General features: G+C 46.3%; 85 protein-coding genes and 1 tRNA gene. 68 read left to right on the top strand and 18 right to left on the bottom strand.

Going from position 1 to position 107,719, the window contains the following annotated elements:
• The first annotated feature begins 101 nt into the window (after positions 1-101).
• Positions 102-14,558 carry a hypothetical protein gene (locus tag WC980_08260; protein ID MFA5795038.1) on the top strand — a complete coding sequence of 4,819 codons (14,457 nt, stop codon included), beginning with the start codon at positions 102-104 and terminating at the stop codon, positions 14,556-14,558.
• Here the strand turns inward: WC980_08260 and WC980_08255 are convergent.
• Positions 14,555-15,346, bottom strand: coding sequence for a helix-turn-helix domain-containing protein (locus WC980_08255; protein MFA5795037.1), 792 nt, complete (start codon positions 15,344-15,346; stop codon positions 14,555-14,557). The genes WC980_08260 and WC980_08255 overlap by 4 nt on opposite strands.
• Positions 15,347-15,409: 63 nt before the next feature.
• Complete coding sequence (locus WC980_08250) at positions 15,410-15,664, bottom strand: hypothetical protein (GenBank protein ID MFA5795036.1); 255 nt, start codon at positions 15,662-15,664, stop codon at positions 15,410-15,412.
• Between the two features lie 336 nt (positions 15,665-16,000).
• Between WC980_08250 and WC980_08245 the strand changes: the two genes are divergently transcribed.
• The 14 genes from WC980_08245 (at position 16,001) to WC980_08180 (ending at position 29,567) form a co-directional block, all read left to right on the top strand.
• Complete coding sequence (locus WC980_08245; protein MFA5795035.1) at positions 16,001-17,584, top strand: DUF6754 domain-containing protein; 1,584 nt, start codon at positions 16,001-16,003, stop codon at positions 17,582-17,584.
• A 6-nt stretch (positions 17,585-17,590) separates the two neighbouring features.
• Positions 17,591-18,292 (top strand): hypothetical protein, encoded by a 702-nt coding sequence (locus WC980_08240; protein MFA5795034.1) that lies wholly within the window; start codon positions 17,591-17,593, stop codon positions 18,290-18,292.
• Entirely contained in the window at positions 18,292-19,134 is an 843-nt protein-coding gene (locus tag WC980_08235) for a hypothetical protein (GenBank protein ID MFA5795033.1), read from the top strand. Before WC980_08240 ends, WC980_08235 begins: the two co-directional genes overlap by 1 nt.
• The gene (locus tag WC980_08230) at positions 19,134-19,859 is read left to right on the top strand and encodes a hypothetical protein (GenBank protein MFA5795032.1); all 726 of its coding nucleotides are present in this window, start codon (positions 19,134-19,136) and stop codon (positions 19,857-19,859) included. Before WC980_08235 ends, WC980_08230 begins: the two co-directional genes overlap by 1 nt.
• A 2-nt stretch (positions 19,860-19,861) precedes the next feature.
• Positions 19,862-21,085, top strand: a complete 1,224-nt coding sequence (locus WC980_08225) for a DUF6754 domain-containing protein (protein MFA5795031.1) — start codon at positions 19,862-19,864, stop codon at positions 21,083-21,085.
• Between the two features lie 2 nt (positions 21,086-21,087).
• Positions 21,088-21,765: a hypothetical protein gene (locus WC980_08220; GenBank protein ID MFA5795030.1), complete on the top strand. Its 678-nt coding sequence runs from the start codon at positions 21,088-21,090 to the stop codon at positions 21,763-21,765.
• A 2-nt stretch (positions 21,766-21,767) separates the two neighbouring features.
• A complete protein-coding gene (locus WC980_08215) occupies positions 21,768-22,595 on the top strand; it encodes a hypothetical protein (GenBank protein ID MFA5795029.1) in 828 nt (275 codons plus the stop codon).
• 3 nt (positions 22,596-22,598) lie between these two features.
• Positions 22,599-23,384: a hypothetical protein gene (locus tag WC980_08210; protein MFA5795028.1), complete on the top strand. Its 786-nt coding sequence runs from the start codon at positions 22,599-22,601 to the stop codon at positions 23,382-23,384.
• A gap of 100 nt (positions 23,385-23,484) precedes the next feature.
• On the top strand, positions 23,485-24,375 hold the full coding sequence (locus tag WC980_08205; GenBank protein ID MFA5795027.1) for a serine/threonine-protein kinase: 891 nt from the start codon (positions 23,485-23,487) through the stop codon (positions 24,373-24,375).
• Positions 24,372-25,499 (top strand): DegT/DnrJ/EryC1/StrS family aminotransferase, encoded by a 1,128-nt coding sequence (locus WC980_08200; protein ID MFA5795026.1) that lies wholly within the window; start codon positions 24,372-24,374, stop codon positions 25,497-25,499. Before WC980_08205 ends, WC980_08200 begins: the two co-directional genes overlap by 4 nt.
• Positions 25,500-25,520: 21 nt before the next feature.
• On the top strand, positions 25,521-26,609 hold the full coding sequence (locus WC980_08195) for an LptF/LptG family permease (protein MFA5795025.1): 1,089 nt from the start codon (positions 25,521-25,523) through the stop codon (positions 26,607-26,609).
• An 8-nt stretch (positions 26,610-26,617) separates the two neighbouring features.
• Positions 26,618-27,739: an LptF/LptG family permease gene (locus tag WC980_08190; protein MFA5795024.1), complete on the top strand. Its 1,122-nt coding sequence runs from the start codon at positions 26,618-26,620 to the stop codon at positions 27,737-27,739.
• A 14-nt stretch (positions 27,740-27,753) separates the two neighbouring features.
• Positions 27,754-28,533, top strand: a complete 780-nt coding sequence (locus WC980_08185; protein MFA5795023.1) for a HesA/MoeB/ThiF family protein — start codon at positions 27,754-27,756, stop codon at positions 28,531-28,533.
• A gap of 26 nt (positions 28,534-28,559) precedes the next feature.
• Positions 28,560-29,567, top strand: a complete 1,008-nt coding sequence (locus WC980_08180) for an archaemetzincin (protein MFA5795022.1) — start codon at positions 28,560-28,562, stop codon at positions 29,565-29,567.
• A 3-nt stretch (positions 29,568-29,570) separates the two neighbouring features.
• Here the strand turns inward: WC980_08180 and WC980_08175 are convergent, their stop codons facing one another.
• Complete coding sequence (locus WC980_08175; protein MFA5795021.1) at positions 29,571-29,969, bottom strand: OsmC family protein; 399 nt, start codon at positions 29,967-29,969, stop codon at positions 29,571-29,573.
• Between the two features lie 146 nt (positions 29,970-30,115).
• Between WC980_08175 and WC980_08170 the strand changes: the two genes are divergently transcribed.
• The 19 genes from WC980_08170 to WC980_08080 all read left to right on the top strand — a co-directional run bounded on the left by WC980_08170 (position 30,116) and on the right by WC980_08080 (position 49,955).
• Complete coding sequence (locus tag WC980_08170; protein ID MFA5795020.1) at positions 30,116-30,547, top strand: C-GCAxxG-C-C family protein; 432 nt, start codon at positions 30,116-30,118, stop codon at positions 30,545-30,547.
• A gap of 61 nt (positions 30,548-30,608) precedes the next feature.
• A complete protein-coding gene (locus tag WC980_08165; protein MFA5795019.1) occupies positions 30,609-31,928 on the top strand; it encodes an acetyl ornithine aminotransferase family protein in 1,320 nt (439 codons plus the stop codon).
• Between the two features lie 37 nt (positions 31,929-31,965).
• A complete protein-coding gene (locus WC980_08160) occupies positions 31,966-33,075 on the top strand; it encodes a 2-oxoacid:acceptor oxidoreductase subunit alpha (GenBank protein ID MFA5795018.1) in 1,110 nt (369 codons plus the stop codon).
• Positions 33,065-33,811: a thiamine pyrophosphate-dependent enzyme gene (locus tag WC980_08155; GenBank protein MFA5795017.1), complete on the top strand. Its 747-nt coding sequence runs from the start codon at positions 33,065-33,067 to the stop codon at positions 33,809-33,811. The genes WC980_08160 and WC980_08155 overlap by 11 nt, the downstream gene beginning before the upstream one ends.
• Positions 33,812-33,840: 29 nt before the next feature.
• Complete coding sequence (locus WC980_08150) at positions 33,841-34,377, top strand: 2-oxoacid:acceptor oxidoreductase family protein (protein ID MFA5795016.1); 537 nt, start codon at positions 33,841-33,843, stop codon at positions 34,375-34,377.
• A 160-nt stretch (positions 34,378-34,537) separates the two neighbouring features.
• A complete protein-coding gene (locus WC980_08145) occupies positions 34,538-36,436 on the top strand; it encodes a TonB-dependent receptor (GenBank protein MFA5795015.1) in 1,899 nt (632 codons plus the stop codon).
• A 38-nt stretch (positions 36,437-36,474) separates the two neighbouring features.
• On the top strand, positions 36,475-37,401 hold the full coding sequence (locus tag WC980_08140; GenBank protein ID MFA5795014.1) for a YdjY domain-containing protein: 927 nt from the start codon (positions 36,475-36,477) through the stop codon (positions 37,399-37,401).
• Between the two features lie 130 nt (positions 37,402-37,531).
• Positions 37,532-38,515, top strand: coding sequence for a hypothetical protein (locus WC980_08135; protein MFA5795013.1), 984 nt, complete (start codon positions 37,532-37,534; stop codon positions 38,513-38,515).
• Positions 38,516-38,630: 115 nt separating this feature from the next.
• Positions 38,631-39,926 (top strand): prenyltransferase/squalene oxidase repeat-containing protein, encoded by a 1,296-nt coding sequence (locus WC980_08130; GenBank protein MFA5795012.1) that lies wholly within the window; start codon positions 38,631-38,633, stop codon positions 39,924-39,926.
• Positions 39,927-40,682: 756 nt separating this feature from the next.
• Positions 40,683-41,576, top strand: a complete 894-nt coding sequence (locus tag WC980_08125; protein ID MFA5795011.1) for a phosphate ABC transporter substrate-binding protein — start codon at positions 40,683-40,685, stop codon at positions 41,574-41,576.
• 6 nt (positions 41,577-41,582) lie between these two features.
• Positions 41,583-42,449 carry a phosphate ABC transporter permease subunit PstC gene (pstC, locus tag WC980_08120; GenBank protein ID MFA5795010.1) on the top strand — a complete coding sequence of 289 codons (867 nt, stop codon included), beginning with the start codon at positions 41,583-41,585 and terminating at the stop codon, positions 42,447-42,449.
• Entirely contained in the window at positions 42,446-43,297 is an 852-nt protein-coding gene (gene pstA, locus WC980_08115; GenBank protein ID MFA5795009.1) for a phosphate ABC transporter permease PstA, read from the top strand. The genes pstC and pstA overlap by 4 nt, the downstream gene beginning before the upstream one ends.
• On the top strand, positions 43,291-44,037 hold the full coding sequence (gene pstB, locus WC980_08110; GenBank protein ID MFA5795008.1) for a phosphate ABC transporter ATP-binding protein PstB: 747 nt from the start codon (positions 43,291-43,293) through the stop codon (positions 44,035-44,037). Before pstA ends, pstB (WC980_08110) begins: the two co-directional genes overlap by 7 nt.
• Positions 44,038-44,790, top strand: a complete 753-nt coding sequence (gene pstB / locus WC980_08105; protein ID MFA5795007.1) for a phosphate ABC transporter ATP-binding protein PstB — start codon at positions 44,038-44,040, stop codon at positions 44,788-44,790.
• Between the two features lie 146 nt (positions 44,791-44,936).
• Positions 44,937-45,608, top strand: coding sequence for a phosphate signaling complex protein PhoU (phoU, locus tag WC980_08100; protein ID MFA5795006.1), 672 nt, complete (start codon positions 44,937-44,939; stop codon positions 45,606-45,608).
• A complete protein-coding gene (locus WC980_08095) occupies positions 45,605-46,291 on the top strand; it encodes a response regulator transcription factor (protein MFA5795005.1) in 687 nt (228 codons plus the stop codon). Before phoU ends, WC980_08095 begins: the two co-directional genes overlap by 4 nt.
• The gene (locus WC980_08090) at positions 46,284-48,038 is read left to right on the top strand and encodes an ATP-binding protein (protein ID MFA5795004.1); all 1,755 of its coding nucleotides are present in this window, start codon (positions 46,284-46,286) and stop codon (positions 48,036-48,038) included. Before WC980_08095 ends, WC980_08090 begins: the two co-directional genes overlap by 8 nt.
• A 250-nt stretch (positions 48,039-48,288) precedes the next feature.
• Complete coding sequence (locus WC980_08085; GenBank protein ID MFA5795003.1) at positions 48,289-48,918, top strand: DUF47 family protein; 630 nt, start codon at positions 48,289-48,291, stop codon at positions 48,916-48,918.
• Between the two features lie 83 nt (positions 48,919-49,001).
• Complete coding sequence (locus WC980_08080) at positions 49,002-49,955, top strand: inorganic phosphate transporter (GenBank protein ID MFA5795002.1); 954 nt, start codon at positions 49,002-49,004, stop codon at positions 49,953-49,955.
• A 21-nt stretch (positions 49,956-49,976) separates the two neighbouring features.
• On the opposite strand, the gene WC980_08075 is transcribed toward WC980_08080, so the two are convergent.
• The 3 genes from WC980_08075 to dnaK all read right to left on the bottom strand — a co-directional run bounded on the left by WC980_08075 (position 49,977) and on the right by dnaK (position 54,691).
• The gene (locus WC980_08075) at positions 49,977-50,867 is read right to left on the bottom strand and encodes a polyprenyl synthetase family protein (GenBank protein ID MFA5795001.1); all 891 of its coding nucleotides are present in this window, start codon (positions 50,865-50,867) and stop codon (positions 49,977-49,979) included.
• A gap of 97 nt (positions 50,868-50,964) precedes the next feature.
• Positions 50,965-52,605 carry a HEAT repeat domain-containing protein gene (locus WC980_08070; protein ID MFA5795000.1) on the bottom strand — a complete coding sequence of 547 codons (1,641 nt, stop codon included), beginning with the start codon at positions 52,603-52,605 and terminating at the stop codon, positions 50,965-50,967.
• Positions 52,606-52,705: 100 nt separating this feature from the next.
• A complete protein-coding gene (gene dnaK / locus WC980_08065) occupies positions 52,706-54,691 on the bottom strand; it encodes a molecular chaperone DnaK (GenBank protein ID MFA5794999.1) in 1,986 nt (661 codons plus the stop codon).
• 227 nt (positions 54,692-54,918) lie between these two features.
• Here dnaK and WC980_08060 point away from each other — a divergent pair, with 227 nt between their 5' ends.
• Genes WC980_08060 through WC980_08045 form a run of 4 tightly spaced genes read left to right on the top strand, consistent with a single transcriptional unit; the run spans position 54,919 to position 58,045 of the window.
• Positions 54,919-55,197 carry a glutaredoxin family protein gene (locus tag WC980_08060; protein ID MFA5794998.1) on the top strand — a complete coding sequence of 93 codons (279 nt, stop codon included), beginning with the start codon at positions 54,919-54,921 and terminating at the stop codon, positions 55,195-55,197.
• Complete coding sequence (locus tag WC980_08055) at positions 55,197-55,718, top strand: ferredoxin-thioredoxin reductase catalytic domain-containing protein (GenBank protein ID MFA5794997.1); 522 nt, start codon at positions 55,197-55,199, stop codon at positions 55,716-55,718. Before WC980_08060 ends, WC980_08055 begins: the two co-directional genes overlap by 1 nt.
• A 35-nt stretch (positions 55,719-55,753) precedes the next feature.
• Positions 55,754-56,326, top strand: a complete 573-nt coding sequence (locus WC980_08050) for a rubrerythrin family protein (protein ID MFA5794996.1) — start codon at positions 55,754-55,756, stop codon at positions 56,324-56,326.
• 6 nt (positions 56,327-56,332) lie between these two features.
• Positions 56,333-58,045, top strand: coding sequence for a YgiQ family radical SAM protein (locus WC980_08045; protein MFA5794995.1), 1,713 nt, complete (start codon positions 56,333-56,335; stop codon positions 58,043-58,045).
• Positions 58,046-58,051: 6 nt separating this feature from the next.
• On the opposite strand, the gene dinB is transcribed toward WC980_08045, so the two are convergent.
• Positions 58,052-59,275: a DNA polymerase IV gene (gene dinB, locus WC980_08040; protein ID MFA5794994.1), complete on the bottom strand. Its 1,224-nt coding sequence runs from the start codon at positions 59,273-59,275 to the stop codon at positions 58,052-58,054.
• Positions 59,276-59,415: 140 nt separating this feature from the next.
• Between dinB and WC980_08035 the strand changes: the two genes are divergently transcribed.
• The 20 genes from WC980_08035 (at position 59,416) to WC980_07940 (ending at position 80,019) form a co-directional block, all read left to right on the top strand.
• Positions 59,416-60,690 carry a sugar phosphate nucleotidyltransferase gene (locus tag WC980_08035; GenBank protein ID MFA5794993.1) on the top strand — a complete coding sequence of 425 codons (1,275 nt, stop codon included), beginning with the start codon at positions 59,416-59,418 and terminating at the stop codon, positions 60,688-60,690.
• Positions 60,691-60,708: 18 nt separating this feature from the next.
• Positions 60,709-61,653: a ribose-phosphate pyrophosphokinase gene (locus WC980_08030; GenBank protein MFA5794992.1), complete on the top strand. Its 945-nt coding sequence runs from the start codon at positions 60,709-60,711 to the stop codon at positions 61,651-61,653.
• A gap of 83 nt (positions 61,654-61,736) precedes the next feature.
• Positions 61,737-62,471, top strand: coding sequence for a 50S ribosomal protein L25 (locus WC980_08025; GenBank protein MFA5794991.1), 735 nt, complete (start codon positions 61,737-61,739; stop codon positions 62,469-62,471).
• Positions 62,472-62,480: 9 nt separating this feature from the next.
• Complete coding sequence (pth, locus tag WC980_08020) at positions 62,481-63,041, top strand: aminoacyl-tRNA hydrolase (GenBank protein MFA5794990.1); 561 nt, start codon at positions 62,481-62,483, stop codon at positions 63,039-63,041.
• Between the two features lie 22 nt (positions 63,042-63,063).
• Positions 63,064-63,456, top strand: a complete 393-nt coding sequence (gene rpsF / locus WC980_08015; protein MFA5794989.1) for a 30S ribosomal protein S6 — start codon at positions 63,064-63,066, stop codon at positions 63,454-63,456.
• Positions 63,457-63,474: 18 nt separating this feature from the next.
• Entirely contained in the window at positions 63,475-63,921 is a 447-nt protein-coding gene (locus tag WC980_08010; GenBank protein MFA5794988.1) for a single-stranded DNA-binding protein, read from the top strand.
• 56 nt (positions 63,922-63,977) lie between these two features.
• Positions 63,978-64,184: a 30S ribosomal protein S18 gene (rpsR, locus tag WC980_08005; GenBank protein ID MFA5794987.1), complete on the top strand. Its 207-nt coding sequence runs from the start codon at positions 63,978-63,980 to the stop codon at positions 64,182-64,184.
• A 31-nt stretch (positions 64,185-64,215) separates the two neighbouring features.
• A complete protein-coding gene (gene rplI / locus WC980_08000; GenBank protein MFA5794986.1) occupies positions 64,216-64,701 on the top strand; it encodes a 50S ribosomal protein L9 in 486 nt (161 codons plus the stop codon).
• A gap of 14 nt (positions 64,702-64,715) precedes the next feature.
• Positions 64,716-66,092, top strand: coding sequence for a replicative DNA helicase (gene dnaB / locus WC980_07995; protein MFA5794985.1), 1,377 nt, complete (start codon positions 64,716-64,718; stop codon positions 66,090-66,092).
• Complete coding sequence (gene bamA, locus WC980_07990; GenBank protein MFA5794984.1) at positions 66,073-68,571, top strand: outer membrane protein assembly factor BamA; 2,499 nt, start codon at positions 66,073-66,075, stop codon at positions 68,569-68,571. The genes dnaB and bamA overlap by 20 nt, the downstream gene beginning before the upstream one ends.
• Before the next feature lie 52 nt (positions 68,572-68,623).
• A complete protein-coding gene (locus tag WC980_07985; GenBank protein ID MFA5794983.1) occupies positions 68,624-69,334 on the top strand; it encodes an OmpH family outer membrane protein in 711 nt (236 codons plus the stop codon).
• 3 nt (positions 69,335-69,337) lie between these two features.
• Positions 69,338-70,345 (top strand): UDP-3-O-(3-hydroxymyristoyl)glucosamine N-acyltransferase, encoded by a 1,008-nt coding sequence (gene lpxD / locus WC980_07980; GenBank protein MFA5794982.1) that lies wholly within the window; start codon positions 69,338-69,340, stop codon positions 70,343-70,345.
• Positions 70,346-70,404: 59 nt separating this feature from the next.
• Positions 70,405-72,138: a hypothetical protein gene (locus tag WC980_07975; GenBank protein MFA5794981.1), complete on the top strand. Its 1,734-nt coding sequence runs from the start codon at positions 70,405-70,407 to the stop codon at positions 72,136-72,138.
• A gap of 125 nt (positions 72,139-72,263) precedes the next feature.
• Positions 72,264-72,818, top strand: a complete 555-nt coding sequence (locus tag WC980_07970; protein MFA5794980.1) for a DUF1629 domain-containing protein — start codon at positions 72,264-72,266, stop codon at positions 72,816-72,818.
• A 41-nt stretch (positions 72,819-72,859) separates the two neighbouring features.
• A complete protein-coding gene (locus WC980_07965; GenBank protein MFA5794979.1) occupies positions 72,860-73,423 on the top strand; it encodes a hypothetical protein in 564 nt (187 codons plus the stop codon).
• A gap of 816 nt (positions 73,424-74,239) precedes the next feature.
• Complete coding sequence (ligA, locus tag WC980_07960; protein MFA5794978.1) at positions 74,240-76,264, top strand: NAD-dependent DNA ligase LigA; 2,025 nt, start codon at positions 74,240-74,242, stop codon at positions 76,262-76,264.
• Between the two features lie 250 nt (positions 76,265-76,514).
• Positions 76,515-77,258 carry a PIG-L deacetylase family protein gene (locus tag WC980_07955; protein MFA5794977.1) on the top strand — a complete coding sequence of 248 codons (744 nt, stop codon included), beginning with the start codon at positions 76,515-76,517 and terminating at the stop codon, positions 77,256-77,258.
• Between the two features lie 86 nt (positions 77,259-77,344).
• A complete protein-coding gene (locus WC980_07950; GenBank protein MFA5794976.1) occupies positions 77,345-78,379 on the top strand; it encodes a DegT/DnrJ/EryC1/StrS family aminotransferase in 1,035 nt (344 codons plus the stop codon).
• A gap of 84 nt (positions 78,380-78,463) precedes the next feature.
• Positions 78,464-79,297 carry a hypothetical protein gene (locus tag WC980_07945; protein ID MFA5794975.1) on the top strand — a complete coding sequence of 278 codons (834 nt, stop codon included), beginning with the start codon at positions 78,464-78,466 and terminating at the stop codon, positions 79,295-79,297.
• A complete protein-coding gene (locus WC980_07940; GenBank protein MFA5794974.1) occupies positions 79,294-80,019 on the top strand; it encodes a metallophosphoesterase in 726 nt (241 codons plus the stop codon). Before WC980_07945 ends, WC980_07940 begins: the two co-directional genes overlap by 4 nt.
• A gap of 35 nt (positions 80,020-80,054) precedes the next feature.
• On the opposite strand, the gene WC980_07935 is transcribed toward WC980_07940, so the two are convergent.
• From WC980_07935 to WC980_07925, 3 genes are all read right to left on the bottom strand, one after another.
• A complete protein-coding gene (locus WC980_07935; GenBank protein MFA5794973.1) occupies positions 80,055-80,636 on the bottom strand; it encodes a cob(I)yrinic acid a,c-diamide adenosyltransferase in 582 nt (193 codons plus the stop codon).
• Positions 80,637-80,782: 146 nt separating this feature from the next.
• Positions 80,783-80,865 (bottom strand) — tRNA-Leu (locus WC980_07930).
• 72 nt (positions 80,866-80,937) lie between these two features.
• Complete coding sequence (locus WC980_07925; protein ID MFA5794972.1) at positions 80,938-81,483, bottom strand: hypothetical protein; 546 nt, start codon at positions 81,481-81,483, stop codon at positions 80,938-80,940.
• 135 nt (positions 81,484-81,618) lie between these two features.
• On the opposite strand from WC980_07925, the gene WC980_07920 reads away from it, so the two are divergent.
• Positions 81,619-82,038 carry an STAS domain-containing protein gene (locus tag WC980_07920; protein MFA5794971.1) on the top strand — a complete coding sequence of 140 codons (420 nt, stop codon included), beginning with the start codon at positions 81,619-81,621 and terminating at the stop codon, positions 82,036-82,038.
• Positions 82,038-83,138, top strand: a complete 1,101-nt coding sequence (locus WC980_07915; protein ID MFA5794970.1) for a YifB family Mg chelatase-like AAA ATPase — start codon at positions 82,038-82,040, stop codon at positions 83,136-83,138. The genes WC980_07920 and WC980_07915 overlap by 1 nt, the downstream gene beginning before the upstream one ends.
• Here WC980_07915 and WC980_07910 read toward each other — a convergent pair.
• The 4 genes from WC980_07910 to WC980_07895 form a co-directional block, all read right to left on the bottom strand.
• On the bottom strand, positions 83,080-84,672 hold the full coding sequence (locus tag WC980_07910; protein ID MFA5794969.1) for a recombinase family protein: 1,593 nt from the start codon (positions 84,670-84,672) through the stop codon (positions 83,080-83,082). The genes WC980_07915 and WC980_07910 overlap by 59 nt on opposite strands.
• Before the next feature lie 10 nt (positions 84,673-84,682).
• A complete protein-coding gene (locus WC980_07905; GenBank protein ID MFA5794968.1) occupies positions 84,683-84,988 on the bottom strand; it encodes a hypothetical protein in 306 nt (101 codons plus the stop codon).
• A 347-nt stretch (positions 84,989-85,335) separates the two neighbouring features.
• A complete protein-coding gene (locus tag WC980_07900) occupies positions 85,336-88,446 on the bottom strand; it encodes an AAA family ATPase (GenBank protein MFA5794967.1) in 3,111 nt (1,036 codons plus the stop codon).
• A 2-nt stretch (positions 88,447-88,448) separates the two neighbouring features.
• Positions 88,449-90,170, bottom strand: a complete 1,722-nt coding sequence (locus tag WC980_07895; GenBank protein MFA5794966.1) for a hypothetical protein — start codon at positions 90,168-90,170, stop codon at positions 88,449-88,451.
• Between the two features lie 117 nt (positions 90,171-90,287).
• Between WC980_07895 and WC980_07890 the strand changes: the two genes are divergently transcribed.
• Together WC980_07890 and WC980_07885 are read left to right on the top strand one after the other, a co-directional pair.
• Entirely contained in the window at positions 90,288-90,896 is a 609-nt protein-coding gene (locus tag WC980_07890; GenBank protein MFA5794965.1) for a hypothetical protein, read from the top strand.
• A gap of 1 nt (position 90,897) precedes the next feature.
• The gene (locus tag WC980_07885) at positions 90,898-92,976 is read left to right on the top strand and encodes an ATP-binding protein (GenBank protein ID MFA5794964.1); all 2,079 of its coding nucleotides are present in this window, start codon (positions 90,898-90,900) and stop codon (positions 92,974-92,976) included.
• Between the two features lie 166 nt (positions 92,977-93,142).
• Here WC980_07885 and WC980_07880 read toward each other — a convergent pair whose 3' ends face one another.
• On the bottom strand, positions 93,143-93,463 hold the full coding sequence (locus WC980_07880; GenBank protein MFA5794963.1) for a hypothetical protein: 321 nt from the start codon (positions 93,461-93,463) through the stop codon (positions 93,143-93,145).
• Between the two features lie 741 nt (positions 93,464-94,204).
• Positions 94,205-95,440: a hypothetical protein gene (locus tag WC980_07875; GenBank protein ID MFA5794962.1), complete on the bottom strand. Its 1,236-nt coding sequence runs from the start codon at positions 95,438-95,440 to the stop codon at positions 94,205-94,207.
• Between the two features lie 338 nt (positions 95,441-95,778).
• Here WC980_07875 and WC980_07870 point away from each other — a divergent pair, with 338 nt between their 5' ends.
• Together WC980_07870 and WC980_07865 are read left to right on the top strand one after the other, a co-directional pair.
• Positions 95,779-97,068: a hypothetical protein gene (locus WC980_07870; GenBank protein ID MFA5794961.1), complete on the top strand. Its 1,290-nt coding sequence runs from the start codon at positions 95,779-95,781 to the stop codon at positions 97,066-97,068.
• A gap of 9 nt (positions 97,069-97,077) precedes the next feature.
• Positions 97,078-98,358, top strand: coding sequence for an AAA family ATPase (locus WC980_07865; GenBank protein MFA5794960.1), 1,281 nt, complete (start codon positions 97,078-97,080; stop codon positions 98,356-98,358).
• A 20-nt stretch (positions 98,359-98,378) separates the two neighbouring features.
• Here WC980_07865 and WC980_07860 read toward each other — a convergent pair whose 3' ends face one another.
• A complete protein-coding gene (locus WC980_07860; protein ID MFA5794959.1) occupies positions 98,379-98,948 on the bottom strand; it encodes a phospholipase D family protein in 570 nt (189 codons plus the stop codon).
• Positions 98,949-99,146: 198 nt separating this feature from the next.
• Between WC980_07860 and WC980_07855 the strand changes: the two genes are divergently transcribed.
• The 4 genes from WC980_07855 to WC980_07840 are packed head-to-tail and all read left to right on the top strand — an operon-like array spanning position 99,147 to position 107,104.
• Positions 99,147-102,089: an SNF2-related protein gene (locus WC980_07855; protein ID MFA5794958.1), complete on the top strand. Its 2,943-nt coding sequence runs from the start codon at positions 99,147-99,149 to the stop codon at positions 102,087-102,089.
• A gap of 14 nt (positions 102,090-102,103) precedes the next feature.
• Positions 102,104-103,879 (top strand): site-specific DNA-methyltransferase, encoded by a 1,776-nt coding sequence (locus tag WC980_07850; protein ID MFA5794957.1) that lies wholly within the window; start codon positions 102,104-102,106, stop codon positions 103,877-103,879.
• Position 103,880: 1 nt separating this feature from the next.
• A complete protein-coding gene (locus WC980_07845; GenBank protein ID MFA5794956.1) occupies positions 103,881-106,709 on the top strand; it encodes a DEAD/DEAH box helicase family protein in 2,829 nt (942 codons plus the stop codon).
• A gap of 14 nt (positions 106,710-106,723) precedes the next feature.
• Positions 106,724-107,104: a response regulator gene (locus WC980_07840; GenBank protein ID MFA5794955.1), complete on the top strand. Its 381-nt coding sequence runs from the start codon at positions 106,724-106,726 to the stop codon at positions 107,102-107,104.
• A 2-nt stretch (positions 107,105-107,106) separates the two neighbouring features.
• Here WC980_07840 and WC980_07835 read toward each other — a convergent pair.
• A partial coding sequence (locus WC980_07835) for a hypothetical protein (protein MFA5794954.1) occupies positions 107,107-107,719 on the bottom strand: 613 nt, incomplete at its 5' end.

The following is a 107,719-nucleotide window of genomic DNA, read 5'->3' as shown; positions in this document are numbered from 1 at the left end:
CGGTCTGGGATAGAAATTCATCGCAGTGTAAAGTACGGATAACCTCAACTGATTGGCAGAATATTTCGGTTGAAAGCGGTGTCTTTAAGATTAAAGGCAAGGTGCAAATCGGATACCCGGCCGGCGGCGAGGTGTTTACTGTCAATAATAACCCGACCATTACCGGCACCAAGTCGACAACAGTAACCAAGATTAAAATAGAGTATTACAACGACGGGACTTCGCCCGGTTGGGAAACATTGGCTGCCAGTTATGATGTGGGTTCGGGCAATACCTGGAGTTACGGCGGCTGGACCGTGACAGACAAGATCAGCTCTGAGCCGTTAACTCCAACCGCCAAGATTCGGGTGACAGACGTAACCGATATCAATATAACCGACATCGTAGCCACCAGTAATAATTTCAAGGTCAAAGGTGCGCTAAGCGTATCGTCTCCGGCTGGATTCGAAGAATGGTTGGTCGGTTCCAGCAAGGTTATAACCTGGACAGGCACCGGTTCTGTTTCGCCGGTTAATATTTACTATTCCACCGATAATTTCGCCACCGTTACCAAGACCATAGATACCAACGTTCTGGCCGGGAGCGGCCTGCGGAGTTATACCTGGTCTGCCGTGGGCGATGACATCACTTCCGGTTATACGGTAAAAATAAAGGTTTGCGCCAGCAACGACCAGTCTAATGTAATCGGTTTGAGCAGCGGATTCAAGATCAAAGGCGCGCTCCAGGTGATGTACCCGACTAACAGCGGTTTGGAATTTGAGGTAGGCACCCCGATAACCATTACCTGGCGGACCACCGGTCAGCCTAAGAATGTCAGGATAGTTTATTATACCGACCTGATACCGGAAACCGAGATTACCGCGTCAACAGCCGCCACCTATTCATTGGTCAGCGGCGTGACTTATGACGGCAGGTATCCTAACTGGACCATACCCAATGCGGTATCCAAGAAAATGCGGATAAAGATATATGATAAGGATGACAGCGGTGTTAACGATATATCTGATAATGATTTCCGGGTAAAGGCCAAGATAACCGTGACCAGCCCCAATAACGGCAGTGAAGTTGGTATCGTCGGAGCCAACCCGGGTCTGCTCATCAGCTGGGTCATCACCGGCACAGCTTCGAATGTCAAACTCGAATACACGGTTAATAACGGCATCACCTGGACTAATATCACCACCGTGGCCGGTAATTCCAGCCCTTATAGCTGGGTGATACCGGATGTGTCCAATATCATATCACAGAATTGCCGTATCCGGGTGACTGACGATGACGTAGGGGAGACCGATATCAGCGATGCTTCGGATAGCCTCTTCCGCATTCGCGGTAAACTCAACCTGGATACGCCTAATGTCGCGGCCGATTACGAGGTGGGCGATACGGTAGCCTTCCAGTGGACGGCCACCGGCCCGATTGCTAATGTCAATATTCTCTATTCCACGGATGATTTCGTAAATGTTACCAATACATTATACACCAACCTGGCTACCGGCTCTGGCACCAAGACCCAAAACTGGACCATACCCAATGATTTTGCCGACCTGGTCAGCTCCCGGGTGATAAAGTTCAGGGTGGTTGATTCAGCAGACGGCGTGGTGTATGATAATTCCGATGCGGCTTTCAAGATTAAAGGCAAATTCCAAATAACCGATCCCAATACCGCCGGCACCACCTGGCTGGTCGGCGAAACCAGGACCATTACCTGGACCACCACCGGCAAGATTGGCAGCGTTAATATTCAATACACCAAAGGCGATGGTAGCTGGACCACTTTTAGCAACGGTTCGGGCGTGGTTAATAACGAAAATGGCACCACCGCACTGACCATATCCGTGCCGGACGCTGTGACCACAACGTTCAGGGTTAGGGTGGTCAACCAGGTGGATTCTTTGGTTAATGATCCGTGCGATTATGATATCAGGGTCAGGGGCCAGCTCCAGGTAACTGATCCGACCGCAAGCACCAAGTGGCAGGTAGGCAACCAGCAGAATATCCAGTGGACGGTTTTTGGCTCAATAAGGAATGTTAATATTGATTACTGGAATCAGCCATTAGGCCTGTGGGTATCAATAACCACCTCAGCCCCGGCCACCAACACGCCCGGCGCCGGAGTATATCTCTGGACCATTCCTAATTTGATAAGGGATGACGTAAAAGTCAGGATTATCCAGAGTGATGATTCAGGTGTCAGCAGTGAATCATTAGCATTTAAAATAAGGGGTAAGATACAGGTAAATAATCCCAACGGCACAGAGACATATTATCCTTATGACGCTTCAAATCAGCCGACCAAGTATCCGATTACATATACCGTAACCGGATCAATAGCCCAAGTACGGGTGGAATACTCGGTAGACGGCGCTTCCGGTCCTTGGAGTGTTATAACCACTACCAATATTGGTACAACCGGGGTATATAACTATATGTGGGAAGTGCCTGGGACGCTGGCTGATATCAAGAAGACCGTGCGTGTCAGAGTGATAGATAACGCTGATAGCGATATTAATGATTTCTCTGATGCTGATTTTGAGGTTAGAGGTATAATGCGGGTTACCCAGCCTTCAAGCAGTGATGTTTGGGAGGTGGGACAATCGGGAACTATCATGTGGAATGTTACCGGCGCGGTGGGTGATGTTACACTGCAATATATACAACCAGCCGATGGCTTGTGGTATAATATCGCTACGGTTTCAACCACCTGGGGCGCCAATAGCTATGTTTGGAGTAGCGTGGCGGACGCTATTACTTCTACGGCCAAAGTCAGGGTAAAGCCGCTTATTGATAGGGCCGATACGGCTGTCTCTGATTCATTCAAGCTTAAAGGCCGGGTGTTGGTAAACGCACCGGTATTTGCTTATGTGGCCGAGGTGGGCGAACAGGCGCCTATTTCCTGGGCTATTTCCGGCACTATTTCCACGGTGGCCATACAATATAAAGTCGGTATCGGCGGATGGGAAGATATCATTACTATGCCGGCCGGTCTGACCGGAGGAACTTATTACTGGACCACGCCTGACCGGATTTCTTCCAATGTCAGGGTCAGAGTTTTTGATACATCCGTTCCGGAGGCAACAGATGACTCTGAACAATTTGAAATACGCGGTAAGCTGACGCTGGATTATCCGTCAGCAAGCGGCGTGGAAGACTGGGTTATATTCGGGACTTATCCGATTACCTGGACCGCTCAGGGCAGTATTTCACAGGTTGAAATAAATTATTCGCTTGATAACGGATTGACATATCCGGGCGTAATTACCACTACGGCATCAGGAGCCGGTACACATGTATACTATTGGACCGTTCCGGATATTGCTTCGGCAGCCGCAAAAATAAGGGTTCGAGATACTTCCAATCCTGATAATGTTAAAGATCCTAGTGACTATTCTTTCCGTATTAGGGGTACTATTAATGTGAACTATCCTGGAGTTGGGAATGTTTTTACAGTGGGCGACCCTATAACCATTACCGGCACTAAGAGCAGCGGTGTGACCAAGGCGGATATCCTTTATTGGAACGGCAACCTCGGGCAGTATGTGACGGTTATTACTTCCACGGCTGTTGGCAGTGGCATGACTTGGTCATATAACTGGTATGCGCCGGACTGCGTCAGGGGTGATTTGAATATAAAGGTTATTTTCTCCGACGACACCAGCATCAGTGATATCGGCGAATCGTTCCGGGTAAAAGGTAACCTCACCCTTTACCGGCCTAACGGCGGTGAATCATTTACCGTATATACAACCGAGCCGATTACCTGGACCAAATTTGGTTCAATTAGCAATGTTAATCTGTATTACTCCATAGATAATTTTACGGCTACTTCAAAACAGATTGCCAGTAATATAGGCGCTTCTTTGGGGTATTTTGATTGGAGTATTCCCGATGACATAGATGGTTCCATTTGGGTCAGGATAACCGATGCCGGTTACGAAGCCGGGACTTATGATGACAGCAATAACCCGTTCAAAATACACGGTAAGGTAGAGGTTGTTTCTCCCAATGGCGGGCAGGAGTTTATCTGTAATTCAGTTCAGCCGGTTACCTGGACTGTTACCGGTTCTATTACTAAGGTTCGCCTGGCATATACTTATGGCGATCCGGATGGGCGCACTACCGAAGTAGTTATACAGTCAGATGTAGCTGGAACTACTACCGGAACCACGGGCGTGTATATGTGGAATGTTCCGAATAACCTCATTGCCTCAAAAGTCAGAATTAAGGTTTACGATAATAACGACCCAACGGTCTGGGATGATTCGGACAATACCTTCAAAATTAGGGGAGAAATCACGGCTAAATCGCCTAACGGCAACGAAATTTGGTTAGTCGGTAACGAATATCCTATTTCCTGGACATCAACAGGTCCTATTGCCAACGTTGGAATCCAGCTGTCGATTGACGCGACCCATTCCACATGGGAAACACTGGTAACTTCCACACCCAATAGCGGGTTGTTTAACTGGACGGTTTTGGATAGGGTTTCCGCGACGTCAAAAATTCGTATTTTTGATGCTTCAGATCCAACGGTTAGGGATGATTCGGACATCAACTTCAGAATCCGGGGTAGGTTTAACGTCATATACCCTAACGGCGGACAAGTATTTACGGTCGGGCAGAATAACGTGCCCATTACCTGGACATCTGCCGGAACTATGGATACGGTTAAAATTGAATATTCTAAGGATGATTTTAATTCTGATATTAATACGATTGTTGCCTCAACGGAAAATGATGGAAGTTACAGTTGGCCGGTAATCCCAGATGCCATAGTGGCGACAATGGCGATTAAAATAAGAGTTTCTTCAACGACTGACAGCGGCGCCAAGGATGAGTCCGACAGCGGATTTAAAATCAAGGGTGATTTAACTATCAATGCTCCGAATAATGCCGGTATTGTCTGGACCGTTGGAGAACAAAGGCCTATTCAGTGGGGTAAAACAGGTGATATCAGCCAGATTGAACTGAAATACTCTAACGATGGTGGATTGACCTATCCTAACTCAATAACCATCACTAATGCTTCGGCCTTATCTTATACCTGGACAGTGCCTAATGACATCTGTGTTACACCTAAAATAAAAATTAAGATAACAGATGTGGCAGACCCTACCACGGTTAATGATGATTCCGATAATGCATTCAAGATTAAAGGCAATATCATAATTGGCGCCCCCGTATTAAACGATATATTTACGGTCTATAATGCCAGTTACTATCCAGCAACGCACCCGATTACCTGGACGCTTGTTGGGACAATTAATAACGTCAAGATAGATTACTCAAGTGACAATTTTACATCAAACATCTGGCCGGTAGTGGCATCTACCTCCGGTCCGGCCGGCATCTATAATTGGCAGGTTGAAGACCGGATATCCGCTGTGAAAATAAGAATTTCCGATGCGGCTGATTCCTCGGTTTACGTGGATTCTGACCAGTTCTACATTAAGGGTAAACTTTTCATTACCGCCCCGCTTAGCGGTGAGGCCTGGAAAGTGGGGGCATCCCGGAATATCCAGTGGAACACTACCGGTACAATTGCTACGGTAAAACTTGATTATTTCTCTCCGGCGCTTAATGACTGGACAACGATTACGCCATCCACCAATAATTCCGGTATTTTTGGATGGACCATACCCGACGACATTACCTATTCCAATAATGTAAAGGTTCGCGTGATTAGCACGGTAGACCCAACTATATATACGGATTCTAACGGCTTTAAAATCCGGGGCGATTTCGTGGTTGATCAGCCCAATACCGGTACTGAGACCTGGGAAGTTGCTACCAACAAGGTTATTTCCTGGACCACTACAGGAACTATTAACAATATAGACCTTCTTTATTCAATTGATAATTTTGCCTCTACCACGTGGACAATTATTACCAATACCGTAAATAGCGGAACCTACAATTGGACTATTCCAGATAACGTTTCTGATAGCGTTAGAATCAGGGTTCGGGACACTAATGATCCCACTTTGGTTTATGATAATTCCAATAACAATTTCAAAATAGTTGCACGGATGCAGGTGACCAAACCCGTTGTTACGGATAAATGGCAGGTCGGTGAAAAATACACCGTTAAATGGAAATGCTGGGGTACCGTGCCTGACGTTAGGTTAGATTATTCAACTGTCTCGCCATTTACGGCTTGGAAACCGATAACCTCTACTTATACCAATAACGCCAGTTCTGACGGCGTTACCGAAGGGACTTATGAGTGGACTATTCCGAACGATATTTCAGAGACCGTATTAATTCGCGTGGCCGATACGAGGTATCCGGCATTGGTATACGACGACTCCGAGCAATTTAAGATAAAAGGCGCTATCAGGATAACCAGCCCGGTTTTTAATGATACATTTTTTGTCTATAAGGTCGGGGCTAATCCCAATCCGCATAATATTGTCTTTACCATAACCGGCACCGGCATTAGCACCGTGAAGATATTACGCTCTAATGATAATTTTGCTTCCTCTTCTGAAATTACGGCAAGTCTGGCTGTAGGTCAGGGTGAGAATATTTACCCTTGGCAGGTGAACGACCCCATCTTGCCCAACGTAAAGATTAGGGTGGAAAAAACCGATGATCCTGAAACCAAATCCGATTCTGAGTTCTTTTATGTAAAAGGTAAATTTACCGTTACCGCGCCAGGCGCCGGCGCCTATATCGTTGGTTCTACCATACCTGTTCAGTGGATGAATTCCGGCACTATTGCCAATGTTAAATTGGAATACTGGTCGCAATTGGATGGTAATTGGAAGGTGATCTCCGGCGCGGGCAATGCGCCAAATACCGGCTCCTATTCCTGGGATATACCTAATGATATTACGCCTTTATATAACATCAAGGTTAAGGTTACGCATGCGGCTGACCCGACCAGCTATGATGAAAGCGACGTCTCGCAGCTGTTCAAGATAAGAGGCGCCTTTAACGTGATATTCCCCAATGCTTCGTCCGACACCCTTAGGGTGGGCGAAAGCACAGCCGTTTCCTGGGGCACTATCGGCACTATGGAATATGTCAAACTGGAGTATTCTACTGACGAGGGCAGTAACTGGATTAACCCGGCTATAGAATCCAGCCTTCTTAATGAAAATACTTATTCTTGGACTATACCCAATGCCATAACCACCACCGCCCGATTCCGGGTTTCCTATGTGTCTGACCCGACTGTTTACGATATCTCCGATAATAATTTCAGGATTATGGGCAAGATTAAAGTCAATCAGCCTAATACTGATGGATTGGTCCTCTATGCCGGTGACAACTATCCTATCTCCTGGACCAATACCGGTACTATACCGACGGTGCGGTTGGAATATTCGGAGGATGAATTCAGCACACCCATTTCTATAACCGATGTGAGTTGTCCGACACCCGGTGAGTGGAATTACAGCTGGCCGATACCGGCCAATGCCATTCGGTCTCATTCCAACTGGAAAGTTCGGGTCTATGATATCCGTTACTCTACGACCACTACCAATAAGTCTGATAACGGCTTCAAGATACGCGGTAATTTTAATATTGCCGAGCCTATCGGCGGCCGGGCAGATGGCGTCTGGGTGGTTAACGATCCGATGGTAATTACCTGGACCACCACCGGCAGTATCCCTAACATCAAGGTTTTCTATTCCAAGAATGAATTTGTCACCTCCTATCCTTTGCCTGCTGGATATAGCGACTCTAACAATGGTTTGTTTAACTGGACGGTGCAGGACTTCATTACCACCGACAAGAGCGTCCAAATCAGGATTGTGGACGCCAGCGACCCCACGGTCTACCGTGATTCGGTAAAGTTTAAAATCAGAGGCAACCTGGCCATTACCCAGCCGGCCGGTTTAGAAGTCTGGACAGTTAACACGGTGAAAAATATCTTCTGGACCAGCACCGGCTCTATCCCCAACGTCCGGCTTGAGTATTCGCGTGATAACTTTACTTCCGAAATAGTGGAAATCGCCGTCAGAGCTAATACCGCCGGGGCCAATTCTTATGACTGGACCATACCGAACGCCATTACGCCGATCACCGATGGTGTAAAGGTAAGGGTAGTGGATATCCTTGACTCATCTGTCCTTGGTATTTCTAGCGGATTTAAGATTCGAGGTAATTTATCTGTTGCCGAACCCATCGGCGGCCGGGCCAACGGCATGTGGACAGTCGGGGAAACTATGCCCATTACCTGGACCACTACCGGTACTATTGCAAATGTTAAATTAGAATACTCAACTAATGGCGGTAGCACCTGGATTATGCCTCCGATTGAATCCAGCCTCTTGAATGCAAATAGTTACACCTGGGTTGTGCCCGATGCCATTACCACAGCCGCACAGTTTAGAATTTCTGATATTGGCGACTCGACCGTTTATGATACTTCAAATAATAACTTTATCATTCTGGGTAAAATTAAAATAACCCAGCCGGATATCTCCGGGTTAGTCTGGTATGCGGAAAATACCTATGCTATTTCGTGGACGACATACAGCAGTACACTTCCGACAGTGCGGTTGGAGTATTCGGAGGATGATTTTAGCACACCTATCTTTATGGCCGATGTGAATTGTCCAACGCCGGGAGATTGGGGTTATAATTGGACTATCCCGGCTAATAGAATCAAGCCTCATTCTAACTGGAAAGTTCGGGCATACGACATCCGTTATAGTGCGGATACTACGGATAAATCCGACAACGGCTTCAAGATTCGCGGCAACTTTAATATCGCTGAGCCTGTGGGCGGGCGGGTCAGTCGCATTTGGGAAGTCGGCGAGACCATGTCAATAACCTGGACCACTACCGGCGCAATTAATAATGTTAGGGTGCTTTATTCCAAGAATAACTTTGTCAATTCATACGAGGCTTACAACGGTGCCAATACCGGTTTGCTAAACTGGCAGGTGGCCGACTTAATAACCCTTAACCAGGAAGTTAAAATACGGATTGTTGATTCTGCCGACGATACGGTTTATCGCGATTCAGTAGCTTTCAAAATCAGAGGTAGTCTTAATGTGACCCAGCCGGTCGGGCTGGAAACATGGACCGTTGGCGAGGTCAAGATTATTCGCTGGAACAGCAACGGCTCTATTCCCAGCGTCAATCTTGAATACTCACTGGATAATTTTGCCACGCCGGGCCAGGAAATTACGACCGTGACCAATACGGTTGGAGCCAACTCTTACAACTGGATCATACCGCCTGATGCGATTACCACCCAGGCGGATGGGGTGAAAATAAGGGTTGCCGATCCTAATGATGCGGCTGTATACAGCACATCCAACGGATTTAAGATTCGCGGAGACTTCCAGATTAATACGCCGGCCGGCGGTGAGGCCTGGATTGTTTCCAATATCTATAGTATTACCTGGACCACTAAAGGCAGTATCAGCGCGGTCAATATTTATTATTCCACCGATAATTTTGGGCCTAATACCTGGGCGGTTGTTACCAATACTTCAAATACCGGTTTTTATTCTTGGCAGGTGCCGGACCGGATATCTGCGGCCGTTAAGATTAGAATTTATGATTCTAACGATTCACTCGTTTGGAACAGGACTCCTTGTAATGATTTCAAGATAAGAGGTAATTTTGTCATGAATTCACCCAAGGCTTCTGATGCCTGGGCGGTCTATCATCCGGTCAATAATCCGGTCACCTATCCGATTACCTGGACGACCATTGGAACGATTGCAAGGGTTAAAATCGAATACTGGTCGCCAGGAGTAGGTGATTGGACGCTCATAGATAATTTTTATGATAATTCTACCGGCATATATAATTGGCAAGTCCCTGATTTGATTACTTTTGGCGCGGATTCATTTGCCACCAAGATTAAGATTACAGACGCCAATGACCCGGCTGTTTACAAGGAATCCGGCGGTTTTAAAGTTAGGCCTAAATTCATAGTTACAGCTCCGATAGCCAACAGTTCTCTGGTGGTTTCCAGGAAATACTGGATTAACTGGACAACCGTCGGCACCGTGCCAGCCGTCAGGCTGGAATACCTGCGCGGCGGTACTGTTTGGACGGCTATTAGCGGAGCCGAAAATATGGGCAATACTAATTCCTATGAATGGACTGTGCCGGATGATATTACCCAGAATTTTTCCACAAAGGTTCGTATTCTTGACACCAGGGATGTTACGGTTACCGACGGCGAGTCAGCCGGTTTTAAGGTCTGCGGTGAGTTCACCATCGGCAGTCCCAATGGCTCTGAGCAGTGGGATGTCGGCGAGACTAAAACCATTACCTGGACCAATTTGGGCACCATACCCAATTTGCGCCTAGAGTATTCGCTTAAAGGCGACTGGACCGATACCGTCCAGATTATCAACTCCGTAACCAATACCGGTTCTTATAATTGGTTGATTACATCAATACCGGACAAAATCACCCAGTCGCCCACGGTTAAAATCAGGGCGACGGATATACGCGACGCCTTGATTTATGACGATTCCAATAACGGATTCAAAATCAGGCCTAAATTCACTGTGACCTATCCAAATGCAGCCGGTATCCAGCTTGATGTTGACCAGAACGTCAATATCACCTGGACCACCGACGGCAACGCGCCCAATGTCAAGATTGAATACTCCAAGGATGATTTTGGTATGGACATAAATACTATAATTGCCTCCACTGCCAACACCGGATTGTTTAGCTGGACCGTGCCCAACGACATAACCTCGCCCGATTTCAAGGTAAAAATCAGGGTTTCCGATGTTCGTGACTATGATGCCAAAGACGATTCTAATAATCATTTTAAGATTCGCGCTAAATTCACGGTTGATAGCCCCAATACGGCCGGAATCGTTTGGGTAAGAGGCGAGACCAGGACTATTTCCTGGACCAATACCGGCAGTGTTAACAGCGTTAAACTGGAGTATTCTAAGGATAATTTTGTAAGTGATATTCATACCGTTATTGCTAACGTTCTTAATAATACGTCGCTTAAGAGCGGCAGTTATGACTGGACCGTGCCTGATGATATCACTTCGCCTGATTTTAAGGTGAACATTCGTGTTTCGGACAGCCGAGATGATGATGCCCGGGACGATTCGGATAATCCGCTGAAGATAAGAGGCAATCTGGTCGTCGGATATCCGAATGGCTCCGAAATCCTTAAAGTCGGTGATAACTGCCTGATACTCTGGACCACGACGGGGACTATCCCGACGGTCAAAATAGAATATTTTAACAATACCGATTGGGTCACGATTATTACTTCTACAGCAAACGCTAATTCGTATTCCTGGACCGTTCCGGACCGGATTACCATCGATTATCCTATATTGGTAAGGGTTTCCGATACCCGCGACCCGGCTGTAACCACTGATAGTTCCACTAGCGGCTTTAAAATCAGGGCCAATATCCAGGTTGGTTCGCCTAACGGCGGCGAGAACCTGTTTGTTGATACCAATACTACCCTGAGCTGGACCGTTACCGGCACCGTTCCGACCGTTCGGTTGGAATACTCAATAGATGATTTTACCACAGTCAAGGTTATAACTAACAGTCTGGTCAACAATATCGGTCTTAATACGTATGTCTGGCCGGTGCCCGATGATATTTCGCTCGGTCCTATTACCAAATTAAGGGTGGTTGATACGCGCGACCCGGCTGATGCCTATGACATATCCGACGCCGGCTTCAGGATCAAGGGCTGGTTCAATATCACTGGGCCGGCTATTGATTATAAGGAATATAGGGTAGGTCGGACACAGCCAATAACATGGACCACCTTCGGTACAATGGCTATTGTTAAATTACAATATTCTAAGGATAATTTTGTTTTTGATATCAACGATATAGATACATCAGTAAGTAATGTAAGCAATGGGGTTAGGGTATACAACTGGACCGTGCCCAACGACATCACGCCGGACGAACGAGTGAAAATCAGGGTGTCTCTGCCGGGCGACCCGGAAATCTATGCCGATTCGATGGGTTTCAAGATACTCAGCGATATTACGGTTACGGCGCCGGTCGGCGGCGAACGTTGGATAACTAATGAGGAACATAATATCAACTGGCAGTGGACCGGCACCGTGCCGCAGGTGACCTTACAGTACTCTAAGGATAATTTCGTGTCTGATATCCAGACTATATATGTGGAAATAGCGCCGAATATAACAAGTTCTGCCATGGCTAATTTTGGCACTTTTATCTGGACCATACCGGATGACAAGAACGAAAACGTTAAGGTCCGGGTCTGCGATTCCCGCGACCTGGCGGCCTTCGGACAGAGCCCCAATAAATTTAAGATAGATTATTACTACATCACCTTTATTATTTTGGACGACGTCACTCGCTTGCATCTTAGCGCCCTGACGATTAAGGATATGGCTACCGGCACTACGGAATTCCCGGTGTCTTCGCCTAAAACCAAGGGTTATCCTTACGGTGTCTATCAGACACTTATTTGGAAAACTGGTTATTTAGACGTTGCTCTTGATTACTGGATAGCTGATTCCGATAAGACGTTTACCCTAAAAATGGAAGGATCGGTTGTGCACGGTTGGGACATCATGGCAGACTTTAAGTATGATCCGTCAAGCGATGATATGCATGTGACCTCCTGGTTTATGCGCGACGGTCTGCTCATGCCGGAACCGGATAAAGTTGAAATCGAGCTTTATGACGAAACCGGCACCTTTGTCAAGAAGCTTGAATCCAGTACGCCCAGAGAAGACGGCGTATTCAGCATTGACTGGATGGATACCGGTCTGGAATCCAACACCACCTATTGGGCTAAGGTTGGGTTGACCTACGCTGGCAAGACGTTTACCAGCGCCCTTACATATAATATAAACATACCGGTTAAGCTCCAGAGCCTGGCTAATGCCGCGGCTAACATCCAAAATACGGCCAATACCATCCAGACTAACGTTGAAGCTATCAGTGCCACGGCTGTTTCCACCAAGGAAACAGCAGAAGACATCCAGCGTAAGGTCCGGACCCTGGTTATCCTGCCCGAAACCGTGGACCGGTTGGAAGAGGTTTCTAACACCATGCGGGAGCAGTTGACCGATGTGCGTACAACTATTAGAGATGAGGTTAAAGGCGTGCTCAAGAAAGGCGTTTTGGCTGAAATAGTTACTCGGGAAACTGTTGTAAAAACAGGCGATACATTGAGCATAAAATACCGTTTGTCAATGAAGGGTTTGACTCCTTTAATAACTGTTTATGATCCACGGCTGGAGATTAAGATAAGCCAGGCCATAATGACCGAGATATCTACCCCGCAGGAGGAAAGCGGTCTTTATGAATACCCTGTAAAATTCGATAACGCCTGGGGCCTGGGCGAATTTACCATTATCTGCGAGGACTTAAACACAAAAGCAACAGATAGTATCGTCATAACCGTTGTCCAGTCCAATCTGGACGATGTCAACCGTCAGGCGACTATTATTGTCGGCCAGACCGGTCAGACCAAAGAACTCAGCGCCAAGCTGGATATGATTAACGGCGACGTTCAGTCGGTAATATCAACGGTTTCCAACATTCGCAGTTCTACCGCCGAAGGAAAACTGGACAGCGCCGTCATCGGGCAGATTAATACCGAGGTCAGGGGCGTGGCCGATAAACTCAAAGTCCTGGCCGGCGACAGGGGTTTCAACCTGGATACTCTTTATCGTGATATCGTCAACGCCAAGACCGATGATATGAAGGATATTAACAACCAGCTATCCACCCTTAAAGCCCTGGAAGACCTAACCCGTAAGATATTCGAGCGGACCAATGAAAAGTATATCGTTACCACCCAATATATCTGGGGTTCGGTCAAGATGATTGTCCGGGCTTATAACAAGAGTAATGAAGAAATTCAGGTCGAGGTTAAGGCCTTCCTGCCCCAGGAAATCAAGGAAGCCGATGTTCTGGAAAGAGGTGATTTTGTCACCGGTTATGACTCGGTCCGCCGGACCTTCTTTGTGGAATTGCCCGCAGATAAACGCCCGACTTTGCGTCCCAACGAAATCAAGGAATACGAGATTACGCTCCAGAATGTCTGGTTGATAAGCGAACAGGAAATTACCGACCGGAGGGACCAGAGTTTATCATTCGTAAAACAGCTGGAAAAGAATCCTTATTATGAAAAAGCTCTGTTCCTGAGGAACACCATCGAAACCGAATTACAGAAGATAGAAAACCTGCAAACCAAGGCTAAGAACGCAGTATCGCCCGAAGAACTGATATCCACCTATCGCGACAACCGCGAACGGCTGATTGGCGTGGACCGCTTGTTGGATATCCTCCGCAAGCTGGCATTCCCGGAACTGGCCGAAGGTGAAAATATGATGACCATCACCGGGCTTGAAGGTCTGGTCGGCAAGGGTGCGGCCGGCACCACCGCTGCCGGTGAAGGCGGCGGGTTCGGTATTGACGCTTCGTCATCCTGGAAGCTGATACTGGTTGTACTGAGTTTCCTCGGCCTGATATCCGTGGCTTTCTTCTTTATCTGGCAACAACAGCTTAAGAAGTCCCGGGTTTCGCCGGAGCTCAATATTAACGCCGAAGACCTCAAAATGCCCGAAGTAGGTAAATCCGGCGAAGAGCGTTAATCGATTGGTATGTCGGTTATGCGGTATGCTTGCCATTTAGACTGTTCTATCTTGGGCAATAGCTGAAACGCCCTCGGGTCAACTGCCAGCGCAAAACTTTCGTCTTTAATCCTGATTTTCCAGAATGTCAGCTCCGCAAATGCTATGGCCGTGCTTAGTTTGAAATCGTTTCGGCCGAATATTTCTTTGGACCAGGTATAAGGATGTCGTTTAGTCGCAGAGCGCTCCTGATGCATCCGATGACGCTCTTCCTTATTACCGACCCGGCCGTGGAACGCCGCTTCATGGACATAGTATTTGAAATCCTTGCGGTATTGCTCCAGGACATCGGGGTTGAAAAAGAGCATGCCAAACGCCGCGTCCTCAACAAAGAGCAACCGCCGTTTGATAAACTCCTCCAAATCGTTTTCCCAAACGACCCAGTGTCCGCCCAATTTGCTGGCGGCCAGCTTGCCATCTCTTATCCAGTTAGTCACGGTCCGGTAGCAGACGCCGAGAATTTCCACAACCGCTTTTAACTTCAATGGTTTGTTGTCCTGATACGTTGGCTTGCGTATGACGCTAGTAGAGATAATATCCGCCACCGGAGTGGGTTTTTTCGGCGATGTGGCGCTGAATAGATTCATATCCCGCTCGATAGAGAACTTATGCAGGATGCGCTCTTCCACCACCCAGCGTCCGCCCATCTTCTGGGCCGGCAATTGGCCTTTCTTAATCCAGCGTGTCAGGGTCAGTCGGGAGACATTCAGATAATGAGCCAGTTCGTTCAAGGTCAAGGGTTTGTTCATGGCCACAAGATTACACAGATTTAATAGGCAGTCAATAAAATCAAGAAAACCAGCCAAAACATATCAAACCATATCAAAATAGGAAAAGTACGGAAATAGGCCACTAGTATAGGGGAGTATATCCCCGTATCCACCGGAGTATATCCCTGTATCCAGAGGAGTATATCCCCGTATCTCAGGGAGTATATCCTCGTATCCCAGGGAGTATATCCTCGTATCCCAGGGAGTATATCCCCTTATCTCAGGGAGTATATCCCCCTCTCTCAGGGAGCATACCCCCTTATCACAGGGAGTATATCCCCTTATTACAGGGAGCATATCCCCTTATATCAGGGAGTATATCCCCGTATCCCAGGGAGCACATCCCCTTATCTCAGGGAGCATACCCCCTTATCACAGGGAGTATATCCCTCTATCCACCGGAGCATATCCCCTTATCCACGGGAGCATATCCCCGTATCCACCGGAGCATACCCCCGTATCCCAGGGAGTATATCCCTATATCACACGGAGTATATTTCCTTATCCATTGGAGTATATCCTGTATCGAACAGAGTATACACATTGACTTTTTTTAACGAAAGTCTTTTTATTTTCACCATTTTGCTTGACTATAATCTTATACAAGATAAAAAGGGGCAACTTTATCTAAATATGAACCAACACAAAATCTTGGGTCCGGTTATATTCGTAATCCTGATTCTGCTGGCATCTTTCAGCTATGCGGAAGCACCTGCCACACCAACTCCAGCCACCCTGGTTCTGAATGATTTTAAGGTCTTTGACACGCCTGATGAAAGCACCGGCTCTATTTCTTTGAGTTGGGAGGCTGTTTCCGGCGAGAATGACAGTCTTTCTTACGTTGTTTATGTTGATAAAGATGCTAACGGTAAGTTTGATTGTGAATTCTGCCGTTTCCCGGCTACGGAAAATTGGAAAAAGGATAAGAAGTGGCCATTCTGGGTCAGCGGCACTAAGGAAGGTTACCATTATCTGGAAGTTCCGATACTGAATGTTTTCCCGCCGCCCACCCAGCCGGAATTGGACAGCAAACAAAATGAATTGGCTACAATCAAGTCAAAGATTAGGAATACCAAAAAGAATTATAAAAACTTGATGGAACAAAAAGAACTGTTGCAGAAGGAACTGGATGAATTAAAAAAAGCCAAAGAGCCGGACTTTAAGACCATTCAGGAAAAGGAAAAGGCTCTGGGAAATAATTCAAAGAAGCTGGAAAATATAATCAATGACCCGGATGCCAAAAAGATTGTGGACGGCATTCCTGTTCCTGAATTAACAGCCAAGATGCGTAACCTGGCTAAAGAGGTGGGAGCTTTAGAAGCCAAGGTTGACCAGGAAAAGGCCGGGATACAGGACAGAGTTTATTATTTTAAGGTCGGGACTTTTGAGAATGATAAATTAACGGCCCTGACCGCGGCCACATCGGGCCAGGCCAAGGGCAACTGGTTTTTCTGGGCTCATCTGAATAATTTTGTGCTAGCGGTTGTATTCAGCATTTTGGTGCTCTGGTTTATCAGGCACGCCAAAAAGAACCAGAACTTGTTCCTGCGCCGGATTAACGGGCTGGACGCGGTTGAAGAAGCCGTCGGCCGGGCCACCGAAATGGGCCGGCCGGTGTTCTACCAGACCGGTATCGGAGGTATGTCTGATATTTCCACCATCTGCGCCACGGTCATTCTGGGCAAGATTGCTGAGAAGGTCGCTCTGTATGACACCCAGATAAAGGTGCCGCACCGCGACCCGATTGTCATGACCGTCTGTCAGGAAATCGTGAAAGAGGCTTATACCAAGGTGGGGCGTCCGGATGCTTATAAGGAAGATTGTAATTTTTACGTGACTTCGGACCAGTTTGCCTATACCGCGACCGTTAACGGCATGATGATGCGTGATAAGCCGGCTGCGAATTTCTTTATGGGGTATTATATGGCCGAGGCATTGCTGCTATCAGAGGCCGGTTCATCCACCGGTGCCATCCAGATTGCCGGCACTGATTCAACTGACCAGCTGCCGTTTTTTATTACCACCTGCGATTATACCCTGATTGGCGAGGAATTCTACGCTGCCTCGGCTTATCTGTCACGTGAACCAATACTGGTCGGAACTTTAAAGGCTCAAGACGTGGGTAAGTTTTTCATCCTGGCCGCATTGGTCATCGGAACGATTTTTGCCACGATTCGTATGCCTGAGATATTGGATTTGATAAAGGATTTTTCTTAGTAAGTTATGACAGCTTCGCTCAAAAAATGGCTTCCTATAGCGGTGGCTTTTGCAACCGGGGTGTTTTTTGCCATCCAGTACTACATTCCTCGCCCGTTCACGGATGAATTATTAAGCGATTTGTCCGTTTGGTTCAGGATTATATCCGCCTTTGCCATGGGGCTGGGTATTATCAGCCTGTTCCATTTACATTATTATAAAATAAAGCGCCAGGCCCCGGCCTGGGGTTTTAGCATCGTGGTGTTCCTGAGCCTGTTTGGGATGATTGCCGTAGGTCTCTGGTGTTTGGGTGTGGAGAAAAATACCGATACCGGCAAAATGACCGCCTACGGCTGGCTTTACAAGAGCCTGCAGTCGCCGCTTCAGAGCACGATGTTTTCAATACTGGCGTTTTATATTGCTTCAGCCGCGTTCCGGGCGTTCCGGGCCAAGACGCGCGAGGCAACTATATTGTTAATTGCGGCCCTTATCGTTATGTTCGGTCGGGCACCTATGGGCGAATGGCTCTGGCAACAGGCGGTGCCTACATTCAGCGTTTTTGGCGTTACTTTGCCGCCGACTATCGGCCAGTTGACCGGTTGGATTATGAAAGTGCCTAATATGGCTGCTCAGGGCGGTATTTCTCTGGGGATTTGCCTGGGCAGTATCGCTATGTCGTTAAAGATTATTTTCGGTATTGAACGGGCCTATATGGGAGGCAGTAAATAATGAGTTCTTTTATCCAGAAATTTACGGGGATGGACCGGAGAATTATCTATGTGCTTATATCTCTGGCCGTGATTATCCCGTTGCTTTTGCCTTTGAATCTGCCCGTGGGCGTAACATCGGAGGTCAAGGCGGTTTATGATACCATAGATAACCTGCCGGAACGCTCGGTGTTGTTCCTGGCTATGGACTTTGACCCGGCATCAAGGCCGGAACTTTACCCGATGGCTGAGGCCATCCTGCATCATGCCTTTAGGAAGAATCTCAGGGTTATCGGAATGACCTTTTGGGTCACCGGCACCGGCCTTGGAGAACAGGTTATGGTTGATGTGGCCAAGGAATACGGCAAGGAATATGGCAAGGATTATTTATACCTGGGCTGGAAGGCCGGCGATTTCGCGTTGGTTATAGGTATGGGCGAGAAAGGGTTTGCCGCGACTTATCCGCAAGACCATTACGGCCGGGATACGGCTAATATGCCGGTGCTGGATAATGTAAAAACGCTTAAGGATATCGGCTATCTGGTGGAATTAGCCGCAGGCAGCACTATTGGCACTTGGTATTATTACGGTAAGCAGAAATATAAGTTTAAGATGGGTGGCGGCTGCACCGGCGTTATGGCGGCCAGCTGGTATAACCTGATGAAGATAGACTGGATTAACGGGTTCCTGGGCGGCCTGCGCGGCGCGGCCGAATACGAGATGCTTATAAACAGGAAAGCCGTGGCGGTTAGGGGTATGGATCCCCAGTCCGTGGCGCATATGCTTATTATCACATTGATTGTTTTTAGCAATATCGTTTATTTCGCCACCGGGGCTAATAAGAAGATAGGAGCCGGTAAGTAATGGATACGGTTTTATTAGGTGGATGGATTGCGGCGGGGTTGACGCTGTTTATGTACAGCTTCCTTTATAAGGATAATCCGTTTTTCCGCTTTGGCGAGCATCTTTACCTTGGTATATCGGTCGGCTATGGGGTGGTCCGGGTGATATTCTCCAATTTCATAAACGATCTTTACGCCCCTTTGGTCTACGACCATGATTTCATATTAATCATCCCGGCCTTGTTGGGATTATCGCTTTATACCCGTTATTTCCAGAAGCTGGCCTGGATAAGCCGGGTTACCTTTGCTTTTATTGTTGGCCTGGGCGCCGGTCTTAACATTCCCCGAATAATAGACGGCGGATTCTTTAAGCAATTGGAAGGCATTATTGCGCCGGTGTTGAGTGAGACCTGGAATTTTGGTTTTGCCAATTTTAACTCGGCACTGATAATTATCGGCGTTTGCAGCGTTTTGGTTTACTTCCTGTTCTCGGTCGAGCATAAGGGCGCGGTTAACGTCATATCCCGGGTGGGGATTTATTTCGTGATGATTGCCTTCGGCGCGTCGTTCGGTTACACGGTTATGGGTCGTATATCGCTCCTGATAGGCCGGAGTTATGACCTGATAGAATTTTCCAAGCCTGAATATTATTACGCCAGCATCGTTTTGCTGGTTTTGATAATACTGGTACTGGCATTTTATGAGATGTATATTAAGAAACAGGATAAGCAACAGGTTACGCAGTAAGCATGAGTTATAAAGGATTAATCATAAATTTTCTTTTTCTTTTGATTGCCTGCTCAACGGTTCTGGCGCAGGAAACACCGGCGTTGGTTGCGCCCCAGGAATTCACCGCATTTGATACGCCTAATGATAGCGGCACTAGCATATCACTGACATGGAAGACATCCAAAGAAAACGACCGGGAAGGCGTTTTCTACGTTATATCGGCCGCAACTAAAACGGATGGGGCGTGGGTGGAACTCGGACGGTCATTGGCCACCCTGGGCTTGAAGACCGATGCGCCGCAGTATTTTGGATTAAGCGACGAGAATAAATCCTGGCACTTCTTCGAAGTGAATTGCCCGATAAAGGAGGTGACTGATTGTTTCACAAGCACTGTTTATTTCAAACTGGCTGTAACAGATGGCGCCAATAGTATAGAATTTCCGACAATAGCTTCGGCTGTACCCCAAGGTAATTGGTTTGATGCGTCAAAGGCCTATGTTTTGATATTTGTCATTATGTTTTCTTTTCTGATAATGTTCTTTATCAGTATCGCGCGTAAAAATCCCAATCTGTTCATCAGGCATATTCCGGGTTTAGATGCTATTGAAGAAACTATCGGCCGGGCTACCGAGATGGGGAAACCAATTCTTTATGTTAACGGGCTTCTAGGTATGGATTCATTATCTACAATTGCTGCTACCAGCATATTGGGCAAGGTGGCGCGCAAGGTGGCTAATTATGATTCTCAGATACAGGTGCCTTGCTATGACCCGATTGTTATGTCGGTTTGCCAGGAAGTGGTGAAAGAGGCTTATGTTGAGGCCGGTCGCCCGGATGCTTTTAAGGAAGATAATATTTTCTTTATCAGCAATGATCAGTTTGCCTATGCCGCGGCCGTAGAGGGCATGATGATGCGTCATAAACCGGCCGCCAACCTGTATATGGGTTATTATTTTGCCGAAGCGCTTCTTCTGGCTGAGACCGGCGCGGCTATCGGCGCAATGCAGATAGCCGGAACTGATTCTATTACCCAATTGCCGTTCTTTATCACCACCTGTGATTATACCCTGATGGGCGAAGAATTATATGCGGCATCAGCTTATCTTTCGCGTGAACCTCTGCAATTGGGGTCACTCAAAGGCCAGGATATCAGTAAGGGGTTTATTATTGTAATGCTTATTTTGGGGACAGCGTTGACGACAGGGGGAATAGCTTTCCTTCTTAACCTTTTTAAGACGTTTTAATTATGATTAAAAGACAGATACCGCTAATTATTGCTTTTGTAATGGGCATTCTATTTATCATCCAGTATTTTGTTCCACACAAATGGTCGCAGGATATGCAAATCTGGGTGAGTGAGTGGATCATAATTATTGGCGGTATCGCATTTATGCTTGGACTGGGGAGTTTGGTGCATTTCCATTATACTCAGGTTGTTCGCTCGAAACCGGGTTGGGGATTCAGCATCGTATTGTTTACCACATTTCTTATTACAATTATGGCGGGTTTTGGGCCTTCTATCTTTCCTGAATTTACCCAATCTCTTGGGTTATCTGCGACATTAGGGATGGAAGAGGGGTCGTCGCTAGACTGGATTTTCCAAAATAGTATTAAGCCTCTTTCAGCAACGATGTTTTCCATTATTGGTTTCTTTATAGCTTCAGCTGCATTTCGAGCATTCCGAGCTCGCAGCATAGAAGCAACTTTACTATTAATTGCGGCCGTAATTATTATGCTTGGCCAAACACCGTTAGGGCAGATGCTTTGGCAGGCTATCCCTGATACGATGGTCTGGATTTTTAATGTACCAACGACTGCGGCTAAACGGGCGATACTTTTCGGTATCGCTCTGGGCTCAATTGCCTTTTCATTGAGAATTATATTCGGAATTGAGCGCGCTTATTTAGGCGGCACCAAGGATTAGTTATGACTAAGGAAATGAAATTTAACGTAACCCGCTGGGTAATTTTTGTACTGGTGGCCATAGCTATTGTTATTCCGGTTATCTTTAAGGAAAAGATCAAATTACCAGATACTTCGTCAAGCGTAGTTAAAAATATCTATGATCATATTGAGTCGCTTCCTGAGCGTTCCCCCATAATGCTTTCTATAGATTTTGACCCTTCTTCTGATGAGGAATTGAGGCCGATGACGCTGGCAGTTCTGAGGCATGCCTTTAGAAAAAACCTGAGAATTATTGGCACCACCATATGGTCAATCCAATCCGTTGGTGTAATGGGAGATGTTTTTACATCAGTTGCAAAGGAATTTAACAAACAGGAAGGTGTTGACTATGCCATTATGCCATATAATCCCGGTGGAAGCGTAATCATTCTGAATCTTTGCCAGGATGTATTCTTTACCTACCCAAAGGACCATAAAGGGATGTCAACTAAAGATCAGCCGGTTTTTAAGAATATTAAAACCTTGAAAGATATGAAATACGCAATGTGTATCTCTGCCGGTAATGCGGTTGATACGTGGATTATCTTTGGCAAGGAAAAGGGTAAAATGCCTTTAGGAGCTGGATGCACCGGTGTGATGGCCACGGATTATTATCCGTATCTGCAATCAAAACAACTGCTTGGTTTGATCGGCGGTTTGGGTGCAGCCGCGCAGTATGAGGTGTTAATCAAGCATAAAGGCACGGCTACCGACAGCATGAAGCCCCAGACCGTGGTTCACTCTCTGATTATTATATTGATAGTTATTGCTAATATTATTTATTTTACGAACAAGAAGAAATTATTGTAATATATGACGGAATCTATCACTACAATGCAAATTATTGAGGTTTGGCTAGCCGTTGGGCTTACACTGATGATGTATAGTTTCCTTTATAAGGATAATCCGCTTTTTAAACTGGGAGAGTATATGTATGTTGGGTTGTCTGTCGGTTATGGATTGTGCGGTATCTGGTTTCAGACACTCTGGCCTAAATTAGTATATCCTCTCTATCGTGTGGTAGCGTATAATTTGGGTAAATCAATTCCTGGACCATTGGAGAAAAATGAGACATTATGGCTTATTATTCCATTGATATTAGGAGTGTTGATGCTCACCCGTTTTTCTTCAAAAATAGGCTGGCTTTCGCGATATACCTTTGCTTTTATTACCGGCACCGGCGCTGGTATTGCCATTCCGTATGCAGTTTCGGCCGAAATATTTAAGCAGATGGTTCCTAGTCTTGAACCATTATGGGGAAAAGATGTTTCTTTATTTCAAACAATAAATACCCTGTTAATTTTGGTTGGAGTTTTGTCCGTTTTGATTTATTTCTTTTTCTCGGTGGAGCATAAGGGTGTTATTAAACGGGTTGCCCGAGTAGGTATATTTTATATGATGATTGCGTTTGGCGCGTCTTTCGGCTATACCGTAATGGCCCGTGAATCTTTAGCCATCGGTCGTATCACCAAGCTGGTTGAATGGGCCAAGCCCCAGTACTATTGGGCAACTATTATACTATTTTTTGCGGTAGCTATACTGGTTACTTTTCTGGAAATCACAAAGAAGAAACCTAATCCATCCGAATCTGCCGAATAATATCAAGCGATTACCCATCTAGGTAGAGTCTTCGTAGATTAACAGATGTGATTTTCCTTGACCGTCACGCCAAATTATTGTGCTATTAATCATTTATATTATGGCTGTTAATCAACCACCGCAGAACCAGAACGAAGCAATACCCGGTTACCAAATAATCGGTAAACTGGGCAGCGGCGGCATGGGTCTGGTTTTTAAGGCCAGAGATAAGAATAGGCGCACGGTCGCCCTGAAGATGCTTTATCCTAAGTTTGCAGCTAATAAAGCTTCTCTAGACCGGTTCCGGCGCGAGGCGGAGTTGCTCATCAAGTTTAAACACCCTAATATTGTTAAGGGGTATCATTTTGGAAACGCCAAGGGTATTTATTTCCTGGCTATGGAGTATATAGACGGACATTCGGTTCAGGATCAGATTGCCGAAGGGCGGGGGTTCTGGGCTGATTTGCCGGAAGAAAGCCGAAGCGAACTGATAGTTAATATCATTCTTCAGGTAACCCGGGCTCTGGATTATATCGAAAAACAGGGTATTTTGCATCGTGATATCAAGCCGGATAATTTACTTATGACGGATGAAGGAGTGATTAAACTCTGTGATCTGGGTTTTGCCCAGCCTATCAGTAGCGATAAATCAGCCGTTTCCGAGACTACATCTGGCACCGCTGCTTATATGTCTCCGGAACAGGCTCGGGGTCAGGCGGACCTTGATATTCGCAGTGATATCTACGCGCTGGGTGCGACATTTTACCATATGGTTACGGGTAAAATGCCGTTCAGCGGCGGAGATAATATGGAGGTGATAGCTCAGGTTGTTCTGGAGAGTTTGAAATCAGACGAAATCAAGAATCGCAAGTTTCCGCCGTTGTTGTTATATTTTATCGAGAAAATGATGGCTAAAGATAAGGATATCAGATATCAAACTCCGGCGGAAATAATAGAAGATATGGAAGCGCAGTGGAATGGCTTTAAAAGCTTAGAGGAGTTGAACAGATGAATAACGTGCCTTTTGTAGATCTGGGGGCCCAATACAAGCAGATTCGAGAAGAGGTTATCAAAAAAATAGATGACATCAACAGTCGGGGAGATTTCATCCTGGGTGAGGATTTGAAGATGTTTGAGCAGGAGTTTTCCGCGTTTTGTGGCGTGCAATATGGCGTTGGGGTTGCTTCGGGCACGGATGCGCTGTATCTTGCCCTGATGGCTTGCGGCGTTAAGGCGGGGGATGAGGTTATCACTGCGCCCAACAGTTTCATTGCCACGGCCGTGGCCATATCATTGACTGGCGCCAAGCCGGTTTTTGTGGATGTCGACCCGGTGACGTATAATATAAACCCTAAACTTATTAAAGCTAAAATTACGTCCAAGACTAAAGCAATTATACCAATTCATCTTTATGGGCAGCCGGCCGAAATGAACGGGATTATGTCGATAGCCCGGGCCCATAAACTGTTTGTTATCGAGGATGCTGCTCAGGCGCACGGTGTGATGTATAAAGGCCAGCGGGTAGGTGGTTTTGGCGACCTGGCATGCTTTAGCTTCTATCCGGCCAAAAACCTGGGCGCTTATGGTGATGGTGGTATGGTTGTTTCCAATAACCAAGCGCTGTCCGATAAGGTCAGGATGCTTAGGAATTACGGGCAGAAGGTTAAAAACCAGCACAGCACCTTTGGTGTTAATAGCCGGTTGGATAATTTGCAGGCGGCAATTTTGAGGGTGAAATTGAAATATATTGACCGCTGGAATGATAATCGCCGCAAGAATGCTAAACTGTTCCAGAAATGTTTTCTGTCCGGTTCGGCTATCGACCGGAATAAAGTTGTTCTGCCCAACCCGGCCGGAGAACAACAGGATCATATTTACCATATCTACGCCATACTTATCGAGAATCGGGATAAGCTGGGCGAGTATCTAAAATCTAAAGGGATTAGTTTTGGTATGCATTATCCGATTCCGATACATCTTCAGGAGTGTTATGGCTATTTGGGTTATAAAAAAGGTGATTTCCCGGCGGCCGAAAATATGGCTGCAAAAACAATCAGCCTGCCGATGTATCCGGAAATGGAATTAGAGCAGATTGAGCGCGTGGTTGCCGCGGTTAAGGATTTTTCCCGCGCCTAATAACGGTTAACGGGTAAGTATATGCTCATATTCAAATACATCTCACGGGAAATTTTAATTACGTTTCTGCTTACTACAGTGGTGTTGCTTTCCATTGTGGTTTTGATAATACCATTCTTCCAATTTTCACGCATCAGCGGAGTTCTGGATGAGGAGTTTTTCCTGAAGGTAATGCCTTACTTTATTCCGCTTTCTCTGGGATACATTATTCCCATAGCAGTATTGGCCGGAAGCGTTTTTGTTTTCGGGCGGCTTAGCCACGATAATGAATTGATAGCCATGAAGAGTAATGGAATAAACCTTATTCGTATAATTATTGCGCCGGTTATAATTGGGGTTGTACTTTCGCTGATAGTAGGTTATATTAATACCCGGATGGCTCCGTACTGTATTTCCCAGACTCGGAATCTGAGTATTTCCACATTCAAAAACCGGATATTCTCTCCTATGACTACAGTCCGTGAAATAAAACTGCCCAACTATCGGATAAACTACAATGATTACCAGAATGGTATATTTTATGGCATAAGAATGATAAAGTACGATATTAATGGCAATAATTTATTACAAGATCTTATGGCCCGGGAAGGTAGGTTTTCTTTGGATGAGGAAAACGCGGTGTTTTCGCTTAATTTAAGCCGGGTGATTGATACCCACTGGAAAAAAGAGTCTGTTGGGAGCGCGGCGTCGCCCGAAGTTATTCAGTCTGATACAATGGAATACCAAGTGGATATTTCCGGATTATTCCTGCCGAGGAAGAAAAACCTTGCGGCCATGAGCGAGCGGGAATTAAATAAGATGATAATTTCCAAGAATACCGAGAGATTCCGTGAGAGAGAAATACTTACCGAAAAATATCGTCGATTCGCATTAGGTATTACGCCGCTAATATTTATATTAATTGGCGTGCCGGCCGGGATGCTCAGCAGGCAAAGCAATCGTCTGGCTGGGATTGGGATTGCGGCGCTGATAATTTTTGTCGGATACTACCCGCTGATGATATTGGGGAATCTTCTCGGAGCCAAGGGCGGGATGCCGCCGTATATGGCTGTTTGGGTGGCTAATGCTGTCCTGGCCGTGGTAGGCTTGGTGCTGCTGCCTAAAAAGTAAAAGTAATTATGATAATCAAGAAACTTGATTTCTATGTTTTACGCTACTTTCTGGCTGCTCTGGGGCTTTCATTTTTTGCCATGAGCGGACTTTATGTGGTAATACATTTTTTTACAAACCTGAGCGATTTTATGGAATTAACCCAGGTCAATCTGCCTTTCTTTATGGGGCAGTATTATTTATGCCGCCTGCCCCTGATAATGTACCAGATTACGCCGATTATTATTCTTATTGCCTCGGTCATGACTATAGCCAAGCTTATTAAAACTAACGAATTCATTCCTATAATTACTTCTGGCTTAAATATTCTGCGTATGATAAGGCCGATTTTAGTCGTGGCCCTTATTATTGCGGTGGGAATGTTTGTTATTGATGAGTATACCGTATCGTTATTGAATAAAGTTATTAATCGTACGGAAAAGATACTCAAGGCTGAGGGTTCGGAATTGTTTATTACCCGTCAGGCCAAGCATTATGCCATGGTCATACAGAAGTATGATTATATCCGCAACGAGATGAATAATGTTTGGGTTACGGAATACGATGATGAAGGCCAGCTTCAGGCCAAAGTATTCGCTCATACAGTTCAATGGCGCGAGGCATCGTCTATTGAAGATGAACATGCCGCGGAAGAGAAAAACCGGACGGCGGAAGGCTGGTATTTTTCGGACGGCGCGGTTTACCGGTATGATAGCAAGGGGCTGCGGATCGGCTCGCCCCGGATATTCGGTGCGCGGGGTTATTTCCTGGCGCCGGAGTTGAGCTCTGAGGTTATGGAAAAAAGTGATGGCACGGCCAGCGAGTCAATGTCGGATTTAGAAAATCTTATCAAGCAGTATCCTCGGCAGGCAGCTTACAAGCTTAAATATTATAATAAGTTCAGTTTTCCGTTGACTAATTTTGTGCTGATTTTTGTCGGCATACCGTTTATCCTGTTTTCGCCCAGTCGGCGTAATTTTTTTAGGGGTATCGGTATTTGCATTGCTATAGGCTTGGGCTTTTTTATGCTGAAATTTTCGCTTGAATCGCTCAGCAAAAAAGATATAATACCGGTGTTGCTGGCCAGTTGGTTACCAGTGGCGGTATTCTCAATGGCAGCGCTCTATTTCTGGCGGAAGATAAGGATGTAAGGAGCAAAATTACAATGGAGAAATTCAGCCGGCATATCAGATTGCCCGGATTTGGAGTGGAAGGGCAGGAAAAGTTAAGCCAAGCTAAAATACTGATTATCGGCGCCGGTGGTCTTGGCTCTCCGGCCGCGACTTATCTGGCTGCGGCCGGTATCGGGACGCTTGGCATCGTAGATTACGACGATGTCGATATATCAAATCTGCCTCGCCAAATACTGCATACACCGGCTACGGTTGACCAGCCCAAAATAACATCAGCCCAAAAACGCATCAGCGAGTTGAATCCGGATGTTAAATTTAACGGGTACCATGAGAATTTTAAGGCGGGTAACGCGCTGAAGATAATGAAGAATTATGACCTGGTTATAGACGGGACTGATAATTTCCCTGTTAAATTTTTGATTAATGATGCCTGTGTTATTGCCGGATTGCCGCTGGTCCATGCCGGCGTGCTTCGTTACGGCGGACAGGTAATAACTATAATTCCCAAAGAAAAAACCGCTTGTTATAGATGTATTTTCAGGGATCCTCCGCCGGTCAACACTGTTTCGACTTGTTCGGAAGCTGGGATATTAAACACCGTGGCGGGCGTTATCGGGTTGATTCAAGCGACAGAAGCCATCAAGTATATTGTCGGGGTCGGCGGATTGCTGACAAACCGGCTTTTTATATTCGATGCCCTGGGAATGCAATGCCGCACGGTTCAAGTTAAGCATAACGACGATTGCCCGGTCTGCGGGTTACAGCCTACCATCAAAGCGCTTCAGGATATGAAACAATCTGAATGCCGGTAATAACCGATATGCGGAATTTAATAATAATGTTAATTCTGCTTTTTCTGATTATGCTGGCGATGGCATATCTGCGGTTTGTCGTTATCGGTAATTCGCCAAGTTATCTGCAATCGTTAGATAAAAAAACATCCGAATCTGAAAATAATCTGCAGCAAAGAGGTAACACTATTTTAAACAAACAAGCGATGATGGATTTCGCCCTGACTGATGACTCTGACTTTGAAAAGATGAACCCGCCTAATCCGGGAAACTGGTTGGCCCGATTTAGCGAGCCTGGGCAGACATTCGATGAATATCTAAAAGCTAAACCGCTCCAGCCGGATAAGTCTCGTTTGGTAATTGTAATCCAACCGCTCGGTCTTTTTACTGATACAGAAAAGGCTTTGATGAACAAATTAAAAGTATTTACTAATTCTTTCTTCCAGATGGCCGTGGAACTGAAACCCGAAATGACATTGTCTGAAACTACCAGATATAAACGACTTCGTCAGGGGCAGGGTAAAACCTGGCTTCAATACCGAACCGATTACTTGCGCGAGGATGTGCTGGAGCCGAATCTGCCTAAGAACGCTTTTTGTTATCTGGGTATCACCATGGCGGACCTTTACCCGGATGATAAATGGAACTATGTCTTTGGTGAGGCAAGCCTAAAAGGACGTGTCGGCGTTTATTCATTAGTACGATATTTCCCAGCGTTCTGGGATGAGTCGGATACTGCGGAAAATCGTATCCGTACTCTACGTCGCAGTTACAGCACACTAGCCCACGAAACCGGTCATATGTTCGGATTGCTTCACTGCATATATTATGAGTGCCTAATGTGCGGGAGTAATAATTTAGATGAATCCGACCGTCGGCCTTTGCGGCTTTGCCCGGTATGCCTTAAGAAGCTTCAATGGAACATCGGTTTTGATACAATCAAACGGTATGAAGAGTTAGAAGAGATTTATAAGACCAATGGTCTTGCTTCAGAATCCGATTGGATCACCAAACGTCTTGGTAAAATCAAGTTAATCGGGCAATCGGATAAATAATAATCAGTTTGCCAAACTAATATTGACCGTTGGGTTATTGTGTAGCGTGTTGTGCACCGGGCAGTTGGCGATAAACCGCATTAATGAGTCCCTGCCTTCTTTATCAAGGTTTAATCCGGGTACGGATACTTTAACGTCGATAATCTTTAGGAAATGAGGTGACTCCTTGGTAAGATCGGACTTTATATCAATACTGAACCCTTTAAACGGTATTTTTTTCCCGACCAGGTATCGTTCCAGGTATACCGCTACGCACCCGCCCAAAGCGCCTAGCATCATGGGAATCGGCCCAAGACCGTCTATCGGCTGATTGGGTCTGGGGAAATCTATATTTACGCTATAATTGTCAGCTGATATCTTAAATTTGGATGGCCCGATGTAATTCACAGCAGTTTGATACATAATTACACACTCCTTTTTATTAACTATACCATATGTTATTAAATAAGCAACAAAAAGTTATTTGCTTCGTTCTTTGAGTCTTATGGTGAACAAAAACACAATCTTCTTGACAATGAGATTATTAGAGGTTTGATAGATTATTCTGAATGAGTATTAATTTCCCGGAAAAGGCAAAGGAATTGTATTTGGGCGGCTATGCCTGCAGCGAGGCCGTGATGCATGCAGCTAGAGATGTCGGTTTGGTAGAAATACCGGAGGAACTCCTCAAGGTATCTACGGGTTTTTTGGCTGGTATCGGCCATAACCGTTGTCTTTGCGGGGCACTGGCGGCGGGGGTGATGATTATCAGCCTGGAATACGGACGTGCCGATAAGAACCAGAGTAAAGACTCTGCTGACAAAAAATGTTCGGTGGCTTATAAAAAGTTTACGGATAAATTCGGCAGTTCTTGCTGTAAGGAGATAGCCAGTTTTCCCAGATGTTCGGCTGAGTTTCTTGATCCTAAACGAAGGTTATATTGCGCGGATGTGGTAAAGTCCGCCGCTGAAATAATAGAAGAAGTAATCGAGCGTAAGTGAACGGATTAAATAAGTCAAGGCGTAGCCGATTTTGCCCGTTTGCTTAGAAGGAGGATGTTTTATGAACAGGCCGTATATCAGGGTTACCCCGCCCGGTCCGGAGGCAAAAAAGGTATTAGCTAAAGACCATCGCTATATTTCCCCGTCCTACACCCGGTCATATCCGTTTGTGGCCGAACGTGGTTACGGGATGATGATTGAAGACCCGGATGGCAACCGCTATCTGGATTTTAATGCCGGCGTAGCCGTGTTGACTACGGGGCACTGCCATCCGGAAATAGTTAATGCCATCCAGCGCCAGTCCGAACAGTTGATTCATATGATTGGCACTGATTTCTACTACCGCTGGCAGTCTGATGTGGCCGAACGCCTGACCCAGATAACCCCGGGCAAGTTTCCCAAGAAGGCCTTTCTGGCCAATACCGGAGCCGAAGCGGTTGAAGCCGGTATTAAGCTGGCCCGTTATTATACCAAACGTTTGCGGATGATTGCCTATATTGGCGCTTTTCACGGCCGGACCATGGGCGCGCTTTCACTCACAGCCAGCAAGGCAGTCCAGCGTCGCTATTTCTCGCCGCTGCTTTCGGAAGTTACCCATATTCCGTATCCGTATTGTTACCGGTGCGTGTTTAACCTGACTTATCCCAAGTGTAACTTTGCCTGCATCAGTTACCTGAAGGATATGATATTCGCCAAGGTCTCTCCGCCCGAAGATGTCGCCGCTATAGTATTTGAACCAATTCAGGGCGAAGGCGGTTATGTCGTTCCGCCCAAGGGGTATTTAGAAGAGCTCGAAAAGCTTGCCAAGAAATACGGCATTCTTCTGGTCTGCGATGAAATCCAATCCGGGCTGGGACGGACCGGCAAGATGTTTGCTATCGAGTATACCAGCGTCAAACCGGATATAATTCTGGTTGCCAAGGGTATCGCGTCAGGATTGCCGCTCAGCGCCATGGTTTCCAAAGCCGAACTGATGACCTGGGGCCCAGGCGCGCATGCCAACACCTTCGGCGGTAACCCGGTTTCTTGTGCTGCCGCGCTGAAAACAATGGATATGCTGCAGGAATCGTTGGTTGAGAACGCTCGAGTGACTGGTGATTATCTGCTGAAACGGCTGAAAGGGTTGATGAATAAATACGACTTCATCGGCGACGTTCGCGGACGGGGTCTGATGTTAGGCGTGGAAATTGTCAAGGACCGCAAGACCAAAGCCAAAGATCCGGATCGGCGTAACAGTATCGTTCAGAAATGCTTCAAGACTGGGCTTCTGATTATCGGATGTGGTGAAAACACCATCCGCTGGTCGCCAGCGCTGATTGTTACCAAGAGCGATATTGACGTAGCCATGGAGATATTCGAAAAAGCATTAAAGAGTAAATAATTTTTATTATACTCTTTACTCCTTTGTGGTGAGGACTATGCATTTTATCCAAGGCAACGAAGCCTGCGTCCTGGGCGCCATGGCCGCAGGCTGCCGCTTTTATGCCGGTTATCCCATCACGCCTTCCAGCGAGATAATGGAACACATGGCGGCAAAACTGCCCGATGCCGGAGGTGTTTTTATTCAGATGGAGGACGAAATCGGCTCCATCGGAGCGGTAATCGGCGCCTCCTGGGCCGGAGCCAAGTCCATGACGGCCACATCCGGGCCGGGCCTGTCGCTGATGATAGAGAATATCGGTTATGCCATAATGACCGAAACGCCCTGCGTCATTGTCGATGTTCAGCGGGCCGGGCCATCCACCGGCCAGGCTACCAAGGTTGCTTCTGGCGATGTCATGCAGGTACGCTGGGGCGCGCACGGCGATTACGAAATCATTGCACTGTCACCCTGGTCGGCACAGGAGATGTATGACCTGGTCATCAGGGCGTTTAACCTGGCCGAGACCTACCGCATCCCGGTATTCCTGCTGGCTGACGAGGCAGTCGGCCATATTAGGGAAAACGTTAACCCACATAAGAAATTCCGAATAATTACGCGTCCGGTTAAATCTAAAATGCCGCCATTCGGCACCATAGCCGGTAATAAAGTTACGCCTATGCCGCGTTTTGGACAGGGGCTAAAACTTTCTGTTACCGGCTCTACCCACGACGAGTGGGGTTACCGCCGGACCCAATCTCCAGCCGCCCAGACCAAGCTGGTCGAGCGGTTCTGCAATAAGATAAAAGATAACGCCGACAAGATAATTGATTATCAGGAATATTTCATCCAGCCGGATACGGAAATACTGCTTATCGCCTACGGCATCACCGCGCGCAGCGCCTTGCGGGCTGTGGAACAAGCCCGGGAATCCGGCATCAAGGCCGGCCTGCTCCGGCTTCGGACGCTTTGGCCTATGCCGGAAAAGCGATTTGCCGCTATTGCCAGCCGGGTAAAAAGGATTATCGTGCCGGAACTTAACCAGGGCCAGTTGATACGCGAAGTCCAGCGCTTTACCGGTATCCCCACCATACCGATGAACAAGACCAGCGGCGAGGTTATTACCGCTAACGAAATATTCGAGGTTATAAATAATAATGCAAGATAAAATATCCGGCAATCTATCCAAATATATCCGCGCTAAAACGTTCCCGACGCCGTTCTGTCCGGGCTGTGGACACGGGATACTTATGCATGCGATACTCCGGGCCATAGATGAATTGAAATTGGATATTGATAGGATAGTATTTGTTTCCGGCATCGGTTGCGCTGCTTGGATACCCAGCCCGCACTTTGCCGCGGATACTATGCACACTACGCACGGCCGGGCGCTGGCCTTTGCCACCGGTATAAAAACAGTTAATCCCAAACTAAAGGTAATAGTAATCAGCGGCGATGGAGACCTCTCATCCATCGGAGGTAATCATCTTATCCACGCGGCCCGCCGTGATATCGATATTACCGTAATCTGCGCTAATAACTCCATATACGGTATGACCGGCGGACAGGTCGGGCCGACCACGCCGCATATGGCTAAAACTGTTACCACGCCCCGTGGTAATCCGGAAAAACCGTTTGACCTGTGCCGGCTGGCCAAGGGCGCCGGGGCCGGTTATACCGCCCGGGCCACCGTATCAGACGTCCGAGAACTGGTTAAATATATTAAGATTGGGATGAATCACAAAGGGTTTTCTTTTCTGGACGTCATATCGCCCTGCTATACCCAGTTCGGCCGGCGCAACCAGAATATCTGTGGTGATTCAGCGTCCCTGATGATTGGTAAAGTCAGGGATATGACTAGCGATACGCCGCAAGAGGATAAAATCTGCCTGGGAGAGTTTTAGACGCAGATTATTTTTAGTATTAAATTGATATGAAACGAATAGAAATCTGGATAGGCGGTATAGGCGGACAGGGCGTGGTATTTGCGGCCAACCTGCTGGGCCAGGCGGCCAGCCTGCAGTATCCTTATGTCGCCGCTACAGCCCATTACGGGCCGGAAAGCCGGGGCAGTATTACCTCAACCGAGTTGGTTATTTCCCGGACCAGAGGCATCAACTATCCTTACATCGAATCGCCTTCTATCCTGCTCCTGATGCACCAGAAGGCGTATGATTATATCGCACAGCATCCGGCTGAGTTCAAAAATACGCCTACCCATATTATATACGACAGCACCCTGGTCAATCGGCCCAAGCTGGCCAAGTCTTCGAAAACATCGGTTATCGGCATACCGGCCACCGGTATTGCTATGGATAAATTTAATAATACCGTTATTGCCAATCTTATCTTGGTCGGTAAGCTGGTCCAGGCTACGGGCATTGTCAAAAAAGGTAATGTTTTCAAGTTCGTCAAGGCGGACAAATCAGGCTCCCTCCAGGCATTGGAAATCGGCCTGTCAGCCAAATAACAACATTTTTAACAAAAATCAGTAAATAAAATGAACTTTTTGCCGTATTTTACGTTTAATATATATAGGGGGTGGTATTTCCCTAAGCTGATGCTACGGGAGGATTTACTTTAACAGGTATTAGGTAGTATATAGAATATAAATAACAGAATGGAGTGATATGAGAAAACTTTATCAGGTTATTGGCGGAATGATTATTTTAACAGGAATAGTAACAACGGTTAACAGCCAGACATATTTATCTCAGGCAACAGACGAAGTGGTTGTTACCGCAACCAAGACCGGGCATCAGGTCGAAGACATTTCCGGCGATGTTACGGTTATCAGTTCTCGTGAAATCAGCGAATCCAATGCCCAGACGGTTGACCAATTACTGGCCAACCAGGCCGGTATGAACGTTCAGGGCGGCGATTTTCCCGGTTCCAAGCCCCGGCTCGACGCTCGCGGCCTTTCCGGCAACTACGGAGCTCAGCGGGTGCTGGTGCTTATAGACGGCCGGCCGGTTAACGAGGAATATATGGGTGATGTTGATCTGCGGCTGATTTCGACCGATAATATCGAGCGAATAGAAATTGTGCGCGGACCGGCCTCGGCTCTTTATGGTTCCAGCGCCGTCGGCGGGGTGATAAACATCATTACCAAGTCGTATAAAGAAGGCCAGACGGCCGGACTCAAGACCACAGTGGGTAGTTTTAATACCTATAGCACCGCCGTAAACCACGGTCTAAACTTAGGTCGGATGGATTATTTCATCAGCGCCGGCGACCGTTCAACCGACGGTTACCTTAAAAACACTGACGGTTCGCCTAGGAACTGGGCTTCCCAAAACGCCTCAGCTAAGGCCAATTGGAAATTGAACGACCAGTCGTCCATAAACCTGGCTTTGGGCCGGGATGACGGGCGGGGACGCGAGGATAATTTCATCCGTAACCTGGCCACCGACTATATCAACCTTACATATAAGAATACTTGGTCTAAGGGTTCACCGTCTGATTTGGCAGTTCGGATTTACCGCAACGGGCTTGACCAGCAACTGGAATGGAAAGCTTTTCCCTTTACCGGCCGTTACGACCAATCCACTCTAGGCATCCAGGCCCAGCAGTCGCTCCAGCCGCTCAAGAACCAATTGCTGACCATCGGCGCTGACAGCAAGACCGAAGACGTTTTGGTTAAAGAGGCCAATGGAACGATAGACGAGATTATTAATTCGCAAGCTCTCTATGCCCAGGACGAAATATCGCTTATGCCCGGACCATCCGGCAACGCCATGATATTGACCTTAGGTCTGCGCTACGACCGGAACGAGGAATTTGGAAGTGAGCTTTCGCCCCGGGTAGGCGCGGTCTATCATCTTGACCAGAAAACCACTCTGCGTGCGGCCGTCGGCCAGGCCTACCGGGCTCCGGCGGTTTCGGACCTATACCTGCCGGTAACGCCTTACGGGCCGATAACATTCCAGGGCAATCCCGATCTTAACCCGGAAACATTATGGTCTTACGAAGTCGGCGCCGATTACAAACTAAACGCCGACCTGTCCGGACATCTGACCCTTTCCCGGTCCGCCTTAAAGGATGCTTGGGACTATATGCGCGATCCGGATAATATCTATCGCCCGCGTAATGTCACCCGGATGACGGTTGATGTCATCGAAGCCGAAGCCAAATACCGCGTCATTGAGCAGTTGGATATCACGGCTAATTACACCCTGAACGATGCCGTATATGAAAAGGCCGAGACCGACCCGGCTATTGAAGGCAAGCGCGTTGAGGAAATCCCGCTCTGGCAGTCCAGCCTGGGTCTGAGATTTCAGGCCAACAGCGTTACGGCGATAAATCTAAAGACTCGTATAACCGGACAGCGTTACACCGACCCGGCCAACACCGCCGCCAGCCGGCTAAATAAAAACGCCGTTACAGAATTAAACCTGTCTTCCGAAATAAATAAGACCAGCTCGCTCTTCATTGCGGTGCATAACCTGTTCAATCGCCAGTATAAAGAGGTGATAGATTATTATCAGCCCGGACGCTGGTTCGAGACCGGCTTTTCACTTAAGTTTTGATTGAATTTTGGGCGGTAATATTATATAAATGAAAAGATATGAGATATTATCTGCCGTTGCTGGTCCTGGTGCTGGTTTTTTTCGGCCACATATTTGCTGAGGATAACCCGGCTAAGGACAACAAGCCTGACCGAGCTGAGCAGTCAGGCGGATCGCTCTCGCCCACCGCTTTATCAGCAGTCACTCCTACTGCCGAGACCGAGATTCTGACCCTGTCGGCCGGCGAGCGGGTGATTTTTAATATTATTCGAGACGATAAGGGCGTGGTAAAAGACAAGCGAATAGACCGCATCGAGGTGGACGGTGTGCTGGCCAACCCGTCCTGGCCGCTGGAATTCTACGCCTGCGCCGAAAACAGCGGCAAGGAGCACGAAACGCTGGTAATAATGTTCTGTAAGCCGCAAAATCTGCATCTTGGGTTGATCCTTATGGGGCTCAAAGAAGAGCCGGACGAGCAGTCGCTCCAGGCGTTCGGCGACCCCAAACTGCCCGGCGGCGATATCGTCCAGGTCTTCATCGCCTGGCAGGATAAGGACAACAAGCCGGTCATTTACGCGGCCGAGGATTTAATCATCAATAATATAACAAAGAAACAGATGCCCCGGATCGGCTGGGCTTTCACCGGATCCAAGTTTGTAGATGACATTGACTATGATACCGGCCGGCCTACCGGACAAAAGATATACCAGGCTAACTACAGCAAAACCGTTATGGCCACCTGGCACGATTCCACCGCCATACTCAACGACCCCACCTCAGGCGGGCATTACTCGCCTTACACGGAAATCCTGCCCGAACGTGGTACCAGGGTGGTGGTTACCTTTAAGGTTCCAGACGAAAAAGAGTTGGTTCAGCTCAGGAAAAACCTCGAAGAAGAGATGAAATTACGTAAACAGCTCGAGGAGGAATACAAGAAGAAACAGGAAGAAGAAAAGTCCAAATCCCAGGTTCCAAATCCCAAATAATTAATAACAGCTTAATCTGCTCAATCAGCGTATAGTTCGGCTGTTAGAACAAAGTGAGTTATCAGCCGACTATACCTGGCAGTAATTCGTACCGCTTTTAGCGGAGCTCAAACTGCCAGCGTACAGAATTATGCTTGATTTTATCAAATCGGTTTCGAGACGGCTGGCCCGGCGGGTTATCTTTGCCCGTGCCTTCCAATGGGGCGCTTACGGTGCGGTCTTGGCAGTTTTATCGGCGTTGGCTTCCAAACTTATTATTCCCGATTCTCATCTTTTATTTTTCATATCTTATTTTTGCGTTACTTTAGGTTTGGTTATCGGTGTCGTTATCGGCATCATCAACCGTCCATCGCTTATGGATACGGCCATATTCCTGGACGAGAAACTGGCCGACAGAAATTATCTCAGCACCTTCGTCGAATGCGTCAATAAAGCATCGCTCAACCCGGTGGAAACAAAGCTGTTGGATAATTCCGGATTCCAAATCTCCGCTTTAACAATTGCTTATAAATACAGCAACCTGATAATGTTCTTGATCGCTGCCATCGTCCTGGTTATCATCCAGCAGACGCCGCTGCCTTCATTGGAAATCCAAAATCCAAAATCCGAAATCAGAAATAATGCCCAAATCTCAAATATAAAAACGGAAGTGAAAACACTGCAGGCTACAGCTGGTAATACAAGCAATGATTTGCTGGCCAAGATAGAGCAGCTGGTGCGTGAGATGGAGCAGGGCAGCGCAACGCCGTCCGCCATACTGGAGAAGATAAATGAATTCAGCCCGTCCGCCAGGGACTTGCCCCGGGACAGCCCGGACGCGGCCCGGATACGGGCGCTTCTTGACAAACTGCAGGAATATTATAAAATCGCCGAAAATAAGCAGGATACAGGTTTCTCGCGTGCACCGTCTTCAGCGGGACGAGCCAATGCCCAGGCCGGCTCGGGCGATACCAGCGGACAAACAACAGGTGATAATCAGTTGAATCAGCTTAATCCGCTTACTAAAGAACCAGAGGTGACCCCGGCGTACCTCAAGAAGATTTACGAAGAGGCTATTACCCGGCCTTCCTGGCCGGCTGAATATGACGAGGTGATAGAGAAATACTTTAAATAATGAAGTTACCCCGCAACTTAAAGTAAGTGCGGGGTCTAAGAGCCTATAACGCTCTATCGATGTCATTAAATGCCATCGCTATAGCTAACAGGCTCTAAGAGAAGAGGAGTGTTTTATGAAGAACGTATGGATAGTGGTGGTTCTGGTTTTAATCGGAGGGTTGATTGTCTGGTTGTCCACGGTGATACAGCCGATAAGCACGCCATCGGAGAAACCGGCGGTAGCCGAATCCCAAAAAGCGCCAGAGGCACAGCCGGTCAGCGCCCCGCAGCCGGTTGCGGCCAAGGCCGAGCCCAGCCCGTCCCGCAAACAGCTGGACGACATCTTCAACAAAGGGCTGAAATACTTTGTGTCCAAGCAATTGTCGGACGGTGCTTTCCCGGACCTCGAAGGCAAGTCCGATGTGGCCTTCACGGCTATGGGCCTGATAATCCTGGCCGAATCGCCCGAAGACACCCGCAAGCAGTATCAAGTGCAGATAGTATCGGCCGTCAACTACATCCTGCCTCGGCAGGAGCCCACCGGCGCGGTCATAGACGCCAAGAAATTCCCGGCCTTCGAAATTTACAAAACCTCGCTGGCCCTGGTGGCGCTTAAAACCGTCCAGCCATTTATGGAAAAGTCCGTAGCCGATAGGATAGAACCGGTGGTCAAGAAAGCTACCGATTACCTGACCAAGTCGCAATACGGGCCGGAATCGGCCGACAAGGACTTCGGCGGCTGGGGCTATGACGAAAAGAAGGGCAACCCCAACGCTAACCTGTCCACTACCGCCTACGCCATGGATGCCCTGCACCTGGCCGGGTTGGCCAAGGACAGCGATACCTATAAACGGGCCGTGGAATTCCTGGCCAAGATACAGGATTCCAGCGAATACAACAAGTTCCGGGCCACCGAGAATACCGGCGGGTTCGCCTATTCACCGGTCGAAAGCAAGGGCGGCGAAAAGACCACTCCGGACGGCAAAAAGGTTCTCGTTCCCTACGGCTCGATGACCTATGCCGGTCTGAAGAGTTTCATCTACGCCTATATTGATAAGAACGACCCGCGGGTCCAGGCCGCCTATAACTGGATAAGGTTAAATTACACATTGGACGAAAACCCCGGCCTGCGCACCGACGCCGAGCCCAACCTGGGCAAGCAAGGATTATTCTATTACTACCACACCTTTGCCAAATCGCTGGACGCCTACGGCGAAAAGACGTTAGTCACGGCCGACCCGTCTGTTGTTCCGGCAGGAAAGAAAGAGCATCTTTGGGCGAACGAGCTGGTCGACAAGTTAGCCGTGATGCAGAAGCCCGACGGCTCCTGGTCTAACGAAGTCAGCCGCTGGTGGGAAGACTTCGCGCCCCTGGCCACATCGTATAGCCTGATGTCGCTCAATATCTGCCGGAAGTGGACTGGGGATTAGAGGCGGTTTCCGCCATAGGCGTAAACAGACCACCCCCTACCCCTCCGGGGAGGACCCCCCTAGGGGTATATCCCCCCCGGGTTATCTATGGGGACGGCAAGTGCTTCCTTTGCCTCACATACCGTAAATCCCTTATGCCCGTGGCATAATGGACTTGTGCCACGTACATAATAGTCTTATGCCGGTGGCATAGTATATTTGTGCTACGTACATAATAGTCTTGTGCCGGTGGCATAGTATACTTATGCTACGTACATAATAGCCTTGTGCCGGTGGCATAATATACTTGTGCTACGTACATAATAGTCTTGTGCCGGTAGCATAGTATACTTGTGCTACGTACATAATGGACTTATGCCGGTGGCATAGCAGACTTATGCCGGTGGCATAAACGGTTTAAACCTATAGGAAGAGAGTTGGTTTTTGTGTTTTGCAGGCTTGTGCACTGAGAGCAAAGCCTCCCGCAGGGGCAATTTTTGTCACTTTGCTCCCAAAAACCCCGGATTTTAGGCAAAAAGTGCCGATTTTTGTCACTTCGGGATGCTAGACTGTTTTTACAGAAAACCAGCAAGCTTTGTTTTAGCGGATACAAACATCCTCTATGCTTTTTGACTTATCCCCACCACATATTGGAAACAGGTCAAAAGATGGCTTTATCATAAATTAACCCAATCTTTATCATTTCTTAACACGCTTTTTTTATAATACCGGCGTGTTAAATAGTAGTATGTATAACCGTATGAAAGGAGTCCACGTATGTTAAAGAAGGTATTGATAGTGGGGTTGATAGGTTCAATGGGTATTCTGGGGTGCGGCCGGGATGACGCGGCCAGGCAGGCGCGGAACGAAACCAAAACCAGCATTCAGATTAAGGGTTCGGATACCATGGTCAACCTAGTCCAGGCCTGGGCTGAGGTATTTATGAAGAAGAATCCCCAAAAACAGCTGGCCGTGACCGGCGGCGGTTCGGGCACGGGTATTTCCAGCTTAATCAGCAATACCTGCGATATTTGCATGAGTTCCAGGAACATCAAGGAAAAGGAAATCGCCCTGGCCCAGCAGAAGGGCGTGAATCCGTTTGAGATAAAGGTAGCCCTGGATGGGCTGGCCGTGGTGGTTCATCCGTCCAATCCGATCAGTAAACTGACCCAGGCCCAATTGGCAGACATCTTTACCGGTAAAATTGCCAGCTGGAAAGAGGTCGGCGGCAAAGATGCTAAAATCGTCATCCTGTCCCGCGAGGTTACCTCCGGCACGCATGTTTACTTTAAAGAACATATCCTGCGCAAAGGCATTGCCAACGGCCCGGAGGAATTTGCTTCCAGCGCTTTGATGCTGCCTTCTTCACAGGCCATCGCCGATGAAGTAACCAATAATCCCGATGCCATCGGTTATTACGGCATGGGTTATATCTCGGCCAAGCAGAAACCGATATCGGTGGCAAAGGATGAGAAATCCGAATATGAAGCGCCGACCACCGAGAATGTCATCAGCGGCAAGTATCCTATCTCCCGGCCGTTATTGCTTTATGTAAACGGCCAACCCAAGGGCCTGGATAAAGAATTCATAGATTTCGCGCTGTCGCCCGAAGGTCAGGAGATTGTAGTGAAGACGGATTTCGTCCCGGTGCAGGATAAACCGGTAAAATAAGCATTTATGCGCAAAATAAAGGAATTTGTTGTAGAGAAGCTCATTTTTCTTTGCGGCATTGCCTCGATAATCTTTGTTGTCCTGATTCTTTTGTTCTTGTTGAAAGAAGGATTATCCCTTTTTGAATACGTCGGTTTCGGCGATTTTGTGTCCGGCCGCAAGTGGTATCCCATTTCAGAGCCGCCCCTGTTGGGTATTCTGCCGCTGATTTTGGGTTCGGTGGTGGTGACCATCGGCGCGGCAATCATATCCGTGCCCATCGGCGTGGCCTGCGCCATTTACATCGCCGAAGTGGCGCCGGCGAGAATAAAGGATATCCTTAAGGCCGGTATTGAACTGCTGGCCGCCATACCATCAGTGGTGTTGGGGTTTATCGGTATGGTCACCCTGGTGCCGCTGGTCAAAAGCGTTTTCCAACTGCCCACCGGGCTGACGGCCTTATCCGGCTCGATTATGCTGGCCTTTATGGCCATGCCGACCATAGTTTCGATTGCCGAAGACGCGCTTTATTCCGTGCCCAAGAGTTATAAAGAAGGCGCCTTCGCGTTGGGCGCCACCCATTGGCAGACCATCTGGCGGGTGATTCTGCCGGCCGCCGCGCCCGGAATCCTGGCCGCGGTCATGCTGGGCATCGGCCGGGTGGTGGGCGAGACCATGGCCGTGATGATGATTACCGGCAATGCGGCCAGCATCCCCAATGGATTCCTGCAGCCGGTCCGGACAATGACCGCGACCATCGCGGCTGAGATGGGCGAATCAGTGGTGGGCAGCGAGCATTACTTCGCCCTGTTCGCCATCGGGTTGATACTTTTTGTAATCAGTTTTGCCATTAATTTAACGGCTGATTTATTCTTGCACAGGAAAAGACAATGATGATGAAACCGAAAATAACCCAGAAAATCGCCTTCTTCTTTTTCCTGTTGGCGACTCTTTTAATCGTCATCCCGGTCGGGCTGATAGTCTTTATCATTGTTGTCAAAGGCGCGCCGGCCATCAGTTGGGATTTCCTTTTCAGCATGCCCAAAGACGGCATGCGCGCCGGCGGCATCTTCCCGGCCATCATCGGAACGATATGCTTGGTGGTGGGCTCAATTGCCTTTGCCTTGCCGATAGGGGTTCTGGCGGCAATTTATCTGAGCGAATATTCCAAGGACAATTTATTGACCAGAATAATCAAACTGGCTATCGTCAACCTGTCCGGAGTGCCCTCGGTGATATTCGGCCTTTTTGGATTGGCTTTATTCGTGGTTTTTCTGGGGTTCGGCGCGTCGATTCTGGCCGGTTCGCTGACATTGGGAATAATGGTCTTGCCCATAATTATAGCGGCTTCCCGCGTGGCGCTGGAAAGCGTACCGCAATCGTTCCGGGAAGTCAGCCTGTCCTTGGGCGCTAGCAAGTGGCAGACTATCCGGCATATCGTCCTGCCCAACGCCATTCCCGGCATAATGACCGGCACGATTTTAGAGATCGGCCGGGCGGCCGGCGAAACCGCTCCGATATTATTCACCGTGGCGGCTTTTTACCTGCCCCAGTTGCCCAAATCAATATTCGACCAGGCCATGGCTTTGCCCTATCACCTTTATGTCATATCCACCCAGGTGCCCAATGTGGACGAGAAAATCAGGTATGGTACGGCTCTGGTCCTGCTGACCCTGGTATTGTTCGTTAATTTAATCGCCATTATTATCCGTTATAAACTGAGGAAGAGGAAAAAGTGGTAAAATTCGACGTAAAGAACTTTAACGTCTGGTTTGATAAGGTTCAGGCCTTAAAGGATATTAATATCCAAATCCGGGCCAATGAAATACTGAGCATTATAGGCCCGTCCAACAGCGGCAAGACTTCGTTTCTGCGGTCGCTTAACCGAATGAATGAAATCGAAACCAGCGCCAAAACCGGCGGCGTGATTGAATTGGACGGCCAGGATATTAAAGACATGAATATAGAACTGCTCCGCAAGAAGGTGGGGATGGTATTTGCCCTGCCGCTGCCGCTGCCTTTATCGATATTCGATAACGTGGCCTACGGCGCCCGGATGCACGGGATAAAAAACAAGCAGAAGCTTCAGGAGATTGTTGAGCGGGCGCTGAACCACGCTTATATCTGGGATGAAGTCAAGGACCGGTTGGATGAATCGGCGTTCAAGCTGTCCGGCGGGCAGCAACAGCGGCTGTGCATTGCCCGCACCCTGGCGGTTGAGCCGGAGGTAATTCTGTACGACGAGCCCTGCTCCGGCCTGGACCCGATTTCCACCGCCAAGGTGGAGGAAACCATGCTTCAGCTTAAAAAGGATTACACCATCGTGCTGGTGACCAATAACGTCAAGCAGGCGGCCCGGGTGGCCGACCGGACGGCGTTTTTCCTGTCCGGCGAACTGGTTGAGCTGGATAAGACCGATAAAATATTTACATCTCCGTCCGACCAGCGAACCGACGGTTATGTCAGAGGAAAGTTCGGATAAATGGAAAAGATATCAGTCAAAGATTTGAACCTGTGGTATGGCAGCTTCCAGGCCTTGAAGGATGTCAATGCCAAGTTCGAGGAAAAGACCATTACGGCCATTATCGGGCCTTCCGGCTGCGGCAAGTCCACCTTGCTTCGGGTCTTAAACCGGATGAACGATTTGGTCGAAGGCGTGTGCACCACCGGGGAAGTGCTGGTTGACAATGAAAATATCATCGATCCGGAGACCGACTTGGTAAGATTGCGCAAGAAAGTGGGTATGGTATTCCAGCGGCCCAATCCGTTTCCGTTATCAATTTATAAAAATGTAATCTTTGCCGAGAAGATTCACTGCGATTCCGACAAGAATTATTGCGATGAGGTGGTGGAGCGGAGCTTAAAGTCGGTTCTACTGTGGGATGAGCTTAAGGACAAACTCCACGAGTCGGCATTAAGCCTGTCCTTGGAGCAGAAACAGCGGCTGTGCATTGCCCGGTTGATTGCCGCCAGGTCGGAAGTGGTGCTTATGGACGAACCCTGCTCGACCCTGGACCCGCAGTCGACCATGCGTATCGAGGAGCTGATGCGCGAACTCAAGAAAGATTATACCATCGTGATTGTCACGCACAATATGCAACAGGCGGCCCGGGTATCCGATGACACCGCTTTTATGCTTTTGGGCGAGTTGATAGAATTTAACAAGACCAGTCATCTATTCACCCATCCGCATGATAAGCGGACTGAGGATTATATTACCGGCCGGTACGGCTAAGCGGTAAGCGGGCGTTGCGTCCAGCCCGACGGCTTATGGGCTTGTTAACCGGATATGTGCCTGCGGCATTTGATATTTTGCCTGATTTTATTCCAACTGAGGCGGATTGATGATATGATAATATTACGAAAAGGAGATTAAATAATATGGAACGACATTTTGACCAGGAGACGACAAGGATTAACGAAAAACTCATCCGGATGGCCAGCATCGTGGAGGAAATGATACGCATTGCCGTCAAATCACTGATTGACCGAAACAATTCCGTTATTGAGACGATCAACCCCAAGGAAAAAGAGATTAATAAATTACAGATAGAAATAGACGACGATGTGGTGACGCTTATCGCCCGGATGCAGCCGGTGGCCACGGACCTGCGTTTCCTGATCGCGGCTTCCAAGATTAACAGCGACCTGGAGCGGATTGCCGACCAGGTTATTAATATTGGACAGAACACCGTAATTTTGCTACAATACCCCCAATTAAAACCGCTGGTGGATATTCCGATAATGGCTGATATTGTCCAGCAGATGGTGCGTGAAAGCCTGGATGCCTATATCCATAAGGATGTGGAAAAGGCTCAAAAGGTGCTTAATTCGGACGACAAGGTGGATGCTCTTAAAAACCAGGTTTTCAGGGAGTTATTGACCTATATGATATCCGACCCCAAGACAATCCAGCCGGCGCTTTGTTTGATACTCATTGCCAGGAATCTGGAACGAATCGGCGACCATTCCACCAATATCGCCGAAGAGGTCATTTATATAGTCCAGGGGCGCGATGTCAGGCATCACCACGAGGAACAGAAGCGGAAATGAAAACCGTACTGGTCATAGACGACGAAAAGGACCTGGTCAAGCTGGTGGACCATCACCTGGGCAAGGAAGGCTATTTGGTCATCGGCGCCCGTGACGGTGCCGAAGGCCTGGAGGTTGCCCGCAAGCACAAACCTGATTTAATCCTGCTGGACATCATGATGCCCAGGATGGACGGCTGGGATGTCTGCAAAAAACTCAAATCCATGCCCGGGACATCGCAGGTTCCGGTGATAATGCTGACGGCCCGGGCCCAGGAAACCGATAAGGTTCTGGGGTTGGAACTGGGCGCGGACGACTACATCACCAAGCCGTTCAGCCCGCGCGAACTGGTGGCACGGGTCAAGGCCGTGCTCAGGCGTTTTGAGGCGTGTGAATTCAAGGAATCATTGAAGGTGGGCGACATCGACATAGACTATAAAGGCCGGACCGTGACGGTTAAGGACAAAAGGGTCGAGCTGACCAACACCGAGTTTAACCTGCTTTGGCATCTGGTCAACCGCCGGGGCGCGGTGATTTCGCGCGACGACCTGATTTCGGCCGGCCGGGGCGACGACGCCGCCGTGATTGACCGGACCATAGACGTCCATATCGCCGCGCTCAGGAAGAAACTGGGCAAGTCCGGCAGGCTTATCGAAACCGTTCGGGGCGTGGGCTATAAATTCACAGAAACAAACGATGCTTAAAAACAGCCTGTTTGCTAAACTTTTCTTTACTTACCTCACCCTGATTGTTATCTCTTTGATAACCTTGTCGCTTATCGCCATTAACCTGTTTACCAATACTTATTTTGAAGAAGTCAACCAGCATCTGGATAATACCGTTAAACTGGTCGGGATTCTGGTGAGCGATGTTGAGGGAAAAGGGCAATCGCTTGATGCCAAAATCAAAGAATTGGGCAAGACCGTCCGGACCCGGATAACCATCATTGATAAAGACGGTAAAGTATTGGCGGACTCGGATGGAAATATTTCCGCAATGGAAAATCATAATAACCGGTCTGAAGTGATTGATGCACGGCGATCAGGAGCGGGTCATAGCACCCGTTTCAGCCATACGGTTTCGATTGATATGCTATATCTGGCCCATCCGCTTAATCCGGACGACCCGAGCGGTAAAATCATCCGGGTGGCTCTGCCGCTGCACCAGATTAAACTTATTACCCATCAAATCTATAGAATGGTTGGGATTATTTTCCTGGTTTTGGTCATTATCGCTTTCCTGATGGGATTCTGGATTATCCGGAAGATTGTCCGCCCGGTCAACCAGATGGTCCGGACGGCGGAATTAATCTCTCGAGGGGACTTTAGCGCTAGGGTTCAGGCTACCCCAAATGATGAGATTGGGAAACTGGCGCAGACTATTAACCTGATGGGAGATGATCTCCAAAAACGTTTCTCGGAAATCAGCCGCGAAAAAGCGAACCTTAATATCGTTCTTTCCAGCGTCCGCGAAGGCGTTATCGCCGTTGACACCAACCAGAAAGTCATCTTTGCCAATACTGCCGTCGGTAATCTTTTTGCCGTTGACGCCAGTCAAATCGTGGATAAATATCTCTGGGAAGCCATCCGCGACAACAAGCTTGTCAGTTTCGTCAAGGAATGTCTGGCCCAACCGTCCGTAGTCCTGGACCATAAAGACATCACCTCGTCGTCCGATAAGCCCCTGAGGGTTTATTGCACGCCCATAAAAGAGACGCCGGGCAGTTTTCTGGTGGTGATCTATGACATCAGCGAATCCCTGAAATACGAGCAATTGCGCAAGGATTTCGTGGCTAACGTATCGCACGAACTGCGCACGCCGCTGACTTTTATCAAAGGGTATGTGGAAACGCTCAAAGAAGATAATCTTAATGATAAGGGAAAAACGCGGGAGTTCCTGGATATCATAGATAAGAATGTCCGGCAACTGGCTAATCTGGTGGGAGACCTCCTGGAATTATCGCGGCTGGAATCGCGGCAAGGCATTGCCCGCATCAGGCCGATAAAACCGGCAAAAGTTATTGATGATGTGGTTGACTATTTCCGTCCGGCCATAGAAAAGAAACAACATACGGTTATAAGAAACATACAGGCGGATTGCCCGGAAATACCGGTTGATCCGGATATGCTGGCAAAAGCCGTGGGTAATCTGCTGGACAACGCCGTCAAATACACGCCCGACAACGGCCGGATAGGTATTAAAGCCGACTTCGACGGTTCCGTCCTGCGCATCGAAGTGTCTGATAACGGCATCGGCATACCGGCCGACGACCTGCCCCGGATATTCGAGCGGTTTTACCGGGTGGATAAGTCACGTTCCCGCGAGATGGGCGGCACCGGGCTGGGCCTGGCCATCGTTAAGCACATCGTCCAACTGCATCACGGAACGGTTTCGGTCCGGAGCCAGTCCGGCCAAGGCAGTGTTTTTACCATAATATTGCCGATAAGATGAAAAACCGGTAAATATTTGCCTGATAATTTCTTGGATTGGGTATTAATACACAGTTAGGCCGGGTGCCCGAAGCGGAAAGATAACCCTCGCTAAAGCATAATATATTAATTTGTTTTATTTTCTTTGACTTGGGCGGTTTTTTATATAAGAATTCTCTGGGATTGAGCCCAGCTTTACGCTCAACCCGCCTGTAACAGTATAATTTTTAGAGCCGAAAAGCCGGAGGCGCGGCGTCGGAGGGGGTATTGATATGTTCGGTTCCTTGATAAGCAATAAAGGGTTTTTCGAGATGTTTGAGAAGTCGGCGGCTAACGTCTCGGCCGGGGCTAAGGCGTTGGCCGACCTGATGAAATCTTACCCGGAATCGTTGGGCGAAAATGTTAGTATTCTTAAAGATATCGAGCATCAGGGTGACACTTTTACCCACCAGACTATCGAGATGCTCAACAAGACATTTGTTACGCCCATCGACCGTGAGGATATCCATCAGTTGATTACCAAGCTGGATGACGTTCTGGACCTGATGGACGGAGCCAGCGGGCGGTTGGCGCTGTATAAGGTTGAGGCGATTACGCCTGAGGCTAAGGATTTTGCGGAACTGTTAATCAAGGCGACGGATATCCTGGCCCACGCCGTTACTTGCCTGCGTAATTTGAAGAATGTTAAGGATATGTCCGCCCATTGCGTGAACGTCCATACCATTGAAAATGACGGCGACCAGCTCCTGCGCAAGGCCATGAGCGCTTTGTTCGAAAAGGAAAAGGATAATCCCATCAACGTAATTAAATGGAAGGAAATCTACGAAGACCTGGAGACGGCCATTGATTATTGCGAGGACGTGGCTAATGTGATTGAATCGATTGTTTTGAAGTATTCATAAACCTAACCTGACAAGGAGCGTTTGGTTTGACTATAGTTGTCATCATCATAGCCGTGGCACTGGTATTCGACTTCGTAAACGGGATGCATGACGCGGCTAATTCTATAGCTACGGTGGTATCCACCCGGGTGCTTTCGCCCAGATGGGCCGTGGGCTGGGCGGCTTTCTTTAACTTCATCGCATTCCTTTTCTTCGGCCTGCACGTGGCCAATACTATCGGTACGGGTGTGGTCCACCCCGAGGCCATAAATACCGCCGTCATCGCGTCCGGATTAATCGGGGCTATCGTCTGGAACTTACTCACTTGGTATGCCGGACTGCCGGTCAGTTCTTCGCACGCCTTGGTAGGCGGACTGTTAGGTGCCGCGATAACGCATGCCGGTTTCGGTGTGGTGATACTGGGTAAGTTCCTGTGGATATGTGCCTTCATAGTGCTGTCGCCGCTTCTGGGGTTGGTGTTCGGCTATATTTTTATGATCATCGTCCTGTTGTTGTTCCGCAACTCCACTCAGGCCAAGGTGGATAAGCATTTCCGGCGGCTCCAGCTGGTGTCGGCCTCGGCCTATAGCTTGGGGCACGGCGGCAACGACGCCCAGAAAACGATGGGTATTATCGCGGTGCTGTTATTTGCCTGGCAAACCAAGGTGGCCCAGGAAGCCGGATTGCCGTTGCCTAAGTTCGAGGTGGCGTTATGGGTGGTTCTGGCCTGCCACGGGGCCATGGGGTTGGGCACACTTATGGGCGGTTGGCGTATCGTCAAGACCATGGGCCAGAAGATAACCCAATTGCAGCCGGTGGGTGGTTTCTGTGCTGAGACAGCCGGAGCGGCTATGCTCTTCAGTGCTACATTATTAGGTATACCGGTCTCGACGACGCATACCATAACCGGTTCTATAATCGGTGTGGGTGCGACCAGGCGCTTGAGCGCCGTGCGCTGGGGCGTGGCTCAAAAAGTGGTTTGGGCCTGGGTGCTGACTATACCGGCTGCGGCCGTCGTTTCGGCTCTGAGTTATCTTATCCTGAAAAACCTGATTTAATCCTGCCTTAAGATACTGCGTTTAACTTTGTCTTGATACGATATAATCAGCTAAATCAATCAGCGGTTTTGCCTTTGGTCCGAATGATTTGAGAGAGATTTTGGCCCTGGTTATCAGTTGCACGGCTTCGGTTTCGGCAGACCTTACGCCTTTGAGCGCTGGGTAGGTGAGTTTGTTTTGCTGGCGGTCTTTGCCCGGGGTCTTGCCCAATTTATTCTTTTCGCCGATTACGTCCAGGATGTCATCGACTATCTGGAAGGCTAGGCCTAAGTTTTGCCCGTAGTCGGTGACGCGGGCGAGTGATGCCTTATCGGCGTGGGCGACTACGGCGCCCATCCGGCAGGCGGCGGTAATGAGCGTCGCGGTTTTAAGAAGATGCGTTTTGCCGCAGAGGTTCAGCGCGTTCGGAGCGGAATGTTTTTGCTTCAATAATAGAGGAGCGGTGATATCCAGCACCTGGCCGCCGACCATACCGGCAGAACCGGAGGCTACGGATAGTTCTTCCACCAGAGCCGGGACTAATTTTTTATCAGCGATTTTCTGAGTTACTAGTTGGAATGCGTAGGTGAGCAACGCGTCGCCGGCCAGGATGGCTATGGCTTCGCCGTAGACCTTGTGGCAGGTGGGCTTGCCCCGGCGTAGGTCGTCGTTATCCATAGCCGGCAAATCGTCATGTATCAGGGAGTAGGTGTGGACTAGTTCCAGGGCGCAGGCGGCGGGCATTATCTTGGGTTCCGGTACGCCGAGCATCCGGCCGGTAAGCAAGGCCAGGATGGGCCTGAGCCGCTTGCCGCCGGCCATAACGCTGTAGCGCATGGCGTCGTGTATCGGTTTGGGGAACGAGCCCTTGGCCGGCAGGTAATTGCCCAGTGCGGAATCCACCTTACGACGCAGGGTTTCCAGTATTTTCATATTTCCGATTTTACCACAGAGACACTAAGAATACAAAGAATACAGAATAAAAAATATTTTATTTGGCTTCGTGCTCTTAGTGCCTTTGTGGTGAAAATTATTTGGCGTTTTTATCTTTATCGGAGGCCTTATAGGTTTTGTTCCTGAAGGTGCCGCCGGTGACTTCGGCCAGACGGCGCATCAGGTAGATGTTGACCAGGGTTTGGACCCCGGTATTTTCAGCGGCCGGGTCCGCGGCGCCTACAGCAATGGTATTTATTTTTATGTGGCGCAGGTCGTGCAACTTGCGGACGTGGTTGATGATATCGTCCGGCGCCTGTATTTTGCCGACCGTGGGCTGGCCGTCTGTGAGCAGGAAGATGGTGTCGGCGCCGCTGATTACTTTATCGACGGTGACGTGGGGTTTCTTGTCGCCGGTGGCCACCTTTTTGGGTTCGTCCTTGCCTTTGTCGGGCGTGTTGCCGGCCGATTTGACCATTTTGTAGGCGGCTTCGAGTGCGTCGGACATGTTGGTGCCGCCGCCCGGGCCCTTGGCATCGACGGCGTTTATGGCTTCCAGCTTGTTCTCATTGGTGGCCGGGACCAGTTCGTTTTTCCAGACTTCCACGCCGCCGCTGTAGAAGATGATGGAAAAATGGACCCGGGGGTCGAGATTATAAATGGTCTTGATTGATTCTTTTTTGACGGCGGCGCTCCGGGTTTTGGGGATGCGGCTGTCCACTTCTTTTTTCTTGTTCTGGAGCGCTTCCGGGATGGGTGCAACCGATGGTTCGGTGGACGGGCCGGCGGCGTTGGGCTTTTCCTGACCGGTGGTGACCGGCTTGGCCTTTTCGGTCTCGCTTTCCTTGGCGGTGGTATTGTCTTCGGGCGGCTCATTACTTTCCCAAGCCATGCTGCCGGAGACATCGATGACGAAGATGATCCGGTCGGAATTGATTTTTATCTTGTAATATTCGCCCAGGTTGATTACGGACTGGGTCTGGTTGGAATTTTCCTGGGATTGCGCTTCGGCCGGAGCATCCTTGGTCAGCTCTTTTATCAACTCGAGCATTTGGGAGAGGACGAGGGCTTCTATATTCTTATTGCGCAGGATGGCCTGTTGCATCGGCTTGACGCTGTCCGGCGATTTTATCTTGCGCAGGTATTCAATGGCGGCCAGCTTGACTTCCCAGGCGCTGTCAGTGGTCAGTAGGTTACAGGCGGGCTGGATGCCTTCCGGCCAGTTGAGTTTGGTCAAGGATTCAAGCGCGGACATTTGCAGGGCCGGTTCCTTGTCGCTGAGCAGGCCGGTTAGGGCCTGGGTTGCGGCCGGGTTATTGATGCCGCCCAGGGCGCGGACGGCGTAAAACCTGGTCCGCCAGTTGGATTTGGCATCGCCGGCCTTTTTGAGGAGGATGTCTATGGCTTTGTCGGTGGTGAGTTTTCTCAGGCCGTTTACACAGGCATCGATGACGTCGATGCTGACCCGCTCCTCGGCCTTGCCTTCATTGCTGCGGGCGATTTCGGCAGTTAGTTGTTCAATCAGCAGTTTGGCCGCCTCGACCTCGGTTTTATGAGAGATGCTTTCGGCCAGGCGGGCAGTGCAGGCGGCGCGCTTCTTATCGGCGTTGCTCTTGGAGTTATCGTTGAATTCCTGCTTGGCGCCGGCCCAATCCGGTTCTTTCGCGGCCAGTGAAAACAGCGCGGATAGGCAAATACCCGTTATGATGAGAATAGGAATATTCTTGGTCGAGCTCATATATGTAAGTCAAACATAAAACCGCATAGGGCACAATAATAATAAAAAGGGGCGCCTTTCGGGACCCCTTTACTTTAATCAATCTGTGTAATCTGTGGTTTTACTTAGCCTCGAATTCGGCATCGATGACATTATCATCGCCGCCTTTTTTGTCGTCTTTTTTGCCTTTTCCGCCCGCGGGTGGTTGGTCGTCCTGAGGCGGCATTCCGGCTCCGCCGGCGAATCCGTCGGGACCTGCTGTTGGGTTGCCTGCAGGACCTGCGCCAGCTCCGCCCCTTGCCTTGGCCGCTTCTTCATACAGGCGCTGGGCCAGGGTGTGGCTGGACTTGGTCAGGTCTTCCATGGCTTTCTTTATTTCATCAACATTGTCTTTATCTTTGACCTTTTTGATGTTTTCCAGAGCAGACTGGATTTTGGTTTTTTCATCCGCGGATACCTTATCGCCCAGATCAACCAGGTTTTTCTCGGTGGAGTAAATTAACTGGTCAGCCTGGTTGCGGGCTTCGGCCAGAGCCCGGCGCTGTTTGTCCTGCTCGCCGAACTTTTCGGAATCCTTGACCATTCGCTGGATATCCTGCTCGGTGATGCCCGATGATGATTGTATTTGGATGGCCTGTTTCTTACCGGTGGCTAGGTCTTTGGCGGCGACGTTGAGGATACCGTTGGCATCGATGTCAAACGCCACCTCAATCTGGGGTATGCCGCGCGGCGCGGGCGGCAAGCCGGCCAAGCGGAAGCGTCCGAGCGTCCGGTTATCACTGGCCATATCGCGTTCGCCCTGCAAAATGTGTATTTCCACCTCGGTCTGGCTATCGGCCGCGGTTGAGAATACCTCTTTTTTGGAGGTGGGGATAGTGGTATTTCGTTCAATTAGCGGTGTGCGTACGCCGCCAAGGGTTTCGATGCCAAGGGTTAGCGGTGTGACGTCAAGGAGCAGGACGTCCTTGACCTCGCCCTTTAACACAGCGGCCTGGATAGCCGCGCCGACGGCTACTACTTCGTCCGGGTTAACGGACTTGTTTAATTCCGTTTTCTTGAAGAATTCTTTGCACAGGTCTTGGACCATGGGGATTCTGGATGAGCCGCCGACCATAACGACTTCGTCGAGGTCTTCAGCTTTGAGTTTGGCGTCTTCCAGGGCCTTATGGCATGGTTCCAGCGACGAGCGGAGCAGGTCGCCTATGAGTTTTTCCAAAGTGGCCCGGGTGATGGTCATAGTCAGGTGTTTTGGCCCGGTGGCATCGGCCGTAATGAAGGGCAGGTTGACCTCGGTTTGTAGCGATGAAGAGAGTTCGCATTTGGCTTTTTCAGCGGCTTCTTTCAGGCGTTGTAACGCCATCTGGTCACGCCGCAGGTCAATACCTTCCTTTTTCTGGAACTCTTCAGCGATGTAGTTCATAACCCGCTGGTCGAAATCGTCGCCGCCCAGGTGGGTGTTGCCGTTGGTGGAAAGCACCTCGACCACGCCGTCGCCTACTTCCAGGATAGAGACATCAAATGTGCCGCCACCCAAATCGTAGATGGCGACCTTTTCGTTCTTTTTCTTATCCAATCCGTAGGCCAGCGCCGCCGCAGTGGGTTCGTTGATGATTCTAAGGACGTTCAGGCCGGCGATGCGTCCGGCGTCTTTGGTAGCCTGGCGTTGGCTGTCGTTGAAATAAGCCGGCACGGTGACGACTGCGTCGGTTATGGTTTCGCCCAGATAGGCCTCGGCGGTTTCCTTGAGCTTAGCCAGGACCATGGCCGATATTTCCGGAGGGGTGTATTGTTTGCCCCGGGACTCGACTTTGACCAGGTCGTCCGGTCCGCCGATGACTTTATAAGGGACCATCTTTTCTTCCTGGGCTACCTCGTTGCGGCGACGGCCCATAAAGCGCTTTATCGAATAGATGGTATTAGTCGGGTTGGTGATGGCTTGACGGCGGGCTAATTGCCCGACCAGGCGCTCGCCTTTGTCAGTAAAGGCCACGATTGAAGGCGTTAACCGGCCGCCTTCGGCATTGGTTATAACCGTAGTTTCGTTGCCTTCTCTAACCGCAACTACTGAAAGCGTAGTTCCTAAATCAATTCCGATTGCTTTTGCCATAATTTTATCCTTTCTTAGAGTAGTTTTTTAATCCTAACGAGTCCACACCTTGACTGGATGACTCCCGCTATTAAATTTCAATCATATTTTATACCAAATTTCTAATAGTCTGTCAATATTTTTAATTTTACATGAAATATCCGAATGAGAGGTTCGGGTGTTTTTGGTTGACAATACCGCGAAAAATGGTATAAATCCGAGTAATAATTAATAAAGGAAGGTGGCTTATGGAAATGAAGCGAGTATCCGGAAAGAAAAAGGGCAGCCTGACACTTTACGCCCTAAGCACCTGTATTTGGTGCCGTCGGGTAAAGGAGTTACTCAACAGTATGGGTGTGGAATACGATTATGTAGACGTGGACCTGCTGGAAGGGGAGGATAAGAATAAGGCCACGGAAGAGATAAAGAAGTGGAACCCTAAAATGTCGTTTCCTAATTTGATAGTGAATAACCAAAAGTGTATTGTAGGTTTTGATGAACCTCAGATAAAGGAAGCGTTAAAATAATGAGTTCGGAAATAAACGTAACAACGGTCGAAGTGGACAACCTTTATGCTAAATTAAAAAAGGAAGCGGAGGCATCCGGGTATTACTTGAATCCAGATGTGGAGTTCGCCAAGGCTTTGGTGCGCAGTTTAATTGTAAACGAACGGCGTTATGGCTATTGGGCTTGCCCGTGCCGCCTGGCTACCGGCCGGAAGGCCGAAGATCTGGATATTATATGCCCCTGTGATTACCGTGACGCGGACGTGGCTCAATACGGCGCTTGTTATTGCGCGCTTTATGTTTCTCAGAAAGCGGCTAAAGGCGAACAGAAGGTTGCTTCCATACCGGAGCGTCGTTTGACGCCTGAGGAAAGGAAGACGAAGATAGAAGAGTCGAAGAAACCGGACAAAAATAAACTAACCCAATTATCGTTACCGGTCTGGCGCTGCAAAGTATGCGGATACCTGTGCGCTCGGGAGGAGCCGCCCGATATTTGCCCGATATGCAAGGTTAAGAAAGACCGATTTGAAAGATTTATATAGATTAATTATAATAGAGATGAAAGGAAATATGTAATATGCAGTTAAAAGGAAGTAAGACTGAGAAGAATTTATTGACCGCATTTGCCGGGGAGTCGCAGGCCCGCAATCGTTACACGTATTTTGCCAGTGCGGCCAAAAAGTCTGGTTACGAGCAAATAGCCGCTATATTTGAGGAAACTGCCGAGAATGAGAAGGAGCACGCCAAGATATTCTTTAAGTTTCTGGATGGCGGCGAGGTGGAAATCAGCGCGTCATTCCCGGCTGGAGTTATCGGCGATGTGGCGTCGAACCTGAAGGCGTCGGCCGACGGCGAAAAGATGGAGTGGGGGACATTATATCCCGCCGCAGAAAAGATAGCTCGGGCAGAGGGATTTACCAAGGTTGCCGATATTTTTAAGGAAATTGCCGAAGTGGAAGCCGAACACGAGAAACGTTACCGGGCGTTGCTGAAGAATGTAACCGAGGGTAAGGCGTTCAAAAAGGATAGAGCGGTCAGGTGGCGATGCCGGAACTGCGGTTATGTGCACGAAGGCAAGGAAGCGCCTAAACTATGCCCGGCCTGCGCCCATCCGCAGAGTTATTACGAAATAGCGGCAGATAATTTTTAACCAAACATGTTTCTTCCGACAACCCGCCAGGAAATGGTATGTCTGGGCTGGGACAAGCTGGATATTATCCTGGTGACCGGTGATGCTTACATAGACAGTTCGTATTCCGGCGTTGCTGTAATAGGCCATGTTTTAGCGGATGCCGGATACAGGGTGGGTATCATTGGGCAACCTGATATAAGGAGTGATAAGGATATTGTTCGGATGGGCGAGCCGGAGCTTTTCTGGGGAGTTACGGCCGGCGCGATTGACTCGATGGTGGCTAACTACACGCCGCTTAAAAAGCCGAGGCGTGAGGATGACTTCACTCCGGGCGGGCAGAATACTAAACGTCCTGATCGGGCCAGCATCGCTTATGCAAATCTGATAAGAAGATATTTTAAAAATACCAAACCTATTGTCTTAGGTGGGATTGAGGCCAGCCTCAGACGTATTTCCCATTATGATTACTGGGACGACAAGATAAGAAAATCCGTACTCTTTGACGCCAAGGCCGATATTCTGGTTTATGGTATGGGTGAGCGGGCAGTGCTGGAGCTGGCTGGGCGGCTAAAGAATGACCAGGATTTCCGGGATATCCGAGGCATATGTTATATCGGACAGGAACTTAAAGACGGTTATCTGGTTTTACCGGCGCATGAGCAGGTTAAAAACGATAAAAATAAATTAATAGAGATGTTTCATACCTTCTACGCCAATAACGATACGATTACTGCTAAAGGACTTTGCCAGAAACAGGATACCAGGTATTTGATTCAGAATCCGCCGGCCGAACTTTTGAGCACTGCCGAACTGGACAGGATATACGAGTTTGATTACGAGAATGCGGTGCATCCTTATTATTTGAAAGAGGGAAAAGTTAAGGCGTTAGAAACCATAGAGTTTTCCATAACCAGCCATCGGGGATGTTACGGCGAGTGCAACTTTTGCGCTTTGGCCGTGCATCAGGGCCGTACCGTTGTCTCGCGAAGCGAGGAATCGATTATCCGGGAAGCCGAGATGATTACCGGGCAAAGCAGATTCAAAGGATATATTCGTGATATCGGCGGGCCGACCGCCAATATGCTTTATATCGAATGCGCACGCAAACTTAAGGCCGGTGGATGTAGGAATAAAAGGTGCCTGTATCCGGTTATCTGCAAGGCCCTCAAGGTAAATCATAAACGGCAGATTAAACTGTTTGAAAAGATAAGAGCAATAAACGGGGTTAAAAAGGTATTCATAGGTTCCGGCATACGTTACGATATGGTGCTGGAAGATGAACAGCATGGCGCGGAATACATGGAAGAGCTGGTTAATCACCACGTTTCAGGACAGTTAAAGATAGCTCCGGAACATAGTGAAGACGTAGTGCTTGGATTGATGGGCAAGCCCGCAGGCAGTTTTACTGATAAGGGGAAAACCGGCCGGCGGTATTTACAGGAATTTAAAAAAGAGTTTGATCGGCTGAATATAAAATTTGGCAAAAAACAATTCCTGACGTATTACTTTATAGCCGCCCACCCGGGTTGTGATTTTAAAGACATGCTTCGGCTGAAAGAATTCATCAGAGTAGAGCTCAAGATGACTCCGGAGCAGATTCAGATATTTACCCCAACTCCGTCAACTTATTCGGCATTGATGTATTATACCGGTATAAATCCTTTCACATCCGAAAAAATATTTATTGAAAAGGATGACAATAAAAAGAATCAGCAGAAGAAAGTGATAGTAAACTGACGGGCGCTATTTTCTGCGGCTTGTCGCTCGGTAAATGGCATCGTCTCCGAACTGGGATTTTATTTTATCAACTGTTTTATTCAGGGTTTCGCGCTTACAGATCATCTTATCCTTAAAAAGACCTTCTTGGAATCCGGCCGGGAGCAAGCCGGATGTTTTTACCCCGACCAAGCGTACTTTTTTGGCCATACCGGTGAAAATACGTCCTGAAGATTTACTGTCCGTAGAAAAATGCTCGAATAACTTTTTTATTTCTTTATAAATAACCTCAAATAGGGATATTGGTTCGGCTATTGTAATAGACCGGGTATATGTTTCGAAACCCTGGAACCTTATCTTAAGGGTGATGGTTTTGCATTTTAGGTCAGACTCCCTTAATCGTCTGGAAACTTTTTCGCATAACGAACTTAATGCCGACAGGATTCTAGCGTTATCAGAAATGTCCGTATCAAAGGTGATTTCGTTACTGACTGATTTAGCCTTGCCGGTTGGCTCGACAGGCCGGTTATCAATTCCGTTTGCCAATTGGTGCAGGTGAAGTGCATAATTGCCCAGCAGTTTAGTCAGCCTGGACAGATCAGTTTTAGCCAGGTCGCCGATGGTTTTTATGCCTGCAGAGTTCAGGGTTTCGGAACCTTTTTTACCCAGGCCCCATAACCTGTTCACATTCAGCGGACAGAGGAAATCAAGCAATTTGTCTGGTGTTACTACTACCAGGCCGTTAGGTTTTTTGAGGTCTGATGCTATTTTAGCCGCCATCTTGGTTGGAGCAAGTCCGATAGAGGCGGTTAATCCGGTTTTCTCCTTAATACTTTTTTTTATCAGAATACAAGTTTGATAAGGTGTGCCGAAAAGCTTATAGCTTTTGGTGATATCCAAGAATGATTCGTCAATGCCAAGCGTCTCAATATCAGGGGTAAAATCATAGAGTAATTCATAAATCTGACGAGAAATACGGGCGTATTTTTCCATATCTGGCGGCAGGAATACCGCTTTGGGGCATTTATGATAAGCGATGGAGATAGGCATTGCTGAATGAATTCCCAGCTTGCGGGCTTCATACGAGCAGGTTGATACAACGCCGCGTCCATGGCCGTTTCTCGGGTCGGAGCCCACAATCACCGGACGGTCCCGCAGTTCGGGTTTATCACGCTGTTCCACGGCCGCAAAAAATGCGTCCATATCTATATGGGCTATGAACCGGTCAGGCAGCGGAAAATCATCAAGCATATGCTTATAAGATAATAATTTATCATTATTAGGCAACAAAACATGATGTGTTTTCAGTGAGTTTTTTTCTTGACACTTGCCTTTCGAAACATATACTAACCCATTCCGTATAAATCGAAATAATCAAACAGAATACTGATATGGTGGACAAATTAGCGGTAGTGGTTTTGGCAGCGGGTAAAGGCACGCGAATGCTTTCGGATAAGCCGAAAGTACTTCATATGCTTTGCGGCAAACCATTGCTTTACCATGTGCTTGAGGCGGCAAAAACGCTTAAGCCTAGCGCGATTTACTGTGTTGTTGGATACAAGGCGGAGGACGTAGAGGACGTATTCAAGCAAGAAGACATAAACTGGGTGACCCAGGGAGAACAGCGCGGAACCGGTCATGCGTTACTGGCTACGGAATCGTTCTTGAGCGATTGGGACGGGTTGCTGCTGGTTTTGTGCGGCGACGCGCCTTTGATTACGCCTAAAACGCTGAATAAACTGATGGAAACTCATCAGAAATCCAAAGACACGGCTATGACAATACTGTCAACCCAATTAGATGACCCGTCTGGTTACGGCCGGATTGACCGGGATAGCAATAATAATGTGATTGGTATAGTGGAGGAATCAGAGGCGGGTGCGGAGCAGAAACGAGTCAAGGAAATAAACTCCGGGACGTATGTGTTTGACCCAGCTGCCGTATTTAGCGCCCTTAAGAAAATCAAACCGCACAAAAAAAGCGGGGAATATTATCTTCCTGACGTGATTAATATACTTACGGAAAAGAAGAGAAAAGTGGAATGCTATATGGTTTCGGACGATATTCAAGTCGAAGAATGCCTGGGGATTAATTCCCGGACAGAACTGCTTAATGCGTCCAAAATAATGCAACAGCGGATAATCCACAGGTTTATAGAAGGCGGTATTAACATAGTCGACCCGATTAATACTTATATTGAATCCGGCGTGGAAATTGAACGGGATACAATTATTTATCCGTTTACGGTAATACGCACCGGCGTGGTTATCGGGAAACACTGCGAGGTTGGCCCTTTCAGCCACCTTCGGCCCGGTACAGTCCTGGACGATCATGCTGAAATCGGTAACTTCACGGAAACTAAAAAAACACATATTGGTAGACATTCTAAAGCAAAACATTTAAGTTATCTGGGTGATGCCGATATCGGTGATGAGGTTAATATCGGCGCCGGAACTATTACGGCTAACTATGATGGTAAGAATAAGTACCGTACCGTGATAGAAGATCAGGCGGCTACGGGCAGTGGGACGATATTGATAGCGCCGGTTCGGATGGGCAAGGGTTCCCAGACCGGAGCGGGGGCCGTTATTGCCAGGGGCAAGAACGTACCGGACGGGGCCACCGTGGTTGGGATACCGGCTCAAATGCTGAAGAAGAAGAAATAAAATTCTGAGGAGGAATATATGGTGCGAAGGGAACGGTTAGAAGTATTTGCCGGGTCAGGTAATCCCGACTTGGCTTCCAAGGTTTGCGCCAGACTGGGTATCAGCAAAGGGAATGTTGTCCTGAATCGTTTTCCTGACGGGGAAATAGACATTAAGATTAATTCCGATGCGCGCGGGGCGGATACTTTTATTATTCAATCTACCTGCCCGCCGGTGAATGATAATTTAATGGAATTGTTAACCATCATTGATTGTCTCAAGCGCGCTTCAGCCGAAAGAATTACTGCCGTATTGCCTTATTTCGGTTACGCCCGCCAGGACAGGAAATCCGAAGGCCGGGTGCCGATTACGGCTAAATTAGTTGCCAATATGCTGACTGTTGCCGGTGCGGAGCGAATACTGACTATCGATCTGCATGCCGGTCAGATTCAGGGTTTTTTTGATATACCGGTGGACCATCTCTACGGGTCTCCGGTGCTGGTAGAATACTTTGAGAATCTTAAGATTCCTAAGCTGGTGGTGGTCAGTGCCGATGTGGGTGGTATCAAGATGGCCCGTTCTTACGCCAAGAGGTTGAATGCCGATCTGGCTATAGTCGATAAAAGACGTAGCGGACCGCGCCAGGTGGAGGCGGCTCATATTATTGGTGATGTCAAAGGGAAAAATGTTCTTGTCGTAGATGATATGATTTCAACCGGCACAACCGTCAGCCAGGCCGCTGAGGTTTTGCGCGGGCACGGAGCTAAAGACATATATCTTTGTGCCACCCATGCGGTATTGGCTGGAGAAGCTGTTAGTAAACTAACTAAGGCGAAATTCAAAGAAGTTGTTATTACCGATACGATACCTCTTGATAAAAACAAAGTAAGCAAAATGTTTAAAGTGCTTACGGTTAGTGGATTGCTGGGAGAAGCTATCAGGCGTATTCATAACAGCGAATCCGTAAGCTCGCTATTTATATAAAAAATAGATTAGGCTGTATTGTATAATCAGCTGTATTCGTTAAATTAGTTCACGAAAAGATAAATTAGAGGAGAAGTTAATTTATGGAATGGGTTAAAGTACAAGCAAGTTTAAGGGATCAGAAAGGGACCAGTAATTGTCAGCGTCTGCGTAAGACCGGGCAGGTCCCGGCCGTGCTTTACGGACGCAAGGAGCCGGTTCAGATGTTGGCGCTAGACGAGAAAGAGGCGGCTAAGATGCTTTCACGTCACACGCATCTGGTCAGCCTAGAACTTCCCAAAGGATCGGAGAAAGTCGTGGTTAAAGAAATCAAGTATGACGGACTTAAAGAAAAGGTTACGCATATTGATTTCGTTCGGATTGCTATGGACGAGATGCTTAATATTTCAATTGATATTATTCTTAAGGGGCATCCAAAAGGTATAGCCGAAGGCGGTGTGCTTGAGCAAAATTTAAGGACGCTGGGTGTTAAATGCCTTCCCACGGCTATTCCTGAAAAGATTGAGGTTGACGTGGCTAATCTGGAGCTGAACGGATTAATCAGGGTTAAAGACATTAAACTGCCTAAAGACGTTATGGCTGCTACGGATGGTGAAGTAGTTATCGCCGGCGTGCATAAACCCAAAGAAGAGATTGTTGAGCCTACGCCGCTTGAGGGCGCTGCGGCTGAACCCGAAGTTATTGTCAAAAAGAAGGAAGTTGAAGGCGAAGATGCGGCCGAAGGCAAAGGTGCTGATAAGGCGGCTCCAGCCGAAAAGAAGCCGGCTGCCGCTGGAGCTGATAAAGGCGCGGCTAAAGGTAAAGAGGAAAAGAAATAACCTGGTCGTATGAAAATAATAATCGGCTTGGGTAATCCCGGCGAGAAATACGAACGAACCAGGCATAACCTAGGGTTCCGGGTGATTGATTTTTTGGCTGAGCAGAATAATATCGGTTTGGCAAAATCGCGTTATCACAGGTCGTATACGGGGAAAGGAAACATTGGGGATGAAAAGGTGATGCTGGTAAAACCAGCGACCTATATGAATCTTTCCGGCGAAGCAGTCCAGAGGCTTTTTGCCGATACCGGCGAAGCATTGGAGAACTTCTTGATTATCTGCGATGATTTCCAGTTGCCCCATGGCGCAATGAGAATGCGCCGCCAGGGTTCCAGCGGTGGGCATAACGGACTGGAATCAATTATTCAACTGCTCGGGGATGAGAAATTTCCCCGGCTGCGGATAGGACTCGGGGCGCCGGTAGGAGTTGAACATAAAAGATTTGTACTGTCTAATTTTACCCGGGCTGAGGAAAAACAGAATAAGGAAGTGATTGAAACCGTCGCTCAGGCCGTTGATTGTTGGGTCAAAGATGGCATCGAGAAGGCGATGACTAGTTTTAACAAATAGATTTTATTAAAGGAGGAATATTGTGCTGAAAAATTACGAAGCGATGTTTTTGGTGGATCCGCTTCAGGCTGCAACGAATTACAACAAGGTTCGGGAGCATATCCACGGGATTCTGGGCAAGTATGGAGTTAAAATAATCAAGGAAGGGAAGTGGGCTGATCGGACCCTGACTTACCCTATCCGACAGCAGAAAAAGGGCACTTACATCCTGGTTTATATGGAAGGCGAGGCGGACTGCGCTAATAAAATTGAAAATGACTGCCAGTTGTCCGAATTGATTCTTCGCGTTCTGATACTCGAGAAATCAAAAATAGAAATGGAAAAAATAATGAATCGGGCTAAAGCCGAAGCCGAAGCTAAACCGGCTAAGACAGAAGACATCCCGGTCGTAGCGACTAAAGCAACGCACGCGTAAGCAAAACGGAGGAATGATATGGCTTACTTAAACAAGGTTTTTTTGATGGGTAATCTGACCCGTGATCCGGAATTAAGTTACACGCCGTCGGGCGTTCCGATTTGTAAATTCGGCATGGCCGTAAACCGCAAGTATACCACAAAGCAGGGCGAGCAGAAGGAAGAGGTCTTGTTTATTGATATAAATGTCTGGAAAAAGCAGGCCGAAAACTGCGCTCAGTATTTAAAGAAAGGATCGCAGGCTCTGATAGAGGGTAGTCTACAGCTTGATTCCTGGCAGTCCAAAACCGGAGAGAAACGCTCGAAAATAAAGGTACAAGCCCAGACTGTAAAATTTATGGGCGGCGGCTCAGGCGCCCGGTCTGAGACCGGGGCTGGTCCGGCCAAAGAACCTGAACCGGTTGATTCCGAACCAATATCAAACGTTGATGTTCCGGAGGGGCCCGAAGAAGAAGTCCCTTTTTAATATAAAAAACAAGTAAGGAGATTTGTATGTATAGAAAACCATCGCTCAGGCCGCCGATGAGAACCGGCGTGCGTTGTCGGTTATGCCGAAGCAAGACCGCAACGGTTGATTACAAAGATTTGCAACTGCTCCAGAAATTGTGTACGCTTCAGGGAAAAATTATGTCGCGTAAGCGTTCTGGGAGTTGCATTAAGCACCAACGCCAAATTCAGAATGCGATCAAGCTTGCCCGTTTTATGGCGTTATTGCCGTATATAGCTTAGAAATTAGCGGTTCATAAGGAGGTTTTATTGTATGGAAGTTTTACTCTGGCAGGATATCAACAGATTAGGGAAGCGCGGCAGCGTGGTCAACGTCTCGGATGGGTATGCACATAATTATTTATTCCCCCGGCGTTTGGCCAGTTTGCCCAGCAAAGAAAATGTCCGCGAAATGGAAAACGAGAAAAAGCGTTTTGTCCGTACCCAGGAAGACGCCAAAGTTAAGACGGGCGAAATCGCCGGACAGATTGAACAGGCATCATGCACTATCGAGGTCAAGGCTAACGAAGAAGGCGGTCTTTTCGGTTCGGTTTCTCCACAGCTTATCGTGGATGCCCTGATTCATGAGGGCATTACCGGCGTTACCCCCCAGATGATTGAACTGGAGACCCCGATAAAAGAGTTGGGCGTCTACAGAGCTAAGGTTAATCTGTGCGAGGGTGTTTCCGCCGTTTGCCGCCTGTGGGTGGTCGAGGAACATTTGACTGAAAAGAAAGGCTCAGATAAGGGTGCGAAGTAAGGAACATTTCCGATATGGTCACGACAATAACATCTACCCCTGCGCTGGGTGTTGACTACCAGCAGCCTTACGACCTTGCGGCCGAAGCGGCCCTGTTGGGTTCACTTCTGATGGACAATAATATCATGGGCGAGGTTAGCGAACTAGTCCGGCCTCTCAGCTTCTACGACAGCCGCCACCTGATTATTTTCGAGACTATGCGTGACCTCTATGACCGTCGCCAGCCTTTTGATATCATCATGCTTAGGGACGAAATTCAGAAGAAGCACAGCCTGGAGAAAATCGGCGGCGCCGAGATGCTTGTGGCCATCACCGAATCGGTAGCCACTCCGGCTAACGCGCTTTATTACGCCAAGATCGTTCGTGAAAAATATATCCTTAGGCAGATTATTACCGTTTGTACGGATTTGCTCAGGAAAGCGGCACAGGCAAAAGTTGATTCGGAAAACCTTCTTAACGACGCTGAACAGCAGATGCTTAACATAGCCTTCGAAAAAGACAAGGGGTCTTCATCCAGCATAACTGATATTCTTACTCGTGTTTATGATACGATTGATAAATATCGGGAACAGAAAATGATTACCGGTCTGTCCACCGGTCTAACCAGGCTAGACGAATATATCGGAGGCCTCCAGCCCAGTCAGTTCATTATTGTGGCCGGCCGCCCGGGCACGGGTAAATCCAGCTTCGCGTTGAAATTGATGGAAAACATTGGCTTAAAGGAGAATAAGCCGCTGGTTTTATATACGCTTGAGGTAACCGCCGAGCAGGTCGTCCAGAACTTGATTTGTATGGATAGCCGGGTCAGCAGCGGCCAACTGCGCAAGGGGATGATCAGCAACGAAGAGCACACGCGCATTTTACATTCCTGTGCCCGTTACCATGAAACAAAGATATTTGTGGACGATACCTCAGGGCTATCCGTATTTGAACTGCGCAACCGGGTGCGTCGGCTTAAGGTTCAACACGACATCCAGTTAGTCATGGTTGATTACCTGCAATTAATGCGCTGGGAGGACGCCGACAACCGCGAGCGCGAAATCGCCTATGTTTCCAGTTCGCTTAAAGCCCTGGCCAAAGAACTCAAGATCCCGGTTGTGGCTATGGCCCAGCTCAGCCGCGAGCCCGAACGCCGTGACATCAGCAAGCAGCATCCCAAGCCTAGGATTTCGGATCTGCGTGAATCTGGCGCCCTGGAACAGGACGCCGATGTTATTCTCCTGCTTTACCGTGACGAAATGTACAACCCCGATGATGATAGAGTTAAGAATCGCTGCGAAATACTCATTGGCAAACAACGTAACGGCCCGAGCGGGATACCCATCAATGTGGCTTTCCTTAAGGAATATTTCAGATTTGAGAATCCATCCGATGAAGAACAATTTCCTTAATATTATTCTGGTTGGATGCCTGACCGTCGTTAGTTTTTTAGTCTACGGCGAGGTCGGTAATCCTCCGCCGGTGACACCCACGCCGGCAGCTCCGGTTGAGTTGTCCCGTCCGGTGACGCCCGAATCGTCCGCGCCGGTTTCGCCGACCGTTAGCGCGCCGGTAAAACAGACCGCTTCTGAAGAGTCTGAGAAGAAACAGATTATAGATATAGAAATAACCGGACTGAAGAAACTTAATCACGACGCGGTTATGTCCAAAGTCCAGACCCGCACAGGAGACGTTTTTTCTAATGAGCGCTTTGATGCCGATATCCGCCGACTTTCGGAAAGCGGATTTTTCACCAAGGTTAACTGGAGTACTGCTATCGTTGAGGGCGGCGTTAAGATAATCATTACCGTCGAAGAAACCGCTAATATCTATAAGATAAACTTTGAAGGCATCAAAAGCATATCACTCAGCCTGATTGAAAAAGAAATGAAGCTTCGGGTTGACGGTCCGCTGGATACGGCTGCGCTCAAAAGTGACGAAAACCTGATCAGTCAGAAATACAAAGAGGCCGGATACCATTTCGCCGAGGTATCAACCGTTATCGGCGACGGCGAAAAAGGGAAAATTGTCACTTTTTCCATCCGTGAAGGGCCTTATGTCCGGGTTCGAAATGTTGTCATCAACGGCAATGCTTCATTCCCGGTTTATCACGCGTTGCTGTTTTTCCCCAAGCATCCGATACTTGGGCTGATGAACACCCGCGCCCACCACTGGTACAGCCCGGCGCCGTACCAGGAAAAGGAGCTCTACCTGGACCTGGAAAGAATCAAGACATTCTACCGGGGCGACGGCTGGCAGGATGTTGAGGCGTTTATCGAAGATGTCAAGTTCACCGAAGCCAGGGATTGGGTCACCGTGACTGTTCGTATCGAGGAGGGACTCCGTTACTATGTCCGTAATATTTCGGTGTCCGGGAATACCATCGTCAAGACCGATGAAATTATGCCCAAAATCAGGTCCAAAACCGCCCAGCCTTACCAGATAAAATTCATATCCCAGGATATCCAGATGATAAAAACATTGTACGGCAAATCCGGATACATCGATTGCAATGTGGATATTCGGACTCTTTTCCCGTCGCCGGCCGGTACGATAGACATTATTTACGACGTGTCCGAAGGTGTGCCCAGTTATCTGGGTAAGGTATCCATCAGCGGCAACGTTAAGACTCGTGAAAAGGTCATTCGCCGTGAAATGACTATCAACCCGGGCGACCTGATGGACTACGGTGAACTCCGGACCAGCCTGGACCGAATCGGCGCCACCCGCTATTTCCAGAAGTTGGATTACGAAATCGAGCAGACCGACAAGCCCGATATCAAGAACCTTCATATCAAGGTTGAGGAAGGTCCAACCGGCCAGCTCCGGCTGGGCGGTGGCTACAGTTCCAACTACGGTTTTGGCGGCATACTTGAATTCTCCCAGGACAATTTTGATTTATCGCGCACGCCCGACAGTTTCGGTGACTTCTTTTCCAGTAAGTCATTCGCCGGCGGCGGTCAATCGCTTCGGATTTACTGGCAACCCGGCGTTACTACCAGCCAGAGCGGCATACAGTTTACCGAACCGTACCTGTTTAATAAGCCGGTGGAATTATCAGTTCGTTACTCGGATTTCCACCGTAATTGGATAGACTACAACGAAGCCCGGGTGGGTGGCAGTTTGCTTTTGGCTTACCGCATGGGTAAGCACTGGAAAATCGGCGGCGGCCCGCGTTTTGAGGATATTTATATTAATGAAATAGAATCGTCGGCTCCGGCCGTTATTCACCAGATGTCCGGTGCCTCGCAAATCAGGGCGGTAAACGCTTTCTTTGAAGAGGACTATCGCGACAGCTGGTTAGTTCCCTCGTCAGGTTACCGCTGGCGCCTTTCCGACGAGGTTTCCGGCGGCGGGCTGGGTGGCGATTTTAATTTTACCAAGCGCAGTCTGTCGCTTGAGGCTTACACCACCCCGGCCGAAGTATCCAATAACCGGAAAATCATCCTGGGCGGGTTGTTGCGCACCGCGCAAATACAGGAGTTCGGCGATTCCGGCGACGTCCCGCCGTTCGAGCGGCTTTACGCCGGCGGCTACAGCAGCATCCGCGGATTCGGCTTCCACAGCGTCAGCCCCAAAGACGACGGTGTGGCCGTCGGCGGCAAGGTTATGGCCACTCTTAATAATGAGTTGACCTACCCGCTTTACAGTGAGGATATGTACTCGGACCGGCCGCTTGATATTGTCCGGTTTCTGCTCTTTTACGACATAGGCAATGCGGCCGAACGCTGGAGCGAATTGACCTGGGATACCTACCGGACATCCTGGGGCTTCGGTTTCAGGTTCCAGCTGGGTATGATACCGATATCGTTGAGTATGGCTTATCCGATAAAACACCAGCCCGATGACGACCTCCAGCGGATTCAGCTGGATCTGGGCTTCGGGTTCTAAAATACCGATATATATTTAATTGTTTGAATATGGTTGAAAGGAGAAATTCAGTATGAAAAACGGTTATTTAAAAAGTAAGTTATGGACATTGGGTATAGTTGCGGCCATAGTGCTGGCCGCGTTCCTGGGCATATTCTGCCAGAGTGTTGTTCCTCAGGGTAACGCCGAACCGGTTGCCGATTCCGCCGCCGAGCCGGTATCGCCCACCGATGTCGCGCCGGTGCCCCTGCCTGAACCGGTTAAGCCTCTTCCGGCCAAGACCGTCGAAGGACTAACCCTTAAAATCGGCGTGGTTAACGTCCAGGCCGTTTTCGACAAGTACAACCGCACCTCAGAATACACCAAGATAATGGAAAACGAACGCCGGCGTCTGGAACTCAAGCTCGAAGACCTTAAAAAGGAAATCCAAACCCTTCAGGAGGAAATCCAGATGCTCGACGTCAACTCCGAGCTCCGGGCCGAGAAACAGCTTTACCTCAAGGGTAAAATTTCCGAATACGAAAACCGGGTTGAAGCCGGCAATAAGCTTCTCCAGAAGAAGCGCGACGAGCACATAATGAAGATATATAAGGAGATAAAAGAGGTTATCTCCAACTATGCTATGGAAAACGGCTATACCCTGATATTCAAAATAGACCCGACCCTGAACGAGGCCGAGGCCACAGCCAACGCTTCGGAGCAGGTCAATCTTCGGGCCGTTATTTACGCCCATCCGTCGCTGGATATTACCAACATCATAATCAAGGTGCTTAATAAGGAATAGCCCATGGAGACCACGGTTGATAAATTAGCCCGGCTGGTCGAAGGCAATGTTATCAGCGGCGACGAATCCGTTGTTATCCGCGGCATCAACGGCATCAAGGAAGCCCAAACCGGCGACATCACCTTTTTGGCCAACACCAAATATGTGCCATTGCTCAAAACCACCCAGGCATCGGCCGTGCTGGTGCCGGCCGGACAGGCAGGCGGGCTCAAATCATCGGCCGCCAAAAACCTCTGCCTCATTGCCGTGGCCAATCCTGACCTGGCTTTCATCAAGATAGCAGGTTATTTCAAGCCTAGTGATATGAAATTTCCCGAAGGCATTCACGCCTCTGTCGTAGTCGGTAAGAATGTTCGGATTGCTCCGTCTTCTTCAGTCGGCGCCTATGCCGTGCTCGAGTCTGGCGCAACGGTGGGCGACCAGACCATAATATATCCTCACGTCTACGTCGGGCATAATACCAGCATCGGTAAGAATACCGTCATCTATCCCAACGTCTCTATCCGCGAGGGCTGCGTCATCGGCGACAATGTTATTATTCATAGTGGAGTGGTCATCGGCTCGGACGGTTTCGGCTTTACCCAGGTTCGAGGACGGCATTGTAAGATACCCCAGCTGGGCAGCGTGGTCATCGAGGATGACGTCGAAATCGGAGCCAATTGCACCATCGACCGCGCCCGCTTTGATAAAACCATCATCCGCAAGGGCACCAAGATAGATAATATTGTTCACATCGCTCACAACGTCGAAATTGGCGAGAACTGCATCCTGCTGGCCGGCGTGGTCATTGCCGGCAGCGTTCGTATCGGCAATAACGTCATCATCGCCGGGCACGCCGGCGTGGCCGGACACCTGACCGTCGGCGACAACGCCGTCATCGCCGCTAAATCAGGAGTGGTCAAGAACGTCCCGGCCAACACCATGGTCTCGGGCTTCCCGGCCCGGCCGCACAAGGAACAGCTCCGCGAACAGGCGTTGCTTAGTAAACTGATAAATAAGTCCAGGAAGTAGCCCGTCTGGATATTTAGTTGACAATTGCCTGTCAGATATACTATCATATGTCCAGCCCTATGAAAAACCCACGGTTCCAAATAGCGCTTTTCATCCTGCTCGGTCTAGCCGTAGTACTCGGCTGGGGCGGTGTATGCCACGGACGTAAGTCGTCATCGGGCAGCAGCGCTGAGGCCGAGCCGACCCTGGCATCGCCGTTATCCCGGCACGCCGCCAACCCGGTCTTGCAACCGGCCGAATGGTGTGCCTGGGACTGCACCGCCTTCGGGCCCATCGCCGTGCTGGCCGACGCGCCCTATAAGATGTGGTATCTCGGCGCCGGGCCGGGCAACACCGGGCTGGGCTACGCCACTTCCAACGACGGTATCTCCTGGACCAAGAACTCCGAACCGCTGGCATTCCTGTCCGCTTACGACCTGGCCGTGGTAAAAGACTCTCTTACATATAAGATGTGGTATACCAATGACAACGGTGTTTATTACACCACCTCAGCCGGCGGGTTGAGCTGGGCTGCGCCGATCCTGGTGGCCTCCGAGGTCCGGGACCGCTTTGCATTGCTCTACGACGGCGCGGTCTACCACATCTGGTACGATAAATCTGATGCGGTCAACGTCGTGCCGCCGATTTATTACGCCACCTCCAACGACGGCCAGGCCTGGGTTGCCCAGAATAGCGCCAGCCCTGTGCTGACCGACACCCGCATCGCCGGCAACGTTATCCTCGACAACGGCCAGTACCTTATGTGGGTTACCCAGGTGTCGTTATCCGCGGACCGGCTCATCAGCTCGACCGACGGTATTAACTGGTTCACGTCCGATAGCTGGCGCGACAGCTGGCAGGAAAGCTGCGTCATCAAGGACGGGGCGGCCTATAAATCCTGGTACATCACCGGTACATCCACGGCCCTGGTCGATTACGCCAGCTCGACCGACGGCATCACCTGGACCGCTTACAGTTCTAATCCGGTTATCACTTCGACCGCATCGGCCAATCCCGAAAGCCACGGGCTCTGGCCGGGCAGTGTTGTCAAGGATGTTAGCACCTACCGGATGTGGTACGGCTACGCCGGTCACGACGGGGTCGAGCATTTCGGCTATGCTACTTCCACCGACGGCGCCAGCTGGTCTCGCCTGCCCGGCGGGTCGGTAATGAGCCCGACCGCCGGCGCCTGGGACGAGGCCATCGCCCAACCGGAGGTCATAAAGGACGGCCTTACATATAAGATGTGGTATTATGGCACCAGCATTACCGCCACCGGCATCGGCTATGCCACCTCCGTTAGCGGAACCGGTTGGACCAAATACGGCGCCGGCCCGGTGCTGGCCCAGGGCGCAACCGAGACCATTTACGGTTTCAGTGTCTATAAAGGCGGTGACGGCACCTACAATATGTGGTATCACCAGACCGATAACAACACCGGTCGGGTTGGGTTCCGTTACGCCTATTCCACCGACGGCATTAATTGGACCAGGGATAGTAACTGGGTATTGGAGCCGGCCGCCAGCTGGGACACATATATGTATCGGCCGGTGGTTATAGCCGACAACGCCGGTTACCGGATGTGGTACGGCAGTTACAACGACCAAAAAGGCTATCGGATTAACGAAGCCAGCTCGCCCGACTGGTTCAACTGGACCAAATTAGGCATGGCGCTGGAAAAAGGCTCAAGCGGCGAATGGGACAGCTATATGGTCGAGCCGGTCTGCGGGCTCAAAGACGGGCTGGTATACAGGCTCTATTATACTGGTACCGACGCCAAAGGCTACCGGCGCGTCGGTATAGCCACTAGATAATTAGTGCCGGTTCGAGTACAACGAGTTACCCGGTGTAGATGCGACGGACATCAGGGATTATTGGGAGTGGGAACAGTCCTGCATTCGGTATAATATCCGGCAGAAATAATCAGGAAAGGTGGTCTATGAATTATTATCAGGTAGTAGATGATGATATGCCCGGGATATTAGTTACTGACAAAGAGGATTTCTATGGATTTGATGAGTGGGAGCTTACTCGTATTAAATTCATTGATAACTGGAACCCTAAAATAACCCTATATTCCTGTTATGATGGACGACCTCAGGCTGCATGGTCTCACTCTTCATGGGAAGTAGCCTCCCCGGAATTAATCAAGGCATTCAAGGATGCGGATATTCAGGGAATACAGTGGCTCCCTCTGCGTATCATAAGGATGGATGGCAAAGAACTTAAAGGGTTCCACGCGATTAATATCCTTAATTCTTTCAGCGCCTACGATGTGGTTGATTTTCCCATGTGTTACCCTCCGGCCACCAAGAAAATTAAAGATTTATGGCATATTGTGCGGTATGCTTTTTATGAAGACAAAATAAAACAATTTGATATCTTTAGATTAAAAGAAAAAAAACTATGGGTATTTGTATCACAGAAGATTAAGGATATATTCAAGAAGAACCGATTTGACGGATGGGGTTTTACCAAAGTGCCAACCACGTAATTAAACAGATAACTAAACCGCTATTTAGCAAAGGAGTGAATATGAGTATAATTAATTTAATGAAGAAACTCCCGCAGCATTTGAATTCCGATAATTTTGACAAGAGTTTGGAGGAGGTAACTAAAGCCCTGCGTGGGATGCCTCTATCTCCGTTTCACATTGTGCTGGATGTTGACTTTACCAATAACCCTGCTGATATTGCCGGACACTTTGACAAATTCCTAAAAAGAGAAAAGAAAAGATATAAAGTATCCGCAGTTTACACGGAAACCAATGGCTTTGATATTAACCCCAAGTGTTGGTATTTTGATGTCTTTGCCTACGAATCATACGGCGGGCATAAGGACTATGAATGGATATCTGATTGGCAATCTGATGATTTTGACCAGATGATACTTACAGGGATGGAGAAATTACAGAAGGTATATGCTTCCGGCGCTTTCAGGGAGGATAAATACCAGGATACTATAGAAGTTGTGTCGCTGATTGTAGTATTAAAATTTCAGAAACTGATAAAAAACTCTGTACCCCTGATGAAAGAACTTAAATGTCCGATTCTGGCAACCGGCCATGAATACGATTACATGTATGAATTTGATAAATAGTGGTGTTCTTGTGTAGATGCGACGGGTTTATAGTGAGCCTCTTCCTTTCGGAAATATTCAGGGTAAACGGGAATATTTATCCTGAGTATTCTTGTAGATGCGACACACATCGGGGAGGGTAAATAAAAGACAATAGACCACGGACTATAGACCATAGGTCGCCGAAGCATCCCATAGTGACAAAAATTGTCATCACTCCAGTAGACAAAAACCGTTTTTTAACTTTCCTTGGTGCGGACTAATACTTTTACAGGCGTGAATTAATACTCTTACTGATGTAGATTAACACTCTTACCGGTGTAGATTAAGAGTATTACTGTACGGGAAGGCCGGATTTGCCATCCCGGATATCTAAAAACCCCGGGGGGGATATACCCCTAGGGGGGTCCTCCCCGGAGGGAGTGGGGGGTGGGGTATAGGGGGTGACCCTTGGCCGCGGGGCGTCTGTCCGTCCAATCCGGCGGGCGTTACCCCGGACCGGATAGAGCCTAGCCCAACGCCGTGAAGAGCGAAGCCTCCCCCTTCAGGGATAATCCTCGTAGATAAGGATTGGCTTCTTAGTCGTCTCAGTTCCGAGTTCACGCCGGGCCCGCTAAGAATCCAGGTCCAGTCGGCTAAGATTCATAGTTCGGTTGGGAACGAGTCCTGGTGTAACTCCGGGGATTGTCCGGGGACGCCGTGAACAGTCCCCGCGGCATCCGTGATGGCTGTCCGCTGGGGAAAAACAAATAAATTGGGAGTATTTGCTGATTTTAGGCCAAGCGAACCATTGATTCTTTTGACATATCCGCCTAATTAGGTATAAAAATCTTAATTATGCCGGATAAATCAGCTTCAGTAGAGAAACGCCTGGCCGAACTGCGCGGGGAAATCAACCGCCATAACCATCTCTATTACGTGCTGGACGCGCCGGAGGTTTCGGACGCCCAGTATGACCGCCTGCTCCGGGAGCTGACGGAGCTGGAGGCCGCGCATCCGGAATTAATCACGCCCGATTCGCCCAGCCAGCGGGTCGGCGCCAAACCGGCCGCCGAATTCAAGACCATCGCGCACTCTCTGCCGATGATAAGCCTGGAAAACGCCATGGATGAGCCGGAGATGGATGCCTGGTACGAGCGGCTGGTCAAGGACCTGCGCGGCAAGAAGCCGGACTTCATCTGCGAGCCGAAGATAGACGGCTCGGCGGTGGAGTTGGTATATGAAAAGGGAGCGTTCAAGAACGGCTCGACCCGTGGCGACGGCCAGATTGGCGAGGACATCAGCCAGAACCTCAAGACCATCAAGAGCATTCCTTTGAAGTTAATCAGCGGCTCGGCGCCGGAATACCTGGAGGTCCGGGGCGAGGTGTTCCTGCCGCTGGCCAGTTTCAACGAGCTCAACCGCCAGACGGTCAAGGACGGCCGGGAGCCGTTTGCCAATCCGCGCAACGCCGCGGCCGGTTCGCTCCGCCAGCTTGACCATAAGGTTACCGCAACCAGGCCGTTGGACATAATGATTCACGGGATTGGTAAAATTGATGAAGCTTGGATTAACGGCATGAGGTTAAAAACACCAATGACTCATGAGTTGGTTATGAAACTGTTATCCCAACTGGGTCTAAAGGTCATCAAGCTCAGCCGGCACTGTGCCGACCTGACGCAAATAAAGGAATATTACCGCGATATGCTGGCCCAGCGCCAGTCTTTGCCATACGAGATAGACGGCGTGGTCATCAAGGTCAACGATTTCGGGTTGCGGAACGAGCTGGGTTTCCGGGCGCGCAGTCCGCGCTGGGCCATTGCCTATAAATTCCCGGCGCACGAGGAGACCACCCAGCTGTTGGACATCCAGGTGGGCGTGGGCCGGACCGGCGCGCTGACCCCGGTGGCCGAGCTCAAACCGGTTTACATCGGCGGGGTGGAGGTGTCGCACGCTACTCTGCATAATCCGGACGAAATCAAGCGGCTGGACCTGCGCATCGGCGACTGGGTGGTGGTCAAGCGGGCCGGCGATGTCATTCCCAAAATCATCAAGGCCGTCGTGTCCAAGCGGACCGGCAAGGAGAAGCCGTTCGTTATGCCCGGCAAATGTCCGGCCTGCGGCGCTGGCGTGGTGATTGAAACCGATGAGGTCATCCCGCGTTGTCCGAACGTTTCCTGCCCGGCCCAGGTTAAGGGCAGTATCGAGCATTTTGCCCAGCGCGAGGCCATGAACATCGAAGGGCTGGGCGATAAGCTCATCAACCAGATGATAGACAAGGCCGTCATCAAGAACGCGGCGGACCTGTATTTTCTGTCCAAGGCCGACATAATGAAGATGGAGCGGATGGGCGACAAGTCGGCTCAGAACATCATCGAGGCCATCGACCGTTCGCGCCGGACGACTTTGCCGCGGCTGATATACGGGCTGGGCATCAGGCACGTGGGCGAGGCCACGGCCCGGCTGTTGGCCGAGCATTTCGAAGAGTTGGACCGTCTGCGCGACGCCGAATTGGAAGAGCTCCGGCAGATACCCGAGGTCGGGCCGGTGGTGGCACAGAGCATTTGTGATTTCTTCCTCAATCCGGCTAACCTTAACCTGATTAAGCGGCTTGAGGAGGGCGGAGTGATAAATGAACCGGTCAAGAAATCCGTTGGCAAGTTATCGGGTTTGACCTTTGTATTTACCGGCGAGATGTCCAAGTACTCGCGGCCCCAGGCCAAGGAGCTGGTGGCCAAACTGGGCGGCCGGACGTCCGAATCAATCAGCAAGAAGGTAGATTACCTGGTCACCGGAGACAGTCCCGGCTCGAAGCTGGACCAGGCCCGCAAGCAGGGCGTCAAGGTCATCGACGAGGCCGGGTTCTTGAAGATGGCGGAGTAGACGATAGACTACAGACTATAGTTCATAATCTATAGTCTATGGTCTTTAGTCTGATTGATATTAGATTAATCTTGCATTATGCTGATGGCGGATTAGGATATAAATAATGGGTGTTATTATTACTCTGGCAGTTTGAGATACTACCAGGTATAATGTGAGGGTCCCGGCAAAATAGCCGGGATCTAAGTGGCACTAATAGCATACCGTCACTACGTGCCGGTATAGTTAAGTGCCACTAAGAGGTTTTTTTATGAATAAGCGTAATAATCATTGCGTGGCCAGCGACGAGTTCCTGGGCAAGCAGACGTTGTTGGTGATTTCTCCGCACGCCGACGACGAGGCCTTCGGCTGCGCTGGCACGATGGCTAAAATCAAGGATATGGGCGGCAAGGTCTATGTCATGCTCATGTCCGTAGGCGACCTGAAGCATTACGACGGACGGAAAGACATAGTCCGCAAGGACGTGCGCCGGGCCGAGTTCGACAAGACCGCCAAGTTCCTCAAGGTGGATGATTATGATATTGTTTTCAGCGACAGCGAAAAGCACCTGCGGCTGGACGCCATGCCTCGGCGCGACCTGATTGCGGTCATCGAGCGCGAGAGCAAGGTGAGCATCGACCGGATTAAGCCGACCATCGTGGCGCTGCCGGCCACATCGTATAACCAGGACCACTGCGCGGTGTTCCAGGCCGGGTTCACGGCCTGCCGTCCGCATTCACCGTCCATAAAGTATTTTCCGCCGATAGTCCTGTCTTACGACAACCCGACCCTGTTCTGGAACGTGGAATACGAGAAGTTCCATCCTAACTTTTACATCGATATATCCGATTATATGGACCAGAAGCTCAGGGCGCTGTCGCACCACAAGTCGCAGTTGAAGGACCATTTGCATCATTGCAGTATGGAAACGCTGGAGACGCTGGTGCGCTTGCGCGGCAAGGAGATATCGGTCGAAGCGGCCGAGGCGTTTATGTGCTACCGGTTCGTGTGGTAAATGCAGAGCCACAGATTAACACGGATAGACGCGGATAATATAGATAATTTAGAAATCAAAGATAAGTACGGATAGGCACTGATTATATGCATATTAAGCATTCGATGCCGACGCTGGGAAGTGCTGAGTCGAGGATGTTGGCGGGAGTCCTGGCAACGGGTTACCTGGCCCAGGGACCGAAGGTGGCGGCGTTCGAGAAGGCGTTCAGCAGATTCCTTAAGACCAAAGGAGCGGTGGCGGTCAATTCCGGCACCAGCGCGCTGCAGTTGACGCTGTTGGCCATGGGTGTCAAGCCGGGCGACGAGGTGATTATTCCCAGCTACGTCTGCACGGCGGTGCTGAACGCGGTCAATCATACCGGCGCCAGCCCGGTGCTGGTGGATATCGGCGATGATTACAACATCTGCCCCGATTCTACCCGGCAGAGGGTTACCAGGCGGACCAAGGCGATTATCGCGCCGCATATATTCGGCCGGCCGGCAGACCTGGGCCGGTTGATGAAGATGGGCGTGCCGGTGATTGAGGATTGCGCCCAGAGCATCGGGGCTGTTTATAAAGGGCGCCGGACCGGCAGTTTCGGCAAGGCGGCCATATTATCTTTTTACGCTACCAAGATGATGACTACCGGCTACGGCGGAATGGTTGTGTCCGGCGACAAGAAACTGTTAGATAAAATCAGGGACCTGAGGGAATTCGATAATCGCGATGATTACAAGCCGCGCTATAATTGCCAGATGAGCGACTTGGCGGCCGGGCTGGGGCTGGTGCAACTGGAGCGCCTGCCTAGGTTTATCCGCCGGCGTCAGGCCATCGCCCGCAGGTATGAGCAGGCGTTCGGATTCCCGGGCGCAGTGCAGAATCAAGGAGTGTTTTTCAGGTATCCGGTCCGGGTGGATAATGTCGGCTGGGCCATCAAGCGGCTGGCCGGCAAGGGCATCGAGGCCAAGCGGCCGGTTTACAAACCTTTGCACCGATATTTCGGATTCACGGCCAACGGGTTTCCGATGACCGAGAAGTTATACGAATCGACGCTGTCCATCCCGATATATCCGGCATTGGGCGACAGGCAGGTCGATTACGTCATAAAGAATACACTGGAAATCTTGAAAGGCGCCGGATAAATAATATACTCCGGCAGTTTGTGAAATTACTGCCGGGTATAGTCGGCTGTAACTTCACAGGCATCCGACTATAATCAGGAGATTATGAGTAATATTTACCAGATTGGATTGATGACCTACCGGGAATCAGTGCGTCAGCCGTTGCTTTACATCATTATCGCGGTGTCGGTGATACTTATATTGATAGCGCCGCTGTTCAGCCTGTTCGCATTCGGCGAGGAGCTGTCCATGGTCCGCGAGGTAGGGCTGGCGGCCATAATTTTCGGGTTGATACTCATCGCCATCCTGACGGCCCATCAGGTGGTTAACCAGGAGATAGAGAGGTTGACGGTGATGACGCTGTTTTCCAAGCCGGTGCGGCGTTCGGAATTCATCCTGGGCAAGTTCGCCGGCATCACGGTGACGCTGCTTTTGGCCGCCGCGATTATGGGATTGGTTTACCTAACCGTTTATTGGTTCAAGGAAGGCCGGCCTCAGATTGATTTGATGGTGCAGCAGGGCAAATCATCCGGCGCGGCGTTGTGGCAGTTCCTCCGGTATGACGGCCTTCTCCTGGCTAAGGGTGTTTACCTGTGTTTCCTGCAGGTGGTTTTGCTAGCCTCGTTTGCGGTTTTGATAGCCACATATTTCCCGCTGGTCATAACCGGCATCGGGTGCTTTGTGGTATTCGCTTTGGGGCATATTTCGGATTATTTATACCAGACACTGAAGGAGAGCGGCGCGGTAGTGGGGTCGTTGGGCTGGCTGGCCGCGCTGATACTGCCTAATTTTACCATTCTGAACGTATCGTCGCTGATAGCGACCATGACGCCGGTGTCATCAATATACATTATGTGGGCGACGGCATACACGGCCATATATTGTGCCATAGTTTTGCTTGTCACCATAGCGATATTTGGTAAAAGGGAAATCAAATGAAGTACGCTGTTTTTGGGGATATCCACGGAAACCTTGAGGCGCTGGACGCGGTGCTGGAGCGTTGCGCCCAGGAGAAGCCGGATAAATACATATGCACCGGCGATATCGTCGGCTACGGCGCCGACCCGGTGGCCTGCGTGGACAAGATCCGGGCGCTTGACCCGATTATCGTGGCCGGCAACCACGACTTCGCCGCGGCCGGCATCCTCAATACAGATTTTTTCAATAGCTACGCTTTCCAGGCGATTGAATGGACCAGGAAAGAACTGCCGCCCAAGTATCTTGATTTCTTGGGCAAGCTGAAACTGGTCAAGAATATTAACGGGCTGACCGTGGTTCATTCGACGCTTTATAATCCGGAATTATTCGAATACATCCAGACCAATTATGACGTCCAGCTGGGGTTTAGCAGCATGGAGGGAAAAATCTGTTTTATCGGCCATTCGCACGTGCCGGTTTCGTTCGTGCTCCAGCGCGGTTCGTTCTCGTTCTCGACCGAGCCGTTCCTGCCGGTGACGGCCGACATCAAGGTTATTTCCAATATCGGAAGCGTCGGCCAGCCACGCGATGACAACCCGGCCGCGGCTTACGCGATTTACGACGACGCCGAGGGCATCATTTGGGTCAAGCGCATTGAGTATGACGTGGAAAAGGCATCGGCTAAGATTAGGAAAGCCAAGCTGCCCGAAGTCCTGGCCGAACGCATCAAATACGGGCGATAAACATTTCTATACCCTATTTTGAATCTAAGGAATAATCAGTAATCTATCCCTTTTACCGATTTGAGACCGTCCTGGAAGGGGTGTTTTATTTCCAGGATTTCGCTGACCAGGTCGGCCGCGGCGGTGAGCTGGGGCGGGGCGTTGCGTCCGGTTAGAATCAGATGGAGTTTGTCCGGTTTGATTTGAATCAGGTTTAATACGTCGTCTATAGAAATCAGGCCGTAGTCAACGGCGTAGTTTATCTCGTCCAGGATGACCATACCGTATTTATCCGATGCTATTTTCTCGTGGGCCAGTTTCAGGGCGCTGGCCGCGGCGTCTTTGTCCTGGGCTGAAGGGTTCTTGGGGTCGACATGGCAGGCAAAGTCGCAGTTATGGCAGTCGAAGCGCTGGCTGGATTTTGCCGGGAAGACGCAATCGCGTCCGGCCTGGATTATTTCCAGGTCCGGCGCCAGGCGCCGGGCGGTGGTTATCTCGCCGTAAACCGGCGAGCTTTTGAGGAACTGGATAATTAAGACTTTAAGCCCCTGACCGACGGCCCGGAACGCCGCGCCCAGAGCGGAAGTGGTTTTGCCCTTACCGTGACCGGTTATGACGATAACTAAACCGCGTTGCATAACTGATTCTAACCTCGTGGACTTTATCCTTACAGGATGTTACGCTGTCCCGCTTTAGCAAGGCCTAAATAATTTCTAACCCCGCTTTTTACACCGTAAAAAGCGGGATAAGAAACTGTAACAGCCTTCGGCTTAACAGTTTCTAATGGGCGAGGAGGGAGTTGAACCCTCACCTCCGTAAGGAGAGGGGATTTTAAGTCCCCAGCGTCTGCCATTCCGCCACTCGCCCCGTTAAAGGAACAGATATTTATCCATTCCTCTAACGGGGCGTGTCCTTATTTATGGGATAATAGAGCCGACTTTATCGCACCCTGTTTCTGGATTGCCTGAAAACTACTGGTTTATTAAACAATTCGGTCAGCACTATGGCTTTTTGGGCGTCTGATAACATTTTCTCGTCCAAAGAGCTCATTAATCCTTGCCAGCTGAAGGTTTGCCTGGAATCGGATATTACTTTTTGCGATGCCGACTCAACATTAGAATCATCTAGTTTAGCTGATTTTGAGTAAACGACTGTTGTTTCCGGCCCGGAATTAGCCGTCATCTCCCGGATAATCGGCCTGGCCGTCTGCCGGAAGACAGTTTTCCCGGGTTGCTCCTGTTCGGGTATGGATAAGGCTTTTCTAAGGATATCTTCGAGATTAAACTGGGGTTTTTCTTCCTCTTCAGGCTGTTTTGATGGAGCCGTCGTTTGTTCCGGCGCAGGGCTGTGTTGTCCTAGCCCGGTTTTCCGGCGCTGCATTTCGGCCCGCTGTTTTTGGGCCTCGGCTATCTTTTTTATTATGCTGGCGCCGGCGATAATAATGAATATCACCGCATAGGCCGCCAGTTGAATCAGGTCATCCATAGGGGTTTAGGTATAACATATCAAAACTATTAGTCCAGAAAATATAAATATGCGTTTTTGGGTGATTATGGTTTTTCTTGTCGCAATAGGTTATTTTTTATTGACAATATTTTAAATTAGATATAATATACGAACATGACGCCTATCTCTAGAGAATGGGAACAGTATTCTATGGATAATTTCCGCATAAAAACCTTAAGGTTGCCGGACGATATTATCGTGGTTGCCCCGATAGGTAGCCTTGATAGCGTGACGGCTCCGGAGCTGGAGAAGACCATACAAAAGTTTATAGATACCGAAGCGCATAATTACATATTTGATTTGTCTAAGCTGGAAACACTGACCAGCGCCGGAATAGGATTTTTCACCAAGCTAAATGGAGTTGTATCTGATAAACACGGCGGAATAGCCATAATAAACCCTGTTGCTTCGGTCAAAGAAACAATGGATATATTCGGGCTTTTCCGGTATGTTTCTTTGGCCGATAGTCTGGATTCGGCGTTGCGAATAATCAGCCAGAAGAAAACGGGCCAGACCCGTCGTCCAAACCTATAATGGCATTAGCCAAGATATACAGCACCGCAGTCAAGGGCATCGAAGCATATCCGATAGAGATAGAAGTAGACATTTCTCGAGGGCATCTGCCCAATATCATAATAGTCGGTTTGCCTGACGCGGCCGTAAAGGAAAGCGTCTCGCGAATCAGGGCGGCCTTTGCCAACGCCGGATATCATTTTCCCGGGCAGGGCCGGCTGACCATAAACCTGGCTCCGGCCGATGTCAAGAAAGAAGGGCCTGTTTATGACCTGCCCATCGCCGTTGGCATACTAGCCGCAACCGGATTGGTTTCGTCCGAGGCGTTAAGAGGTTTTGCCCTGGCCGGCGAGCTGGCTTTGGATGGTAAAATCAGGCCGATAAAAGGGGCTCTCTCGATGGCCATGAACTGTTCGGAAAAAGGATTGCAGGGGGTTATTGTGCCGGCGGCTAATGCCGGAGAAGCGGCAGTTGTTTCCGATATCGACGTTATTCCGGTAAGCAGCCTGTCCGAAACAATCGGTTTCTTGAATAACAAGATAAAAATAAAGCCTCTTAAAACAGATTTAGGCGAGACTTTTTCACGGCTGAGCCGTTACGAAGTGGATTTTGCCGAAGTCAAAGGCCAAGAACACGTCAAGCGCGCGTTGGCGGTAGCCGCAAGCGGCTCGCATAATGTTCTGATGATAGGGCCGCCCGGTTCCGGCAAAACCATGCTGGCCCGGCGGATGCCGACGATTTTGCCGCTGTTAAGCCTGCAGGAGTCATTGGAAACAACCAGGATTCACAGTGTATCAGGTTTGCTGTCTGCCGATACTCCGTTGCTGGCGACCCGGCCGTTTCGGGCGCCGCACCATACCCTTTCCGAGCCCGGCTTGGTGGGCGGCGGGACATATCCCCGGCCCGGCGAAATCAGCCTGGCCCATAACGGGGTGCTTTTTCTGGACGAACTGCCGGAATTCCATAGGAATCTATTGGAATCATTAAGGCAGCCGCTTGAAGAAGGCGCCATAGTTATCGGCCGGGCCAGCGTATCAGTAACCTATCCGGCCCGGTTTATGCTTATCGCGGCAATGAATCCCTGTGGTTGTGTTGAGAATTGCACTTCGACCTTAAATTAGATTTCGGGTCGTCATCTGGATTATCAGGGTCTGTAGGTGAATAAAACTCTGGTAAATGATAAAACATGAATTGAATTTGGTCTTTATTAATCACAACCTTTTCTAGTATATTATCTACAAGTATTTTCTTTTGAGTCGTGTCTAATTTTGGGAAAAGTTCTGTAAATGTCTTTACTCGGTCTAAAACAAACTGCTTGCCTGTATGTTCAATCTTATGATACACAAGCTCTCCTTCTAACCTAGGTAATTCTTTTGCAATCTGTTCTTTTCTAATTTCTAGAGGAGTTATCCTTTCCTTGAAAGTAGTATGAGATAGACTTTTCTTCTCCCATAACTCTATTAATGAATCAATCTTCTGGTCAATTTCTCCAAGAGATTTTTTTAAGCTTTTTATTCGACTTTCTATTTGACCCGTATTACTAGTTTCGTTTTGATTATCTGCTTGTAATTGTCCTGGCTTTATAACTAATTGTTTGATTCCCTCAAGAAAAAGGTTGTCAAGGTCTTCTAATGATATTCCGTTGCCACATCTAGCAGCACATCTATATTTTGCGATACCACCATTGCTACCGGGGTGAGCATACATCTTGCTTTTTTTGCATACACCACAGTAAACATATCCGCTTAAAAGGTATTGCGCTGGAGGTTTTGTTCTTTTTCTTAACGAAATGGTTTTTAAAATCCTCTTGGCCTCATTCCAGATTTTATCACTTAGGATGGCTGGTACTTTTACTGTTTTCCATTCACCTTCTGGTTTTATTTTCCATCCCATTCCATCCCCTTGTGACTTAGTGTAGTTTGCAATATGCAAGCCTTTAGGTGTCGGGTCTTGAAGATGTCTTTTCAATGTAACATCTGTTAAAGGTGCTCCCTCTGGATGCCACTTGTTTGGTCTTAATCTGTATCCTGCCTTGTTAAAAGCATGAACTGTTTTTGCAAGGCTTTTATGTTTAATAAAGAGTTCGTATTCAAACTTTCTGATGGGCGCCTCTTTTAGATAAGGAACTAGTTTTTTATCTTTTACTTGATAGCCAAAAGTTGGGTGTCCTCCTAAATGCTCGCCTAATGCTGCACGAATAGGAATGCTTGCAGCAACCCTTGCACTAATTTCTTCCCTTTCCCATTGAGCCAGTGCTCCAATAACGTGAAATAGCAATTTACCCGCAGGGGTAGATGTGTCAAATCCTTCTTCAATGGAAATTAAATCAGCCCCATATTCTTGAAAGAGATCCGAAAAATTAATAAGTTCTTTGAGATTTCTTGCAAGCCTTGCAAGTTTAGTAAAAATTAACGCTTTTATTCTCCCTGTTTTGACATCTGCAATCATTCGCTGAGTTTTAGGATTATCCATTACGGATTTCCCAGACGTCCCAGATAAATCATAAAGCTCAACTATCTCCCATTCTTTCATTTTAGCATACGCTTTAGCACGCTCTTTGTGATGCCTTGGGGAATCACCCTTTGCCTGTTCGTCTGTAGATACCCTAATCCAAACGCCAACCTTTTTAGACTCTTTTGTTTTTTCAGTATTCATAAATTTTTATTTAATCAGGTTTAGAAAGAGCATTAAAAAGGAGAGCTAATCCAAGTCCAAGAATGACCCCACCGGCAAAGTTACTCGAAGAACTAAAATTTTGTTGGCTATAGTCACATTTTGTACATTGAAGATACTCATATTTGAACTTTACCATCCTTAACTTCGCACTACAAACAGGACATTTCTTCGGGGCGAGCACTTTTTCAGGTAAAACTTCTATTCCTTTTTTTGCTAATGCCTCTCCAGCCTTCTGCCAGTTTTGATATACCCAATTTGGAACTCTAATTGACTTGTAATCAGTAAGTTTATTCATAATATCATATCCTCCATTCTAACTTAGGGTGTATTCTACAGCTTTCTACAAAAATGTCAAGAAAATAGAAAATTTTTATGTCTATGGATAAAGGAAAGGTGACAGAGCGGTTGATTGCGGCGGCTTGCTAAGCATTAAGCACGCTTTCGACACTTTTCGCCAAGACTCGCCAGAATTCTACAACATTCGACAAACCAACAGGTTACAAACAATCATTTGAACGTTTGATTCGACAGCATTCGTCAGTATTCGCCCCTTTTGACTAAATATTTGGCACACTAATGTCACATGAATTCGGACGCGTTTGGGCGCCCCGGACAAGCGTTATTGGTGTTATCTAGAACCAACTACCTATCAAGTTGGATAATTTTAAACTCATCATTAAGGAATTCAAATTTCTTTCTAAACAGAGTTCCTATTTTTTGACTTGCTGTTGCAAAAAATATCTGTTTGTTTTCGTAAATTGCTATATCCCTTAAATAGTCAAGGAAAGAAAGAACATTCATGTCATCAACATGTGCAACTGGATCGTCAAAAATAATAAAAGGTGGTCCATTTCTTAATTGGCGATTTAGCGCAAGGAAGATTGAAATGAATAAGGCGGATCTTTGCCCAGAGCTTATTTGACTCAAAGGAGTTAATTCGGCTTCGCCATCTCGTTTTAAGAATATTCCATTATCGTCTCTTGAATCACTTAGTTCAATATCTGAAAATTCTAGAGGACTATGAATATTCCTGAATATATTTACAATAGAAATTTTATTATCGCTGAAAAATTTTTCAAAATACTTCTGTTTACTATAATTCTCACGAATATTTTTAATTGCCTCTGACGCATTCCCTGCACGAATTTTTCGGGGTTCTAAAACCAGGAGATCGCTATCTAATTCTTCGATTCTTTTTTTACATTCCTTGATTATTGAAGTATTTTCTTTCTTTTCTGTAGCAGCATTTTTAAAGTTAGAAAACACACTTTTAAGTTGCTGTAAAGAAATCAAAAAGCCAGCGATGTCTTCATTGGGCAATATAGAAAACTTATTCAATAACTTATTAAAACAATCTAAAGACTGTTTTAAGTTTTCTTCTCTCTTTTTTAACTCAAGATGTGGATTATCGCTATGTTCCTCCTCCCCAAGAAGAGCGCTAAACAACTCGTTTCTTTTAATGATTAATTGTTGGTATGATTGATCATAAGTGTGCAATTCCTGTTTTTCTGACTTTATTTTTACGTTAATTCCTTCCAATAATGAATTTATTTGGACACGCTTGCGATATGTTAATTCAACTCCTTGGAGGTATTGATTGGCCTGTTCTTTTAAATTTCTAAATTCTTGCTCATCTAATCCTTTTGCCCGTAAATTGCCTTGGGTAACGATGAGTTCATCAAGTTCCCTTTCGATCGAAAGGAGATGAGATGCTGTTTTATTTGCCTTATCAGTCAAGCCATCAAAATATATTTTTGAATAATCTAATGTATCAAAAAGAATTGCGGCAATTCCTTTTACCTTTTCAATAATTTCAAGATTTACTGAAATTCCATACTTCTTTTCTTTTAACTCTTTTTGCTTAAGTAGCAATTCTTCCAAAACGTTTGTCTTTTTTAATTCTTTATGAGAATCAATTATTTTGTTTCTTAAGTCATCCAGTTTATATTTAGCATTACATAATGGACAATTTGTTGCCTTTGGATTGACCTCTAAAAATTCTTGCCCCTTTACTTTGATTTCTTTGACAATAGCTTCAAGTTTGCTTAGGGAGAGCTTAACGCCTTCGGTTTTACTAACAATCTCTTTTAAATCGGTGTCTAACTCACGAAGTAGCATTCTCTGGGATTCTTCATATTCGGTTAAGGGAACCCGCACATTTTTAAATAACGAAAAATCGACATGCTCACTTTTGTTTATTACGGATTTCAGCTTCTCTTTTTCTTTATTTAACTTATTTAATTTGTTTTCAATCCCGTCAAGCACGTCAATTTGTTTTTCATTTATATAAGGGTGCAATTTAGTAAGCAATGATTGCTGTGCGTTTAATAATTCTATCTTCCTCTCGTTTTCGTCTTTGGTTTCTCTTCTCTTTTTAACCTCTGAAACGAATTTATTAGCCTGTTGTAACCCAAGCCGATATTTCTCGCTTTCGTTTTTTATCGAATCAAGAGATATTGAGTTCATCCAATAAAGAACCGACTTGATTTCTTCACCTAAAATCTCTATCGATGACAACTCTGTTTCAAAATCTATCCAAGAATCTTCATGGCTTTTCGGCAAAGCACCTAACCAATGTATTCTTTTTGCCAATGCAATAAAAGCATCAAAATAATCAGAAATATTTTCTTTCGATTCAGAATACTTCCGGAGTGTTTTTTCTTGGGTTAATTTTTGGCTCTGCAGCTTTTCGAATTCATAAGTTAAACTTCTAAGTTCATCGTTAAATCGTCTCGAGATGCTTTCAAGCCTTTCATCAATAAAATTAGCCTTTTTGCCAAGAGCTAAGGACAAAAAAGCATCTCTTATATCTTTTGAAGTGTTGTCCTGAGCCAATCTATACGAAGCATCTGAATCATAGAAATTATAGCGATTAAAGCTTAGATGTAAGTAATTACCTTTTGGATAACTATTTCCGTACCAGAATAAATCGCGAGTTTTAAATTTGCTGTTCCCGCTTTCTAAATTATCACTTTTCCCATCTGTATAAAATAAAGCTATCTCGCCATCATTGTTTTCGTCTTCATTTCGAAATGTCTTTCCGCACAAACATAATTCTATCGCTTCTAGTAAAGAGGTTTTCCCTGTCCCATTAGACCCTATTATTAAATTAACTTTATCAAAAATGAATTCTTTCCCTTTTGGGTATGGACGATATTTGTCTAATTTAAGCTTATGGATAAATTCTAGCTTATTTTCAAAGTCTAGATTTGGTTCAAAATAAGCTACCTCTTCCTTTATTGGATTATTTTCAATATATTTTTTTACTACTTCTACATAAGGTGTTTTTAAAAATATACCATCCAAGTCTTTTTCTCTTAATTTATTTATCCATGTTATGCTTAAGTCTTCTTGTGTAGTTATGGCCGAAGTATCCAATAAATCAGTTTTTGAATTTAATAGATGATCAAGCAATTCTGGAGATATTATACGCTTACGCGTATATTTTTCATCACCTTCAATTTGCTGCCTAATCGTATTGGTTATTTTCTCTTGGTCGCATACAAAATATAAATAATAATTCCATTGAGGGTACCCAGAATGCATATAGTAGTCTGTTGCGATTATTTCATCCTGATACTCATTTAGGTTGAAATTTTCTGATAGAATGGATTGACTAAAATCAAAATAATTTATCGCTATAAGCTTCTCACCGCTACCATATAAAAATTCTCCTCGTATTATATCTTTTTTGGGATAGGTGATCCTCTTGAAGTTATTTTCAATTGATTTGATAAGGCTATGAGTATTCATTGTTAATTATCTTTTGTTATTGAGTTGCCCGGTGTAAATACAGTGCTTACCGTTGGTGTTGAAGTATCACAAATACTGCATATATTCGAGGTTTCTTCATACCAAATTACCAGTCGCCTTGATTTATCTCCACCTATCAACTCGGAAATTCTATCATATATTTTCTTGGCATGTGTTGATGGAGCACTGCCGATATAAGCGACTGTAGCCGAGCTGTGATCTCCAGTAGTAGAAATAGGGATTAAATTGCAGTCGTAATTACACATCCCATTTTGAGGCGCATAACCTATTTGCGAATTATTAAAAAGGTCATAAATACATTTTGGAAATTTCGTGCTATCAATCAGAATTCTATTTATAAGTGCAGAAAAGCGTTCGTAAATATCTATGCGATGCTGTTGGGCAAGAGCATGAGGGTCCTGCACATACGTGATCCTTTTTATAATTTCATCATTTGCCACTTTGAAAAACTCTAATTCCTTAACATCGTGCCAATTTGTATGTTTTTTTTCGACACGCCCACAAGACAAAGCAACCAATCTTTCCTTATCTACAGGATTTAATGAGTTATTCGTTAATACTGGTAAGTTATAACCATTTTGTAAGCAAAAGTCTTTTACTCCATCACTTGGTTCAATTAGAATCCATTGGTCATTTGAAGTATCCCAAGCATAAGTTTCTAAAATTTCTGGCCCGGTTCTATTTACTGTTGGTGCTGCGGCGCTAATTTGCGATACTTTAGTATTTTTTAGATAATATGTTGCTTCATCACTGTTAAAATAATATGTATGGGTATATTTTGGCCCCCAAAAAGTATAATATAAACCATTCTTATGATTATTCCCTATCCTTTGATTAGTACAGTCTAATTGCGCTGATTTTGTATATAAGGCTGTTCCTCCAAAAGAGATCACATTACTATTAATCTTAGTTTGCTTTGCCCAATTTAAACAAATTAGCTCCCTATTATCAGCACTAGACCTAAAGAAAAATTGTCTATGTCTTTGAATATCATCATGCCTTGGATTCTCGTTCAATTGAATGTGAATTATAAGAAAAGGTGTATGTAACCGTCCCGTACCTTCGGTAAAATCACTATCTCTGAATTCTAATGTATCGGAGCAAATATATGTTAGCAGATGAGTAGAATCCACATTATTTCTGAGGATATATATTTTACTACCACAAATCATATTATCTCTTTCGATAGTATTTGCCATAGGTGTAGTCTTAAATTGAATTATCGCCACGTTTTTTATTGAATCATCGTTATCTTTTGTTCTAAAAAAATAAAAAACTGGATTAAGAAAATTACCGGGTTTATTGAATATATCTGATTCAAATAACCATTCAGCCGAATTTTGCGCTACTATATTCCGCAATTCATTTTTGGTAAGAGATTGACAGCCCAAAATCCAAAGTTTTCCTTCTTGAGGAAATTCATTATTTGTGATAATTTCATTGATTAGTTCTTTTGGGCAAGCATATTCAGGCATTATTGCTAAATCAACATTTTTACTTTTCGCAAGATTAATGAAATTCCTGCATTTTGCAAACATGTTTGATGTAGTAGAGCTATTAATACTATTTGGCGTAGCAAGTATTTCAGCTTTAGGCTGAAAAATAAGAGTATGATACAAAGTTGCATCTATTTTAAGGGCCGACAAAATAGGGTTTTTTAGCCTTTTTTCTTGGAGTAAACTATCAATTTCTAATAGTTCCATATTTTTTTCAATCTTATGTTCTCGCCCCATGTCTTTAGATATAATCTATTATTTTTAAAGATTTTATTCAAGATTATAGCATATTTTAACTACTGGTTCACAACGAAAGGTTTATTAATGCCATTTACTACTACAAAATTACAACAAAACAATAAAATGGACACGAACAATCCCAAAGAAAAAGAAAGCATTAAAGATACTACTGAGAAGTATGCTGAAAGTTATGCGACAAGCAAAACAGAGGCTTCTGATTTCCCTGAATCCGGAGATTTTGTAAGTAACTTGTTCAGAGATAAACTTGCTGAACAAAAGGAATTAATGAGCCAAGCCTTGTATCTGATAGATGAAAGGCAGATGCTTTTCAAAAGAAACCTTAAGGAGCTGGAAAACGCAATTACCAGAACTCATAACCTTGAGTTTTCTATTCCATCACCTCTAATGTATGAGCCTCCTTCACTTGATAGCTGGAAGAACAAGGTTACCCTGGAAAAAACAATTACTGATATTGAAACAAAGAAATCTGCTGAATATGTTCGCTCCTGGCAAGATATTGCGCAGTTGAAAAAAGACTTGTGGCCGGTTATTTCAGAATATGTCAGGACAAAGAAGAAATTGGAGATGATCGCAGGAGAAAACAGTCAAGATGAAATCTTCAACCCGCACAAGAAGGAACCGGAAAATCGTAAAGAAACCGTGATATATATCCTGCCGAGGAGAATACCTTAAAATGCCCACCAGAACAAATGACTCAGACATTAAAGAAATGCTATTGAAACTATTGCCTGTCTTAGGCAGAAAAGACATTGAACAATTATGGCTGACTTATTGCGTATCTGATGAAAAAGAAAAGGCTGAAATATCCCAAAGACTAAAACTTATGCTGGTACAGAACCTTGACCAGGGCGTTACCAATCAGACATCCTTATTTCTTCCTCCGAGTGAATTAGGCGCATCCGGTAAGTATCGGGTCGGAAACGTAATTTATGGAGGCAAAACACTTTATCCTTTCGGTCTTGAAGACAAGGAAATCTGCGAGCATATTTCCATTTGTGGCAGGACAGGCGCCGCGAAAACAACGGTGCTTTTTCACATATTGCTGGAGATGATGAAAAAGAACCCGGATGTTAAAATACTGGCATTTGATTGGAAAAGGGAATTGCGTTCCTTGCTAAATGAACCGTCTTTGGCAGGTAATGTAAGGGTATATACAGTCGGCAGGGATAATGTTTCTGGAATTAGTTTTAACCCGCTTATCCCTCCGCCAGGAGCGATCATCACTAACCATCTTGAGAATTTGCTCGATATAATATGCCGCTGCTTTTATGCCGGCGAAGGTGTTTACGACATCCTAACAAGAGCAATTGATGAATGTTACAGGGAATTTAAGGTTTATGAAGGCAAGGCTAAAAGGTACCCTACTTTTTTGGATGTCCATAATAAAATACAAAGCTATCAGCTTAAAGGAAGAGAGCATGAGTGGAAGAGTTCTGCATTAAGGATTACCAGGACGCTGGGCTTCGGCGAGTTTGGTAAAATCGTCAATATTCCTCAGCAATATCCATTGGAAGAATTGTTCAACCAGCATGTGATATTGGAGATGGATGCTCTGCCGATGGCGAAAAGAGTGTTCTTTGTAAGCAGCTTACTTTTGTGGCTTTATAATCATGCCTTGTCTAAAAGAAGTAATGAGCAGAATTATGACCAAAACCTCAACAGGATAGTGGTTATTGAAGAAGCTCATAACATCGCAACGAAACATGTCACCAGTACCAGAGAGTCAGTGGTTGAAATGCTAATAAGACAGGCAAGATTTCTTGGTCTCGGTTTGATACTGATAGACCAGACTCCAAGCCAGCTTTCACCAGTTGTTTTAGCAAATACTCATGTCCATATTAATCTTAACCAGAAAAATGGACCAGACATTAACACAGCCTCAAGCAATCTTTTGCTTGATGATAATCAAAAAAGGTGGCTATCCCAGCTCAAGGTGGGCGAGGCAATAATAAGGCTATCAGGCAGATACCTTTTGCCTTTTGTGATTAGGGTTGACCCTGTTAAAATCAAAGAAAAAATCGTAACTGATGAAGTTGTCAGCGAGCATATGAAGTTATTGCGGTTAAGTTATTCTACCGATTCGGCTGGCGAAACAGTAAATAATGGCAGCAATGGTGTTATTCGTAACGGGGCTAAGTATAAAGACAAATTAACAGAAAAAGAGATAGTATTATTCAAGGATATAATAGAGCATTCCTTTATAGGGATTGCCCAGAGATACAAAAATTTAGATATGACAGCGGAACAAGGTAACAAGACAAAATTGGGATTATTTAATAAAGGCGTGGTAGACGAAGAGAAGGTAAATACCGGTAAATCCCAGATTCTGTTATTAAGGCTAACTAAAGTTGGTGAAGAGATAGCTACTGAATTAGGATTTCCGGTTAGCCGAATAGATGGACAGGCCTCATTAGAACACGAGTATTGGAGAAACAGGGTTGCCCAATATTGCCGTAACTTTGGCTATCAGGTGAAGTTTGAAGTTCGTGTTAATGGTGACTCGGATATAGTTGCAGAAAAAGGTGATTTACGCATAGCGCTTGAAATAGAGACGGGCAAGAATGGCGTTAACGATGCCATAGATAACATACAGAAGAACCTCAAAGCAGGGTTTGAGCAAATCATATCCGTTGCCACTAATAAGGAGTTCTTTAGGGAATTGCAGAATAAGGTTAAGGAAACGGGACTGGGACCAAATGACCGGGTAAAGGTTGTGCTGTCTGATAAATTCGCAGAAAAGCCAGTTTCATAGGTCTTTAGGCTGGATTGTGTTCCTGCGGTTGGCTTTTGCTCGCGATGCCGCTTTTTTAATAAGCTCGCCTATTTCTTTACTTAGCGCTTGGGGGAAAGTATTGGATATTCTCATTCCAGTGGCTTTCTTTATTCTCTTTAGAACGATAAGAAGATTATTCACTTAACTAACCCCCTCTTAGCAGCTTGTTTGCTTTTGGCCCCAGTTTGCTGATTAAAGGTGAGTATTCTCTGAAAATTTTGGACATCTCTGGTTTTTGCTTCATAGCCTTAAGTTCGTTTAATAGTATAAAAAGATTAAGATATACGATAGAAAGCCTTGTAATGGCTTCCGCCAGGCTTGCTTCGGCTTCTGCCCGGAAAAACCAGCTTGGATATGAATTGCACGATTTTTCCGCCTGCTTTAGCCGTTCGAAACCAATACAAAACTCAACTTCTTTTATTCCTGAAGCAAGCCTTTTTAACAAATCTTCCAATGTTATTTGCATGGTCTTAGCGTTCATCTTTTATTATAGATGGTCCTGTATAAATATTTTTCGTTTTTCTTTTTAGTCACGGCGATACTGCGAAAAACTATCGATAACCTCTATAGCGGCATATATGTCTCTTAACTGATCTATGATATGGCTCATTTTCTGGTTTATATCGCTGATCATGTTTGCTAAGCAAGCAATGTCCTTGTTGCGTTTTTTCTTGGTCCTGTGTTTCTTATAAGTTGCTGTCATTTTTGAGTGCGTTTTTCGAAATACCTTTTGAGGGTCGAAACCCATTCCGGAATCAGATCGTCAATGCTATCCCTTGAAGTGGTTATTTCATAACGGTTGGATCTCTCCTCATAAAGGTTTTTGGTGTCATCTGTCATTAGCCTTTGAAATTATCCAAGTATAAATAGTTTGTAAAGCAGTTGTAATACGGCTTAATCGTGAGAAGGAAAATATCTTGGCTTTCCCTTTGAATAGTCGCCGACAAGTTTTTCGTAAAGGCCCGCGATTATATCGCGAGTCTGATAAATAACCTTCATCTGGTTATCCGGAGTATAAAGAAGTTTGTCTAGCGTGAATTGTGAAAGATTTGTCTGTCTTTCATACTTCATTCTATCAATAATCTTTTCTTTTTGCTCTCTCGTGAGTCTCACATTCAAGCTGGTGTTTTTAGGCATTTTGGTGTTACTTTAAAGGGACATCAATCGTATATAAAGTTTTCGTTTCAAAAAATAGCCGTTTACCAGTTTACAAGCTTTGTACTTTTCCGACTAATCCTAACTTTGCGATGGCATGGGCAATCATCTTTAAGGTTTCAGGGTTACCGGTTAACTCGTTAATCAGCTCGTCAGAAGATTCCCTTTTCTTTTCAAGCTCTTTCATTCTTTCTTTTAGCGTTACAAATTCTTTTTTAGAATCATCAAACCTTAGAAGCAATAACTTTTCTCTACCAGTTACTTGTTCAACTTCAGATCTTAGTTTTGATATTGTATCTTCATAGACTTTCTTTTTTGGTTTGTTTCTATCTATTGCCAAGAAATTGATATATCTATCAATCTCTTTTGAACTTGGTGAATGTCCTAATCGGGCATTTATTTCGTCCCTTGTCCATCCTTTGTTCAATAGATCACAGGCCATAGAACTTCTCAAGTCCTTCAGTGTAACATTCTCTCCATTTGGAAGACATTTTGCACCAAGTTTCTTCACTGCTTTATCTAAAAACTTCTTTGCATTTCTGACCTCAAAACCAAACAGATTATCATTCTCTTCTTTGTCTTTTAAGATTAAATCAAGATAATTAGCCGTCTCGACATAATTAGTAGGCTCGGTTCTTGCTTTTCTTTGCCTCTTTAATATTTCTTTTCTAAGATTGATATTGTACTCAATCGCTTTAGAGTCTGCGTTTATCTGCCTAACACAATCCTTTTTCCTTAATTTTAAAAGGCTATTGCAGTTCTCTCCTATATCCCAGCATAACCACATTAAAACCTTATGCTCGGGCATCTTAATCAAGTCAACTAATTTTCTGAATGTTTCCTCTGTGATATACCTAACATCTCCCTTTGAAGTAGGGGTATAGAACTCCATAACTTCATTAACAAATTCGGATTTACCCGCCATCTCGAATGGCTTGGATCTAAAAATCAAGTTGTAATAAGTTCTTTTATCTTTTAGAGGTTTGTTGCCTCTTTTTGTTTTAATCTTTCCATCCTCTAAGTCATCATAAACTTTCTTGATGTCTTCTTTTGTAAGTTTTACCCATGCCTTGCCCTTGAACCATCTATCAACGACCCTAAACCTTGAGACATAAGATAAACAAGTCTTGTAAGAATTATCATCCAACTTGTTAATTCCGTTTCTTCTCTTTAATTTGTATTCTTCATAATCCAAAAACTTCTTGAACAAGTCTCGATTTTCTTTGCATATCGTTTTATCAATTAGAAGTTTTTCTCTTGCATTAGTATACATCCTCTCATAATCCATAGAACTCATAGGCAAGGCTGTTATTTAAGTCTTTCTACTATACACCAATCGGTAGCATGATCCCACTGGGATTTGACCCATTTGGTGTCTATTTTAGGTGACTTAAAGCCGCAAAAGAAGCCAATAAACTACAACCGCCAATGATATTTTACCCTTACAACCTTTGCTGCGGTCTTGAGGTTTTAAGGGTTCTAATCGAGAATAGTTATTTGTCTTTTAAAATGTTGCTTTGAGGGCTAATCATTCGACGCCTCACCCGGACAGGGCAGGAAAAGTTTGACTCACGATGGGAATTGTATTGCAAATGTAATACATGCACTTTAACCTTTATTTACTCGATGAAGAAACCTAACGCTGTTCCTAGCAAAGGAAATATGTGGATTTCTGGCTGTATCATTAGAGGAATATCAAAAGGTTCGTGGTTCTCGCGAAAGATGAACCTTTATATCGCCTTTCTCTATCAATTTCAAACGCAGTTTTTAACCTTGATTTTTGAGACGTTTCCGTGTAGAATCTTAATGAAAAATAAGGTTCTGAAAAAATCGGGCTTTATCGAACACGATCCGCAGATAAATATTAAATTTATGAGAATGAAAAATTATTATGGCAAGTTTTTTGAGATTCCTCACGTTGTTCTTTTGGGCGCGGGCGCTAGTAAAGCATCTTTCCCAAAAGGGGACAAGAATGGGAAAATTTTACCTTTGATGAAGGATATTATCACGACGATAGGATTATCCGATCTGCTAAAAGAGTTGCCTATTACTGACGAGGAATATAACGATTTTGAGCTTTTGTATTCTAACTTATCAAAAAGAGCAAGCAACAAAGAGTTAATGCGGAAAATTGAAGAAAGAATTTATAACTATTTTAGTGATTTAGAAATTCCTTACGAAGCCACGATCTATGACAAATTAATATTATCATTAAGAGAAAAAGATATAATTGCAACCTTTAATTGGGATCCTTTATTGTTGCTTGCTTATAGACGATGTGGTGAGCTTTTAGAAAAGACCTTTGCCCTCAAACCGCCAGTCCTATCTTTTCTACACGGTAATGTAGGCATAGGAATTTGCCGGAAGCACAAAAAAGCAGGATTGATACAAAAAGGTTGCAAAGAATGCGAAAAAGCATTCGAGCCTGTACCGTTATTATACCCAATTATCTGTAAGAATTATTCAGATAATCCCTTTATTAAGGACGAGTGGATAAGATTACAGCATTATCTTGAAAACACTTATTTCCTTACTATCTTTGGTTACGGTGCACCAACAACAGATATTGATGCAATGAGCCTAATGCATGAGGGCTGGAAGAAGAACCCAAGAATAGAATTGGTTGAGGTAGAAATTATTGATGTCAAAGATGAAAGCAAACTCAAAGAAAATTGGGATAAATTTATTATTTCGCACCACTATCGCACTCTAAAAATATTTGAAAGAAGCTATATATATAGACATCCACGAAGATCCATCGAAGCGTTTTTTGATTGTTTTATGCAGTGCGAGCCTTGGCGTGAAAATCCCTTGCCTAAAACTAACGACTTAAATGAATTAATTGATTGGCTACATCCGTTATTTGAACAAGAGGCAAATAATAATTTTATACCTAATTGGAATATCGAAAATTGAACTAATTATATGATACAAGAAAACGCATTAAAAAGAATCACTAATTTTTATCTTACTTCGCATGATTTCAATGGAATACCTGTATGGTCTTTGCGCGAAGACTTAAACATCAGTGAATTAGAGTTGGTGAAGATATTGATCAACCTTATTACGGATAATAAAATTTCGGTCGTTTTTGGTAACATTTGTACGAATCCACATATCAAATCATTCCCCGACCTTGAGCCACAAAAACAAATCGAAAAAATAAAACAGGAAGGACTTCAACAAGACTGTATTTATCCGTCAAAATTAATGATAGAGCAAGCAACGAATGTTGAAGAATATAATGATCGCCCTTTTACCAGACGGTTACTCCTTGGTGCGGGCCAATTAGAACCCGTATTCTTCGATCTTGGCGTTTTAGAAAGATATTTTTCAGATCCACGGTATAGCTTTGAATTTTATGATTTTTGGGGGAAAGCTTGCATAGCATCAAAATTTTATGATTCGACTGATATTGATAAGAAGGATAAAATTGGGTTGCAGACATTTGGTCTTGGTTATGATGAAAATAGAGTAAGGGTTGTGATTGTTTTCCTGAGATACCTTAATGATCTTTCTCCGGAGCATCAACAGTTCTGGAGTACATGTATTGTATCGCGCAAATGCAAAATGGTTGATTATTACTATAATAGTAGTTTTTTGGCACAATTCCCCGAACATATTTCTATTTATTCCGCATTTTTGGAAGAGCAGGTTGTAATAAATGATTTAGCTAGTTTAATCGGCAAGCCACCCTTTTTTAAAAACACGTACAAGGAAAATCATTTAAAGGAATTTTCATTTTTCCTCAGGCCAACCCTTAAGAATTATAACTCGTTTGTTCACTTGTTAGATAAATTGATTTCTGAAAACATCAACAAGGATTTTTTTAAAGGGGTTATTCAATTAGAAGAGAGGATAGATAGGGGCAATGGTGAATTTGAAATCCGACAAAAGAATACTTTGTCTCTATTGGAGGAGTGGCTAAGCACAATCATTGTGTATCCGAATGAGTCTGCCAAGCAACAGGAAATTTTAGAGTTTATATCTCCACTTAAAGAAGTAAGGAAACTCAGGCAAAAACCAGCACATTTGATTAATGAAGACAGCTATGACGGTAAATATGATAATTTACAAAGAGAATTGATACATAAAGCGTACGGATCAATACGGATGATTAGATTGCTATTTGCTAAACATCCGAAGGCAAAAGCTTATGACAAAATATCAACCTTATTGTTAGAGGGTAAAATAAGAAATTATTAATCGCAAATATTTTTCATTACCTAGTACTTTTCGGCATGTGCCCTATGTTTTAGATAGTTTTCTTCGTATTCTCTCACTAAATCTGCTCTGTTCTTTATTATCAGTAAATTCTCAGCGTTCTTCTCCTCGGCCCCTTTTGTAAAATTAAAGCTCCCAGTAATTATAACTTTACTATCAAGTATCATTATCTTGTTATGGGCAATGGCGTGCTTGGTGTCAATAAACGTAGGAATTCCTGCCTTAGCCACATCACTTACCTTAGAATACCGTTCTGAGCGTTGGCTCCTATCCAAAACGATCTCGACATCAACCCCACGCTTATAAGCATTTATTAAAGCTTGTGCTATCGGGTCTGAAGTGAATGAATACGCCTGGACACGGATAGTCTTTTGAGCAGACTTTATCTCGTCAACTATGGCTTTAGTACACCCACCATTGGGCGAGAAATAAACATTTATTTTGGGGTTAACAGAACTGCTGTTTTCAACGACAGTAGTGGGATTAGAATTAACTGATTGTTGATTGAGGTACCAGAGGCCAATACCCCCGAGGATAATGATAAAAACAAGAATTGTTAAAAGTTTTTTCATAGTATATTCTTTCTTCGTTTGCGTTTGAATAGTACATAAAATTTAATAACCTGTAAATATTAACATTAATGTATCTTAAGACATTATTTTAACCATGACAAAGAATAAAAAGTTACTATTCCTTTGATTTTAATCTGAATTTTGGGTAGTATTTCATTCTAATTCCAGTATTCAGGAAATGTTAAGATTTTACAGCATATGGTTACGGCTTATCATGCAAAATATTTTGCTTACGAATTAACAAAACGATGCGCTTCGGATAGTTTGGAGAAGCTTTCTGCTACGCTTTCTAATGCCCAAGTTGACCTTAATCCGCACCAAATTGAAGCTGCGCTTTTCGCCTTCCGCTCGCCGCTTTCCAGAGGGGCGATTCTGGCGGATGAAGTTGGCCTCGGGAAAACTATCGAAGCTGGTCTGGTCCTGTCCCAAAAATGGGCGGAAAGAAAAAGAAAGATTCTCCTTATCGTTCCTTCCAGTTTGCGCAAGCAATGGAATGCTGAGCTTCAGGAGAAATTCTTCCTGCCCTCAATCATTCTGGAAACAAAGTCATTCAATCAATACATAAAGGATGGTAACCTCAATCCTTTTAATCAAGAGGATGTAATAGTCATTAGTTCATACCATTTTGCTCGTGCCAAATCTGAATACATCAAGCAGACCAAATGGGATTTAGCCGTGATTGATGAAGCCCACCATCTCCGCAATGTTTATAAATCGAGCAACAAAATAGCCAAGGAGATAAAAAGCGCCCTGAGTGAAATCCCCAAGATTTTATTAACGGCCACTCCTCTTCAAAACTCTTTGCTTGAATTATATGGACTAGTTAGCTTTATTGACGACCATGTCTTCGGCGATGTGAAAAGTTTTAAAACAAATTACGGCCGTGTTTCCCGTGAACAAGATGTTTACGAAAATGAAAACGGGCTGATTGAGCCGAAGCAGGAGATGTTCGCGGAGCTACGAGACCGTCTTAAACCACTATGCACTCGCACCTTGCGGCGGCAAGTTCTGGAGTATATTAATTTTACAAATCGTATTGCACTTACCGAAGATTATATACCAACAGAGCAGGAAATCGAACTATATGATGGCATGTCCGAGTATCTACAGCGGAGGAAATTGTATGCGCTCCCGGCCAGCCAGCGCCAGCTAATATCGCTTGTTTTGCGCAAGCTTCTCGCCTCTTCATCATTTGCCATCGCCAGCACGCTCAATGGCTTGGCGTATAAAATAACAAAGCTTCTTGATGACGCCCACAAGCAAATAACTGAAAAGGAAACAGGTATTGAAGGACTTGAGCAGAATTTTGAAAATTATGATGAGTTGGCTGATGAATGGAGTGATGATGAGGGTGACGATGAGCCAGGCGAAGGTAAGCAGAAGATAGTTTATACCGAAGCAGACATAGTTTTAATGGAACAAGAAAAAGGCGACTTGGAGAAGTATCGTGACTTAGCCAAAGCTATTTGGACAAACTCCAAAGGGGATGCCTTGCTTATTGCCCTTAAAAAAGGCTTTGAAATGACAGCCAAGCTTGGTGCTCAAAGGAAAGCCATTATTTTTACTGAGTCCACAATTACCCAGAACTATCTTATGAAGTTGCTATCAGAGAATGGCTATATGGGCAAAATTGTGCTTTTCAATGGCTCGAACAATGATGAAAAATCAAAGGAAATTTATCAAAGGTGGTTAGGAAAAAATAAATACACAGATAAGAGCACCGGCTCAAAAACCGCTGATTTGCGCGCTGCCCTGATAGAGTATTTCAAAAACGAAGCCGATATTATGATTGCCACTGAAGCTGGCGCTGAGGGTGTTAATTTGCAATTCTGTTCGCTGCTAATAAATTATGATTTGCCCTGGAATCCACAAAGAATAGAACAGCGCATCGGCCGCTGTCACCGCTACGGCCAGAAACACGATGTGGTGGTCATCAATTTTGTCAACCGCAAAAATGCGGCGGACCAGCGCGTCTATGAGCTTCTGGACCAGAAATTTAATCTATTTAAGGGCGTATTTGGAGCCAGCGATGAAGTGTTGGGTGCTATTGGTTCCGGCGTCGATTTCGAGAAGCGGGTCGCTGATATTTACCAGACCTGTCGGACAACGGAAGAAATTAATAATGCTTTTGATAGACTCCAGGCAGAAATGGACGAAAATATTCAGAGCAATTTATCAAATACGAGGCAGAAGCTCCTGGAAAACTTTGATACCGAAGTGCATGAAAAGCTCAGAGTTAATGAAAAGGAAAGCAGGTTATATCTGGATACCTACGAACGCTGGCTTTGGGAAGTATCCCGTTACTATTTAGGCAATAACGCTGACTTTGCAGAGCATGAATATTCCTTTATGCTCAAAAGCAATCCTTTTCCCGGCGAGCATATTGACGCTGGTCCCTATAAAATTGGCAAAAATATTGAGGATGCCCATATCTTTCGCCCCGGACATCCTTTGGCACAAATGATTTTGGATGAAGTAAAGAAGAAGACTTTGGGTGTCTCGGAAGTGGTTTTTAACTATTCAAATAACCCGACCATTATCTCGGTGCTAAAACCACTGGTGGGCAAAAGCGGCGTGATGAAAGTCAGCAATTATACGGTAGAGGCCTTGGAGGCGGAAGACCATGTAATTATTTCTGCCCTGGATGACAAAGGTGAATTAATAGTGCAGGATATCGCTAAAAAATGCTTCTCTTTGGCAGCTGAAACAAGTATAGTAAAAACCGCTATCTCCGAAGACAAGAAAAAGAAAATGGAAACATTGGAGCAACAAACAATTAACCTGATTTCGACTCAGAGCGCCGAGCGCAACAGTCAATTCTTTGAAAATGAGGTTGACAAGCTGGATAAATGGGCAGATGATATGAAAATAGCCCTGGAATTGGACTTGAAAAAACTTGATATTGATATTAAGACCGCCAAGACCAATGCCAAAAAGATTGTGGACTTGGCTGAAAAATTAAAAGCCCAGAGAGTAATTAAGGACCTGGAAAAGCAACGTAACGAAAAGCGCAGAAAACTCTTTGAATCGCAAGATGAGATGGATAGCCGAAAAGATAATTTGATTGCTAAGGTAGAGGCCCAGCTAATGCAGAATATCAGGATAGAAGAGCTTTTTACCATTAGCTGGAAAGTTATTTGAATAAAAAGGGAGTTATGAGTACTAACAAACAGAAACTTGAACTTAATTGGATTGGGAAGCAAAATCCCGAGTATGATATTGCCAATATTGAACCACGAATTTTAGAAGAACGAACGGATTTATCATATGGCGATAAAAAAACCGAGAATATAATTATTCACGGTGATAATCTACTAGCGCTAAAGGCACTCCTGCCTGAATATGAAGGTAAAATAAAATGTATCTATATTGACCCTCCATATAATACTGGCAATGCCTTTGAGTACTATGACGATAGTGTGGAGCATTCCACGTGGCTTTCGCTGATGAAGCCAAGGTTGGAATTGTTGAGGATGCTTTTGAGAAACGATGGAGTAATTTTTGTACAGATTGATGATGTAGAGCAAGCATATTTACGAGTGCTAATGGATGAGGTTTTTGGGAAAAATAATTATATAAATTCAATTTCAGTTAATACAAAAGTAAGCGCTGGTGCTAGTGGTGGTGGTGAAGACATAAGATTGAAAAAAAATATTGAATATATCTTAGTTTTTTGCAAGGAGATTAATGCATTCCAACCATTTGAGCCAGTATATAAAGAAACTGAGCTGATGGGTTATATAACTAAAATGAAAGATGACGGAAAAAGTTTTAAGTATACGTCGGTGCTTTATAAGATGAGAAACCTTGTTCCTTATAAAGTAATAAAAGATGGTAGTGGTGATGACATTGAAATATTTGCAGTAAATGAATACGAAATAAAGAGCGTGAAACAGATAGCTCAACTCGAAAATATTACCGAGAAAGAGGTTTACGTAAAGTATTTCGATAAAATAATGACAACAACAAATGCTCAAACCTCAATAAGAACAAGAGTTTGGAACGCCACAGATAGTGAAAACAATATGTTTTTAGCATCCTATACCCCAAGGTCTGGAAAAAATAAAAATAAAAAAATTGATATAATTTTTATGGGTAAACAAAAAGTTCTTGTTATTTGGCTTAAAGATACAGCAGAAATAATAAAGGGCAAAATATTCAAAAAAGAAAAATTTGGCACTTACTGGGATGGCTTTAGTTGGATTAATGTAACAAAAGAAGGCGACGTGTTATTTCCTAATGGAAAGAAACCCGAAGCATTAGTACAGAGGATATTTAAAATGTCTTCAAATGAAAATGATTTCGTGCTCGATTCTTTCCTTGGCTCCGGCACAACTGTAGCTGTGGCTCAGAAGATGGGACGTAAATATATTGGCATAGAAATGAGAGAACACGCTTATACGCATGTCCATAAACGCATGAAAGCGGTAATAGATGGCATGGACCAAGGCGGTATTAGTAAGGTAGTTAATTGGAAAGGTGGTGGTGGATTTAAGTTTTATGAATTGGCACCGAGTTTTGTAGTAATTGATGAATTTGGTAATCCTGTTATTGATAGCCATTACAATAATACTAAGCTCATTCGTGCAATGTGCAAACTCATGAATTATACCTTTTCGCCCAGTCCGAGTGACTACTGGAAGCACGGCAAGGGACAGGGCAATAACAGTATTTATGTAACAACACAAATGCTATCAGTTGCTATGGTTCAGCAGATAGTCAGCCATTTGGGCGTAACCGAAACGCTGCTTATTTGCCCGAAGAAATATGAACCCGGCTGTGAAAAGGTGGATGCGCGCATTATCATCAAAAAAATCCCGCAGGCAATTTTAAAAGCCTGCCAATTTGGCAAGAAAGAATATCTCTTGCCCATCAAAGAGCGAGCCATCGAAGAGATAGATGAAGAAGAATTAGCAGATGGTGAGGAATAACATGAATAAAACCCAAGCGTTGCAGTACATAATCAACAATATGTGTCTTAGGCTCCCTCAGGGGAAAAGCCTGGAACTTTTTGCTAACTATTTAGGATCGAATGTGGGCGAAAATGTCTTGGCACGAATGAAAAAAGAGACACGTGGTAATACTGATGCGATATTACTGGAAAGCAAAAAATATTTTAGCTCTATTCCCGAAGCACGGGGATTTGAAGAGTTTGAAAGAGTGTTCCCGGCGTACACTTTTGCGCTCGCCACCGGGGTAGGTAAAACCCGTCTAATGGGCGCATTCGTGGCTTACTTATATCTGGTTTATAACATCCAGCATTTCTTAATAGTTGCACCGAATTTGACTATTTATCGCAAGCTCTATGATGATTTTAGCAAAGCTAATAACCCCAAGTATGTTTTCAAAGGTATTCAAGAAATAAACATTAATACCGCTAAAGTCATTACGACGAAAAATTATGCTACTCAGCACGGGCAAACGCTTTTTGGTAATCAGATTGAGATAAATATTTTTAACATTCAGCAGTTTGCCCAGAAGGATATGACAAGTGAACGCGGCATTACTAAAGCATGGGAAACTGCCGGCGTATCGTATTTTGATTACCTTAAAGAACATGATGATTTAGTGGTAATGCTTGACGAAGCTCATCATTATCATGCTGATGCTGCGCTTGGTGCTCTAGACATTCTGGATCCGCTTTTTGGTTTAGAAATGACCGCAACGCCTTATATCGGTTCACAAGGCGCAGGAAAAAATGCGCGTCAAATCAGAATGAAAAATGTGTTGTATTCGTACAATCTTGGTGATGCCATTCGTGGGAAATTAGTCAAAGACCCTTGGGTAGGAACCGAAGCGGATGTAGATTTTAGCCAATTTGATTCTGATTCAATCGAAACAGATGCGCGCAAATTACAACTGGCGGCTTTTTTTCATGAGCGTGCTAAAAATGCACTGAGGGAGTATGCGCTGGAAAACAATAAGCCCCCGGTAAAGCCGGTAATGTTGGTAGTTGCAAAAAATATTGACCATTCTAATAAACTCCGTGCGCTTATTGATAGTGATGGTTTTCGCGGCGGAGAATTTAAAGGAAAAGTTATCGAGATAAATACACGATTACGAGGAGAAGAGTCTGACGAAAATATTGAAAAATTGATATCCCTAGAGCACCCTGATAATTCGGTGGAAATTGTTATCCATGTAAATATGCTTAAGGAAGGGTGGGATGTGACTAATGTGTATACCATCGCTCCTTTACGCGAAGCTGCTGCTGCAATTTTGACTGAGCAAACGATAGGCCGTGGTTTGCGCTTGCCTTATGGAGAGCGGACAGGAGTTCCTTTGGTAGATAGATTAGTGCTTGTTGCGCATGAGCAGTTTGCTAAAGTTGTGGCACTCGCTAAAGATTCGCCGCTTATTCAAGGACAGGTAGAGCAGGTTTCTAATCAACTAACGAAAGAAATAAAGGTTTTGACTGAAGTGCAACCATTTATTCTTGATGCTGTTAAAAATGAAATAACGCAAAATGAAGTGGTGATGCAAGAAATTGACGACAAAGCCAAGGAACTCGTTGCCAAGCTTCCGCAGATAGAAAGTATGGACGAGGTCGTAATGGCAAAAATTCTTGAAACGAAGAAAGAAGAAATAGTCGGTGATTTAACCAAAGAAACAATCGGGAATCTTACATTTTCTGGTTATCATGGACAGCAACCGAGCGCGCCAATAGAGCTAACTTTTGGGCCTGATACTTTATTTGGATCTTTTAGCGTTGAAGCGAAAGGAGAACTTTCTAAGATTGCGCAAAAGTCTGCAAGGACGATGGGAAAGAGAAATATCCCAATTCCGCGTCTAATACTTACTCCACATTTTGGTGAGCTTCTAATTGAACAGTTTGATTTAGATACAACTATATTACGAACATACACTAATGAGAGAGCAATTCTGGAAGAGCAGTTACAGAATAATCGTGAGAAGAATTTGTTTAACGAAGATGTTCCTGGACGCCGAATGACAGAAATAACAAGAGTGGCCAGTTTTGGTACACATACCAAACAAACCTCACAAAGCACTATTATTGCCGCACTTCTGGATTTTCCATTGGTTGATTATGACGATCCAACGCAAAAACTATTGCTTTTGAAGCTAGCTGAACAAGCGGTAACGCATTATAACAAAAAAGCTATCGATAAAGACAACTTAGTTTCAATTATAGAGAGTAATGCACGAGCAATCGCCGAAGATATTTATAAACAAATATTAGTACATAAAGAATTAAAATCTGATGGATACTTGGAGTCAGGTATTCGGGAACCAAAACCATATTTAGAAATATATAATATTTCTGAATCATTTGGAGAAAAACCGATTTCTCTTGAATCTCAAGTTGATACATTTAGTGCAAAATTTTTATACGGGGAATTTAAAAAAGCTTGTCATCCCAAGTATCGCTTTGACTCTTCTGATGAAGTTCGTTTGGCGTATCTTTTGGATTACGATGATTCAGTTGAAGATTGGTTGCGCCCTGCGCCAAAACAGTTCGAAGGATTATGGTGGCGTGACAAGGATGGGAATTATGATCATCGTTATGAGCCTGATTTTGTAGTTCAATTCAAGCAAGAGATAGTGATAATTGAAGTGAAACCAACTGATGAAATCAATACGTTGGATGTACAGGAAAAAAAGAAAACAGCTGAAAAATATTGTGAATTGGTTTCAAAGAATATCGGGAGTTATGGGATAGTAAAGCCGTGGAGATATGTGATTGTTGCAACGGAAAGAATAACTATAAGTTCGACAATTGCTGGTTTATTGGCAAAGTAGCGGAAACTAATAATATGGCTGACGAAAAACTTAAGATAATGGTTTTGGATGATGAAGCATCAATCGGGGATCTACTGAATAAGTTTTTAACTAAAAAGAATTATATGGTTACCGCTTTTACCAGTCCTAAGCAAGCATTGAAACATCTGAAAAACAATCCAGTTGATTTAATGATAACGGATATGAATATGCCTGAAATGAACGGATTGGATGTAACCAAGGCAGCCAAGACATCAAACCCAGATTTACCCATTATAATTATGAGTAGTAGCTGTCTTCAAGAAAGAAAGGATGAGATGGCTAAATTGGGCGTTTGTGATTATATCCAAAAACCTTTAAATCTGAATTATCTAGAAAGTAGAATCGCTTTAAATCAATCTGTTGATCATCGTTAAAACTATACGTTAGGATAGCCAGCCGGTACGTTTTCAAAATCTGTCCACTCAAACCAATGCTTTAAATCAAGAAATGCCGCCCATTTGTTAATCATTTGTATATCGCCTTCATAACTATCAGCATAGTTTTCTTCTGTTATCTTTGCCAATTCTTTTCCTTTACTGATATATCCAGAATTATTATACGGTCTGATAAAATTTGTTTCGACATGCAAGCCCAGTATCCTGAAAAAGGCATAATTCATTGTATTGCATGCGTCAAATACTTTTTTAGGAGTCATTTTGCTGACTTCATCAGATAGGCCTACCATAGCGTCCTTATGTTGTTTTTGAATTGATTGTAATTGATAGTGTCTCAGGTTTGGGTATGTGTCATATAGCCATTTTTCTATCATTATGTCAGGAGATAAATTAGTTAGTTGTTTAATTAACCCCTCATACCATAAATCAATTAGTTTGGGCATTTTTTCGGCAGAGAATATTTTAGAAAGCTTGTGTATGTCATCTTGTTCAACGTCAGCGCATTTGAGACAAAGGAATGAAGGGGAATAAGTTGCAGATATCAAGGAGTTTTGGGGGGAGAAAACTCCTTGAAAAATCGACTCGACTCCGATA

It is taken from the genome of Candidatus Brocadiia bacterium, from assembly GCA_041658285.1.
Lineage (GTDB): Bacteria > Planctomycetota > MHYJ01 > JACQXL01 > JACQXL01 > JBBAAP01.
Note: the sequence above shows the minus strand (reverse complement) of the source record. Positions and strands in the feature narration are given on the sequence as shown.

Bases quoted from the DNA above. Each gene is read 5' to 3' on its own strand.
- WC980_08255 (MFA5795037.1), bottom strand. From the start codon at position 15,346: ATGAACAAACCCTTGACCTTGAACGAACTGGCTCATTATCTGAATGTC.
- WC980_08250 (MFA5795036.1), bottom strand. From the start codon at position 15,664: ATGCTCCCTGTAATAAGGGGATATACTCCCTGTGATAAGGGGGTATGC.
- WC980_08245 (MFA5795035.1), top strand. From the start codon at position 16,001: ATGAACCAACACAAAATCTTGGGTCCGGTTATATTCGTAATCCTGATT.
- WC980_08240 (MFA5795034.1), top strand. From the start codon at position 17,591: ATGACAGCTTCGCTCAAAAAATGGCTTCCTATAGCGGTGGCTTTTGCA.
- WC980_08235 (MFA5795033.1), top strand. From the start codon at position 18,292: ATGAGTTCTTTTATCCAGAAATTTACGGGGATGGACCGGAGAATTATC.
- WC980_08230 (MFA5795032.1), top strand. From the start codon at position 19,134: ATGGATACGGTTTTATTAGGTGGATGGATTGCGGCGGGGTTGACGCTG.
- WC980_08225 (MFA5795031.1), top strand. From the start codon at position 19,862: ATGAGTTATAAAGGATTAATCATAAATTTTCTTTTTCTTTTGATTGCC.
- WC980_08220 (MFA5795030.1), top strand. From the start codon at position 21,088: ATGATTAAAAGACAGATACCGCTAATTATTGCTTTTGTAATGGGCATT.
- WC980_08215 (MFA5795029.1), top strand. From the start codon at position 21,768: ATGACTAAGGAAATGAAATTTAACGTAACCCGCTGGGTAATTTTTGTA.
- WC980_08210 (MFA5795028.1), top strand. From the start codon at position 22,599: ATGACGGAATCTATCACTACAATGCAAATTATTGAGGTTTGGCTAGCC.
- WC980_08205 (MFA5795027.1), top strand. From the start codon at position 23,485: ATGGCTGTTAATCAACCACCGCAGAACCAGAACGAAGCAATACCCGGT.
- WC980_08200 (MFA5795026.1), top strand. From the start codon at position 24,372: ATGAATAACGTGCCTTTTGTAGATCTGGGGGCCCAATACAAGCAGATT.
- WC980_08195 (MFA5795025.1), top strand. From the start codon at position 25,521: ATGCTCATATTCAAATACATCTCACGGGAAATTTTAATTACGTTTCTG.
- WC980_08190 (MFA5795024.1), top strand. From the start codon at position 26,618: ATGATAATCAAGAAACTTGATTTCTATGTTTTACGCTACTTTCTGGCT.
- WC980_08185 (MFA5795023.1), top strand. From the start codon at position 27,754: ATGGAGAAATTCAGCCGGCATATCAGATTGCCCGGATTTGGAGTGGAA.
- WC980_08180 (MFA5795022.1), top strand. From the start codon at position 28,560: ATGTTAATTCTGCTTTTTCTGATTATGCTGGCGATGGCATATCTGCGG.
- WC980_08175 (MFA5795021.1), bottom strand. From the start codon at position 29,969: ATGTATCAAACTGCTGTGAATTACATCGGGCCATCCAAATTTAAGATA.
- WC980_08170 (MFA5795020.1), top strand. From the start codon at position 30,116: ATGAGTATTAATTTCCCGGAAAAGGCAAAGGAATTGTATTTGGGCGGC.
- WC980_08165 (MFA5795019.1), top strand. From the start codon at position 30,609: ATGAACAGGCCGTATATCAGGGTTACCCCGCCCGGTCCGGAGGCAAAA.
- WC980_08160 (MFA5795018.1), top strand. From the start codon at position 31,966: ATGCATTTTATCCAAGGCAACGAAGCCTGCGTCCTGGGCGCCATGGCC.
- WC980_08155 (MFA5795017.1), top strand. From the start codon at position 33,065: ATGCAAGATAAAATATCCGGCAATCTATCCAAATATATCCGCGCTAAA.
- WC980_08150 (MFA5795016.1), top strand. From the start codon at position 33,841: ATGAAACGAATAGAAATCTGGATAGGCGGTATAGGCGGACAGGGCGTG.
- WC980_08145 (MFA5795015.1), top strand. From the start codon at position 34,538: ATGAGAAAACTTTATCAGGTTATTGGCGGAATGATTATTTTAACAGGA.
- WC980_08140 (MFA5795014.1), top strand. From the start codon at position 36,475: ATGAGATATTATCTGCCGTTGCTGGTCCTGGTGCTGGTTTTTTTCGGC.
- WC980_08135 (MFA5795013.1), top strand. From the start codon at position 37,532: ATGCTTGATTTTATCAAATCGGTTTCGAGACGGCTGGCCCGGCGGGTT.
- WC980_08130 (MFA5795012.1), top strand. From the start codon at position 38,631: ATGAAGAACGTATGGATAGTGGTGGTTCTGGTTTTAATCGGAGGGTTG.
- WC980_08125 (MFA5795011.1), top strand. From the start codon at position 40,683: ATGTTAAAGAAGGTATTGATAGTGGGGTTGATAGGTTCAATGGGTATT.
- pstC (MFA5795010.1), top strand. From the start codon at position 41,583: ATGCGCAAAATAAAGGAATTTGTTGTAGAGAAGCTCATTTTTCTTTGC.
- pstA (MFA5795009.1), top strand. From the start codon at position 42,446: ATGATGATGAAACCGAAAATAACCCAGAAAATCGCCTTCTTCTTTTTC.
- pstB (MFA5795007.1), top strand. From the start codon at position 44,038: ATGGAAAAGATATCAGTCAAAGATTTGAACCTGTGGTATGGCAGCTTC.
- phoU (MFA5795006.1), top strand. From the start codon at position 44,937: ATGGAACGACATTTTGACCAGGAGACGACAAGGATTAACGAAAAACTC.
- WC980_08095 (MFA5795005.1), top strand. From the start codon at position 45,605: ATGAAAACCGTACTGGTCATAGACGACGAAAAGGACCTGGTCAAGCTG.
- WC980_08090 (MFA5795004.1), top strand. From the start codon at position 46,284: ATGCTTAAAAACAGCCTGTTTGCTAAACTTTTCTTTACTTACCTCACC.
- WC980_08085 (MFA5795003.1), top strand. From the start codon at position 48,289: ATGTTCGGTTCCTTGATAAGCAATAAAGGGTTTTTCGAGATGTTTGAG.
- WC980_08080 (MFA5795002.1), top strand. From the start codon at position 49,002: ATGCATGACGCGGCTAATTCTATAGCTACGGTGGTATCCACCCGGGTG.
- WC980_08075 (MFA5795001.1), bottom strand. From the start codon at position 50,867: ATGAAAATACTGGAAACCCTGCGTCGTAAGGTGGATTCCGCACTGGGC.
- WC980_08070 (MFA5795000.1), bottom strand. From the start codon at position 52,605: ATGAGCTCGACCAAGAATATTCCTATTCTCATCATAACGGGTATTTGC.
- dnaK (MFA5794999.1), bottom strand. From the start codon at position 54,691: ATGGCAAAAGCAATCGGAATTGATTTAGGAACTACGCTTTCAGTAGTT.
- WC980_08060 (MFA5794998.1), top strand. From the start codon at position 54,919: ATGGAAATGAAGCGAGTATCCGGAAAGAAAAAGGGCAGCCTGACACTT.
- WC980_08055 (MFA5794997.1), top strand. From the start codon at position 55,197: ATGAGTTCGGAAATAAACGTAACAACGGTCGAAGTGGACAACCTTTAT.
- WC980_08050 (MFA5794996.1), top strand. From the start codon at position 55,754: ATGCAGTTAAAAGGAAGTAAGACTGAGAAGAATTTATTGACCGCATTT.
- WC980_08045 (MFA5794995.1), top strand. From the start codon at position 56,333: ATGTTTCTTCCGACAACCCGCCAGGAAATGGTATGTCTGGGCTGGGAC.
- dinB (MFA5794994.1), bottom strand. From the start codon at position 59,275: ATGCTTGATGATTTTCCGCTGCCTGACCGGTTCATAGCCCATATAGAT.
- WC980_08035 (MFA5794993.1), top strand. From the start codon at position 59,416: ATGGTGGACAAATTAGCGGTAGTGGTTTTGGCAGCGGGTAAAGGCACG.
- WC980_08030 (MFA5794992.1), top strand. From the start codon at position 60,709: ATGGTGCGAAGGGAACGGTTAGAAGTATTTGCCGGGTCAGGTAATCCC.
- WC980_08025 (MFA5794991.1), top strand. From the start codon at position 61,737: ATGGAATGGGTTAAAGTACAAGCAAGTTTAAGGGATCAGAAAGGGACC.
- pth (MFA5794990.1), top strand. From the start codon at position 62,481: ATGAAAATAATAATCGGCTTGGGTAATCCCGGCGAGAAATACGAACGA.
- WC980_08010 (MFA5794988.1), top strand. From the start codon at position 63,475: ATGGCTTACTTAAACAAGGTTTTTTTGATGGGTAATCTGACCCGTGAT.
- rpsR (MFA5794987.1), top strand. From the start codon at position 63,978: ATGAGAACCGGCGTGCGTTGTCGGTTATGCCGAAGCAAGACCGCAACG.
- rplI (MFA5794986.1), top strand. From the start codon at position 64,216: ATGGAAGTTTTACTCTGGCAGGATATCAACAGATTAGGGAAGCGCGGC.
- dnaB (MFA5794985.1), top strand. From the start codon at position 64,716: ATGGTCACGACAATAACATCTACCCCTGCGCTGGGTGTTGACTACCAG.
- bamA (MFA5794984.1), top strand. From the start codon at position 66,073: ATGAAGAACAATTTCCTTAATATTATTCTGGTTGGATGCCTGACCGTC.
- WC980_07985 (MFA5794983.1), top strand. From the start codon at position 68,624: ATGAAAAACGGTTATTTAAAAAGTAAGTTATGGACATTGGGTATAGTT.
- lpxD (MFA5794982.1), top strand. From the start codon at position 69,338: ATGGAGACCACGGTTGATAAATTAGCCCGGCTGGTCGAAGGCAATGTT.
- WC980_07975 (MFA5794981.1), top strand. From the start codon at position 70,405: ATGAAAAACCCACGGTTCCAAATAGCGCTTTTCATCCTGCTCGGTCTA.
- WC980_07970 (MFA5794980.1), top strand. From the start codon at position 72,264: ATGAATTATTATCAGGTAGTAGATGATGATATGCCCGGGATATTAGTT.
- WC980_07965 (MFA5794979.1), top strand. From the start codon at position 72,860: ATGAGTATAATTAATTTAATGAAGAAACTCCCGCAGCATTTGAATTCC.
- ligA (MFA5794978.1), top strand. From the start codon at position 74,240: ATGCCGGATAAATCAGCTTCAGTAGAGAAACGCCTGGCCGAACTGCGC.
- WC980_07955 (MFA5794977.1), top strand. From the start codon at position 76,515: ATGAATAAGCGTAATAATCATTGCGTGGCCAGCGACGAGTTCCTGGGC.
- WC980_07950 (MFA5794976.1), top strand. From the start codon at position 77,345: ATGCATATTAAGCATTCGATGCCGACGCTGGGAAGTGCTGAGTCGAGG.
- WC980_07945 (MFA5794975.1), top strand. From the start codon at position 78,464: ATGAGTAATATTTACCAGATTGGATTGATGACCTACCGGGAATCAGTG.
- WC980_07940 (MFA5794974.1), top strand. From the start codon at position 79,294: ATGAAGTACGCTGTTTTTGGGGATATCCACGGAAACCTTGAGGCGCTG.
- WC980_07935 (MFA5794973.1), bottom strand. From the start codon at position 80,636: ATGCAACGCGGTTTAGTTATCGTCATAACCGGTCACGGTAAGGGCAAA.
- WC980_07925 (MFA5794972.1), bottom strand. From the start codon at position 81,483: ATGGATGACCTGATTCAACTGGCGGCCTATGCGGTGATATTCATTATT.
- WC980_07920 (MFA5794971.1), top strand. From the start codon at position 81,619: ATGACGCCTATCTCTAGAGAATGGGAACAGTATTCTATGGATAATTTC.
- WC980_07915 (MFA5794970.1), top strand. From the start codon at position 82,038: ATGGCATTAGCCAAGATATACAGCACCGCAGTCAAGGGCATCGAAGCA.
- WC980_07910 (MFA5794969.1), bottom strand. From the start codon at position 84,672: ATGAATACTGAAAAAACAAAAGAGTCTAAAAAGGTTGGCGTTTGGATT.
- WC980_07905 (MFA5794968.1), bottom strand. From the start codon at position 84,988: ATGAATAAACTTACTGATTACAAGTCAATTAGAGTTCCAAATTGGGTA.
- WC980_07900 (MFA5794967.1), bottom strand. From the start codon at position 88,446: ATGAATACTCATAGCCTTATCAAATCAATTGAAAATAACTTCAAGAGG.
- WC980_07895 (MFA5794966.1), bottom strand. From the start codon at position 90,170: ATGGAACTATTAGAAATTGATAGTTTACTCCAAGAAAAAAGGCTAAAA.
- WC980_07890 (MFA5794965.1), top strand. From the start codon at position 90,288: ATGCCATTTACTACTACAAAATTACAACAAAACAATAAAATGGACACG.
- WC980_07885 (MFA5794964.1), top strand. From the start codon at position 90,898: ATGCCCACCAGAACAAATGACTCAGACATTAAAGAAATGCTATTGAAA.
- WC980_07880 (MFA5794963.1), bottom strand. From the start codon at position 93,463: ATGCAAATAACATTGGAAGATTTGTTAAAAAGGCTTGCTTCAGGAATA.
- WC980_07875 (MFA5794962.1), bottom strand. From the start codon at position 95,440: ATGGATTATGAGAGGATGTATACTAATGCAAGAGAAAAACTTCTAATT.
- WC980_07870 (MFA5794961.1), top strand. From the start codon at position 95,779: ATGAAGAAACCTAACGCTGTTCCTAGCAAAGGAAATATGTGGATTTCT.
- WC980_07865 (MFA5794960.1), top strand. From the start codon at position 97,078: ATGATACAAGAAAACGCATTAAAAAGAATCACTAATTTTTATCTTACT.
- WC980_07860 (MFA5794959.1), bottom strand. From the start codon at position 98,948: ATGAAAAAACTTTTAACAATTCTTGTTTTTATCATTATCCTCGGGGGT.
- WC980_07855 (MFA5794958.1), top strand. From the start codon at position 99,147: ATGGTTACGGCTTATCATGCAAAATATTTTGCTTACGAATTAACAAAA.
- WC980_07850 (MFA5794957.1), top strand. From the start codon at position 102,104: ATGAGTACTAACAAACAGAAACTTGAACTTAATTGGATTGGGAAGCAA.
- WC980_07845 (MFA5794956.1), top strand. From the start codon at position 103,881: ATGAATAAAACCCAAGCGTTGCAGTACATAATCAACAATATGTGTCTT.
- WC980_07840 (MFA5794955.1), top strand. From the start codon at position 106,724: ATGGCTGACGAAAAACTTAAGATAATGGTTTTGGATGATGAAGCATCA.